97 protein-coding genes and 3 tRNA genes are annotated in these 115343 nt (G+C 71.8%); 59 read left to right on the forward strand and 41 right to left on the reverse strand.

Annotation, left to right across the window (positions count from 1 at the left end; all coding sequences use genetic code 11):
* Positions 1-92 precede the first annotated feature (92 nt).
* Entirely contained in the window at positions 93-743 is a 651-nt protein-coding gene (locus ACFZBT_RS00005) for a pirin family protein (RefSeq protein ID WP_391097854.1), read from the reverse strand.
* A 62-nt stretch (positions 744-805) separates the two neighbouring features.
* Between ACFZBT_RS00005 and fasR the strand changes: the two genes are divergently transcribed.
* The 5 genes from fasR to fabF all read left to right on the forward strand — a co-directional run bounded on the left by fasR (position 806) and on the right by fabF (position 5745).
* A complete protein-coding gene (gene fasR, locus ACFZBT_RS00010; protein ID WP_391097281.1) occupies positions 806-2011 on the forward strand; it encodes a fatty acid biosynthesis transcriptional regulator FasR in 1206 nt (401 codons plus the stop codon).
* An 89-nt stretch (positions 2012-2100) separates the two neighbouring features.
* Positions 2101-3030: an acyltransferase domain-containing protein gene (locus ACFZBT_RS00015; protein WP_391097282.1), complete on the forward strand. Its 930-nt coding sequence runs from the start codon at positions 2101-2103 to the stop codon at positions 3028-3030.
* 25 nt (positions 3031-3055) lie between these two features.
* On the forward strand, positions 3056-4057 hold the full coding sequence (locus tag ACFZBT_RS00020) for a ketoacyl-ACP synthase III (RefSeq protein ID WP_328338245.1): 1002 nt from the start codon (positions 3056-3058) through the stop codon (positions 4055-4057).
* Between the two features lie 82 nt (positions 4058-4139).
* The gene (locus ACFZBT_RS00025; RefSeq protein WP_030836897.1) at positions 4140-4388 is read left to right on the forward strand and encodes an acyl carrier protein; all 249 of its coding nucleotides are present in this window, start codon (positions 4140-4142) and stop codon (positions 4386-4388) included.
* An 85-nt stretch (positions 4389-4473) separates the two neighbouring features.
* A complete protein-coding gene (fabF, locus tag ACFZBT_RS00030) occupies positions 4474-5745 on the forward strand; it encodes a beta-ketoacyl-ACP synthase II (protein ID WP_391097283.1) in 1272 nt (423 codons plus the stop codon).
* 151 nt (positions 5746-5896) lie between these two features.
* Here fabF and ACFZBT_RS00035 read toward each other — a convergent pair whose 3' ends face one another.
* Complete coding sequence (locus ACFZBT_RS00035) at positions 5897-6391, reverse strand: DUF3145 family protein (RefSeq protein ID WP_391097284.1); 495 nt, start codon at positions 6389-6391, stop codon at positions 5897-5899.
* A gap of 258 nt (positions 6392-6649) precedes the next feature.
* Between ACFZBT_RS00035 and ACFZBT_RS00040 the strand changes: the two genes are divergently transcribed.
* Both ACFZBT_RS00040 and ACFZBT_RS00045 read left to right on the forward strand, forming a co-directional pair.
* Positions 6650-7537: an SGNH/GDSL hydrolase family protein gene (locus ACFZBT_RS00040; RefSeq protein ID WP_391097285.1), complete on the forward strand. Its 888-nt coding sequence runs from the start codon at positions 6650-6652 to the stop codon at positions 7535-7537.
* 15 nt (positions 7538-7552) lie between these two features.
* Entirely contained in the window at positions 7553-8524 is a 972-nt protein-coding gene (locus ACFZBT_RS00045; protein WP_391097286.1) for a galactose-1-epimerase, read from the forward strand.
* 82 nt (positions 8525-8606) lie between these two features.
* On the opposite strand, the gene ACFZBT_RS00050 is transcribed toward ACFZBT_RS00045, so the two are convergent.
* Positions 8607-11048 (reverse strand): glycoside hydrolase family 3 C-terminal domain-containing protein, encoded by a 2442-nt coding sequence (locus ACFZBT_RS00050; RefSeq protein WP_391097287.1) that lies wholly within the window; start codon positions 11046-11048, stop codon positions 8607-8609.
* 180 nt (positions 11049-11228) lie between these two features.
* On the opposite strand from ACFZBT_RS00050, the gene ACFZBT_RS00055 reads away from it, so the two are divergent.
* A complete protein-coding gene (locus ACFZBT_RS00055) occupies positions 11229-12461 on the forward strand; it encodes a pyroglutamyl peptidase (protein WP_391097288.1) in 1233 nt (410 codons plus the stop codon).
* On the opposite strand, the gene ACFZBT_RS00060 is transcribed toward ACFZBT_RS00055, so the two are convergent.
* Positions 12412-13239 (reverse strand): EI24 domain-containing protein, encoded by an 828-nt coding sequence (locus ACFZBT_RS00060; RefSeq protein WP_391097289.1) that lies wholly within the window; start codon positions 13237-13239, stop codon positions 12412-12414. The two genes, ACFZBT_RS00055 and ACFZBT_RS00060, sit on opposite strands and share 50 nt — an antisense overlap.
* 143 nt (positions 13240-13382) lie before the next feature.
* Between ACFZBT_RS00060 and ACFZBT_RS00065 the strand changes: the two genes are divergently transcribed.
* Both ACFZBT_RS00065 and ACFZBT_RS00070 read left to right on the forward strand, forming a co-directional pair.
* Positions 13383-15956, forward strand: coding sequence for a M14 family zinc carboxypeptidase (locus ACFZBT_RS00065; RefSeq protein WP_391097290.1), 2574 nt, complete (start codon positions 13383-13385; stop codon positions 15954-15956).
* Positions 15953-17098 carry a serine hydrolase gene (locus tag ACFZBT_RS00070; protein ID WP_391097291.1) on the forward strand — a complete coding sequence of 382 codons (1146 nt, stop codon included), beginning with the start codon at positions 15953-15955 and terminating at the stop codon, positions 17096-17098. The genes ACFZBT_RS00065 and ACFZBT_RS00070 overlap by 4 nt, the downstream gene beginning before the upstream one ends.
* Before the next feature lie 68 nt (positions 17099-17166).
* Here the strand turns inward: ACFZBT_RS00070 and ACFZBT_RS00075 are convergent, their stop codons facing one another.
* Together ACFZBT_RS00075 and ACFZBT_RS00080 are read right to left on the reverse strand one after the other, a co-directional pair.
* Entirely contained in the window at positions 17167-17586 is a 420-nt protein-coding gene (locus tag ACFZBT_RS00075) for an Ohr family peroxiredoxin (RefSeq protein WP_391097292.1), read from the reverse strand.
* Positions 17587-17680: 94 nt separating this feature from the next.
* A complete protein-coding gene (locus tag ACFZBT_RS00080; RefSeq protein WP_391097293.1) occupies positions 17681-18703 on the reverse strand; it encodes a zinc-binding dehydrogenase in 1023 nt (340 codons plus the stop codon).
* 102 nt (positions 18704-18805) lie between these two features.
* Between ACFZBT_RS00080 and ACFZBT_RS00085 the strand changes: the two genes are divergently transcribed.
* From ACFZBT_RS00085 to ACFZBT_RS00125, 9 genes are all read left to right on the forward strand, one after another.
* Positions 18806-19255 (forward strand): MarR family transcriptional regulator, encoded by a 450-nt coding sequence (locus ACFZBT_RS00085; RefSeq protein ID WP_391097294.1) that lies wholly within the window; start codon positions 18806-18808, stop codon positions 19253-19255.
* 1331 nt (positions 19256-20586) lie between these two features.
* Complete coding sequence (locus ACFZBT_RS00090) at positions 20587-21750, forward strand: enolase C-terminal domain-like protein (RefSeq protein ID WP_391097855.1); 1164 nt, start codon at positions 20587-20589, stop codon at positions 21748-21750.
* 61 nt (positions 21751-21811) lie between these two features.
* On the forward strand, positions 21812-22816 hold the full coding sequence (locus ACFZBT_RS00095; RefSeq protein ID WP_391097295.1) for an alcohol dehydrogenase catalytic domain-containing protein: 1005 nt from the start codon (positions 21812-21814) through the stop codon (positions 22814-22816).
* A 120-nt stretch (positions 22817-22936) separates the two neighbouring features.
* The gene (locus tag ACFZBT_RS00100; protein ID WP_391097296.1) at positions 22937-23905 is read left to right on the forward strand and encodes a hypothetical protein; all 969 of its coding nucleotides are present in this window, start codon (positions 22937-22939) and stop codon (positions 23903-23905) included.
* A gap of 142 nt (positions 23906-24047) precedes the next feature.
* Positions 24048-25160 (forward strand): multiple monosaccharide ABC transporter substrate-binding protein, encoded by a 1113-nt coding sequence (gene chvE / locus ACFZBT_RS00105; protein ID WP_391097297.1) that lies wholly within the window; start codon positions 24048-24050, stop codon positions 25158-25160.
* A gap of 46 nt (positions 25161-25206) precedes the next feature.
* Positions 25207-26757, forward strand: a complete 1551-nt coding sequence (mmsA, locus tag ACFZBT_RS00110; RefSeq protein WP_391097298.1) for a multiple monosaccharide ABC transporter ATP-binding protein — start codon at positions 25207-25209, stop codon at positions 26755-26757.
* Positions 26754-27992 (forward strand): multiple monosaccharide ABC transporter permease, encoded by a 1239-nt coding sequence (gene mmsB, locus ACFZBT_RS00115; RefSeq protein ID WP_391097299.1) that lies wholly within the window; start codon positions 26754-26756, stop codon positions 27990-27992. Before mmsA ends, mmsB begins: the two co-directional genes overlap by 4 nt.
* A 58-nt stretch (positions 27993-28050) precedes the next feature.
* Positions 28051-29199: a galactose-1-epimerase gene (locus ACFZBT_RS00120; protein WP_391097300.1), complete on the forward strand. Its 1149-nt coding sequence runs from the start codon at positions 28051-28053 to the stop codon at positions 29197-29199.
* 180 nt (positions 29200-29379) lie between these two features.
* On the forward strand, positions 29380-31143 hold the full coding sequence (locus ACFZBT_RS00125) for an aminotransferase class I/II-fold pyridoxal phosphate-dependent enzyme (protein WP_391097301.1): 1764 nt from the start codon (positions 29380-29382) through the stop codon (positions 31141-31143).
* A gap of 16 nt (positions 31144-31159) precedes the next feature.
* Here ACFZBT_RS00125 and ACFZBT_RS00130 read toward each other — a convergent pair whose 3' ends face one another.
* Together ACFZBT_RS00130 and ACFZBT_RS00135 are read right to left on the reverse strand one after the other, a co-directional pair.
* Positions 31160-31987 carry a hypothetical protein gene (locus ACFZBT_RS00130; protein WP_391097302.1) on the reverse strand — a complete coding sequence of 276 codons (828 nt, stop codon included), beginning with the start codon at positions 31985-31987 and terminating at the stop codon, positions 31160-31162.
* Positions 31988-32196: 209 nt separating this feature from the next.
* Positions 32197-33192 carry a hypothetical protein gene (locus ACFZBT_RS00135; protein ID WP_391097303.1) on the reverse strand — a complete coding sequence of 332 codons (996 nt, stop codon included), beginning with the start codon at positions 33190-33192 and terminating at the stop codon, positions 32197-32199.
* Positions 33193-33621: 429 nt separating this feature from the next.
* On the opposite strand from ACFZBT_RS00135, the gene ACFZBT_RS00140 reads away from it, so the two are divergent.
* The gene (locus tag ACFZBT_RS00140) at positions 33622-36870 is read left to right on the forward strand and encodes a BTAD domain-containing putative transcriptional regulator (protein ID WP_391097304.1); all 3249 of its coding nucleotides are present in this window, start codon (positions 33622-33624) and stop codon (positions 36868-36870) included.
* Positions 36871-36930: 60 nt separating this feature from the next.
* Here ACFZBT_RS00140 and ACFZBT_RS00145 read toward each other — a convergent pair whose 3' ends face one another.
* The 3 genes from ACFZBT_RS00145 to ACFZBT_RS00155 form a co-directional block, all read right to left on the reverse strand.
* Positions 36931-37302: a peptidase inhibitor family I36 protein gene (locus ACFZBT_RS00145; protein ID WP_391097305.1), complete on the reverse strand. Its 372-nt coding sequence runs from the start codon at positions 37300-37302 to the stop codon at positions 36931-36933.
* Positions 37303-37382: 80 nt separating this feature from the next.
* Positions 37383-37913, reverse strand: a complete 531-nt coding sequence (locus tag ACFZBT_RS00150) for a sigma-70 family RNA polymerase sigma factor (RefSeq protein ID WP_391097306.1) — start codon at positions 37911-37913, stop codon at positions 37383-37385.
* 100 nt (positions 37914-38013) lie between these two features.
* Positions 38014-38472 carry an ATP-binding protein gene (locus ACFZBT_RS00155; RefSeq protein ID WP_391097307.1) on the reverse strand — a complete coding sequence of 153 codons (459 nt, stop codon included), beginning with the start codon at positions 38470-38472 and terminating at the stop codon, positions 38014-38016.
* Between the two features lie 129 nt (positions 38473-38601).
* On the opposite strand from ACFZBT_RS00155, the gene ACFZBT_RS00160 reads away from it, so the two are divergent.
* The 3 genes from ACFZBT_RS00160 to ACFZBT_RS00170 all read left to right on the forward strand — a co-directional run bounded on the left by ACFZBT_RS00160 (position 38602) and on the right by ACFZBT_RS00170 (position 41139).
* Positions 38602-39417 carry a Scr1 family TA system antitoxin-like transcriptional regulator gene (locus ACFZBT_RS00160; protein WP_391097308.1) on the forward strand — a complete coding sequence of 272 codons (816 nt, stop codon included), beginning with the start codon at positions 38602-38604 and terminating at the stop codon, positions 39415-39417.
* A complete protein-coding gene (locus tag ACFZBT_RS00165) occupies positions 39414-39596 on the forward strand; it encodes a DUF397 domain-containing protein (protein WP_391097309.1) in 183 nt (60 codons plus the stop codon). Before ACFZBT_RS00160 ends, ACFZBT_RS00165 begins: the two co-directional genes overlap by 4 nt.
* A gap of 781 nt (positions 39597-40377) precedes the next feature.
* Positions 40378-41139, forward strand: coding sequence for an intradiol ring-cleavage dioxygenase (locus tag ACFZBT_RS00170; protein ID WP_391097310.1), 762 nt, complete (start codon positions 40378-40380; stop codon positions 41137-41139).
* Positions 41140-41218: 79 nt separating this feature from the next.
* Here ACFZBT_RS00170 and ACFZBT_RS00175 read toward each other — a convergent pair whose 3' ends face one another.
* The gene (locus tag ACFZBT_RS00175; protein WP_391097311.1) at positions 41219-41767 is read right to left on the reverse strand and encodes a YciI family protein; all 549 of its coding nucleotides are present in this window, start codon (positions 41765-41767) and stop codon (positions 41219-41221) included.
* 89 nt (positions 41768-41856) lie between these two features.
* On the opposite strand from ACFZBT_RS00175, the gene ACFZBT_RS00180 reads away from it, so the two are divergent.
* Together ACFZBT_RS00180 and ACFZBT_RS00185 are read left to right on the forward strand one after the other, a co-directional pair.
* The gene (locus ACFZBT_RS00180; RefSeq protein ID WP_391097312.1) at positions 41857-42630 is read left to right on the forward strand and encodes an alpha/beta fold hydrolase; all 774 of its coding nucleotides are present in this window, start codon (positions 41857-41859) and stop codon (positions 42628-42630) included.
* Positions 42631-42641: 11 nt separating this feature from the next.
* Positions 42642-43046, forward strand: a complete 405-nt coding sequence (locus ACFZBT_RS00185) for a hypothetical protein (protein WP_391097313.1) — start codon at positions 42642-42644, stop codon at positions 43044-43046.
* 16 nt (positions 43047-43062) lie between these two features.
* On the opposite strand, the gene ACFZBT_RS00190 is transcribed toward ACFZBT_RS00185, so the two are convergent.
* Positions 43063-43725: a DUF4360 domain-containing protein gene (locus ACFZBT_RS00190; protein WP_391097314.1), complete on the reverse strand. Its 663-nt coding sequence runs from the start codon at positions 43723-43725 to the stop codon at positions 43063-43065.
* A 293-nt stretch (positions 43726-44018) separates the two neighbouring features.
* On the reverse strand, positions 44019-44477 hold the full coding sequence (locus tag ACFZBT_RS00195; RefSeq protein ID WP_391097315.1) for an Rrf2 family transcriptional regulator: 459 nt from the start codon (positions 44475-44477) through the stop codon (positions 44019-44021).
* A gap of 81 nt (positions 44478-44558) precedes the next feature.
* On the opposite strand from ACFZBT_RS00195, the gene ACFZBT_RS00200 reads away from it, so the two are divergent.
* Together ACFZBT_RS00200 and ACFZBT_RS00205 are read left to right on the forward strand one after the other, a co-directional pair.
* Positions 44559-47555 carry a beta-galactosidase gene (locus ACFZBT_RS00200; RefSeq protein ID WP_391097316.1) on the forward strand — a complete coding sequence of 999 codons (2997 nt, stop codon included), beginning with the start codon at positions 44559-44561 and terminating at the stop codon, positions 47553-47555.
* A gap of 132 nt (positions 47556-47687) precedes the next feature.
* Positions 47688-48743 (forward strand): hypothetical protein, encoded by a 1056-nt coding sequence (locus tag ACFZBT_RS00205; RefSeq protein ID WP_391097317.1) that lies wholly within the window; start codon positions 47688-47690, stop codon positions 48741-48743.
* 20 nt (positions 48744-48763) lie between these two features.
* Here ACFZBT_RS00205 and ACFZBT_RS00210 read toward each other — a convergent pair whose 3' ends face one another.
* Positions 48764-50275, reverse strand: a complete 1512-nt coding sequence (locus ACFZBT_RS00210; protein WP_391097318.1) for an alpha-L-arabinofuranosidase C-terminal domain-containing protein — start codon at positions 50273-50275, stop codon at positions 48764-48766.
* 262 nt (positions 50276-50537) lie between these two features.
* On the opposite strand from ACFZBT_RS00210, the gene ACFZBT_RS00215 reads away from it, so the two are divergent.
* From ACFZBT_RS00215 to ACFZBT_RS00225, 3 genes are read left to right on the forward strand one after another with little or no spacing between them, the layout of a single operon-like run.
* Positions 50538-51119, forward strand: a complete 582-nt coding sequence (locus tag ACFZBT_RS00215) for a toxin-antitoxin system, toxin component family protein (RefSeq protein ID WP_391097319.1) — start codon at positions 50538-50540, stop codon at positions 51117-51119.
* Positions 51116-52324, forward strand: coding sequence for an MAB_1171c family putative transporter (locus tag ACFZBT_RS00220; RefSeq protein ID WP_391097320.1), 1209 nt, complete (start codon positions 51116-51118; stop codon positions 52322-52324). The genes ACFZBT_RS00215 and ACFZBT_RS00220 overlap by 4 nt, the downstream gene beginning before the upstream one ends.
* Positions 52321-53724 carry an NAD(P)/FAD-dependent oxidoreductase gene (locus ACFZBT_RS00225; protein WP_391097321.1) on the forward strand — a complete coding sequence of 468 codons (1404 nt, stop codon included), beginning with the start codon at positions 52321-52323 and terminating at the stop codon, positions 53722-53724. The genes ACFZBT_RS00220 and ACFZBT_RS00225 overlap by 4 nt, the downstream gene beginning before the upstream one ends.
* Positions 53725-53815: 91 nt before the next feature.
* On the opposite strand, the gene ACFZBT_RS00230 is transcribed toward ACFZBT_RS00225, so the two are convergent.
* The 4 genes from ACFZBT_RS00230 to ACFZBT_RS00245 all read right to left on the reverse strand — a co-directional run bounded on the left by ACFZBT_RS00230 (position 53816) and on the right by ACFZBT_RS00245 (position 57024).
* Positions 53816-54676, reverse strand: a complete 861-nt coding sequence (locus ACFZBT_RS00230) for an SMP-30/gluconolactonase/LRE family protein (protein ID WP_391097322.1) — start codon at positions 54674-54676, stop codon at positions 53816-53818.
* Positions 54673-55446, reverse strand: coding sequence for an IclR family transcriptional regulator C-terminal domain-containing protein (locus ACFZBT_RS00235; RefSeq protein WP_391097323.1), 774 nt, complete (start codon positions 55444-55446; stop codon positions 54673-54675). Before ACFZBT_RS00235 ends, ACFZBT_RS00230 begins: the two co-directional genes overlap by 4 nt.
* Positions 55447-55624: 178 nt before the next feature.
* Complete coding sequence (locus ACFZBT_RS00240) at positions 55625-56869, reverse strand: helix-turn-helix domain-containing protein (RefSeq protein ID WP_391097324.1); 1245 nt, start codon at positions 56867-56869, stop codon at positions 55625-55627.
* 2 nt (positions 56870-56871) lie between these two features.
* The gene (locus ACFZBT_RS00245) at positions 56872-57024 is read right to left on the reverse strand and encodes a hypothetical protein (protein WP_391097325.1); all 153 of its coding nucleotides are present in this window, start codon (positions 57022-57024) and stop codon (positions 56872-56874) included.
* A gap of 214 nt (positions 57025-57238) precedes the next feature.
* Between ACFZBT_RS00245 and ACFZBT_RS00250 the strand changes: the two genes are divergently transcribed.
* From ACFZBT_RS00250 to ACFZBT_RS00295, 10 genes are all read left to right on the forward strand, one after another.
* The gene (locus ACFZBT_RS00250; RefSeq protein WP_391097326.1) at positions 57239-58234 is read left to right on the forward strand and encodes a porin PorA family protein; all 996 of its coding nucleotides are present in this window, start codon (positions 57239-57241) and stop codon (positions 58232-58234) included.
* Between the two features lie 278 nt (positions 58235-58512).
* Entirely contained in the window at positions 58513-59664 is a 1152-nt protein-coding gene (locus ACFZBT_RS00255) for a glycosyltransferase (RefSeq protein ID WP_391097327.1), read from the forward strand.
* Entirely contained in the window at positions 59661-60422 is a 762-nt protein-coding gene (locus tag ACFZBT_RS00260) for a methyltransferase domain-containing protein (protein WP_391097328.1), read from the forward strand. The genes ACFZBT_RS00255 and ACFZBT_RS00260 overlap by 4 nt, the downstream gene beginning before the upstream one ends.
* Positions 60419-64546, forward strand: a complete 4128-nt coding sequence (locus ACFZBT_RS00265; RefSeq protein WP_391097329.1) for an alpha-(1->3)-arabinofuranosyltransferase family protein — start codon at positions 60419-60421, stop codon at positions 64544-64546. The genes ACFZBT_RS00260 and ACFZBT_RS00265 overlap by 4 nt, the downstream gene beginning before the upstream one ends.
* Positions 64543-65787, forward strand: a complete 1245-nt coding sequence (locus ACFZBT_RS00270) for a condensation protein (RefSeq protein ID WP_391097330.1) — start codon at positions 64543-64545, stop codon at positions 65785-65787. Before ACFZBT_RS00265 ends, ACFZBT_RS00270 begins: the two co-directional genes overlap by 4 nt.
* Positions 65784-66533 carry a methyltransferase domain-containing protein gene (locus ACFZBT_RS00275; RefSeq protein ID WP_391097331.1) on the forward strand — a complete coding sequence of 250 codons (750 nt, stop codon included), beginning with the start codon at positions 65784-65786 and terminating at the stop codon, positions 66531-66533. The genes ACFZBT_RS00270 and ACFZBT_RS00275 overlap by 4 nt, the downstream gene beginning before the upstream one ends.
* A gap of 15 nt (positions 66534-66548) precedes the next feature.
* On the forward strand, positions 66549-67454 hold the full coding sequence (locus tag ACFZBT_RS00280) for a hypothetical protein (RefSeq protein WP_391097856.1): 906 nt from the start codon (positions 66549-66551) through the stop codon (positions 67452-67454).
* Positions 67451-67672 (forward strand): Trm112 family protein, encoded by a 222-nt coding sequence (locus ACFZBT_RS00285; protein WP_391097332.1) that lies wholly within the window; start codon positions 67451-67453, stop codon positions 67670-67672. Before ACFZBT_RS00280 ends, ACFZBT_RS00285 begins: the two co-directional genes overlap by 4 nt.
* Positions 67669-68496: an FkbM family methyltransferase gene (locus ACFZBT_RS00290; protein WP_391097333.1), complete on the forward strand. Its 828-nt coding sequence runs from the start codon at positions 67669-67671 to the stop codon at positions 68494-68496. The genes ACFZBT_RS00285 and ACFZBT_RS00290 overlap by 4 nt, the downstream gene beginning before the upstream one ends.
* Complete coding sequence (locus tag ACFZBT_RS00295) at positions 68462-69064, forward strand: hypothetical protein (protein WP_391097334.1); 603 nt, start codon at positions 68462-68464, stop codon at positions 69062-69064. The genes ACFZBT_RS00290 and ACFZBT_RS00295 overlap by 35 nt, the downstream gene beginning before the upstream one ends.
* On the opposite strand, the gene ACFZBT_RS00300 is transcribed toward ACFZBT_RS00295, so the two are convergent.
* Positions 69045-70445, reverse strand: a complete 1401-nt coding sequence (locus ACFZBT_RS00300; RefSeq protein ID WP_391097335.1) for a DHA2 family efflux MFS transporter permease subunit — start codon at positions 70443-70445, stop codon at positions 69045-69047. The two genes, ACFZBT_RS00295 and ACFZBT_RS00300, sit on opposite strands and share 20 nt — an antisense overlap.
* Positions 70446-70501: 56 nt before the next feature.
* A complete protein-coding gene (locus ACFZBT_RS00305) occupies positions 70502-71386 on the reverse strand; it encodes a RimK family alpha-L-glutamate ligase (protein WP_391097336.1) in 885 nt (294 codons plus the stop codon).
* 161 nt (positions 71387-71547) lie between these two features.
* Here ACFZBT_RS00305 and ACFZBT_RS00310 point away from each other — a divergent pair, with 161 nt between their 5' ends.
* The gene (locus ACFZBT_RS00310; protein WP_391097337.1) at positions 71548-72633 is read left to right on the forward strand and encodes a MerR family transcriptional regulator; all 1086 of its coding nucleotides are present in this window, start codon (positions 71548-71550) and stop codon (positions 72631-72633) included.
* A 10-nt stretch (positions 72634-72643) separates the two neighbouring features.
* On the opposite strand, the gene ACFZBT_RS00315 is transcribed toward ACFZBT_RS00310, so the two are convergent.
* Positions 72644-73351 carry an FCD domain-containing protein gene (locus ACFZBT_RS00315; protein WP_391097338.1) on the reverse strand — a complete coding sequence of 236 codons (708 nt, stop codon included), beginning with the start codon at positions 73349-73351 and terminating at the stop codon, positions 72644-72646.
* Between the two features lie 206 nt (positions 73352-73557).
* On the opposite strand from ACFZBT_RS00315, the gene ACFZBT_RS00320 reads away from it, so the two are divergent.
* The 4 genes from ACFZBT_RS00320 to ACFZBT_RS00335 all read left to right on the forward strand — a co-directional run bounded on the left by ACFZBT_RS00320 (position 73558) and on the right by ACFZBT_RS00335 (position 78987).
* Positions 73558-74886: an SLC13 family permease gene (locus ACFZBT_RS00320; protein WP_391097339.1), complete on the forward strand. Its 1329-nt coding sequence runs from the start codon at positions 73558-73560 to the stop codon at positions 74884-74886.
* A 55-nt stretch (positions 74887-74941) separates the two neighbouring features.
* Complete coding sequence (locus tag ACFZBT_RS00325; protein WP_391097340.1) at positions 74942-76402, forward strand: AMP-binding protein; 1461 nt, start codon at positions 74942-74944, stop codon at positions 76400-76402.
* A complete protein-coding gene (locus ACFZBT_RS00330) occupies positions 76395-77735 on the forward strand; it encodes a carboxyl transferase domain-containing protein (protein WP_391097341.1) in 1341 nt (446 codons plus the stop codon). Before ACFZBT_RS00325 ends, ACFZBT_RS00330 begins: the two co-directional genes overlap by 8 nt.
* A 214-nt stretch (positions 77736-77949) precedes the next feature.
* Positions 77950-78987 (forward strand): rod shape-determining protein, encoded by a 1038-nt coding sequence (locus tag ACFZBT_RS00335; RefSeq protein WP_391097342.1) that lies wholly within the window; start codon positions 77950-77952, stop codon positions 78985-78987.
* Between the two features lie 15 nt (positions 78988-79002).
* Here ACFZBT_RS00335 and ACFZBT_RS00340 read toward each other — a convergent pair whose 3' ends face one another.
* The gene (locus ACFZBT_RS00340; RefSeq protein WP_391097343.1) at positions 79003-79956 is read right to left on the reverse strand and encodes an anti-sigma factor RsbA family regulatory protein; all 954 of its coding nucleotides are present in this window, start codon (positions 79954-79956) and stop codon (positions 79003-79005) included.
* Positions 79953-80303 (reverse strand): STAS domain-containing protein, encoded by a 351-nt coding sequence (locus ACFZBT_RS00345; RefSeq protein WP_391097344.1) that lies wholly within the window; start codon positions 80301-80303, stop codon positions 79953-79955. The genes ACFZBT_RS00340 and ACFZBT_RS00345 overlap by 4 nt, the downstream gene beginning before the upstream one ends.
* A 189-nt stretch (positions 80304-80492) precedes the next feature.
* Between ACFZBT_RS00345 and ACFZBT_RS00350 the strand changes: the two genes are divergently transcribed.
* Both ACFZBT_RS00350 and uppS read left to right on the forward strand, forming a co-directional pair.
* Positions 80493-81170, forward strand: coding sequence for an ANTAR domain-containing protein (locus ACFZBT_RS00350; protein WP_391097857.1), 678 nt, complete (start codon positions 80493-80495; stop codon positions 81168-81170).
* A 232-nt stretch (positions 81171-81402) separates the two neighbouring features.
* Positions 81403-83151 (forward strand): polyprenyl diphosphate synthase, encoded by a 1749-nt coding sequence (uppS, locus tag ACFZBT_RS00355; protein ID WP_391097345.1) that lies wholly within the window; start codon positions 81403-81405, stop codon positions 83149-83151.
* 49 nt (positions 83152-83200) lie between these two features.
* On the opposite strand, the gene ACFZBT_RS00360 is transcribed toward uppS, so the two are convergent.
* On the reverse strand, positions 83201-84088 hold the full coding sequence (locus ACFZBT_RS00360; RefSeq protein WP_391097346.1) for a helix-turn-helix domain-containing protein: 888 nt from the start codon (positions 84086-84088) through the stop codon (positions 83201-83203).
* Positions 84089-84221: 133 nt separating this feature from the next.
* Between ACFZBT_RS00360 and ACFZBT_RS00365 the strand changes: the two genes are divergently transcribed.
* The 3 genes from ACFZBT_RS00365 to ACFZBT_RS00375 all read left to right on the forward strand — a co-directional run bounded on the left by ACFZBT_RS00365 (position 84222) and on the right by ACFZBT_RS00375 (position 87726).
* Complete coding sequence (locus tag ACFZBT_RS00365; RefSeq protein ID WP_391097347.1) at positions 84222-85445, forward strand: MFS transporter; 1224 nt, start codon at positions 84222-84224, stop codon at positions 85443-85445.
* Between the two features lie 102 nt (positions 85446-85547).
* A complete protein-coding gene (locus ACFZBT_RS00370) occupies positions 85548-86792 on the forward strand; it encodes an aromatic acid exporter family protein (protein ID WP_391097348.1) in 1245 nt (414 codons plus the stop codon).
* Between the two features lie 25 nt (positions 86793-86817).
* Entirely contained in the window at positions 86818-87726 is a 909-nt protein-coding gene (locus ACFZBT_RS00375) for a hypothetical protein (RefSeq protein WP_391097349.1), read from the forward strand.
* Positions 87727-87874: 148 nt separating this feature from the next.
* Here ACFZBT_RS00375 and ACFZBT_RS00380 read toward each other — a convergent pair.
* The 3 genes from ACFZBT_RS00380 to ACFZBT_RS00390 form a co-directional block, all read right to left on the reverse strand.
* Positions 87875-87948: transfer RNA gene (locus ACFZBT_RS00380), tRNA-Ile, on the reverse strand.
* 190 nt (positions 87949-88138) lie between these two features.
* A tRNA-Asn gene (locus ACFZBT_RS00385) sits at positions 88139-88211 on the reverse strand.
* A 5-nt stretch (positions 88212-88216) separates the two neighbouring features.
* Positions 88217-88289 (reverse strand) — tRNA-Asn (locus ACFZBT_RS00390).
* A gap of 160 nt (positions 88290-88449) precedes the next feature.
* On the opposite strand from ACFZBT_RS00390, the gene ACFZBT_RS00395 reads away from it, so the two are divergent.
* The 4 genes from ACFZBT_RS00395 (at position 88450) to ACFZBT_RS00410 (ending at position 94165) form a co-directional block, all read left to right on the forward strand.
* Positions 88450-88755: a YtxH domain-containing protein gene (locus ACFZBT_RS00395; RefSeq protein WP_189725003.1), complete on the forward strand. Its 306-nt coding sequence runs from the start codon at positions 88450-88452 to the stop codon at positions 88753-88755.
* A 175-nt stretch (positions 88756-88930) separates the two neighbouring features.
* The gene (locus ACFZBT_RS00400; RefSeq protein WP_391097350.1) at positions 88931-90382 is read left to right on the forward strand and encodes an FGGY family carbohydrate kinase; all 1452 of its coding nucleotides are present in this window, start codon (positions 88931-88933) and stop codon (positions 90380-90382) included.
* A gap of 121 nt (positions 90383-90503) precedes the next feature.
* Positions 90504-92237 carry an ABC transporter transmembrane domain-containing protein gene (locus tag ACFZBT_RS00405; RefSeq protein WP_391097351.1) on the forward strand — a complete coding sequence of 578 codons (1734 nt, stop codon included), beginning with the start codon at positions 90504-90506 and terminating at the stop codon, positions 92235-92237.
* On the forward strand, positions 92237-94165 hold the full coding sequence (locus tag ACFZBT_RS00410) for an ABC transporter transmembrane domain-containing protein (RefSeq protein ID WP_391097352.1): 1929 nt from the start codon (positions 92237-92239) through the stop codon (positions 94163-94165). Before ACFZBT_RS00405 ends, ACFZBT_RS00410 begins: the two co-directional genes overlap by 1 nt.
* 64 nt (positions 94166-94229) lie before the next feature.
* On the opposite strand, the gene ACFZBT_RS00415 is transcribed toward ACFZBT_RS00410, so the two are convergent.
* The 5 genes from ACFZBT_RS00415 to ACFZBT_RS00435 all read right to left on the reverse strand — a co-directional run bounded on the left by ACFZBT_RS00415 (position 94230) and on the right by ACFZBT_RS00435 (position 101109).
* The gene (locus ACFZBT_RS00415; RefSeq protein ID WP_391097353.1) at positions 94230-95507 is read right to left on the reverse strand and encodes a sigma-70 family RNA polymerase sigma factor; all 1278 of its coding nucleotides are present in this window, start codon (positions 95505-95507) and stop codon (positions 94230-94232) included.
* 86 nt (positions 95508-95593) lie between these two features.
* On the reverse strand, positions 95594-97516 hold the full coding sequence (gene dnaG / locus ACFZBT_RS00420; RefSeq protein ID WP_391097354.1) for a DNA primase: 1923 nt from the start codon (positions 97514-97516) through the stop codon (positions 95594-95596).
* A gap of 29 nt (positions 97517-97545) precedes the next feature.
* Entirely contained in the window at positions 97546-98811 is a 1266-nt protein-coding gene (locus ACFZBT_RS00425) for an FAD-dependent oxidoreductase (RefSeq protein WP_391097355.1), read from the reverse strand.
* Positions 98812-98945: 134 nt separating this feature from the next.
* Positions 98946-100223 (reverse strand): deoxyguanosinetriphosphate triphosphohydrolase, encoded by a 1278-nt coding sequence (locus ACFZBT_RS00430; protein WP_391097356.1) that lies wholly within the window; start codon positions 100221-100223, stop codon positions 98946-98948.
* A 115-nt stretch (positions 100224-100338) separates the two neighbouring features.
* Positions 100339-101109 (reverse strand): CbiX/SirB N-terminal domain-containing protein, encoded by a 771-nt coding sequence (locus tag ACFZBT_RS00435; protein ID WP_391097357.1) that lies wholly within the window; start codon positions 101107-101109, stop codon positions 100339-100341.
* Between the two features lie 214 nt (positions 101110-101323).
* Here ACFZBT_RS00435 and ACFZBT_RS00440 point away from each other — a divergent pair, with 214 nt between their 5' ends.
* From ACFZBT_RS00440 to ACFZBT_RS00450, 3 genes are all read left to right on the forward strand, one after another.
* Positions 101324-102010 (forward strand): ElyC/SanA/YdcF family protein, encoded by a 687-nt coding sequence (locus ACFZBT_RS00440; RefSeq protein ID WP_391097358.1) that lies wholly within the window; start codon positions 101324-101326, stop codon positions 102008-102010.
* Positions 102011-102179: 169 nt separating this feature from the next.
* A complete protein-coding gene (locus ACFZBT_RS00445) occupies positions 102180-102488 on the forward strand; it encodes a hypothetical protein (protein WP_391097359.1) in 309 nt (102 codons plus the stop codon).
* Between the two features lie 206 nt (positions 102489-102694).
* Positions 102695-104812, forward strand: a complete 2118-nt coding sequence (locus tag ACFZBT_RS00450) for a molybdopterin-dependent oxidoreductase (RefSeq protein WP_391097360.1) — start codon at positions 102695-102697, stop codon at positions 104810-104812.
* An 11-nt stretch (positions 104813-104823) separates the two neighbouring features.
* Here the strand turns inward: ACFZBT_RS00450 and ACFZBT_RS00455 are convergent, their stop codons facing one another.
* Genes ACFZBT_RS00455 through manD form a run of 5 tightly spaced genes read right to left on the reverse strand, consistent with a single transcriptional unit; the run spans position 104824 to position 110921 of the window.
* Entirely contained in the window at positions 104824-105792 is a 969-nt protein-coding gene (locus ACFZBT_RS00455) for a PfkB family carbohydrate kinase (RefSeq protein ID WP_391097361.1), read from the reverse strand.
* A 46-nt stretch (positions 105793-105838) separates the two neighbouring features.
* A complete protein-coding gene (locus tag ACFZBT_RS00460) occupies positions 105839-106897 on the reverse strand; it encodes a zinc-binding dehydrogenase (protein ID WP_391097362.1) in 1059 nt (352 codons plus the stop codon).
* Complete coding sequence (locus tag ACFZBT_RS00465; protein WP_391097363.1) at positions 106894-108288, reverse strand: MFS transporter; 1395 nt, start codon at positions 108286-108288, stop codon at positions 106894-106896. The genes ACFZBT_RS00460 and ACFZBT_RS00465 overlap by 4 nt, the downstream gene beginning before the upstream one ends.
* 45 nt (positions 108289-108333) lie before the next feature.
* Positions 108334-109707: a mannitol dehydrogenase family protein gene (locus ACFZBT_RS00470; RefSeq protein WP_391097364.1), complete on the reverse strand. Its 1374-nt coding sequence runs from the start codon at positions 109705-109707 to the stop codon at positions 108334-108336.
* 5 nt (positions 109708-109712) lie between these two features.
* Positions 109713-110921 (reverse strand): D-mannonate dehydratase ManD, encoded by a 1209-nt coding sequence (gene manD / locus ACFZBT_RS00475; protein ID WP_391097365.1) that lies wholly within the window; start codon positions 110919-110921, stop codon positions 109713-109715.
* A gap of 116 nt (positions 110922-111037) precedes the next feature.
* Here manD and ACFZBT_RS00480 point away from each other — a divergent pair, with 116 nt between their 5' ends.
* Positions 111038-111748, forward strand: coding sequence for a GntR family transcriptional regulator (locus ACFZBT_RS00480; protein ID WP_391097366.1), 711 nt, complete (start codon positions 111038-111040; stop codon positions 111746-111748).
* Positions 111749-111830: 82 nt separating this feature from the next.
* Here the strand turns inward: ACFZBT_RS00480 and ACFZBT_RS00485 are convergent, their stop codons facing one another.
* Complete coding sequence (locus tag ACFZBT_RS00485; protein ID WP_391097367.1) at positions 111831-113477, reverse strand: M4 family metallopeptidase; 1647 nt, start codon at positions 113475-113477, stop codon at positions 111831-111833.
* 139 nt (positions 113478-113616) lie between these two features.
* Between ACFZBT_RS00485 and ACFZBT_RS00490 the strand changes: the two genes are divergently transcribed.
* Positions 113617-114030 (forward strand): gamma-glutamylcyclotransferase, encoded by a 414-nt coding sequence (locus tag ACFZBT_RS00490; RefSeq protein ID WP_391097368.1) that lies wholly within the window; start codon positions 113617-113619, stop codon positions 114028-114030.
* A 68-nt stretch (positions 114031-114098) separates the two neighbouring features.
* Here ACFZBT_RS00490 and ACFZBT_RS00495 read toward each other — a convergent pair whose 3' ends face one another.
* Complete coding sequence (locus tag ACFZBT_RS00495; RefSeq protein ID WP_391097369.1) at positions 114099-114626, reverse strand: hypothetical protein; 528 nt, start codon at positions 114624-114626, stop codon at positions 114099-114101.
* Positions 114627-114720: 94 nt separating this feature from the next.
* The gene (locus ACFZBT_RS00500) at positions 114721-115338 is read right to left on the reverse strand and encodes an NAD(P)H-dependent oxidoreductase (RefSeq protein WP_391097370.1); all 618 of its coding nucleotides are present in this window, start codon (positions 115336-115338) and stop codon (positions 114721-114723) included.
* Positions 115339-115343: the final 5 nt, after the last annotated feature.

Genomic DNA, 115343 nt, shown 5'->3' on the forward strand with positions numbered 1-115343 from the left:
CCCCAGCCTTCGGCCGGGGGGACCCCCAGAGCACGCACCAGACGCCGCAGGGCCCGCCCTCCGGGCGGACGAAGGGACTTTGCGGACACGACCTAGGACATCTCCCAGATCAGCAACTCCGCCTCGGTCACGCCCTCGGCCTCCAGGGACTTGGCGTCCGTGACGCGGGCCGAGTCGCCCGCGCCCAGGTCCTCGCCGTCGAGGCGTACATCACCCCGTACGACATGCACGTACGCGTACGCCCCGTCCGGCACCGCCGTCCGCTCCCCCGCACTCAGGCGCCGCACGTGCAGCATCGCGCCCGCCTCCGGGACGGCGTAGGGCGTCGAGTCAGCGATGCCGTGGACGACCTCGTAGTACGGGTCGCCGCCGGGCCGGAGCGGGGCCAGCCACATCTGCACGAAGGTCAGCGGGCCGGGGCCGTCGTTGCGCTCCACGTGACGTACCCCACCCGCCGAGCTGAGCCGCTGCACGTCCCCGTGGCGCACCACCGACTCGTGGCCGGTGGAGTCCCGGTGCGTCAGCTCGCCCTCCACGACCCAGGTCACGATCTCGGTGTGGCTGTGCGGATGCTCGTCGAAGCCGGCCCCCGGCGCCAGCCGCTCCTCGTTGCAGGCGATCACCGCGCCGAAACGGAGGTTGTCCGGGTCGTAGTGGGGCCCGAAGGAGAAGGCGTGCCAGGTCTCGATCCCCGCGGCGGGTTCCCCTCCGGGGTAGCGCTCATCAGCGCGCCGTACGTGCATCACGCGGACCACCGTAGACCCGCCGACGCACCTTCCCGTCCGGATAAGGCAGTCTTGTCCCCGTGCCCGAACCCGAAACCAGCAAGAACGCAGCCGCCACACACGACGCCCACCCGCATGCCGCGACGCTGAAGCGGCTGGTGGAGTCGTCCGGATCGCTCGCCGCGCAGGCCATCGCGCGGATGGACGAGACGCTGCCCTGGTACCGGGCCATGCCACCGGAGAACCGTTCCTGGATCGGTCTGGTCGCGCAGGCGGGTATCGCCGCCTTCACCGAGTGGTTCCGGCATCCGGACGCCCCGCAGGCCATCTCCACCGACGTGTTCGGAACCGCGCCGCGCGAGCTGACCCGGGCGATCACGCTGCGGCAGACCGTGGAGATGGTGCGCACCACGATCGAGGTCATGGAGAGCGCGATCGACGAGGTCGCGGCCCCCGGCGACGAGAACGTGCTGCGCGAGGCGCTGCTCGTCTACGCCCGGGAGATCGCCTTCGCCACCGCCCAGGTGTACGCGCAGGCCGCTGAGGCACGCGGTGCCTGGGACGCCCGGCTGGAGTCCCTGGTCGTGAACGCCGTGCTCAGCGGCGAGGCCGACGAGGGCGCCGTGTCCCGCGCCGCCGCCCTCGGCTGGAACTCGCCCGAACACGTGTGTGTGGTGCTCGGCACCGCGCCCGACGGCGACTCCGAACTGACCGTCGAGGCCATCCGGCGGGCCGCCCGGCACGCCAAGCTCCAGGTGCTGACCGGGGTGCTCGGGGACCGGCTCGTGGTCATCGCGGGCGGCAGCGACAACCCGCTGGCCGTCGCCAAGTCGCTCATCGGCCCGTACGCGGCCGGCCCGGTCGTGGCGGGGCCGGTGGTGCCGGACCTGCTGGCCGCGACCCGGTCCGCGCAGGCCGCGGCGGCGGGGCTGAAGGCGAGTTCCGCCTGGCAGGACGCCCCGCGCCCGGTCCTGGCGGACGACCTGCTCCCGGAGCGCGCGATCGCCGGTGACCCCTCGGCCCGTGAGCAACTGGTGGAGGAGATCTACAGACCACTGGAGGAGGCCGGGGCCGCGCTCCTGGAGACCCTCAGTGTCTATCTCGAACAGGCGAGCAGTCTGGAAGGCGCCGCCCGGATGCTGTTCGTCCATCCCAACACCGTCCGCTACCGGCTTCGACGTGTGACTGACGTCACCGGGTGGTCACCCTCCGATGTACGCTCTGCCTTCACGCTGCGGATCGCTCTGATCCTGGGGCGTCTGGTCGATGGAGATCTCCAGCCCTAAGGTTTTGTCGGAGCCCGACAAAACCCCCTCGTGTTCTTCGTCCCTGTCCCCACGGGCGGCCGCGCCCGTCCCCAAGAGAGAGTGTGAGAGTGCTCGTACTCGTCGCTCCCGGCCAGGGCGCCCAGACGCCCGGCTTCCTGTCAGCATGGCTCGACTTCCCCGGTGTCCGCGGTGCCCTTGAGGCATGGTCCGACGCCGTGGGCCTCGACCTGATCCGTTACGGCACCGAGGCCGACGCGGAGGAGATCCGCGACACCGCGGTGGCGCAGCCGCTGCTGGTCGCGGCCGGACTGGCGTCCGCGTACACGCTGTTCGACGACCCGGCCGAGCTGCCGCGCAAGGTCGGCGCCATCGCCGGGCACAGCGTCGGCGAGTTCACCGCGGCCTCGCTCGCCGGTGTGCTCCCGCACGAGGAGGCCGTCCGCCTGGTCCGCACCCGCGGGCTCGCCATGGCCGAGGCCGCCGCCGTCACGGAGACCGGCATGGCGGCCCTGCTCGGCGGAGACCCCGAAGTGACGGTTCCGCACCTGGAGAAGCTGGGCCTCACCCCGGCGAACATCAACGGCGCGGGCCAGATCGTCGCTGCCGGTACGAAGGACCAGCTCGCCGCGCTGGAGGCGGACAAGCCCGAGGGCGTGCGCAAGGTCGTCGCGCTGAAGGTCGCCGGCGCCTTCCACACCCACCACATGGCCCCCGCGGTCGACACCCTGGCGAAGGCCGCCGAGGCCCTGACGCCCGGCGACCCGCAGGTCACCTACGTCTCGAACAAGGACGGGCGGTCCGTCGCCGCCGGCACCGAGGTGCTGGACCGTCTGGTCGGTCAGGTCGCCAACCCGGTCCGCTGGGACCTGTGCATGGAGACCTTCAAGGAGCTCGGCGTGACGGCCCTGCTCGAGGTGTGCCCCGGCGGTACCCTCACCGGTCTCGCCAAGCGTGCTCTGCCCGGTGTGAAGACGCTGGCCCTGAAGTCCCCCGCCGACCTCGACGCGGCTCGCGAGCTCATCGCCGAGCACGCCTGACCGCCGCCCCCAAGGAGCCGTCCGCATGGCGAAGATCAAGCCCAGCAAGGGCGCCCCGTACGCGCGCATCCTCGGCGTCGGCGGGTACCGCCCGACCCGGGTCGTGCCGAACGAGGTGATCCTCGAGACGATCGACTCGTCCGACGAGTGGATCCGCTCGCGCTCCGGCATCGAGACCCGGCACTGGGCGAACGACGAGGAGACCGTCGCCGCGATGTCGGTCGAGGCGTCCGGCAAGGCGATCGCCGACGCCGGGATCTCCGCCGAGCAGATCGGCGGCGTGATCGTCTCGACCGTCTCGCACTTCAAGCAGACCCCGGCCGTCGCCACCGAGATCGCCGACAAGCTCGGCACGAACAAGGCCGCCGCCTTCGACATCTCGGCCGGCTGCGCGGGCTTCGGCTACGGCCTCACCCTCGCCAAGGGCATGATCGTCGAGGGCTCTGCCGAGTACGTCCTGGTGATCGGCGTGGAGCGGCTGAGCGACCTGACCGACCTGGAGGACCGCGCGACGGCCTTCCTGTTCGGTGACGGCGCCGGCGCGGTCGTCGTGGGCCCGGCCCAGGAGCCCGCCATCGGCCCCACGGTCTGGGGCTCCGAGGGCGACAAGTCCGAGACCATCAAGCAGACCGTGCCGTGGACGGACTACCGTTCCGGCGAGGTCGCCAAGTTCCCCGCCATCACGCAGGAGGGCCAGGCGGTGTTCCGCTGGGCCGTGTTCGAGATGGCGAAGGTCGCCAAGGAGGCGCTGGACGCCGCCGGCATCTCCGCGGAGGACCTGGACGTCTTCATTCCGCACCAGGCCAACGAGCGGATCATCGACTCGATGGTGAAGACACTCAAGCTGCCGGAGTCCGTCACGGTCGCGCGTGACGTACGCACCACCGGCAACACCTCGGCCGCCTCGATCCCGCTCGCGATGGAGCGGCTCCTGGCGACCGGTGAGGCGAAGAGCGGCGACACCGCGCTCGTCATCGGCTTCGGGGCGGGTCTCGTCTACGCCGCGACTGTCGTTACCCTCCCCTAGGCACTCCGTGCCGGATCATTGCGGTCCGGCACGGGAGGAAACACCTGCCACACCCTCTGGATATCTACGAAGGAGCGCCAACATGGCCGCCACTCAGGAAGAGATCGTCGCCGGTCTCGCCGAGATCGTGAACGAGATCGCCGGCATCCCGGTTGAGGACGTCCAGCTGGACAAGTCCTTCACCGACGACCTGGACGTCGACTCGCTGTCCATGGTCGAGGTCGTCGTCGCCGCCGAAGAGCGTTTCGACGTCAAGATCCCGGACGAGGACGTCAAGAACCTCAAGACCGTCGGCGACGCGACCGACTACATCCTCAAGAACCAGGGCTGATCGTCCGACCAGGCCCTGGGCCGACTGCCCCGCCACCCGGCGGTGGCGCCGCTTAATCCTCGTATCCGTTGGAGAAAGAATTCCCGTGAGCCCGACCAATCGCACCGTGGTCGTCACCGGTATCGGCGCAACCACACCGCTGGGTGGCGACGCAGCCTCTACCTGGGAGGGCCTGATCGCCGGCAAGTCCGGCGTCAAGCCCCTGGAGCAGGAGTGGGCCGCCGAACAGGCGGTCCGTATCGCGGCCCCGGTCGCCGTGGAGCCGACCGAGGTCATCCCCCGGCCGCAGGCCCGCCGCCTGGACCGCTCGGCGCAGTTCGCGCTGATCGCGGCCAAGGAGGCCTGGGCCGACGCCGGTTTCGAAGCGAGCGCCGACGAGGACCCGAACGTCGACCCGGACCGGCTCGGCGCGGTCATCGCCTCCGGCATCGGCGGCGTGACGACTCTGCTCGACCAGTACGACGTGCTGAAGGAGAAGGGCGTTCGCCGCGTCTCCCCGCACACCGTGCCCATGCTGATGCCCAACAGCCCGTCGGCCAACGTGGGGTTGGCCGTGGGTGCGCGGGCCGGCGTGCACACGCCGGTCTCCGCCTGCGCCTCCGGCGCCGAGGCCATCGGCTACGCCATCGAGATGATCCGCACCGGCCGCGCCGACGTCGTCGTCGCGGGTGGCACGGAGGCGGCGATCCACCCGCTGCCGATCGCCGCGTTCGGCAACATGATGGCGATGTCCAAGAACAACGACGACCCGCAGGGCGCGTCGCGTCCCTACGACGTGGCCCGCGACGGCTTCGTCCTCGGTGAGGGCGCCGGTGTCGTCGTCCTGGAGTCCGCCGAGCACGCCGCGAAGCGCGGGGCCCGGGTGTACGCCGAGGCGGTCGGCCAGGGCATCTCGGCCGACAGCCACGACATCGTGCAGCCGGAGCCGGAAGGACGGGGCATCTCGCAGGCCCTGCGGCACCTGCTGGAGCGCAACGAGCTGGACCCGGCGGAGATCGTGCACGTCAACGCGCATGCGACGTCGACGCCGGCCGGTGACATCGCCGAGCTGAAGGCGCTGCGGAAGGTGTTCGGTGACGACGCCGACCACTTCGCGGTGTCCGCGACGAAGTCGATGACCGGGCATCTGCTCGGTGGCGCGGGTGGGGTGGAGACGGTTGCGACCGTTCTCGCGCTGTACCACCGGGTGGCTCCGCCGACGATCAATGTGGAGAACCTCGACCCGGAGGCGGAGGCGAATGCCGATGTCGTCCGTGGGGAGGCTCGGAAGCTGCCGGTTGATGGGCGGATCGCCGCGTTGAACGACTCGTTCGGGTTCGGTGGGCACAACGTGGTGCTGGCGTTCCGGACGGTTTGATCGTCTTTACGGTGACTGGCCCGGACTCCCTGAGGGGGTTCGGGCCAATCGCCGTTCTGTGACCTGTTGTGGGCCGCGTGACGGCTGGTGGGGGTTGTTCGCGCCCACGCGGCGGAGCCGCAAATCGAAACAGCCCCGCGCCCCTAAAAACTCATACCACCTGGTGGAGCCAGCGGACCGGGGCGCCTTCGCCTGCGTAGCGGAAGGGTTCCAGTTCGTCGTCCCAGGGCTTGCCCAGGAGTTTGTTGAGCTCTGCTTCCAGGTCGGTCTCGCCGCGCTGTGCGCGCTGGAGGGCCGCTCTGAGGCGGTCCTCGGGGATGAGGATGTCGCCGTGGATGCCGGTGACGGCGTGGAAGATGCCCAGGTCGGGGGTGCAGCTGTAGCGTTCGCCCTCGGCGGTGGAGCAGGGTTCGGCCGTCACCTCGAAGCGCAGGAGCTGCCAGCCCCGCAGGGCCGATGCCAGCTTCGACGCCGTGCCCGGCTGGCCCTGCCAGGAGAACTCCGAGCGCCAGGTGCCGGGCGCGGCGGGCTGGCGGATCCAGTCCAGGCTGACGCGTGTGCCGAGCACCCCGGCGATGGCCCACTCGACGTGCGGGCACAGCGCGCGCGGCGCGGAGTGCATGTACAGAACCCCACGTGTCGTCACCGGAACCTCCGGGCAGAGCGGACCATCTTTGAACGGGCGGAACGGCTGTGACCGGGCGGGTCACGTTGATGGCGAGGCTACCGTGCGGTGGGGCGAGGAGTGTGACGTACGGTCGGTCCCGGTGCCGGATATCGCTCGTCATTCACCCAGGGGGACGCTTGTACGGGTGTGAGCCGTTGCACCTGATCGGTCGGGAACCCTCGTGCGTTGTTAATGGGTGGGGAGACAGCCATGGCGCGGCGAGGGGATGGAACAGGCATGCGAAAGCGAAGCCACCGGTCACGGATCGTTGCCGCCGTGGCCGTGGCGACTGCCCTGGGGGTCACGGGATGTGACGCCGTGGGGGGCAATTCCCCCGCCCCGTCCGCCAGCGCGAAGCCGTCGCCCAGACCCACCCCCCTGTGGGACCGCAGCCCCGGCTCTGTCGCCGCGCTCGGTGACTCCATCACCCGTGGTTTCGATGCCTGTGACGTGCTGCAGGACTGTCCGGAGGCGTCCTGGGCGACCGGCGCCAGCCCCGAGGTGGACTCGCTCGCCGTCCGGCTGCTGGGGAAGGCCAAGGCCGCCGAGCGGAGCTGGAACTACGCCGTGACCGGGGCCCGGATGGCCGATCTGCCCGGGCAGATGACCCAGGCGGTGCGGCGGAAGCCGCAGCTGGTGACGGTGATGGCCGGGGCGAACGACGCCTGCCGGTCCTCCGCGGCGGCGATGACCCCGGTCTCCGCTTTCCGCAGCGACTTCGAGGACGCGCTGCGCACCCTGCGCGAGGCCCTGCCCAAGGCCCAGGTGTTCGTGGCGAGCGTGCCGAACCTGAAGCGGCTGTGGTCGCAGGGCCGCAACAGCCCGTTGGGCAAGCAGGTGTGGCAGCTGGGCATCTGCCCGTCGATGCTGGGCGACGCGGACGCCCTGGACTCGGCCGCGACCCTGCGGCGGGACACGGTGCAGAAGCGGGTGGAGGACTACAACAAGGTCCTGAGGGAGGTCTGCGCCGAGGACAAGCGGTGCCGGTACGACGGGGGCGCGGTGTACGACTACCGCTTCGGCACGGCCCAGTTGAGCCGCTGGGACTACTTCCACCCCAGCGTGAACGGACAGGCCCGGTTGGCGGAGATCGCGTACCGCACCGTCACCGCGCGGGGCCGCTGACCTAGAGTTCCGCACATGAACGAACTCTTCGGCACACTTTCCGACGGCACACCGGTGCACCGCTGGACCCTGGAGCGGGCGGGCGTACGGGTGCGGGTGCTGTCGTACGGCGGGATCGTGCAGTCCGTCGAGGTGCCGGACCGGGCGGGCCGGGCCGGGAACGTGGTGCTGGGGTTCCCGGATCTCGAGGGCTATCTCGCCCACCCCGGGCCGTATCTCGGGGCCCTGGTCGGACGGTACGCCAACCGGATCGCCGGCGGCCGTTTCCCGCTGGACGGCCGGACGTACGCCCTGGAACCGAACAACGCGCCGAACTCGCTGCACGGCGGGGTGCACGGCTTCGACAAGCGGGTGTGGGACGCGGCCCCGGTCGAGCACGGGGTGCGGCTCAGCCGGGTCAGTCCGCACGGCGAGGAAGGGTTCCCAGGGCGGCTGGAGGTCACGGCGACGTACACGCTCCAGGAGAGCGGCGCGCTGCGGATCGCCTACGAGGCCGTGACGGACGCGCCGACCGTGGTGAACCTGACCAACCACAGCTACTTCAACCTGGGCGGTTCCGGCGACGCGGGCGGCCACGAACTGCGGCTCGCCGCCTCCCGGTACACGCCGGTCGACGCGGACCTGATCCCGACCGGCGGCCCGGAGGACGTGACCGGCACGCGATTCGACTTCCGCGAGGCCCGCAAGGTCGGCTCCGGCTACGACCACAACTTCGTGCTCGACAAGGGCGTGGCGGACGTCCCGGTGGAGGTCGCCGAGTTGCACGACCCGGCGTCCGGGCGGGTGCTGACGGTGGCGACGACCGAGCCCGGACTCCAGCTCTACACCGCCGACCATCTGAGCGAGCCGTTCGCGCCCGGCGACGGCATCGCGCTGGAGACCCAGCACTTCCCCGACTCCCCGAACCGGCCGGACTTCCCGACGACGGTGCTGCGGCCGGGCGAGGTGTTCCGCTCGGAGACGGTGTACGGGTTCGGCATCCGCTGAGCCGCGGGCCCCGAGAACTCACGAGCCCCGGTCCAGGGGTCAGGTCCCGGACCGGGGCTGCTCAGTGGGGAACTCGTCCCGGTCAGACGTTAATCGTCGCGGTGATCCTGCGGTCGGTGATCGAGCGCGCCACCTGGATCTCGTACGAACCCTTCACAAACGACCACGAGGCGTTCGCCTCGTCCCAGCTCTCGAAGGCGCGGCGCGGCAGTTCGACGGTCGCCTCGGCACTCTCGCCGGGTGCGGCCTCGACGCTCGCGAAGCCGGCCAGCCAGCGCGCCGGGCGGGTGGGGTCGGGCTCGCTCGGGGCGAGATAGACCTGGACGACCTCACGGCCGGGGCGGTCGCCGGTGTTGCGGAGGCGGACCTTCGCGGTGGTCCCCTCGGCGCTTGCGGCGACCTCGACCGACTCGTAGGTCCAGTCGGTGTAGCCGAAGCCGTGGCCGAAGGGGTAGGCGGGAGTGCGGCCCTGCTGCTCCCAGGCGCGGTAGCCGATGAAGACGCCCTCGTCGTAGAGGAGTTCGCCGTTCTCCGGGACGACCTGGGTGACCGGGGCGTCGGTCAGGGAGCCCCAGGTGGTGGGCAGGCGGCCGCCGGGCTCCTGGGCGCCGGTCAGCACGTCCGCGAGGGCCGCGCCGCCCTCCTGGCCGGGGAACCAGCTCAGGAGCACGGCGGCGACGTCGTCGCGCCACGGCAGTTCCACCGGGGAGCCGGAGTTGACGACCACGACCGTGCGGGGGTTGGCGGCGGCGACGGCGCGGACCAGGTCGTCCTGGCGGCCGGGGAGGCGCAGGTCGGTGCGGTCGAAGCCCTCGGACTCGACGCGGTCGGTGGTGGCGACCACGACGACGGCCGTGTCGGCGGCGCGGGCGGCCGCGGCGGCCTCGGCGATCAGCTCGTCGGGGTCGCGCTGCGGGTCCTGGTGGGCGAGGGTGAAGCCGATGACCCGCATGGGGTGGCCGTCGCGCGGCGGGACGGTGTAGGTGAGGGAGACCTCGACCGGTTCGCCCGCGGTGAGTTCGACGCGGGCGTGGGGCACCGGGGCGCCGAAGAAGGCGGCGAAGGGGTCGCCGTCCTCGGCGGGGCGCTGGACGCCGTCGAAGTACGTGGTGCCCGCGACGGTCAGCCTGAAGGGCCCGAGGCCCTTGAAGCCGAAGGTGTGGGTGCCGGACTCGCGCGGGGTGAAGGTGCCGGTCAGTTCGACGCTGTGCAGGGTGTCGTGGGTGACGCCGTCGGGCAGGTCGTCGCCCATCCACTGGATGTGGCCGCTGGGGGCCGAGCGGGTGCCGATGACGGTGCCGTCGCTGTCGCGGCAGACCGCGCGCAGCTCGAAGCCCGGTTCGGCGACCGGGAGTTCGGTGTTGGGGTCGGCGCCGAGGGCGTAGGTGAGGCTGCCGCCGGGGAGGGCGGCGGTGAGGCCGTCGAGCGGGGAGACGGTCCGGGCGGGGAAGACCGTGGCGGAGCCACCGCCCAGGACACGGGCGTCACGGGCGGCCGCGCCGATCAGCGCGACGCTGCCGGGCTTCAGCGGCAGCGCGCCCGACTCGTTGCGCACGAGGACGAAGGAGCGGCGGGCGATCTCGCGGGCGAGCGCCTCGCCGTCGACGTGCGCGGGCGGTTCGGTGACGACCGGTTCGGCGCCGTCCAGGATGCCGACCCGGGCGGCGAGGCGCAGGACGCGCCGAACGGCCTCGTCGACCTGGGCCTCGTCGGCCGCGCCGTCCCGCACGGCCTGCGCGAGGGCCTCGCCGTACACGGTCCGCGGGCCGGGCATCGCGATGTCCAGGCCGCCGGCGAGGGCGCCGGTGGTGGAGCGGGCGGCGGTCCAGTCGGAGACGTTGGCGCCGTCGAAGCCCCATTCGCCGCGCAGGACCTCGTTGACCAGGTGGTGGTGCTCGGTCATGGTCGGGCCGTTGACGGAGTTGTAGGCGGTCATGATGCCCCAGGGGCGGGCGTTCTCGACGATCGCCTCGAAGGGGGCCAGGTACAGCTCGCGCAGGGCGCGTTCGCCGACGAGGTTGTTCACCGTGAGGCGGTCGGTCTCGGCGTCGTTGGCGACGAAGTGCTTGACGGTGGTGCCGACGCCGCCGGACTGGACGCCGCGGACGTACTCGGTGCCGATCCGGCCGGTGAGGTACGGGTCCTCGCTGTAGGCCTCGAAGTGGCGGCCGCCGAGCGGGGAGCGGTGCAGGTTGACCGTGGGGGCGAGCAGGACGTGAACGCCCTTGCGGCGGGCCTCCTGGGCCAGCAGCACACCCGCCCGGTGCGCGAGTCCGGGGTCCCAGGTGGCGGCGAGGGCGGTCGGTGAGGGCAGCGCGACGGAGGGGTCGTCGGCGCTCCACTGCACCCCGCGGACGCCGATCGGGCCGTCGGACATGACCAGCGAGGCCAGGCCGACCTGTGGCAGCGCGGGCAGGCTCCACATGTCCCGCCCGGCCAGCAGCCGTGCCTTGGCGTCCAGGTCGAGCTTGCCGAGAGCGGCCTCGACCGCAGCCTCACGCCGTACCTCTGCTGTATCCGTCACGCCGGCCTCCTGGTTGAAGTCGATGTCCCTCCTCATCCTGCCTCGCCGGCATGTGAAGGATTCGGGACAGCACTCCTTGCGCCGAAGCACCCTGCCCATGGCGTAGATCACTCCTGTCACGCGATACTGCCGCCGTCCGGCACCACGCCACCCCCACCGTGACGGAAGGCCTGAACCTCCTTGAACTCCATACGCGTTCGCCTCGGCGTCCTCGGTCTCGCCCTGCTGACCGGCCTCACCACCCCCACCACCGCGAGCGCCGCCGAGACGGCCCCCTCCCCCACTGTCGAGGAACAGCGGCTCGACCGCGCCGCCCCTCAGGAGATCCTGCGCCGCTCCGGGTTCGACACCGCCGCCCCGCGGCTGGCCCGGGCCCTCGACGCGGCCGGGTCGTACGAGGAGGCCCGCCGTGCGCTCACGCGTGAGGGCACGCGACTGTGGCGGCGTGCCGTCGACCGGGCGCAGGGGCGTGGCCCCGCGGGCGGGGACCTCAGCCGGGACGACGACCGCCCCCTGTACTGGGCACGACTCGGCATGACGCGTGAAGTGCGCACCTGGGAGCCGGTGTTCGGGCTGACGGACCAACAGCGGGCCGCGCTGCTGGACGAGTTGGAGCGCACCTCGCGCGGCCAGAACGCTATTCGCTACCCCCACGGCAAGGGCCTGAAGCGGATCCTGCTCACCGGCTTCGACCCGTTCACCCTGGACCGGGACATCCGGATCTCCAACCCGTCCGGCGCCACCGCGCTCGCCCTCGACGGCACGGTGATCGAGACGGCGGACGGCCCGGCCCGGATCGAGACAGCCGTGTTCCCGGTGCGCTGGCAGGACTTCACGGAGGGCACGGTGGAGCGGACGCTGCGGCCGTATCTGCCGAAGGTCGACCTGTTCACGACCGTGAGCCAGGGCCGGGTCGGGAAGTTCGACATCGAGCGGACCAACGGGGCCTGGCGGGGCGGCTTCGGGGACAACGACAACATCGGCCGCACCGAGACCGTCCCCGTCACCGACCCGGCCTCACAGCCTCAGTGGACGACGACCACGCTGCCGTACCGGGCGATCGTCGCCGCGGACACCGGCCGGTTCCCCGTGTACGACAACACGAGCGTCACCGAGATCCCGGCGGGCGGCACCCAGCCCGTCGTACGCCCCGACGGGCCGACCCCCGGCTCGACCGCACGGCAGGGCGGCGGCGGGGACTACCTCTCCAACGAGATCGCCTACCGGGCGACGCTGCTCCGGGACCGGCTGGGGCTGCACGACCGGCTGCCGGGCGGGCATGTGCACACGCCCGTGCTCCAGTTCGGCACCGGGAACACCACCGAGGTCACCGACCCGGAGTTCGTGCGGAACCGGCTGGACATCATCGCCCAGGTGAGGACGATCCTGAAGGTGGCTGCGGAAGCGTCGTGACAGCCCGGTCGCCGTCCCCGTCACCCTCCTGGATCTCCTCGCCCAGCAGTTCACGCGCCATGAGGGTGGCTCCCGCGACCGCGCCCGGCATCAGGAACACCGCGACGACCGGCACCAGGAAGGCCACGGCCAGGGGCGTGCCGAAGCCCCAGACCAGGGTCTTGCGGGAGCGGAGCAGGCCCAGGCGGGTGCGGAGGTCGACGCCCCGGCGCTGGAGGGCGACGGCGGTCAGCTCCTCGGTCAGGAAGAACCCGGTGACGAAGAACCCGAGCACCGGTACGGCCGTCTGGCCGACGACCGGGATGAAACCGCAGGCGAACAGCAGCACGCCCCACAGGGCGGCCCGCACCACGATCCGCAGGCTGTCGCGGCCGGAGATCCACAGCTCGCGCCAGAGCGGCAGGCCCGACTCGGGGGCGTGGCCGTCCGGGGAGACGTCCCGGTCGACCTTCTCGGAGAGGTTCTCGTAGAAGGGCTGCCCGATCAGCAGCGTCACCGCGGTGAAGGTCACGACGGCGAGGAGCAGGGCGAGGGCGAACAGGACGACGGTCAGAAAACCGCGGAAGAGGCCGAGCCAGGGGCTCGACCAGTCGTCGGCGAACGGCGTCGCCCAGCTGACGGCGTCCTGGCCCCACAACGCCAGCGCGACCAGCGCCGCCGCGTACAGGACGAGGGTGATCAGGCCCGGGAGCAGCCCGAAGCCGTACTGCTTGCCGTGCCGGGCCACCCATCGCTGGCCCTTCAGCAGGTACTGGAAGCCCACCCCGAGATCGCGCATGGGAAAACCCTATCGGGGCAGGCCCGGACGCCCTCCGCAGGGGCCATCCGGGTCACCGGTGACACCGACGCGCACTTGTTGCCGTTGAGTCGAACCGGTACACCTCGCCGTACCGATCTCAGGAAGCCCCGGAGGAGGTACACGTGCGCACCACGAGAACCGTTCCTGCGAGACCTGTACTGATCGTCACCCTCGGTCTCGCGACGGCGGGCTTACCCCTGCTCACCCCTCAGACCGCCGGCGCGGACCCGAAGCCCGTCACCCGGGAGGCCCCGGCCGTCGAGGACCGTGCGGCCCGGGCACCCGCGAGCGCGGCCCGGCGCGCCCTGACCGCCGAGACCTCCCCCGCCCCCACGACCGCCACCCGCGGCTACCCCCGCCGACAGCGTCTCTCCCTCGACCCGCAGAACCCCGGTGACAAGTCCCTGAAGCTGGGCCTCACCCCGTACCACGCGATCGCCCCGAAGCTGAACGCCCTGCAACGCCTGGGCGACCGCGTCAGTGTGGAGGTGACCGGCCGCTCGGCCGGCGGCCACCGCCTCTACCTGGTCACCGTCACCGCCCCGGAGTCCACCCGCCAGGCCCGCGCCCAGGAGCGGATGCGCGCACTGATCGAGAACGCGCCCGCGTCCGCCGCGAAGTCCCGCGAGATCAAGCAGACGTACAAGACCCCGGTCTTCGTCAACAGCAACATCCACGGCAACGAGTGGGAGGGCACGGACGCCTCCCTGAAGCTCATCGAGCGGCTCGCGACGGCCAAGGACGCCAAGACCCGCGACCTCCTGGCGCACAGCCGCCTGTACTTCAACGTCACGGCCAACCCTGACGGCCGTATCGCCGGCACCCGCGCCAACGCGAACGGCTTCGACCTGAACCGCGACTTCGTCACGGCCTCCCAGCCCGAGACCCGCGCGATGCGGCGGATCCAGCTCGACAAGCAGCCGGCCGTGCTGCTCGACCTGCACGGCTACGTCAACGGCACGCTCATCGAGCCCACCACTCCCCCGCACGGCGAGAACTACGAGTACGACCTCTTCCTGAAGAACTCCTACGCCAACGCCCTCGGCATGGAGTCCGCCGTCAACGCCCTCGGCTACACGCCGGCGAAGGACGGCGTGGAACCGGCGCAGATCCCGTTCCGCGACCAGGAGGAGGGCTGGGACGACTGGCCGCCGATCTTCACCCCGCAGTACGCGGCCTTCCATGGCACGGTGGCCGCGCACACGGTGGAGATCCCGCTGGCGGTGAACAACGAGGAGTACGACACCCTGCCCGTCCGGGAGCTGCGCCGCCGCTCGGCGGTCAACACGGCGGTGGCGGGCGCGGCCGTCCGCGCGACCCTGAATCACGTCCGCGAGCACCGCGCCACCCTCGTCGCCGACCAGATCGAGACCTTCCGCCGCGGCGCGGCGGGCGCCCCGCAGGTGGCGGTCTCACCGAGGACGGTCCCCGGCGTCCCCGGCATCGGCCCGGAGGACGTCTACACGACCGACTTCCCGCGCGCCTACGTCATCCCGCCCGGCGACTCCCGCGCCCAGCGCTCGGCCCCGGCCGCCGCCCGCCTCGTCGATCACCTCCTCGCCAACGACGTCCGCGTCACCCGCGCCACCCGCCCCTTCCGCCTGGCCGGACGGACGTACCCCGAGGGCTCGCACGTCGTCGACCTGCGCCAGCCCAAGCGCGGCATGGCGAACGTCCTGCTGGCCGACGGCCGGGACATCAGCGACAAGGTGTCGGCGATGTACGACATCTCCGGCTGGAGCCTGGGCCGGCTCTGGGGAGCCACGGTCGAGCGGGTGACCTCGGGCAGCCTGCGGGGCGCGCCCCTGCGCCCGGTCACCGAGGCCGCACCCGTCGCCCATGTGCCCGCGCACGGCACCCTCCGCCTGCGCCTGACCGACCCGCGCGAGATCGCGGCCCTCAACTCCCTCCTCGGGCAGGGAGTCCCGGTCCGGCAGGCACGGGACGGCAGCGCGATCGTCCCGGCGTCGGCACGCCGCCAGGCCCTCTCAGCCGCCCGCAAGCACGACGTCTCGTTCACCGCGACGCACCTCAAGGGCGACACACCCCTGCACCGCGTCCGCGTCGCCGCCGCCGTCACCCCGGGTGAGCTGTTCGCCCTGCGGGAGATGGGCTTCGACGTCACTCCTGTCTCGACGGCCGTCCTCAACAACGGCTTCGACTGGTCAGGCACGGACGCCCTGTTCGTGTCGGCCGGCCTGGACCACGCCTCCCTCACCGCCCCCGCCCGCAAGGCCCTGGACACCTTCCTCGACGGTCACGGCCTGGTCGGCCGGGGGGCGACGGGAGCGGCCCTGAACGCGGCGGCGGGCCTGCTGGCCGTCAAGCCGGTCGGGGGCAACCCGGACGCCAACGGCGTCGTACGCGCGGTGAACTCGGGCCGCCTCACGCACGACGCGCCCGCGCACACCTTCGTCTACGCCCCACTCTGGTTCACCGACCTCGGCCCCGGCGTGCGAGCGGAGCAGTCGTACGCGAACGGGAACCCGCTCCTCTCCGGACACTGGCGCCCGCTCCGGGACGGCAGCGGCGGCCCCGCGGCGGCAGCGGGACAGGCCTCGGTGGTCAGCGGCGGCAAGACGGTCCTGTTCGGCACCGAACCCCTCTTCCGGAACCACCCCAAGGGGGAATTCCCGCAGGTGGCGAGGGCATTGTTCACAGTGGCACACAGCGGTTCAGCGAAGGAGAACGGATGACACAGGAGATCCACGGCACCGTGGCCGACGGCTTCGAGGGGGTACGCGAGGAGTTCGCCGCGTTCGTGGCCGGGGAACGCCCCGACTACGAGGGCCAGCTGTGCGCCTACGTCCACGGCCGCAAGGTCGTCGACCTGTGGGCGGGCACGGAAGCGGACGCCCTCTACGGCGTGTTCTCCTCCACGAAGGGCGCCGCCTACCTGGTAGTGGCTCTCCTCGTCCAGGACGGCACGCTCGAACTGGACCGCAAAGTGACGTACTACTGGCCGGAGTTCGCGGCCGAGGGCAAGGGCGACCTGACCCTGCGCGATCTGCTCGCGCACCGCGCGGGGGTGGTCGGCACGGACACCGGCTTCAGCCTGGCGGAGCTGGCCGACGACCGCCAGCTCGCCGAACGCCTCGCCGACCAGCGCCCGTTCTGGCGCCCCGGCACGGCGTTCGGCTATCACGCGCTGGTCGCCGGCGCCCTGACCGGCGAAGTGGTACGCCGCGCCACGGGCCGCACGCTCCAGGAGATCTACCAGGAGCGCGTCCGCACGCCGTACGCCCTGGACTTCCATCTGGGCCTGCCCGCACCCCAGGAACCCCGCTTCCGCACCACCCAGCCGATGGCCCCGACCCCGGACCAGCAGACCCTCCTCGACGCCACGCCCACGGGCCCGCACACCCTCGCCTCGATCGCCTTCAACCGCAACGCGGCGGAAGCCACCGACCTGGCCTCCCTCCCCAACATGCCGCTGGTCCGCGCCAAGGGCCCGGCATCGGTGGGCGGAGTGGCGTCCGCGCGGGGCCTGGCCGGGATGTACGCGGCGGCGATCAGCGGCCTGGGTGAGCAGGCTCCGCTGCTGAAGCCGGACACGGTGGCGGAGTTCGGCCAGTTCCACTCGGTCGGCTACGACCTGGTGGCACGTGCCCACAAGTCGTTCGGCCTCGGCTTCCAGACGACGGCTGACACGTGGCACCCGTTCCTCGGCGCCGGGACGATCGGCCACAGCGGCGCGAGCGGCTCCCAGGCCTTCGCGGACCCCTGGAGCGGCCTGGCCTACGGCTACACCCGCCGCCGTTTCGCGTTCCCCGGCGGGGCCGCCCCCGAGAACGACCGTCTGGCCCAGGCGATCCACCGGGCGGCACTCACCGCCTGACCCCGGGCACGAGCGGAGGCCGCACCCCACGTCCAAGGGTGCGGCCTCCGCGTAGCCAACGACAACGGTCAGGCCAGCGTCACGGTGATGTTCCCGCGGGTCGCCTTCGAGTAGGGGCACACCTCGTGCGCCTTCTCGACGAGCACCCGCGCGGCGCCCCGCTCCACCTTCGGCAGGTCGGCCGAGATCTCGACGATGATCCCGAACCCGTCCCCGTTCTTCCCCAGGCCCACCTTCGCGGTGACGGTCGAACCGGTGAGATCGGCGCCCGTCTCCCGGGCGACGACACCCAGAGCCCCCTGGAAGCAGGCGCTGTAGCCGGCGGCGAACAGCTGCTCGGGGTTGGTTCCGGCGCCACTGCCCCCCATGGCCTCCGGCGGGTTGACGACGACGTCGAGCCGGCCGTCATCGGTGGCCACACGCCCGTCGCGCCCGCCCTCCGCGGTGGCGACGGCGGTGTACAGAACATCGGACTGGTGGATCGGCATGCGGTTGTGTTCCTTCATTCGTCCGCCGCGGCTCGCGCCCGGGCCGAGCGGATTCGGAAAAAACTTACCGCATATCGAAAACCAACAGAAGCCGTCAGAGCTTGACGATCATCTTCCCGGTGTTGTCACCGCGCAGCACGCCCAGGAACGCCTCGAGATTGTTCTCGATGCCCTCGACGACGGTCTCGCGGTACTTCAGCTCACCGGAGGCGACCCAGGGGGCGACCTCGCGCACGAACTCCGGCTGGAGGTCGTAGTGGTCCCCGACGAGGAAGCCCTCGATCCGGCCGCGCGTCGCGATGAGCCGGGCGAGGTTCCGCGGGCCCGGGGCGGGCTCGGTGTTGTTGTAGACGGAGATCATGCCGCAGACGGCGATCCGGCCGCCCTGGTTGAGGGAGCCGATGGCCGCCTCCAGGTGGTCACCGCCGACGTTGTCGAAGTAGACGTCGATCCCGTCCGGGGCGGCGGCACGAAGCTGCTCGCTCACCGGCCCGTCCTTGTAGTTGAAGGCGGCGTCGAAGCCGTACTCCTCCACGAGGAGCTTCACCTTCTCCTCCGACCCCGCCGACCCGATGACCCGCGAGGCGCCCTTCAGCCTGGCGATCTGCCCGACCTGCCCGCCCACGGCACCGGCGGCACCGGACACGAAAACAGTGTCGCCCTCCTTGAAGGAGGCGGTGCGCAGCAGCCCGGCGTAGGCGGTGAGACCCGTCATGCCCAGCACACCCAGGTACGTCGACAGCGGCGCGGCGTCCGCGTCCACCTTGACGGCGTTCTTCGCGGCCACGACGGCGTACTCACGCCACCCGAGGAAGTGCAGTACGTGATCCCCGACGGCCAGCCCGTCGACGTTGGAGGCCACGACCTCGCCGACGGCACCGCCCTGCATGACCTTGCCGAGCTCGAACGGGGCGACGTAGGACTTGGCATCGCTCATGCGGCCCCGCATGTACGGGTCCACGGAGAGGTACTTGTTCCGGACGAGGACCTGCCCCTCACCCGGCTGCGGGACCTCCGCCTCGACGAAGGCGAAGTCCTCGGGCTTCGGCCAGCCGACGGGACGGCTCGCCAGGTGCCACTCACGGCTGACGGCGGGGAGGGTGGGGGTGTCGGTCATGATGCGCCTGTCCTCACTGGCTCGATGCGGATGTTTCAGTAACTGAAACAACCATGCTCCTGAAAATTTCAGGTTGTCAAATAACCGGGTACCCTCGATGGCATGGCCTCCACCACACCGACGCCCCAAGAGACGACCAACCGCCCGGATCCGCTGACCCTCGAGGTCGTCGAGCTCATCGGGGAGGTCGTGGCCCGGTTCCACGAGGACTACGAGGAGGCTGCGGCGGAACACTCCCTCACCGGGGCTCAGGCCCGGCTGCTGAGCCTGCTGTGCCTGGAGCCGCTGCCGATGCGGAGGCTTGCCCAGCGGCTGAAGTGCGAGCCGTCCAATGTCACGGGGATCGTGGACCGGCTGGAGGCGCGGGGGCTGGTGGAGCGGCAGCCGGATCCGGCGGACCGGAGGGTGAAGGTGGCGGCGGCGACGCCGGAGGGGCGGGCCGTGGCCCGGAGTCTGCGGGAGGCACTGCGGTTCGCTCGGGAGCCGCTTGCCGGGTTGTCGGAGGGGGAGAGGGTGGCGTTGCGGGATGCGTTGCGGGCGATGCTGGAGTGAGGCTGTCGGGGCTGCCAGGTGCTCGGCGTCGGCACCGGGGACGGGTGGGTGCGCAGCCCGGTGCTGCATGGTGCTCGGCGTGGATGCTGGGGCCGGGGGGTGGGCACGCAGCCCGGCGTAGCGGGGTGCCGCTGCGCCCACCCGTGCCGCCCCCAGCGGCACGCATGCCCGCAGCTGGGGCGGTGCGCATGCCCGCAGCGGCGGGCGCCGGACTGCGCAAGGGGCCGTGTCGGGGGGTGTCCGCCCGCAGTGGTTGTCGCGTCAACGGACAGTGAGTCGGCGTCCGACCCCATCGCGACGTTCCGAGGACGGACACCCCCCGACGCGGCCCCGACCCACCACCCACCCGCAGGCGACTACGTGCACCACCACAGGAAGCGGTCACACGTCCTCGTCGGGGACGGTTCCGGCGTCGGCGTCGGCGCCGGGGTCGTCGGGTCCGCGGTGCGGGTCGGAGCCGGGGGCGGAGGGGCAGCCGTGGGCGCCGAGGTCGGGCGGCTCGAAGACGTTTCCGGCGCGGCAGAAGACCGAGTCGGCTCAGGGCGCTTCGACTTCTCATCCTCCGGGGATTCGGAAGCCGACGGCGAGTCAGACACCCCCGGGGAAGGGGTCCTCGACGCTCCCTCGACCCCGGCCTTGTCACCCGCGGGGCGGACAGTCTCTTCCGCACCCCCCGGCTCCCCCTCCGCCTCCGCCGGCTTCGACGTCGACTTGGGCGCGTCCATGCCCAGCTCGGCGAGGCTCAGCCCGCCCGCCGCCAGCACGAACCCCGCCGCGATGAACAGGGTCCGACGCCGCCGTCGGCGATGCGCGGCCGCCTTCCGGTCCCGCCGGCTCGCCCCACCCGGACCATCGGAGACCGGCCCGTGCCCGTGCCCGTGCCCGCGCCCACGCCGACGAGCGGCACGCCCCACCGGCTCCTCATCGTCGTAGCCCTCGCGTTCGCCTTGCTCACGCCCCTCGGGCTCAGGGCCATACTCCGGCTCAGGCCGCCGCAGCGCATCCGCCGAGGTGCCGCACCCCGGGCACGCCAGCGCGCCGTTGAGGTGCCGTCGGCACGGGTCGCAGTAGTCCATGACGCGGGAAGATTAAGTTCCGCGCCGGTCACGTTCCTAGCTCCAGCTGTGAAGGTTCTGCACGGACCCACCCCACCCCTGGTTTCGAAACTGTCGAAACCGTTATGCGCGCGACCCATTGACACCCCGACCACCGCATCCTTACTGTCACGCCAGCATTTCGAACGTGTGCCGAAATCTCGAACACGTCGAACTGGCTGAATGAACTGAATGACTGACGGAACTGAGCCGACGAAGCTGCGAGGGACAACCGCCGTGCGCATCACCGGAATCAGCACACACGTGGTCGGGACGCCGTGGCGCAACCTGACCTACGTCCAGGTGCACACCGACGAGGGGATCACCGGAGTCGGCGAGACCCGGATGCTGGGACACACCGACGCCCTTCTCGGTTACCTGAGGGAGGCCGAGGCCAACCACATTCTCGGCTCCGACCCCTTCGCTGTCGAGGACCTCGTCAAGCGCATGAAGTACGGCGACTACGGCCGCGCGGGCGAGATCGTGATGTCCGGTATCGCCGTGATCGAGATGGCGTGCTGGGACATCAAGGGCAAGGCCCTCGGCGTCCCCGTCTGGCAGCTGCTGGGCGGCAAGGTCACCGACAAGGTCAAGGCATACGCCAACGGCTGGTACACCACGGAGCGGACGCCCGAGGCGTACCACAAGGCCGCCCAGGGCGTGATGGAGCGCGGCTACCGCGCCCTCAAGATCGACCCCTTCGGCACGGGCCACTTCGAGCTGGACCACCAGCAGAGCCTGTACGCCGTCTCCCTCATCGAGGCCGTCCGGGACGCCATCGGCCCCGAGGCGGAGCTGATGCTGGAGATGCACGGCCGCTTCTCCCCCGCCACGGCCGTGCGCCTGGCCAAGGAGCTGGCCCCCTTCAACCCGGCGTGGCTGGAGGAGCCGGTCCCGCCGGAGAACCTCAAGGCGCTGGAGAAGGTCGCGGCCAAGGTCGACATGCCCGTCGCGACCGGTGAGCGCATCCACGACCGGATCGAGTTCCGCGAGCTGTTCGAGAGCCAGGCCGTGGACATCATCCAGCCGGACGTCGGCCATATCGGTGGAATCTGGGAGACCAGGAAGCTCGCCGCTACAGCGGAGACCCACTACATGCTGGTGGCTCCCCACAACGTGGGCGGCCCGGTCCTCACCGCCGCGAGCCTCCAGGTCGGTTTCACCTCCCCGAACTTCAAGATCCTGGAGCACTTCAACGACTTCGCGGACGCGGAGATCAAGAAGGTCGTCAAGGGCGCCCCGCAGGTGAACCCGGAAGACGGCTGCTTCCACCTCTCCGACGCCCCCGGACTGGGTGTCGAGCTGGACGTGGACGCCGCCGCCGAGTTCCCGCAGCAGCAGGCCCGTTTCGACCTCTGGGCGGAGGGCTGGGAGCAGCGCAAGCCCAAGGGCGCGCAGTGAGCGTCCGGCCCCCGGAAACCCGGAACCGGCAACCGAAACCTTCGAAAACCGGAGGAGCGACGTGAGCACCGCGGTAGTGATCGACGCCCCGGGCGAACACCGCCTCGTCCCGCACGAGCCCCGGCACCCCGAGGCCGGCGAGGCGCTGGTCCGCGTCCACGCGTCCGGCATCTGCGGCAGCGACCGCGAGGTCTACCAGGGCAACCGCCCCGAGGGCTACGTCCGCTACCCGCTCACCCCGGGCCACGAGTGGTCCGGGACGGTGGAGGCGGTGGGCGCGGGCGTCCCCGCGTCCCTCGTCGGCCGCAAGGTCGTGGGCGAGGGCTTCCGCAACTGCCAGGTCTGCGACCGCTGCCACGCGGGCGACACGACGCTGTGCACGGCCGGTTACGAGGAGACGGGGTTCACCCAGCCGGGCGCGATGGCGACGACGCTGACGCTCCCCGCCCGTCTGCTCCACACCCTCCCGGACGACTGCGACCTCACCGCCGCGGCCCTCCTGGAACCGGCCGCCTGCATCGCGGCCGCCGCGCTGAAGGCGAACGCCCAGCCCGGCGAGCGGGTCGCCGTGGTCGGCACCGGCACGCTGGGCATGTTCGCCGTGCAGTTCCTCAAGGCGAACTCGCCGGCCGAACTACTGGTGGTCGGCACCCGCCGCGACCGCGAGGCGCTGTCGCGTCAGTACGGCGCGACGGACTTCCGGACGAAGGACCAGGAACTCCCGGACGACATCGACGTGGTGATCGAGACGGCCGGATCGGCGGACGCCGCCCGGATCTCCGCCGCCCTGCTCCGGCGGGGCGGCCGGCTGGCCCTGACGGGCATCCCGGCGCCGGGTGCCGACGGCCTCGACCCGACCGATCTCGTCGTGAAGCAGTTGGAGGTGCACACCGTCTTCGGCGCTCCGCCGGACGCCTGGGCGCACACGGTGCGGGTGTTCGCCGCCGGTCTGCTCGATCCGCTGCCGCTGGTGACGCACGAGCTGCCGCTCACCGAGTTCTCGCAGGCCATCGAGCTGGTGGGGGCCGGTGATCCGAAGGTGGGCAAGGTGCTGCTCCGCCCGTAGACGTACGCCGGTACGGGGGCAACCTGACGGCTCCCGTACCGGCGTACCCCACCTCCGCACAGCCTTGCCATACCCAGAGCCGCGAACCTCGTCCGAAATATCGAACCGAAGGACTTTCCTGTGACCGACGCTCCCGCCACGGCAGCCCGCAGGCCCGGTGAGCAGGCGCTCGCCGATCTCGGCCTGAAGGCCCCCGCCCTCGACCCCGCCGACGCCTCGCCGCACTCCTTCCCCGGCGGCGGCCGCTGGCGCACCGAGATCCCCTCCTGCGAGGGCCCCGAGGCGCTGACGGTGGTCCTGAAGGAGGCCTCGCGGCTGGACGTGCCGATCCACCGGATCAGCCAGGGCAGCGGCGTCTGGATGCTGACCGACGCCGAGATCACCGAGATGGTCGAGTCGACGGCCGAACGCGACATCGAGCTCTGCCTGTTCACCGGCCCGCGCGGCACCTGGGACATCGGCGGCTCGACCCGGACCGACTCGCGCGGCGCGGGCCTCAGAGCCCGCGGCCACGACGCGGTCGCCGGATGTGTCGAAGACGCCGTCCGGGCCACGGAGTTGGGCGTCAAGTGCCTGCTCGTCGCCGACGAGGGCGTGCTGTGGACCCTGCACCGGGCGCGCGCGGCCGGCATCATCCCGGCCGACACCACCCTGAAGGTCTCCGCGCTCATCGGCCCGGTCAACCCGGCGGCGTACGCGGTCTACGAGCGTCTCGGCGCCGACTCGGTCAACGTGCCCAGCGACCTGACGCTCGATCACCTCACCGAGATCCGCCGGGTGTCGGGCGCTCCCATGGACATGTACATCGAAGCCCCCGACGACCTCGGCGGCTACGTCCGGATGTACGAGGTCGCCGAACTCATCAGACGCGGCGCCCCGTTGTACCTGAAGTTCGGCCTGTCGAAGGCGCCCGGGATCTACCCCTACGGGCACCACATGCGGGAGTTGACCCTGGCCACCGCCAAGGAACGCGTGCGCCGCGGCCGGCTCGCCCTGGACCTCCTGGCACGCCACGGGGCGGACGGCGACATGGCGCCGCTCGGCTCGCGACTGCCGGGCGATCTGCAACGGTTCGAAATCTCGGCATAACGTTCCGGAAACTCGGCTTCACAAAAGAAGACACAGCCGACCACAATCCGACACATCTCTTCTCGGTCTTTCCGGCACGACCACCCGGAGCGACTTCGCGCCTCCCAGACCGAGCCCTGCACACAGATCAAGGATGATCAATATGCGTAACCGCAGAGCCGCTCTCGCCGCCATAGCCGGAGCCGCGTCCCTCGCCCTGACCCTGTCCGCCTGCGGCCAGAGCAGCGAGGGCGGCAGCAAGGAGAGCGAGGGAGACGCCAAGGGCGGCACCATCGGCATCGCGATGCCGACCAAGTCCTCCGAGCGCTGGATCCTCGACGGCGACTACGTCAAGAAGAACCTGGAGGCCAAGGGCTACACGCCCAAGCTGGTCTACGGCGAGGACGACCCGGACCAGCAAGTCTCCCAGGTCGAGAACCTGATCACGCAGGGCGTCAAGGCGCTGATCATCGCCGCCATCGACAACAAGTCGATGAACAACGTGCTCCAGCAGGCCAAGGACGCGAACATCCCGGTCATCTCCTACGACCGCCTCATCCTCGGCACGCAGAACGTCGACTACTACGCCTCCTTCGACAACGAGAAGGTCGGCGAGCTCCAGGGCAACTACATCGTCGAGAAGCTCGGCCTGAAGGACGGCAGTAAGAAGGGCCCCTTCAACATCGAGCTGTTCGCCGGCTCCAACGACGACAACAACACCCGCTACTTCTTCGGCGGCGCGATGAAGGTGCTCCAGCCCTACATCGACAAGAAGCAGCTCGTCGTCCGCTCCGGCCAGACCAAGCTCAACCAGGTCACCACCCTGCGCTGGGACGGCGGCACCGCCCAGAAGCGCATGGACGACATCCTGACCTCGGCCTACAAGAGCGAGCGGGTCGACGCCGTCCTCTCCCCCTACGACGGCATCTCCATCGGCATCCTGTCGGCGCTGAAGTCCGACGACTACGGCTCCAAGAGCAAGCCGCTGCCGGTCGTCACCGGCCAGGACGCCGAGGTCGCCTCCCTGAAGTCGATCGAGGCGGGCCAGCAGACGCAGACCGTCTTCAAGGACACCCGCGAACTCGCCAAGGTGGCCACGAACATGGTCGACGCGGCCCTGAACGACAAGAAGCCGGAGCTCAACGACACCAAGACCTACGACAACGGCGCCAAGGTCGTGCCCGCGTACCTGCTGAAGCCGGTGAGCGTCGACAAGTCCAACTACCAGAAGATCGTCATCGACTCCGGCTACCACAAGGCAAGCGACCTCAAGTAGTCCCCGCCACCGACCGACGATTCACCACTGATTGGAAGGCACGACCATGGCGGGACCCGTCCTGGAAATGCGCTCGATCGTCAAGACCTTTCCCGGCGTCAAGGCGCTGTCGGACGTCACGCTGAACGTCCGGCAGGGCGAGGTCCACGCCATCTGCGGGGAGAACGGCGCCGGCAAGTCGACCTTGATGAAGGTCCTCTCCGGCGTCCACCCGCACGGCAGCTACGAGGGCGACATCCTCTTCGAGGGAGAGGTCTGCCAGTTCAAGGACATCCGGGCCAGCGAAGAGCGCGGCATCGTGATCATCCACCAGGAACTGGCCCTGGTGCCCTATCTCTCCCTCGCGGAGAACATCTTCCTCGGCAACGAGCACGCCACCCGCGGGATCATCAGCTGGACCGAGACCCTGCGGCACGCCACCGAACTGCTGCGCCGGGTCGGTCTCACCGACCACCCGGACACCCGCGTCGCCGACATCGGCGTGGGCAAGCAGCAGCTCGTGGAGATCGCCAAGGCGCTCTCGAAGAAGGTGAAGCTGCTCATCCTGGATGAGCCGACCGCCGCGCTGAACGACGAAGACAGCGGCAAACTCCTGGATCTCATCCTGGAGTTGAAGAAGCAGGGCATCACCTCGATCATCATCTCCCACAAGCTCAACGAGATCCGCAAGGTCGCCGACTCGGTGACGATCATCCGCGACGGCCAGAGCATCGAGACCCTCGACGTGAAGGCCCCGGAGACCACCGAGGACCGGATCATCAAGGGCATGGTCGGCCGCGACCTGGAGCACCGCTTCCCGGAGCGGTCGCCGCACGAGCCCGAGGAGGGCGTGGCGCCCGCCCTGGAGATCCGGGGCTGGACCGTGCACCACCCGATCGACCAGCAGCGCAAGGTCGTCGACGACGTGTCGCTCCAGGTGCGGCGCGGCGAGATCGTCGGCATCGCGGGCCTCATGGGAGCCGGCCGCACCGAGCTCGCGATGAGCGTCTTCGGGCGGACGTACGGCCGGTACTCCGGCGGCACGGTCCTCAAGGACGGGACCGAGATCCGTACGAAGACCGTCCCCGAGGCGGTCAGGCACGGGATCGCGTACGTCACCGAGGACCGCAAGCACTACGGCCTCAACCTCATCGACACCATCAACCGGAACATCTCGCTGAGCGCCCTGGGCAAGGTCGCCAAGCGCGGTGTGGTCGACGAGCACGAGGAACGACAGGTCGCCGAGGGCTTCCGCAAGTCCATGAACATCAAGGCGCCGACCGTCTTCGAGCCGGTGGGCAAGCTGTCCGGCGGCAACCAGCAGAAGGTCGTCCTCAGCAAGTGGATCTTCTCGGGTCCCGAGGTGCTGATCCTGGACGAGCCGACGCGCGGTATCGACGTCGGTGCCAAGTACGAGATCTACACGGTCATCGACCAGTTGGCCGCCCAGGGCAAGGCGGTCGTCTTCATCTCCTCCGAGCTGCCCGAACTGCTCGGCATGTGCGACCGCATCTACACGATGGCCGCGGGGCGGCTGACCGGTGAGTTCTCGAAGGCCGAGGCCTCCCAGGAATCGCTGATGCGTCAGATGACGAAGGACAAAGAGGTAACCCGATGAGCACGGACGTGACCGCCAAGACGCCGGCCCCGGCGCCGACCGGCAAGGGAGGGGAGGGCACCGGACTGCTGCAGCTGATGACGGACGGCATGCGCCGCAACATGCGGCAGTACGGCATGCTGTTCGCGCTCGGCCTGATCGTGGTCCTGTTCGCCGTGTGGACCGACGGCGACCTGCTGCTGCCGCGCAACGTCTCCAACCTGGTGCTGCAGAACAGCTACATCCTGATCCTCGCGATCGGCATGATGCTGGTCATCATCGCGGGCCACATCGACCTGTCGGTCGGCTCGCTCACGGCGTTCGTCGGCTCGATGGCCGCCGTGTTCATGGTCAAACACGACATACCGTGGCTGCTCGCCGTGGTGCTGTGCCTGGCCGTGGGCGCGGTCGCGGGTGCCATCCAGGGGTTCTTCATCGCGTACGGCGGCATACCGTCGTTCATCGTGACCCTGGCCGGCATGCTGATCTTCCGCGGTCTGACCGAGATCTTCCTGGAGGGCCAGACGCTCGGCCCGTTCCCGGAGGGCCTGCAGAAGGTCGCCAACGGCTTCCTGCCCGAGGTCGGCCCGAAGACCAACTACCACAACCTGACGCTGCTGCTGGGCTTCGCGATGATCGCCTTCGTGATCTTCCAGGAGGTCCGTGACCGCAAGCGGCAGCAGGAGTTCAACCTGGACGTCCCGCCCGCCAAGCTGTTCCTGCTGAAGCTGGTCGCGCTCGGCGCCGCCATCCTCACGCTGACGATGCTGCTGGCCAGCTACAAGGGCGCCCCGATCGTCCTGCTGATCCTCGGTGTGCTGCTCGTCGGCTTCGGCTACGTGATGCGCAACGCGATCATCGGCCGCCACATCTACGCGATCGGCGGCAACCTGCCCGCGGCCAAGCTGTCGGGTGTGAAGGACAAGAAGGTCACCTTCCTGGTCTTCCTGAACATGGGCATGCTCGCGGCCCTGGCGGGTCTGGTCTTCGCCGCCCGCTTCAACGCGGCCTCTCCCAAGGCCGGCCTCAACTTCGAGCTGGAGGCGATCGCGGCCTCGTTCATCGGCGGTGCGTCGATGAGCGGCGGTGTCGGCACCGTGCTCGGCGCGATCATCGGCGGCCTGGTCCTGGGCGTGCTGAACAACGGTATGAACCTCGTCGGCATCGGCACCGACTGGCAGCAGGTCATCAAGGGCCTGGTCCTGCTGGCCGCGGTCGGGTTCGACGTGTGGAACAAGCGCAAGGTCGGTTCGTAAGTCAGATCGGGGCCCCGCCGGGAAGGCGGGGCCCTCTCCTTATACGGGAGCCGCACGCATGGAACTGAACAGACGCACGGTCATCGCCGGAGCAGCGGCGGCGGGAGTCGCCGCCACCACCCTCGGCGGCACGGCGCACGCCACGGGAGGCAGGAAGCCGGTGAAGACGCTCTTCGGCAAGCTCGCCGACGGCACCAAGATCTACAGCTGGTCCCTGGAGAACGGCGGCACCCGCCTGAAGGTCCTCTCCTGGGGCGGTGTCGTCCAGTCGCTGGAGATCCCCGACCGCCGCGGCCGCTACGCCAACGTCTCCGCGGGCTTCGACAACATCGAGGACTACGTCGCGAAGACCCCGTACTTCGGCGCCCTGATCGGCCGGTACGGCAACCGCATAGGCAAGGGGAAGTTCACCCTCGACGGCAAGAACTACCAGCTCTCCGTCAACGACGGTGAGCAGAGCCTGCACGGCGGCACGCAGGGCTTCGACAAGCGCGTGTGGGACGTCGAGCCGTTCACCAAGGGCTCCGACGTCGGACTGCACCTGTACTACACGAGCGTCGACGGCGAGATGGGCTACCCGGGCACCCTCAAGACGAAGGTGACGTACACCCTCACCCGGCACGGCGAATGGCGCATCGACTACGCGGCCACCACCGACAAGGCCACCGTCGTCAACCTCACCAGCCACGTCTACTTCAACCTCGCCGGCGAGGGCAACGGCACGATCGAGGACCACGAGCTCCAGATCGCCGCCTCCCGCTACACACCCACCGACGCGGGCCTGATCCCCACCGGCGAACTGGCCAAGGTCGCGGGCACGCCCTTCGACTTCCGCCGCGCCAAGCCGATCGGCCGGGACATCCGCGTCTCCCACCCCCAGCTGGTCACCGCCAAGGGCTTCGACCACAACTGGGTCCTCGACAAGGGCCTCACCACCCGCCCCGAGCACGTGGCCACCCTGCGCGACCCGGCCTCCGGCCGCACGATGAAGATCGCCACGAACGAGCCCGGCCTGCAGTTCTACTCCGGCAACTTCCTCGACGGCACGCTGACCGGCCCGTCCGGCCGCACCTACCGGCAGGGCGACGCGCTCTGCCTGGAGACGCAGCACTTCCCGGACTCGCCGAACAAGCCGAAGTTCCCGTCGACGGTGCTGCGGCCCGGGCAGACGTACCGGACGACGACGATCCACACGTTCGGCTGCTGATATCTGTGGTGCCACTGACAAGCCTTCACAGGTAGGGCACAAGTTCTGACCGTGTTCCCAACCGTTGAACAGTGTCACCACAGTCTCCGTATCTAAGGGCGGCCCGCGCTCCCCCGCGCGGGCCGCCCTTAAACGTCGGGTCCGGCCGTCCCCAACGGACCCGCCTCATACGGAGGTTCCATGGCCGACAACGTCACGTCGCTGTTCCGCAGTACCGCGGCACACAGCCCGTCGATGGCGGCTCTGACACGCGAGGGCGGCGAGGGAGCCGGCCCCGTGGACTTCTGTATCCCCTGCAACCCGTACTTCCCCACCCCGGCCATGTTCGACGACATGTCGGCCAGACTCCGCGACATCATCACGTACTACCCGAGCGGCGCCGACACCATCACGGCCGAGCTGTGCAGCCTGCTCCAGCTGCCGCCGCAGTGCGTGGCCATGGGCAACGGCTCCACCGAGCTCATCACCTGGATCGACCACCTGCTGGTCCGCGAGTCCCTCGCCATCCCCGTCCCCACCTTCGGCCGCTGGACCGACCAGCCCATGGAGACCGGCAAGCGGGTCGACATGTTCCCGCTCCAGGAGTCCAGCGGATTCGCCCTCGACCTCGCGCAGTACGCCGAGTTCATCCGCGCCAGGGGCACGCGCGTCGCCGTCATCTGCAACCCCAACAACCCCGACGGCGGCTTCCTCCACAAGCACGCCATCGTGCAGTTCATGGACGCCATGGCCGACCTCGACCTGGTCGTCATCGACGAGTCGTTCCTGGAGTTCGCGGACGCCGAGGCCGAGCCGTCCGTCGTCCAGGAGGCCATGCTGCGGCCCAACGTCATCGTGCTGCGCAGCCTCGGCAAGAACTTCGGCCTGCACGGCATCCGCTTCGGCTACCTCGTCGCCAACCCGGCGCTCGCGGGCCGCGTCCGCTCGATGCTGCCGAAGTGGAACCTCAACTCCTTCGCCGAGCATGTCGTCTTCATGCTCAAGGAGCACGGCGCGGAGTACGCGCAGAGCCTCCAGCAGGTGCGCCGCGACCGGCTCGACATGGCCAGCCAGCTCTCTTCCCTGCCCGGACTGACGGTCTACCCGTCGCAGGGCAACTTCCTCTTCGTGCGCCTCCCCGTGGGCGCCGAGGGCACCGTGGTCCGGGACAGGATGCTCACCGAGCACCGGATCCTGGTCCGCGAGTGCGGCAACAAGATCGGTTCGTCCAGCCGCTTCCTGCGTCTCGTGGTGCGCCCCCAGGTGGACGTGCGTCGCCTGGTGTCCGGCCTGGAACAGGTGCTCTACGGGACGTCCAGGAGGGGAGCCGCCGTACCGGAGCTGGGCAACGGGACCAGCTACAGCTCGGGTACGGCGGCCGTGGACCGCCTGGTGAGCGAGACCAACGGGTCGGGCATGCGCGGGCTCGCCGCTCAGGCCACCGGTTTCGGTGGTCCGGGGCCCGCCGTACCCCCGGCCGCCGTCGGCACCGGCATGCCACTCCCCGCCACCGCGTCCGCCGCCCCGGCGGGCCCGGGCGGAGGGATGCCGATGCCGGCGGCGGCCCAGATGGGCCAGATGACACAGCTGGGCCAGATGGGACAGCAGCAGATGCCGCAGGCTGTGCCGCAGCCGGTGCCCCAGCCCGCTCCGCAGCCCATGGCCGCCCCGGTCCAGCAGCCGCTGGCGCCTGTCGCGCAGGCGCCGACTCCGGCTCCGGCTCCGGCTCCGGCTCCGGTCCCCACCCCAGCCCCGGCGCCGGTCCCTGCTCCGGCGCCGGCTCCCATACCGACACCGGCGCCCGCGCCGGCCGCGGCCGGGCCCACGCCGCCGGGCGTTCCCGCCCGGGGCGGACTGACCGCCGCACAGGTCAGGGGCACGAACGGCTTGTCCCCCGCCCCTGCCACGGGCTGGCCGGGCACTCAGGCCTGGCCCAACGCGGCGGGGATGGGGCAGGCCGGGTAGCGCCGCACACGCCGGGTCAGCACTCCGGCTCACGGCCCAGGGGTCCGCTCACATACTCGACGCGCACCGAGTCGCTCTCGCGCACCACCCACAAGGTTCCGCTGGAGGGGCGCCACTTCCAGTCCACGAGATACACGCGGTCGCCGGAGACGTAGAACAGCCGGAGGCCCGAGTACCGGAAGGCGTATGCGCTGTTCTCGGCCTTCACGCGCTGGTGACAGGCGCCGCCCCCGCGGATCATCAGGTCCTTCTCGCTGAAGACCACGACGCTGGGAAAGGCGGGCGTGTTCACCGCCTGCGCGGCTTCCTCGGCGCGGCCGCGGCCGACGATGCCGGCGTACGAGGAGACGGCCCAGAAGAGGGAGAGCAGGCACAGGACGAGGGCCAGCGCCCAGATGTTGAGGCGTAGCCGCCGTTGGGCGATATCGGTCGCGGCCGGCTGGGCGGGCCGGGTGAGGGCGTAGGCGGTTGCCAGGAGTCCGGGGATGGCGACGAGGGGAAGGACCAGCTCGAAGAGGGCCGGGTGCAGGACGTAGCAGGGCGCGAGGACGAGGGGAGGCAGCCACCCCCAGCGCATACGGCGTACGGCGGTCTCGGCTCGCCCGGGGGAACTCGTGACCCAGCGCTGGACCCCGATGGCGGCGAGCAGGGCTCCGACGACCAGGAAGGCGGGCAGGAAGAGGGCCTCGACGCTGCGCAGCAGGTACTCGCTGGTGGAGAGACGAAAGATGCTGTCGCGCAGGCCGAGGGCGCGGGTCTCCGCGTCGGTGCTGGCCCAGCCGAAGTAGAAGAGCACGGCCGCGAGCAGGGACACGAGGGAGCCGATGGTGCCGAGGAGTTCCATCCATCCAGGCCGTTGAGGACCGTCCGGCGGGGGCCCGGGTTCCGGTGTGCTCGGCGGATGGACGGAGGGTGCCGGGGACGGTGGTGGCGCGGGATCGGAATCGGGCGCGGGATCAGGTACGGGATCGGGGTCGGACGCGGGGGGCGGCACGCGCCGGAGGCGGGTGGTCAGCGATCTGAACCAGGATCCGTCGGTGGGAGCGGCCATGGTCAGGGGGCGATGACCGTGAGTTCACCCGCGTCCAACTCGACGCTCCGGGTCTTCAGAGTGATCCGCACGGCCCCGGCGGGCGCGTCCGCGGGGATCTCGAACGTCACGGTGGCGTTGAGGCAGCAGACGGGGTCCCTGCCGTTGGCGTTGTCGACGAGGCGGACTTCACGGCCGTACGCGTACACCGTCGCCGCGCTGGGCCAGGTCCCCTTGACCTCCACCAGGGCTCCGGGCGCCGCCTGCCTGGGGGACATGCCGGTGATGACCGACGGGCAGGCCTGGACCCCGTTGCCGGCCGGGCGAATCCGAATTCCGGCGTCGGGATGCGCGGCCCGGAATTCGGCGAGTTGCCCGAGGGTGCGGCGCGCCGCTGTGTACTTGCAGTCTCCCGACGGCTGGTTCTTGACGACGGCGTACGCGTCGATCGCCTTCTGCCATTCGGCTTCATCTCCGCCGACGGCGTAGCAAGCGGCGATCAGCCCTTCCAGTACCTTCCAGGCGGCGGGCCGCGCCTGCCAATTCCTCGGGCCCGCGTTGTCGTACCAGCGCTTGGCCTCGGGACAGTTCCTCGCCTGTACCAAGTCATAGACGTGGTCCGTGTTGATTCCGTCCCACTCCGGTGAACTGGGTCCGAACGGGGCCCAGGAGAACTCCCGGTCGGGAGCCGGGTCGGTGGACCTTTCGCGTTCTCCGCCGGAGCCGCCGTTGCCTCGGCTCCCCTTGGTCCGGCCGGGCTTCCAGGTGGAGCTCCCCTCGCCACCGCCGGTCCAGGTCTCGCCCCCGCTGCCCGAGCCGCCCGAACTCGGGGAGGAGCCGCCCGTTCCACCACCGGTCGAGCCGCCGCTGGCGGAACCGCCGCCCGAGCCGTCCCAGGAACCGCCGGGGGAGTCCGTGCCCTCGCCCGTGTCATCCGAACCGGGCACGCCCGCCGTGCCGGTCGGGCCGGCGGGGACACCGGCCCGAGGCTTCTCCGGCGATCCACATCCTGCGGTCACCAGAATGCCTGCGAATGCGACCGCGGCGAGGGTCGGCAGCGACCCTCGCCGAAACGAATCGGCCCGCCTCGACAACCCGTCAGGAAACACGCTCACCATACGCCCCCACCTCATGGCCAACGCACCGGACGTTGCAGGCCGCATATTATCCGCCTACGGAGATCGCCAAACCGAGGGAAAGAAAAGGAAATAAAAAGAAAGAAACGGGACTCTATCGAACGGGGTTCAGTCTCGAACGGGATCGTGGAATCGAACCCCTTGCGCGTCAATGGTCCGCGCAGCAACAGCCGGGTCCGCGCGGCAACAGCTGTGACCGGCCTGGGAGATCCGTTGAAGATCCGTTGAGAGACCGTTTAGGCCGGCGCCGGACGATCGAGGCTGGACAGGAGGAAAGGGAGACCATGGCACGGCGCGAAGGGGGGAGGCCCTGTGGAGTTCCGGTTGCTCGGGACCGTGGAGGCCCACCTGAATACGGGCCCGGTGGATCTCGGCCATGCCAAGCAACGGTGCGTACTGGCCGTGCTGTTGTGCGACGCGGGCCGGGTGGTCTCGGCGGAGCGGCTGATCGACCGGGTGTGGGGCGAGAACCCGCCGGGCTCGGTCCGCAACATCCTGTCGGGGTACGTCGGCCGGCTGCGCGCCGCACTGCGTTCCGCGGGAGCCCCCGGGGTGCGCCTGGCGCGCAGCTCCGGCGGCTATCTGCTGGACGTCGACCCCGAGTCGGTGGACGTCCACCGCTTCCGCCGGCTGGTGGCCGAGGCCCGCCGTTCCGCCGACACCGGCCAGGCCGCTGACCTGCTGCGCGACGCCCTCGGCCGGTGGCACGGGGAAGCCCTGACGGGCCTGCCCGGCGCCTGGGCGGAGGAGACCCGCGCCAGACTGGGCGACGAGCGCCTCACGGCGGAACTCCGCTACCACGAACTCGAATTACGGCTGGGCCGCCACCAGCAGGCACTGGAGCAGCTGCGGCACCTCGCCGCCGCGCACCCGCTGGACGAGCGGGTCGTACGGCACCTGATGACCGCCCTCTGCCGCGGTGACCGCCAGGCCGAGGCGCTGGAGGCATACGAGGACATCCGGCACCGTCTCGCCGAGGAACTCGGCGTCGACCCCGGCACCGAACTGCGGGCCCTGCACCGCCGGATCCTGCGGGGCCCGGCCACGGAGGCCGAAGCGGACCCGCCCGTCGTGCCCGCCGAACTGCCGCACGACGTGGCGGGGTTCAGCGGTCGCACGGAGGCCCTGGCCCGGCTGAGCGCACAACTGGACGTACCCGCCGGGGAAGCGGTCATGATCTCGGTGATCAGCGGCGCCGCGGGCGTCGGCAAGACCGCGCTGGCCTTGCGCTTCGCCCATCAGGTGCGGGACCGCTTCCCCGACGGCCAGCTCTACGTCAACCTGCGCGGCTACGACCACGAGAGCGCCCCCGTGGACCCGCAGCAGGCACTCGGCCAGTTGTTGCGCAGCCTGGGCCTGACGCCGCAGCAGATCCCCTCCGACCCGGACGAGCAGGCCCGCCGCTACCGCTCCCTGCTGGACGGGCGGCGGATGCTCATCCTGCTGGACAACGCCGCCTCCGTCCGACAGGTCCGTCCGCTCCTGCCCGGCAGCCCCACCTGCCGCGTCCTGGTCACCAGCCGCCACCGGCTGACCGGCCTGGTCGCCCGGAACGGCGCCGAGCCGCTGCGCCTCGACGTCCTCGACCCGGGCGAGGCCCGGGCGCTGCTGGCCGCCGTACTGGGAGAGCGGCGCGTTGCGGCCGAGCCGGAGGCGGCCGGGGACCTGGCCCGGCGGTGCGGGCTGCTGCCGCTGGCCCTGCGGGTGGCCGCCGCGCATCTGCTCGGCGACCGGGACCGGCCCCTCGCGGGACTGGCCGCCGAGCTGGCGGACGGCGACCGGCTGGCCACGCTGGAGCTGGACGACGACCGCTCCTCCGCCGTGAGCGCCGCCTTCGGCCTCTCCTACCGCGCCCTGGCCCCGGATGCCCAACGGCTCTTCCGCCTCCTCGGCCTGATCCCCGGCCCGGACCTCACCCGGCCCGCCGCGGCGGCGCTCCTCGACACGTCGGAGGCCAGGGCGGGGTCGTTGCTGAGGACCCTGGCGACGGCCCATCTGATCGAGTCCCCCGCACCCGACCGGTACCTCTTCCACGACCTGTTGCGCGACTACGCGCGCGAGCGCGCCACGGCCGAGGAGCCCCCGCCGGAGCGGGCGGCGGCCGAGAAGCGCCTGTACGCCTCCTACCTCCGCACTGCCGAGACGGCGGGCGGCGTCCTCCCCTGGCAGTACCCCCAGCTCCCCCGGGACCCCGCCGGCCCGAACGACCCGGCCGGATCGCCCGGCGCCACCCCGGACGAGATCACCGCGGCCCGCAACCGGCTCGACTCGGAGCGGGCCAACCTGCTGGCGGCCGTGGAGCACACCGCCGACTCCGGCCCACGGCACATCGCCTGGCACCTGATGACCGCCCTCCTGCGCTACTGCTGGCTCGACCTGCCGCGCGGCGTCTGGCAGTCCGCCGCCCAGGCCGCACTGCGAGCGGCGGAGGCCGACGAGGACAAGCGCGGCCAAGCCGCCATGCACCGCAGCCTGGGCATCGCCCACTGGGACATGGGCCACCACCCCCAGGCCGTCGACCACCACACCCGTGTCCTGCGCCTGCACCGCGAGACCGGTAATCTGCTGGGCCAGGCCCTTGCCCTGGGCGGACTCGGTCTGGTGGACGCGGAGGCGGCCCGCCTCGACGACGCCCTCCGGCACTTCACCGAGGCGCTCGGGCTGGCCCGCGCGGCCGGACGCCTCGACGCCGAGGCACAAGCCCTGATCGGTCTCGGCCTTGCCTACCGGGACCGCGGCCGGCTGGAGCTGTCCGCCGGACACCTGGAGCAGGCGCTGCGCACGCTCCGCCGGGCCGGAGCAGGTGACGAGGCCCATCGGCTGCCCGCGCTCAGCGCGGTCTACTGGGAACAGGGCAGGCTGCGGGAGGCGGCCGGGGCACTGGGCGCGGCCGCCGCCGACGACAGCACCGTGGCAGACACCGGGGTGGTGCCCTCCGAACCGCGGAACGCCAATCCCACGACCCTCGACATCACGGCCAGGATCGCGCTGGACCTCGGCCGCCACGAACAGGCGCTGACCTACGCCGGACGCTCCCTCCGCCTCGCCGAGAACACCGGCCGGGATCGGCTGCTGGCGATCGCCCTCACCACACTCGCCGACGCCCGCCTGCGCACGGGCCACCCGGAGGAAGCCGCCCGCATCCACGAACGCGCCCTGTCCATCGCCCGCGAGGTGGGCAACCAGCGCACCGAGGCGGAAAGCCTGCTCGGCCTGGCCGAGGCCCACCGCGCACGACACCACCACCGCGAGGCCCTCACCCGCGCCCGCCAGGCGCTGGCCCTGGCACGCCGGGGCGGCTTCGACGTGGTCAAGGGCCGGACCCTGACCGAACTGGCCGCCATCCACACCGCCGAGGGGCGGCCGGCCGCGGCACACGCCAGAGCCCGCACGGCCCTCGCCCTCCACCGCCGCACGGGCCACCGCCTGGGCGAAGCCAGATCCCTGGCCGTCCTGGGCGAGGCCCTGCACGCCCTCGACGACCCCGAGGCCGACTCCGTCCGGCACCGGGCCCGGGCGATCTACGCGGACACCGGCGCGCACCCGCCCGAGGGCCTGTGAGACACGGGCGGAGCCCCACGACCGGCGTCGCGGTCGCGGAGCCCCGGGTCCGGTGCGCTGTCAGCGCCAGCTCACCGCGGTGAAGTTGGGGTTCTCCTGGCCTGGGTTGAGCGTCACCTTGGCCCCACCGCACCCGGTGCGGTCGTGGAACGAGTAGACCTCGGCGGTGTGGTTGACGACCGACTTCGCGATGATCGGGGTCTTGCCGCACACGGGCAGGTTCGCCGGGTTCACGTTCGACGGGGTTCCGCCGAAGTTCGGCTCCGGGAAGAAGCAGACGTTGTCGACAGGGCAGGCGGCCTTGGCCCGGGCCGCCGCGCTCTGCGCCGCGTCGTCGGGCGCGGCCTGGGCGCTGGGCGCGAGGCTGAGGGTCAGCAGGCCGGCGGTCGCGGCGGTCATCAGGGCACCGGTCCGAAGACGACGGTTCAGCACGATTCTCTCCTTCTGTGGCGTGCACTGTCACCAAGCACACGAATCTCGGCGCGGACTCACATGTCCTTTCCGCCTGTGACTCACGCCACATCGCTGTCCAGGGCGCCGTCCGTTGGCGCGAGTAGACGACGCAGCCGGCGCATGGCCCGCGTCCGGTACCGGGCCGCCGTCCCCCGCCCGATCCCCAGAACCCGGGCCGCCTGCTCAGTGGTGCATCCGTCCAGGTCGACGAGGATCACCACGCATGCCTGCCGGCGGGGCAGCTGGTCCAGCAGTCGCACGGCCTCGATCTCCGCGTTCCGCTTCTCCAGCCCGCCGTCCCAGGTGCCGCAGTGCGGTTCCCCCGACGGCACGGGCACGTGCCTCCGCTCTCGCCGCCACACGTCCCGGGTCGTACTCGCCAATGCGGAGAAGGCGTAGGCGGCCGGTTCCTTATGCTCCAGGAACCTCCTCGGCCGTGAGGCCAGTTTCAGATACACCTCGTGGACGACGTCCTCGCCCCCTTGCGCGGCCCCGCTGAGGGCGGCCGCGCGGGCGTACAGTTTGGGCAACAGCCCGCAGAACACCTCGTCGAACGACGTGCGGCGGGCTTCGGTCGATGACTCGCTCATTGATCCTGCAATCCCCGTGAGTACGTGCGGTGCATGTGCAGGGGGACTCTTCTCCGCGCGCGTGGAAGGGGGATTGAGGAAATGTTGAATGCCTACGGGACTACGGGACGGCCGGGAGATCGACCTCGGCGCGAACGGTCTTGCCGGGCTCGCGCCGCAGTACTTCCCACCGGTCGGCGAGCGCGTCGACGAGGAGGAGCCCCCGGCCGTGCTCGTCGAGAGGGCGCGGGGTACGCACCTCTCGCGGCCCGGGCGGGCGCGCTCCGGCCCGCGTGTCACAGACCTCGATCCGCACGCCCCCCGTGACGAGACCGAGCCGCAACTCGAAGTCCCGCCCTGGCACCCGCCCGTGCGTCACGGCGTTGGCGGCCAGCTCGGCGACGATCAGGACGACGGTCTCGGATGCGTCGGAGCCGTGGGGGATGCCCCAGCCGTGCAGCTGGTGAGCGGCCAGACGCCGGGCGAGACGGGCGCCGCGAGGGGTGGCACTGAAGCGCTGGCTGAACACACGTACGGTGACCGGCGGTTGGGGTGTCGTGGGGGTGGTCGGTGCTGTCATGCGCCCAATGTGGCGGGTGCCGGCCGGAGTTCTCCAGGTCGGCGCCGCGTACGCTGCGGCAGCGTACGCGGTGACGGACTGGACAGTACTGGTGACGTCCCGTAACCATGCTCCGGGAGGTGACCGACAGTGGTCGATGAACCGGAGTCGTCGGACAGTCTGCGGACGTTCGGGGCGGTGGTCCAGGGCTTGCGCGAGCACGCGGGGCTGAGCAGGGAGGAGTTCGGAGAGCTGGTGCGGTTCTCCAAACACACCGTGGCTTCGGTGGAGCTGGGGAGGCGGATGCCGGATCCGGAGTTCGTGACACGGGCTGAGGAGGCGTTGGGAATCGCCGGTGTCCTCCAGAAAGCCGCGGGGCGGTTGGAACGGCAGCCGGGGTTGGCCGCCTGGTTCCGCAGGTGGGCTTTGCTTGAACAGGTGGCGATCACCTTGTGCACGTACGAGTGCCGCATGATTCCTGGCCTGCTGCAGACAGAGCCGTACGCACGCCAATTGTTCGTCGATGAGCTGCCCCCGCTGGGCGACGAGCAGATCGAGGCTCAGTGGGCAGCACGTGCCGAACGGAAGCGGCTGTTGCGGGAACGCCCGAACACCGCGTTCAGCTTCATCCTCGAAGAGCACCTGCTCCTGCGGTGCACCGGTGGGGTGGAGGTCACCAGAGGGCTCATCGATCACGTACTGGAGATCGCCGAGTTACGCAACGTCGAGATCCAGGTCATGCCGTTGATGCAGCCATCACATGCGGGACTGCATGGTCCCCTGCAATTGCTGGAAACCCCGGAGAACCAATGGTTCGCCTATCTTGAAGGGCAGCAGAGCGGCCAGCTGGTCAGCGACCGGAAAGTAGTCAGCGTGCTCCAAAGGAGGCATGCCAGGATGCGAGCACAGGCTCTCTCCCTCTCAGAATCCGTGAGCCTGTTGCAGCGCTTGCGAGGAGACCTATGAGCACCGACGAACTGACGTGGTTCAAGTCGAGCTACAGCAGCAGCGGTTCTGGCGACTGCCTGGAGGTCGCCACCCGCCCCGACACCATCCACGTCCGAGACTCGAAGCACAGGCAGGGCCCCGAACTCCGCCTCTCCCCCACCGCCTGGTCCGCCTTCCTCACGCACGCCGGCAAGTAACTGTCGGGGCCGCCCGCTTCCCAGCCAGTGTCGTGCTTCCACGGCCTGCCTCAAGGGCGCTACGCGTCGCCTTCGGCGATGGCCCTGCGGGCCCCCCTTGCCCCAGGCCGTTCCAGCACGGGAGAGAAGCGAGCGAGCGGCCCGGAAAGGCGGGTGGCCAGGGCAGACGGCCCCTGAGGCCGGTTGTCCGGCCGCTCGGCGTGAGGGAGCGCGCGCTCGCGCCTCGCCGGCTCGGCTCAGCGGCTACCGGCGGGTGGGGTGGGCCCCAAAGCGCGAAAGTGGAGCACTTGGGACCAGAGGCGGAGGGCAAAGGCCGGGTGGAGAGCCCGGACGACGGCCCAAACGCTCCAAGTGCACACCCGGCACACGGCCCCACAGCCCCTCGTCACCGGCCGTCGGCCGCCGTATGGTCGCCCCGCCCACCGTTCACCGCTTAGCCCGCCCGGCGTGCTGGCGAGGCGCGAGCGCGCCCCTCACGCCGGTCAGCTACGCAGCCGACCGGAGGGGGCGACGCCCTTGGCCACCCGCTTCTCCCCCGGCTGCCCGCTCGCTTCTCTCCCGTGCTGGAGCGAGCCGAGTCAAGGGTCGGCCGGAGGCCGATCGCCGAAGGCGACGCGCGGCGCGCGCCCTTTACTCGGCTCGCGGAAGCACGACACTGACCACGAAGCGGGCGGCCCCACCAGCACCTCGCAAACCCCCTGTCCGACAAGGCACTTGACGGTTCATCACTTTGCCGAACGCACAGCTCTTCGACAGGCAGCCTCCCTAGGGTGCCGTGTCCATGACAGACACCCCCGAGACACACGAACCCAACCCCATCGGCCGCCGTACCGTGCTCCTGGCCACGGGTGCCACCGCAGCTGCCCTGGCCGTAGGCGCAGCCGCCTCCAGCACCCCGACCGCCGCCACCCCCGTGGCCGCCACCGCCGTCTGCACCCTCACGAAGGAGATGACCGAAGGCCCGTACTACCTCGACGGACAGTACGTCCGCTCCGACATCAGCGAGGACAAGACCGGCATCCCGCTGAAGCTGACGCTCACGGTCGTGGACGACGACACCTGCGCGCCCCTGAACAACGCGCTGGTGGAGATCTGGCACTGCGACGCCCTCGGCGAGTACTCCGGCTTCGTGGGCAACAACGGCCACGAGGAACCCGACAACGGCACGTTCCTGCGGGGCGGAGTCCTCACGAACGCCGGCGGCGTCGCGGCGATCACCACGGTCTACCCCGGCTGGTACCGGGGCCGCTGCGTCCACATCCACATCAAGGTCCACACGGACGTCACCCTGACCCCCGACGGCTCCTTCACCGGCGGCGAGGAACTCCACACCGGCCAGCTCTTCTTCAGCGAGACGATCACGACCAGGGTCGCGGCCCTCGCCGAGTACAAGGTCAACACCGTCCCCCGCACCACCCTGGCCCAGGACTCCATCTACGACGAGGGAGGCGCGGCTTCGGGGCTCCTCACGCTCACACCCTTGGGCGGCACGACCTCCGCCGGCTACGCAGGCACGCTGACACTGGGCGTCGAACAGGGCTGACGCCCCGACGCACGGCCCCGGGCCGAAGGGGGCGACAGCCCATCTGGCTACAGCCCTTCTGCCGGCCCGGGGCCACTCGTCACCGCCGTCCGCCGGGTTCCCAGGCACGCACCTCGATGTCCGCGTACCGGCCCTCCGCCAGCACCCCGCGCGCCGCCTCCGCACCCGGCGCCCGTACCAGCGCCGCCGTGCCCAGCCAGGCGTCGCCGTCGTCGGACAGGAGCGGGCCGTACGCGATCAGTTCGTCTCGTTCGGCGGGAACCTGAGGATCCGCCTCCGGGCTCGGGCCGAGGCCGAGCACGAGGTAGCGGTCGCCGGTCGCCAGGCCGCCGGGGAAGTCCCACATGGTCCGCCCCAGCAGATTCCGCCACCGCCGCAGCAGCACGTCCCGGTACACCCCGGCCTGGTGGTTGGGCTCGTCGAAGGCGAACGCCCGTGCGGCGGCGGAGTCCGGCAGATCGACGATGTGCACGCTGCCGGTCGGTGTCTCCCCGTCATCGGCGAAGGTCGGCCCACGGGCGATCAACTCGGCCTCGTAGCGGTCCATATAGGCCCAGTGCGCCTCCCCCAGTTCCTCACGCAGTCGCAAGGAGCCGACCCGGTCACGGTGGTAACAGAAGAACTCCATAAGAACCGACCCTTCCATCTCCACACCTGGCTACTCTCGTCTCTCCACTCATTCGTGACCGCAGATGGACGACGGGAGAGCAGCAGACCGTGCGCAGCGCCGCCGTAACACCCGAGGGCGACCGAATCCGCTGGGTCGAACTGCCGGGGCAGGAGCCACCGCGCGTCTACGTGCACGGACTGGGCGCCACCTCGCCGGCCTACTTCACGGAGGTCGCGGTCGATCCCCGCCTGGCCGGACGCCGGTCGCTGCTCCTGGACCTCCTGGGCCACGGCATCAGCGACCGCCCGACGCACTTCGCGTACACGCTGGAATCACACGCAGACGCGCTCGCCGGCGCGCTGAGGGCCGCGGATGTCTCGGCCGCCGAACTGATCGCCCACAGCATGGGCGGCTCCGTGGCCATCGTCCTGGCCGCCCGGCACCCCGGCCTGGTCTCCCGGCTGGTGCTGATCGACGCCAACCTCGATCCCGTCCCGCGGGTGCCCGGGGCATCCGGCAGCAGCGGTATCGCCTCCTACACCGAGGAGGAGTTCGCGCGGGGCGGGGGCTGGGAGGAGATCCGCGACCGGGCCGGGGCGCACTGGTGGTCCACCATGCGGCTGGCCGGCCGCGAGGCCCTGCACCGCAGCGCGTTCCACCTCACCCGTGGCACGGTCCCGACCATGCGTGAACTCCTGCTGGATCTGAAGATCCCCCGGACTTTCCTGCTCCCCGAGGCCGACGGTCCGCTCCCGGGCGCGGACGCCCTCACCGAGGCAGGTGTGTCCGTCGTCGAGATCCCCGACTGCGGCCACAACATCATGCTGGACAACCCGGAAGCCTTCGTGAAGGCGACCGCGGCGGCACTGGAAGAGCGGTAGAGAAGCAGTCGATGAAGTCGTTCCGACTGAAGACACGGTTCATCAAAGGCGCCGTCACCGTCGTCGCCGCCACCGCGGCCTGCCACTCCCTCATGTACGCCGGCTTCGCCGGAGCACGCGAAAGCGCGGCCGCGAACGAGGACGACATGTGGGCCGGCGCCTTCGAGTTCCTGTTCACCATGGCCGCTTCCTGGGCGCTCATGCCCCTTCTGCTGTGGGCCGGCATGCGGGTGCTGGGAGAGACCGGCAACGCCGTGCTCGTGCTCGTCGGCGGGCTGGTCTGGGCGGTGCTCTCCGGGTACTTCACCAACGACATCGACCGCGCGGGCGGGCACATGCCTGTGCCGGCCCTCGTCGCGTACGTCCTTGCCGGTACCGCGGTGTCCGGGGCCGGCAGCCCCGGACACAGCGGTTGACGCTCCCGCGCCGCCGTCAGGACTTCGCCGGGCACTCCTTCCACGCCAGGTGGTACACCGTGCTGATGTCCCCGTCCGTCGAGTCCATCGTCATGAAGCTGACCTTGTCGGCCGACTGGGTGCCGGCGTTGACCCGGATCTCGGTGTTGATGTTGAAGTTGCGCTGGACTCCACAGGGCGCGTAGACCAGTTGGGCCCAGTCCGTCTCGTCGGTGGCCTGCCAGTTGTCGTTGAGGGGGCCGCTGAAGGGGTGGTTCTTGTAGACCGTGCTGGGCGAGCCCTGGAAGTAGTACGAGGCCCGCTGGGTCGCGCTCGCGCCGCGCTGGAGGGCGGCGAAGCCCCGGTAGTCCGCGCTCGCGATGGCGTAGGTGAAGCCGCCGGGGACGTGGACCTTCAGGTTGAGCTGGCAGTTCCTGCGGAAGGCGGTCGGGTCGGAGTTCCCGCCCGCCTGGGCGAGGTAGTCGCTGTAGGTCACCGTGAAGGCGGTGTTGTCCTCGGAGACGGCGACCGCCGCCGTGCCCTGCGGACAGCCGGAGCCGTTCACCGTGGCGACCTGGATGATGATCTTGTCCGGGGGCGGGTCGTCGAACCCGGAGGCCCCGGAGGACGGGGATGTTGCGGGGAGTGCGCTGGTGAGGAGCGCGGCTACCGCGCCGCTCAGGAGCAGGCCACCGGCCATGGTTCTCCCATCCGTTCGTGGGGGGTGGATCGCGAAATGGACATGGGCATGTCAAGACGACAGCGCATGCACCCCCACCTGTGACCGTTCCATGAAGGAGCTGTGAAGGCCGGGGCGGTCGCATCGTACGCAGGGCGGGAAGGGGTGGCCAGAGCGGTCTCCGGCCATTCACAGTGGCGGGTTCACGCGTGTGGTCGGCGGGCGCATAAGGTGCGTTACCGATACGTCAGCCCCCAGGACACCCCGAGGACCCGATGAGGATCACCCACCGGCTCCCCCGCGCACGCGGCCCGTCACGGGTTCTCCCAGGCCGCCGGTTCCGCCGCCAGCCGCTCCACCTGCTCGGGCAGCGCGCCGGCCGCGAGGTCGGCGACCGTCACGCCCTCCAGGATCCTGCGCACATTGGCCCGCAGGGCGATCCACAGCGGCAGCAGCGGCTCGGCGGTACCGCTGTAGGCGAGGCCGGTCGGCCGCTCGCCGCGTACCGAGACGATCGGGCCGTCCACGGCCCGGATCACGTCCGCGACCGTGATCTCGCCGGCCTCGCGGGCCAGCCGGTAGCCACCGCCCCCGCCTCGGCGGCTGTCGACGACGCCGCCGCGCCGCAGATCGCCGAGAATGCCCTCGAGGAACTTGTGGGGGATGTCCTGCGCGGTGGCCACGGCCTCCGCCTTGACCGGGCCCTCCCCCTGCCGGACGGCCAGCTCCACGACCGCTCGTACCGCATAGTCCGCTCGTGCCGAGATCCTCATAGGACCATTGTCGCGGTCGGTCTGTAGACAATGACGCACCAGCACCACGCACGGCACGGCAGCACAACAGGAGGCGCTCCCTTGGAGCTCAGCAGGCGTACCTTCCACGCTCTCGCCGGCACGGCGGCGCTCGGCTTCGCGCTGACCGGCAGCGGGTCGCCGACCTCCGCCCACCCCGGACGGACCGCGCCCACGGGCCCGCCCCCACCGGTGCCGAGCGCGGACGGCGAGCGGCACAGCATCGGCTTCGACCGGTACTCGCTGCTGGTCGACGGCCGCCGCCTGGTGCTCTGGTCGGGCGAGATGCACCCGTTCCGGCTGCCGAGCCCGTCCCTGTGGCGGGATGTGCTGCAGAAGATGCGGGCCCATGGCTACAACGCCGTCAGCGTGTACGTCGCCTGGAACTACCATTCCGCCGCTCCCGGCCGGTACGACTTCACCGGGGTGCGCGATCTGGACCTGTTCCTGCGCATGGCCGCCGAGACCGGCCTGTACGTGATCCTGCGGCCCGGCCCGTACATCAACGCCGAGGTCGACGCCGGCGGCTTCCCCGGCTGGCTGACCGCCACCGAGGGCACGGCCAGGACCTCCGACCCGACGTATCTGAAGTACGTCGACGAGTGGCTGACCGCCGTCAACGCCATCGTCGCCAAGCGCCTGTTCACACGGGGTACGGGCACGGTCCTGCTGTACCAGATCGAGAACGAGTACGACGCCCACGTCGACGAGCCGGCCGGGCGCGCCTACATGTCGTACCTGTACGAGAAGGTCCGCGCCGACGGCATCGACGTGCCGCTGTTCCACAACGACAAGGGGCGGGGCGGCCACTGGGCGCCCGGGTCGTTCGGCACCGGCGGGGAGAAGGGGCGCTGGCTGTACGGGTTCGACGGGTATCCGGAGCCGGACGAAGTGCCGCCCGACTGGGGGCACTTCGGGACCGGCGGGGCGAAGGGCGGGGCGAGCGCCAGTCCGCGCACACCCGGGTTCGTGCCCGAGTTCGGCGGGGGCTGGTTCGACCCGTGGGGCGGCTCCTGGTTCGACGGCAAGGGGTACGCCGAGGCCCGCCGGACCCGGGACGCGGCGTACGAGCGGCGCTTCTATCTGACCAACCTCGCCAACGGCATCACGCTGCACAACGTCTACATGACGTTCGGCGGCACCTCCTGGGGCTGGCTGCCCGCCCCGGCCGTCTACACGTCGTACGACTACGGCGCCGCCTTCGACGAGGCCCGCAACGCCACCCCCAAGCTCGCCTCGATGCACCAGATCGGGCAGTCGGTGCGCCACCTGCCCGACCTCGCCAAGCTGAAGCGGGCGAAGGCCGTGCGCGCCACCGACAAGCGGGTCAAGGTCTACCCCCTGACCAACCCCGACACCGGCGCCCGCTTCTACGTCCTGCGCAACGACTCCGCCGAGGCGGTCTCGGTGACGCTGCCGGGCGCCGGGATCGACGTGCCGGTGATGGTCCCGGCGCGGGACGCCAAGCTGATCGCCGCCGGTCTGAGGCTCGGGAAGCGGACGCTGGTGCACTCCACCGTGCAGCCGATGCTGAGCCTGACGGCAGGGCGGCAGGACATCGCCGTGTTCGCGGGGCGGCGGGGCGATCTCGCGCAGGTCGTGCTGGAGTGCGTCGACGAGCCGACACCCATGCGGCTGGACGCGGAGCCCGCGTGGTCCTGGAACCTCAACAAGCTGAACATCACCGCTCCGCTCGGCGCCGGCGGGCTGAGCCGGGTGCGGGTCGAGGGCGACGGCGTGGACACGCCGATGCTGGTGCTGTTCGCCGACGACGCGACCGCCCTGCGGCTGTGGCCGTACGAGACACCGTCCGGCCGGCTCCTCGTCTACGGCCCTTCGCTGCTGCGGTCCGCCACCCTGCGCGGCTCGACGGTCCACCTCACCGGCGACACCGTCGGCGCGACCGGCCTGGAGGTGTGGGGGCCGCCGGGGATCACCCATGTGACGTGGAACGGGCGTGCGGTGCCCACGCGGATCAGCGCCTCCGGCAGCCTGCTGGCGCTGCGGCCGCTCCCCGGGGTGACCCGGCCGGCCCTGCCCGCGCTCGACAACTGGCGGCGGCGGACCGAGAACCCGGAGGCCGAGCCCGGTTTCGACGACTCCGGCTGGACGGCGGCCGACAGGACGACGTCCTTCAGTACGACGCCCGTCCCCGAGGGGCAGCCCGTGCTGTTCGCCGACGACTACGGCTTCCACTACGGCGACGTCTGGTACCGGGGCGAGTGGAGCGACGAGAACGGCGTCGAGTCCGTCTCCCTCGCCTACAGCACGGGCACGCAGGGCCTGCTCATGGCCTGGCTGGACGGCGAGCCGCTGGGCACGCACCGGATGCCCGTACCGGACAGGAGCCGGGCCCGGCAGGGGACGTGGACCGCGAAGGCCACCTTCGCCCTGCCCGAGGAGCTGCGGGAGAGGTTCCGTGCGGCGCGGGACGGGGAGCGCGACCGGCACGTGCTGTCCGTGCTCGTGCGGCCGATGCAGCACGACATGGACGGCAAGGCGCTCGACACGCACAAGGCGGCGCGCGGGCTGACCGCCGTCACCTTCGAGGGCGGCTCCCCCGAGGTGACGTGGCGGATCCAGGGCGCGGCCGCGCCCGATCCCGTGCGCGGGCCGATGAACAACGGCGGGCTGTACGGGGAGCGCGAGGGCTGGCATCTGCCCGAGCACGACGACCACGACGACCACGACGAAGGGGACTGGAAGGACGCCGAACTGCCCCGGGCCGACCGGCGGCAGGGCGTCACCTGGTACCGGACGGACTTCCGGCTGGACGTCGACCCGGGCGTCGACGCCTCGGTCGGGCTCGTCCTCGACGACGACCCGGGCCGGGCCTACCGCGTGCAGATCTTCCTCAACGGCTGGAACATGGGCCAGTACATCAACGACGTAGGGCCGCAGCACACCTTCGTGCTGCCGAACGGGATCCTCCGCACACGTGGGGCCAACACACTGGCGCTGGCGGTGCTGTCGGACGGCACCACACCTTCCGGGCCCGGGGACGTGCGGCTGACCCTGCTGGGCGCGGCGGCGGGAGGGGTGCCGGTCAAGCCGGTGTGACCGGATCGAGCCGTTCTCGTGCATTGCCTTCTCCGGCACGGTGGTTCACCGTGTTGCCGATTCAAGAGCTTTGACCGGGAGGGGAATCTCGTGCGAAGACGGCGTTTCATCAGCGGATTAGTGGGTGCCGGGGTGGGTCTGGGACTCGCCCCGGCCGCGATCGCCCGGGACACCGGCGAGCCCCGTGAGTGGCAGGCCGTGCCGGTGCCGGACGGCACCCCGGCCGCGCAGTTGCGGGACGTCGCGGCCGCCGGAGCCGGTCTCGCGTGGGCCGTGGGCGAGGAGGGCCGCAGCGGGGGCACCCTGGGCTCACCGCTCGCCCTGGCGTGGGACGGCACGGCATGGGCGCGCACCGGCCTCGGTCATCTGGCCTGGCGGGGATATCTGCACTCCGTCGCCGGTACGTGTGCCCGCTCGGCGTGGGCCGTCGGCACCGACACGGCCGGGGCCACGCACGTGCTGCGGTGGGACGGGCAGACCTGGCGGGAGACCGATTTCCCCGGGCGGGGGCAGTCCGGCACCTCCCTCACCGGCGTCGCGGTCGACCCCGGCGGCGGGGCCTGGTTCTCCGGACGCGACTCCGACGGCCGGCTGCTGCTGCACCGGGACGGCGGCACCTGGAGCTGGCTGCCCGCGCCCCCGAGCGCGACCGCCGCCACGCCTTCGGGCCTCCAGCTGACCCCGGCCGGTGACGTCTGGCTGTACGGCGTCGGGATCGTCGCCCGCTGGGACGGCTCGGCCTGGAGCGAACTGCCCGCCTACCAGGGCATCCGGGCGAGCATCACCGGGCTGCTGCCGGTGGCGGACGACGACCTGTGGCTCGTCGGCTACGACTACGGGGTGGGCGGCCCGCCCGGCAAACCCCCGGGTGTGCTGCTCCTGCGCGGGGACGGCGGCACCTGGGAGAGCGTCACCCGGCCGTTCGGCGTCGGCATGCTGAACGGGATCGTCGCCGACGCGCAGGGCCGGCCGGACCGGATCGCCGGCTGGGATTTCTGGGACCAGACCCGGGCCCACTACCTGCGGTGGGACGGCGGGGCGTGGGTGAGCGAGCGGGGGCCGGTGGCCACGACCCCCGTCGTCATGAACGCCCTTGCCTCCGTGCCGGGTTCGGCGGGCGGCTACTGGGCGGTCGGTACGACGTCGACCTCGGCGTCCTCGTCCGCCCTGCTGCGGATAGAACGCTGACCCGCCCGTCCGGTTGGCCGTCACGCCAGCCGGATCACGTTCCAGGACAGCGGCTCCAGGACGGTGCTCAGCGTGCCGTCCTGGAGGGCCGTGCCGTCGACGGTGTGCGGGGTCACCCGCTCGGGGTCGTCGAGGGTGTTGCGGGCGTCGGGGTCGGCGTCCGCGAGGGCGCTGTGCTCGACGACCGACGTCAGGCCGAGCCCGCTGAGGGCGACCTCCAGCGGCAGCGCCTCGGTGCGGCCGCGGTTGACGGCGAAGACGGTGACCGTGCCGTCCTCGGCGCGTACGGCGGTGGCGTGCAGCAGGTCGGCGTCGCCGTACTTCTTCGTCTCGTACATCGGTGAGTCGACGCGGACGTCGAGGACCTGGCCGCGGCCGTACCGGCTCGCCTGCGCGAACGGGAAGAACGTGGTCTGCCGCCAGGCCGGGCCGCCCGGCTCGGTCATGATCGGCGCGATGACGTTGACGAGCTGGGCGAGGCAGGCGACGGTGACGCGGTCGGCGTGCCGGAGCAGGGCGATGAGGAGCGAGCCGAAGACGACCGCGTCCATGACGCTGTAGTTGTCCTCCAGGAGGCGGGGGGCCTCGGCCCAGTCCCGCGCGCCGGAGTTCTCGATCTCGTGCCACCGCGAGATGTACCAGACGTTCCACTCGTCGAAGGAGAGGTTGATCTTCTTCTTCGACTTCAGCTTCGCGCCGATGTGGTCGGCGGTGGCGACCACGTTCTCGATGAAGGACTCCATGTCGACGGCGGAGGCCAGGAAGGAGTCGACGTCGCCGTTCTCGGGCTGGTAGTAGGCGTGCAGGGAGATGTGGTCGACGAGGTCGTACGTCTCCTCCAGGACCGTCGCCTCCCACTCGGCGAAGGTCGGCATGGACTGGCTGGAGGAGCCGCAGGCGACCAGTTCGACCCCGGGGTCCATCTGGCGCATGGCACGGGCCGTCTCGGCGGCGACCCGGCCGTACTCCTCGGCCGTCTTGTGGCCGGTCTGCCAGGGGCCGTCCATCTCGTTGCCGAGGCACCAGAGTCTGATGCCGAAGGGGTCCTTGTCACCGTGGGAGGCGCGGAGGTCGGACAGGGCGGTGCCCTCGGGGTGGTTGGCGTACTCCTGGAGTTCCAGGGCTTCGGCGACGCCGCGGGTGCCGAGGTTGATGGCCATCATGGGTTCGGCCTGGGGGCCGATCCTGCGGAGGAAGGCGATGTACTCGGAGAGGCCGAAGCGGTTGGTCTCGGTGGAGCGCCAGGCGAGGTCGAGGCGGCGGGGGCGGTCCTCGGCCGGGCCGACCGAGTCCTCCCACTTGTAGCCGGAGACGAAGTTGCCGCCGGGGTAGCGGACGGCCGTGACCCCGAGTTCCCTGACCAGCTCCAGGACGTCCTGGCGGATGCCTTCGGCGTCCGCGGTCGGGTGGCCCGGTTCGAAGATGCCGGTGTAGACGCAGCGGCCGAGGTGTTCCACGAAGCTGCCGAAGAGGCGGGGGTTCACCTCGCCGATGGTGAAGGCGGGGTCGAGGGTGAAGCGGGCGGTGTGCATGGTCGCCTTTCTCCAGGACTGCCGATTTCTCCGAGACAGCCGGCGTTCGGCATTTCGAATTATGCTCGTGACTTCGAACAGGACCGTAAATTCGGAGCGCCTACGCGTCAATGGGGCGGCCGGACTCTGGACACCGCTTTCTGTGCAGGAACGGTCGTTCCCCATTGAACAACGGGCGCCGGATCGCATGACGTGAACACATTCGGGCGCGTAGTCTCGGACCCGCTGCCAAGCCGTCGGCCGGCGGTGAGAAGGGGGAGCGATGGACATCGCGGCCGCGTTCAGGCGCTCGCGACGGGGTTCCGCCATGCGCGGCCTGGCCTCGGGGCTCGCCGCCGGGGTCCGGGCGAGGGAGCAGTCCCCCACCGACGTACGGTCGTTGTGCCGGGCACTGTGCGAGGAGATGAGCGCGCGGCGCGGAGGGCGGCCCGTCGAGCTGCGTTTCGAGCGTTTTCCCGACGAGATCGAAGTGACCGGGCTGTCGGTCGAGTTCCAGGACTTCGACCTCGTCATCGTCGAGGAGCGGGCCGAGGCCGTGCAGCAACTGGTCATCCTCGGGCATGAGTTGTGGCATCTGCACGCCGGGCACGGGCATCACCATGCCGCCGGTACGGCGGCGGTGCGGGCGCTGGAGGGGGAGCCCGGCTGGAATTCCGCGGCGCTGACGGTGGCCGCCCGCGACGGCTCGCGTGAGCGGGACGAGGCCGAGGCCGACGCGTTCGGGCACCGGCTGGCGGCGGCCTTCCGCTCCTTCGCGGACGGCCCTCCGCGCGACGCGGACGCCGCTCTCGATCCGGTGCGGCGGTCGATGGGCTACCGGGGACGCGGAGGCGGCGCGCGATGATCCACGCCCGGGACGTCCTCGACGGCTTCTCCGTCTCCTTCTGGCTGCCGATCGGGGCGCTGACCGTCGCCCTGGTCATCAAGCTGCCCAGCCTGGTGAAGATGTGGCGGGACCCGATGCTGCGCGCGGTCGGCGGGCTGCTGCTGTTCGCCTGTGCCGTGTTCGTCTTCGCCTCCCCGGCCGTCATCGGCTGGACCAACCGCGTCACCGGCGTGCCGAACATCGCGGCGCCGCTGGTGTACTCGCTGCTCACCGCGCTCTGCGCGTCCTGGCTGCTGCTGATCGTCGCCTGGCGCAACGGCCTGTCCGACCGCTCGGCCTCCACGCGCCGGGCCGCCCGCTGGGTCGTCTTCGCCTACGCGGGTGTGGTCGTCGCCCTGTGGGTGCTCTTCTGGCTCGCGGACGTCCCCGTGGAACGCCGCCAGGACCTGGACACGTACTACGCCAACACGCCCTTCATGCGCGAGGAGATCCTGCTCTACCTCCTCGCCCACACCGTGGCCTGCTCGATCACGGCCCGGCTGATCTGGAACTGGGTGCGCACCGACGGCCTCGACGCCTGGCTGCGCTGGGGCCTGAGGTTCCTCGGCGTCGGCTACGCGACGAACCTGCTCTTCGACGCCGCCAAACTCACCGCCGTCATCGCCCGGCTGACCGGCAACGACCTGGACTGGCTGAGCACCTACCTGGCCCCCTCGGCCGCGTGCCTCTCGGCCACCATGGTCGCGACCGGCTTCATCATTCCGCACGGCGGCCAGTACCTGCACGAACGGTGGCGCATCCGGCTCGCCCACCGGCGGTTGCGTCCCCTCTATCTGCTGCTGCGCACCGTCAACGGCGGCGGCGCCCCCTTCGCCCCGCGCGCCACCGGCGAACTGCGCCTGATCCGCCGCGAGACGTACATCCGCGACGTGCTCCTCCAGCTCTCCCGGCACCTCGACGAGGAGCTGCGGGAACGGTCGTACGACGCGGCCGTCGAGCTGGGCTTCGAGCCGGGCCGGGCGAAGGCGCTGGCCGCGGCCGTGACGATCCTGGACGCCGTGGCGGCGAGGGAACGTGACGCGCCCGGCGACGGCGCCGGCCCCGACACCACCTATCTGCTGCAGGAGATCCAGGCCGTGTCCCGCGCCCTGCGGCACCGCGACCACATCGAGGCGGTACGCTCCCGCGCGGCCGCCCCCGGGAGAGAGAACGCCCGCGCATGACTGACAGCTCCACCCCCGCCAGAACCGCCGTCGTCCTGGGGGGATCCCACTCCGGCATGCTCGCGGCACGCGCGCTGGCCGATGTCGCCGACCGGGTCGTCGTCGTGGAGCGCGACGCGCTGCCCGCCGCTCCCGGGCCCCGCAAGGGACTGCCGCAGGCACGGCACGCCCACATGCTCTGGTCGGGCGGGGTGCGGGCGATGGAGGAACTGCTGCCCGGGATCACCGGGGCGCTCAGGGAGGCCGGGGCGAACCGGCGGCCGGTCACGACGGACATGGTCGCCCTCGGCACCCGGGGCTGGTTCCGGCGCTGGCCCGAGTCCCACCACGTGATCCTGGCCGGCCGGGACCTGCTGGACGCGACGGTCCGCGCGCGGGTCCTGGCCGACGAGCGGATCGAGGTCGTCGAACGCGCGGAGGCGGTGGGCCTCACCGGCACCGGCACCGCGGTCACGGGCGTCCGGATCCGGCCCCACGACGGCCCCGAGCGGACCCTGGAGGCGGGCCTGGTCGTGGACGCCTCGGGCCGCGGCTCCCAGGCCGCGAACTGGCTGACCGCCCTCGGACTGCCCGCCGTCGAGCGACGCGAGGTGGACGCCGGCCTGGCCTACGCCAGCCGCCTCTACCTCGCCCCCGCGGCGGCCCGCGACGGCTTCCCCATCGTCAACGTCCAGCCCGACCGGCGGGAGGGCGGCCCCGGCCGGGCGGGGTTCCTGCTGCCCGTCGAGGAGGGCCGGTGGATCGTCACCGTGTGCGGCACGCGCGGCGGCGGGCCGTCCCCGGACAACGACGACTTCGTCCGCTTCGCCCGAGAGGACCTGCGGCACCCGCTGATCGGCGACCTGCTCGAACAGGCCGAGCCGCTGTCCGACGTGTCCTTCACCCGCAGCACCGTCAACCGCCGGCACTTCTACGAGCGGATGCCGGCCTGGCCCGAGAACTTCGCCGTCCTCGGCGACGCGCTCGCCGCGTTCAACCCGGTCTACGGGCACGGCCTGGCGGTCGCCGCGCAGAGCGCCCTGCTGCTGCGGGACACGGTACGGCGGCACGGCTGGGCCGCGCCCGGACTGTCCCGGCGGATCCAGAAGGCGGCCGCGCGCCCGGCCGGAGCGGCGTGGGACCTCGCCATCGGCCAGGACGTGTTCTACGCGGGCGCGACGGAGCAGGGCCCCACCCTCCGGGACCGGCTCGTGACCGCGTACGTGGACCGGCTGATGTACACGGCGACGGGCAACGGCCGTATCGCCCGCCGGGTGACCGATGTGACGTCGCTGGAGCGGGGGGCGGGGGTGCTGCTGACTCCGTCGGTGCTGCTGGCGGCGGCGGTGGGGCCGTTGAAGCCGGCGTTGACCGGTCCGCCGCTGACCGCGACGGAGCGGAAGGCCGCCGGGTTGGTCTAGGGACTGGTCGGGTGGGTGCGCAGCCCGGCGCTGCGGGGTGCCTCCCAGGCCCTTGAGGCACTGAGGGAGGCACGCATGCCCGCAGCTGGGTCTAGCCGGCGAACGCGGGCTGCGCCAGTCCCTTCCCCGCGCCCGGCACCACGAACACCGACCCCGCCGGCGCGGGCGGCTCCGTCAGGCCCACCCGGGCCGTCGTGATGTAGAGGTCGGTCAGCCCGGCCCCGCCGAACGCGCACGCCGTCACCAGCGGCACCGGCAGCTCGATCACCCGGTCCAGCTCGCCGTCGGGTGTGTAGCGCCGTACCGCCGAGCCCTGCCACAGCGCCACCCACACGCAACCGTCGGCGTCCACGGTCAGCCCGTCGGGAAAGCCCGCGCCGTCCTCGATCACGGCGAGGGTCCGGCGGCCGGACACCCGCCCGTCCGCGTAGTCGAAGACGTCGACCCGCCGGGTCGGGGAGTCGATGTAGTACAGGAGCCGCCCGTCGGGGCTCCACCCCGTGCCGTTGCTGACGGCCACGTCGTCCAGGACGACGTCGACCGTGCCGTCACCGGCGACACGGGACAGCGAGCCGCCGCCCGGTGCCTCGTCGTAGCGCATCGTGCCGGCCCAGAGCGTGCCGTCGGGTGCCACGGCGGCGTCGTTGGCGCGGCGGCCGGGCACGGGCTCGTGGTGCAGCCAGCGGAATCCGCCGCCGTCACCGTCGGGATCGAGGAGGCCGATCCCGTCACGCAGGTTCAGGACCAGTCCACCCCCCGCACGCGGCTTGGCCGCGCCCACGTGCTGTTCGGTGCGGCGGACCGTGCGGCGGCCGGTGGCCGGGTCGTAGGTGTGCACCTTGCAGCCGAGGATGTCGATCCAGAGCAGACGCCCGGTCGCCGCGTCCCAGGTCGGGCCCTCGCCGAGTTCGGCCTCGGCCCGTACGGCGACCTCGTACGGCTTCGCCGTCATGCCACGCTCCGGTGGCCGAGGTGCTCCGACAGGTCGGCGGCGCCCTTCGCGGCGAGCTGCTCCAGCTCGGCGCGGCGCTCCTCGCTCCAGCGGATCATGGGCACGGAGATCGACAGGGCGGCGACGACCTGACCGGTGCGGTCGCGGACCGGCGCGGCCACGCAGCTCACGTCCGGGTTGGACTCGCGGCTCTCCACGGCGAGGCCCCGCTCGCGGATCTCGGCCAGGGCCTCGCGCAGGGCGGCCGGGTCGGTGATGCTGTTGGGGGTCATCGCGACCAGCGCGGCGTTGTCGGGGATCCGCGTGGCGAGTTCCTGCTCGGGAAGGGAGGCCAGCAGCATCTTGCCCACGGAGGTGCAGTGGGCGGGCAGCCGGCGACCGGCCGCCGACACCATCCGCACGGCGTGCGTGGAGTCGACCTTGGCGATGTAGATGACGTCCGTGTCCTCGAGGATCGCCACGTGTACGGTCTCGTCGCAGGTCTCGGCGACGGACCGGGCGACCAGCTGCCCCTCGGCGGCCAGGTCGAGCTGCTCGGCGTAACGGGCGCCGAGCTGATACGGCCGGACGCCGAGCCGGTAGCGTCCCGGCTGGCCGGGCACCTGGACGATGTACTTCCGGGCGGCGAGCGTGGTCACCAACTCGTGCACGGTGGTGCGCGGCAGCTGCAGCTTGCGCACGATGTCGGGGGCGGAGAGCGTCCCGTCCCCGTCGAGGAAGAGCTCGAGAATGTCGAGAGCCCGGGTCACGGCTGGTACGAGTCGTCCCACGACCGGCCCCTCCCTATGTGTCTCAGGCGCCTGTGTTCGAGATATCAACAGGCGATCGGCATGACGAACACAGGCTAGCCATAGAGGTTTGGCCGGGCAATGGGCAGAGGCAGAGCGGGCGTAAACCGACGGGCCCGCCACGGGCACGTCGGTGATCACCGGGTACGCCTGCGAAGGCTCACCGCCGCCCGCGCATCGCCCCCAGCTGCCCCCGCAGCCGCTGGGCCCGCAGTACCAGTTCCAGTTCGAAGCGGCGGTCGGGGTCGTCGATCTCGTCGCCCCAGAGTTCGCGGATCTGGCGCAGGCGGTAGCGGACCGTCTGGGGGTGGACGCCGAGGCGGGTCGCGACCTCCGGGGCTCCGCCCCTGGTCTCCAGCCAGGCCAGGAGTGTTTCCGCGAGGCGGCGGCCGTGGGTGGGGCCGCAGTGGGTCAGGGGGGCCAGGCAGCGGACGGCCAGGTCGTCGATCAGCTCCTCGGGCTGGAGGAGGACCAGCGCCTCGGTGTGCTCGGTGCAGTGGAGGACCTCACCGGAGGGGAGGAGATTCCGTTCCATCAGGCTGACCGCCGCCTCGGCCCAGCGCAGGGACTTCGCCGCCTCGGTGAGCGGGACCGGTGGGCCGATCGCGCCGGACCAGCCGGCCAGGGCGCGGTGCAGCAGCTCGGGGCGGCCCGCCGCGCCCGGGTCGGGCACGACCATGCGGGGCCGCTCGTACTCCATGTCGAGCAGCACGCCCTCGCCGACCGCGGGGGCCATGGCCTCCCGGGCGGGGCGCAGCAGGACGCCGACGGCGACCTTGGCCGGGAGGGGCCAGCCGATCCGGGCGGCGCGTTCCGTGAGGGCCTCGGAGGGGTCGCCGCGGTGGTGTTCGGCCAGCAGGAGTTCCATCAGGCGGCGCTGCAGGCGCAGGCGTTCGCCCGCCTGGCGGGCCGCGGCCTCGGCGTAGCCGCGTACGGACTGGTCGACGAGGCCGTCGAGGTACTCGTAGCCCGCGTCGACGAGTTCGTACATCGCCGGGGGCGGGATCTCCACGCGCTGGCCGATGTCGGCGAAACGGCGCCAGGCCAGGCGTACGCCCATGCGGTAGATGGCCTGGAGGGAGTCGAGGGAGCGGCCGCCCAGGCCCTCGCCGCGACCGAAGTCCTGGAAGACGCCGGGCGGGACGGTGGGCCGCCCCTCGGAGTGCTCCAGGTGCTGCACGAAGACCTCGATGGCGCGGCGGATGCCGACCAGGGCCATGGGCTCGCCCGAGTCGTCCACGACGAACGGCAGATGGGGGTACTCGCGCTGTATCTCGCGGAGGATCTCCTCGGCGAGTTCGGGCGCCTCGGCCATGGCGATCGCCGCGAACCTGCGCACCTGGAAGCGCGGTACGCCGTGCCAGGCCGAGCGTGCGGTGACGGTTCCGGTGCGGGCAGCCGTCACCGTCAACTCCCCCCGTCCGCTTGCTCGTACGTGATCAGGGGAGTGTTCGGCTGGTCGGGTGTGGCCTGGAGCAGCGCGACCACGCCCAGCGCGGCGCCCACGGCGAGGGCGGCGGCGAGCGCGACGGTCAGCGCGGCAGCGAGCAGTCTGGACATCGCAGGGTCAGCCTCTCTGTCCGGATTCGTCCGGCGTTCGTCCGGAGGTCGCCCCACCTGGCGTCCCGTCCCTGCCTGTCGCGCCCCAGTCTCGACAAGCATTGACACCCCGTCAAGAGCCGCCTACGGTTCCCGGCCCAACCGCATGCGCGCGCTTCGCCGCCGTGCCGGTCTTCTCGTACGTCGAGCCGTCCCAAGCCACTGGAGTGCCCGGATGCGCCGTACAACCTCTCCGTTTTCCCTGGTCCTGCTGGGTCTCGGCACGTTCCTGCTGGTGCTGGCGCCCCTGCTCGCCTGGTATGTGCAGCCGCGTGCCGCGGTGAATCCGATCGACATCGACACGACCGCCGTCTACACCGGCCGGGGCAGCGTCTTCGACACTGACCGGATCGAGACGGTTTCCGGCCGGAAGATCACCGTGACGCAGCGGGTCCGGGGCAATGTCGAGGACAGCGAACGCAGCGGCAACGCCGTCTGGGACGTGATCACCACCGTCGACACGGACAAGTCGCTGCCGGCCGCCGACCCGCACGACGCGCTGGACTACAAGCCGCACCGCTGGGTGATGGACCGGAAGACCAACCGGCCGGTGCACTGCTGCGGCGAGAAGCCGTACATCGAGGGCGAGGCCTATCTGAAGTTCCCCTTCGACGTGCAGAAACGCTCGTACCAGTGGTGGGACAACACCCTCGGCGACACGGTCGTGCTGCGCTACCGGGGCACCGCGAAGGTCCAGGGCTACACCGGCTACAAGTTCACCGGCTCGGTGCCGCCGACCAGGACCGGCACGCGGATGGTGCCCGGCAGCATCGTCGACCAGCCGGGCCGGCCGCAGGTGCTGGCCGAGGAGTGGTACTCCAACCACGGGTTCGAGCTGGTCGTGGACCAGGCGACGGGGCGCGTGATCTACGCGCAGACCGGCCCGAAGCGGACCCTGCGGGCGCCGGGCGGGAAGAAGGACGCGGCGGTGCTGCTGGACAGCCGGAAGGTCTCGTTCACGACCGCGACACAGAAGGAAGCGGTGCGGCAGGCGAAGCGGGACAGCGGCCAACTGCGGCTGGTGGGCGTGACGTTGCCGATCGGGGCGGCGGTGACCGGTTTTGTGCTCGCGGTGGTGGGTGGTGTTCTCGTGGCGCGTGGGCGGAAGGAGCCGGAGCAGCCCGTTCCGTCCGAAAAGCCGGACATGCCCCAGCCCACCCTCACGATGTGATGTGACGTCAGCTCTAACAAAGCCCGAAATTGTCACGCCGGTGAGTAGCCCTGGCGAACGTCCGGGCGAAAACTGTCCAACCCCACCCGAGCACATCCCGTCCACACTCCCCTCCCAGGAAGAGCTCAGGCCCCCCACAGGCCGGCTTCTTCCAGACTCCCCTTCCAGACTCCCCTTCCAGACTCCCCTTCGAGATTCCTCCTCCGGATTCCTCTTCCGGACAGAACCCCCACGTTTCCCACGCTGACTTCCGCACCCCGAGACGAGTTGGAGCACCCATGCCCCAGCACGTACCGTCCCCGCTGCGCGCCACCTCCAACGGCGCGCGGCGGGCCCTTCCGGCGCTCCCCCCACATCCGCGCCGGATCGTGTTCCTCGCCCATCGTGATCTGGACAACCCCTCCGCCGGCGGCTCCGAGCTGCTGGTCGACAAGCTCGCCGACGGGCTGACCCGGCTGGGCCACCAGGTGACCCTGCTGTGCGGAGGCCCCGCTGCCTTCCGTGACTACCGGGTCGTGTCGGCGGGCGGCCCGTACGGGCACTATCTGCGGGCCCGGTCCGCCTTCGCCCGCCAGATCGGCGACTGCGATCTGCTGGTCGAGGTGTGCAACGGCATGCCGTATCTGGCGCCGCTGTGGCATCGCGGTCCCACGCTGTGCCTGGTCAACCACGTCCATACGGATCTGTGGAAGATGCGCTTCGGCGGGCCGCTGGCCCCGGCGGCGCGGATCGGCCGAAGACTCGAGCACTGGGCGCTGACCGGTGCGCGGCAGGACGGCCTGATGGTCGCCGTGTCCTCCTCGACGGCCCACGCGCTGCGGGCGATCGGGGTCGAGCGGGACCGGATCCGGGTCGTGCACAACGGGGTCGAGGAGCCGGGGCCGCGAGCCGAGCGCTCGGCGGAACCGTTGTTCGTCGCCGTCGGGCGGCTCGTCGAGTACAAGCGGATCGATCTGCTGCTGCGGTTGTGGGAGCGGGTGCGGCCGGTGACCGGCGGGCGGTTGGTGATCGTCGGGGACGGGCCTGAGCGCGAACGGCTGGAGCGGCTGGCCGGGCCCGGTGTGGAGTTCACCGGGTATGTCTCCGAGGCCGAGAAGCACCGGCTCCTGTGCGCGGCCTGGTTGTTGCTGCATCCCTCCGCCGTGGAGGGGTGGGGGCTGGTCGTGACGGAGGCCGCGGCCCGGGAGACGCCGGCTGTCGCCTTCGATGTGCCCGGGCTCAAGGACTCCGTCGTGGACGGTGAGACCGGGGTGCTCGCGCGGGGTGAGTCCTCGTTCGCCGCGGCCTGGTGTGCGCTGGCCCTGGCCGGGCGGGAGCGGGAGTCGATGGGGAAGGCGGCTCGGGATCGGGCCGCGCGGTTTCGGTGGGATCGGACTGTGCGGCAGTTTGGGGTCGTTGCCGCGGAGGCGGTGAGGGGCTGGGGACCGTGACTCCACCCGTGCGCAGTTCCCCGCGCCCCTATGGAAACGACCCCTCGTTTCGAAGATCTCTTGCGCTGTTCCGTGCTTTCCTCCACGAACAGGACGATCCCGAACACTGCTACTCGCTCCTCGCCCGGGACGCCGTCGATCAGGTCGAGGCGTACGACGGGCCCGTCGCCGGGCGTACCGTCCTGGACATCGGCGGCGGCAGCGGGTACTTCACCGAGGAGTTCCGGCAGCGCGGTGCCCATGCCTATCTGTTCGAGCCGGACATGGCCGAGCTGGGCGAGAAGCCGCCCGACGGCACGGTCGTCGCCGACGGATACCTGCTGCCCCTGCGGGACGGCATCGCCGACGTCACCTTCTCCTCCAACGTGCTGGAGCACGTGGCCGATCCGGAGACCTTTCTCAGTGAGCTGGCCCGGGTGACGCGCCCGGGCGGGCTGATCTATGTGTCGTTCACCAACTGGCTGTCGCCGTGGGGCGGGCACGAGTGGGCGCCGTGGCACTACTTCGGTGCCGAGCGGGCCCGGGCCCGCTATCTGCGGCGGACCGGCCGGCCCGCCAAGCACACGCTCGGCGAGAACCTGTTCGCGGTGCACATCGGCTCCACCCTGCGGCAGGTGCGTGCCCGCGACGACGTCACGGTCGTCTCGGCGCGCTCCCGCTACTGGCCCTTCCTCGCGGAGACCGTCGTCAAGGCGCCCGGGATCCGCGAGTTCGCCACCTGGAACCTCCTCCTCATTCTGCGGCGGTGCCCTTCATGACAACCACGGTCCAGGCTCCTCCACCGGCGGCCGTCCCCACGACCGCGAGCGCGGCGGGTCCCCCCGAGGGCCCGCGGTCGCGGCGCTGGCTGCTGGGTTTCTGGGCCGTGGTGTTCGTGTTGTTCCTGGTGGTGCAACCCGGGCGGCAGACCTTCGACACCAAGCTGGGCGTCACCGTCGATCCGGGGCAGTTCCTCGCCGACCTGGGCCAGTTGTGGCACGACCGGGCCGGGTTCGGCGGGATCCAGGACCAGTACGTCGGCTATCTGTGGCCGATGCTGCCGTTCTACTGGCTGTGCGACCTCGTGCACCTGCCGGTGTGGCTGGCGGAGCGGCTGTGGCTGTCGGTCGTCGTGTCCGTCGCCTTCTGGGGTGCGTTGCGGCTGGCCGAGCGGCTGCGGGTGGGCAGTGGCACCTCCCGGCTGCTGGGGGCGGTGGCGTACGCGCTGTGGCCGGTGTTCACGACGGTCATCGGGTCGACGTCGGCCGCCGCGCTGCCCGGCGCTTTCCTGCCGTGGGTGCTGCTGCCGCTGACGAACGAGCGGTACGCCGCCCGGGTCGCCGCGCTGCGGTCCGCGCTGCTCGTGCCGTTCATGGGCGGGGTGAACGCCTCGGCGACCCTGGCCTCGCTGCTGCCGGTCGGGCTGTATCTGCTGTCCCGGCCGCCCGGCCCGCGGCAGCGCAAGCTGATCGCCTGGTGGACCCCGGCCGTGATCGTCGTGACGGCCTGGTGGTGGGTGCCGCTGCTGCTGCTCGGGGTCTACGGCGAGAACTTCCTCCCCTATATAGAGACTTCGCAGACGACCACGGACACCATGTCGGCGACCGAGGCGCTGCGCGGCGCCGGGAACTGGGTCGCCTACCTGCACTTCGGTGAGGCGTGGCTGCCCGCCGGGTGGGCCGTGGCCTCCTCGGTCGTCGTGATCGTGTGCTCGGCGCTGGCGGCCGGGCTGGGGCTCGCCGGACTCGCCCGGCGTGATGTGCCCGAGCGGCGGTGGCTCGTGCTGACCGTGCTGGTGGCGGTGCTGGTGCTGCTCGCCGGGTACGGCGGGGCGTTCGGGGCGCCGTTCCACGGGGTGGTGCAGGGCTGGCTGGACGGGTGGCTGTCACCGTTCCGGAACATCTACAAGTTCCAGGCGGGGATGGCGCTGGCGCTCGTCCTGGGCCTGGTCCACCTGGTGGGCGTGGCCGCCGAGCCGCGCGGGGCCCGCCAGGTGCGCGGCAGGCGTCTGGCCCCGCTGGTCGCGGCGGTGCTGATCCTGCCGGGGCTGCTGCTGCCGTATCTCAACGGATCGATCCTCAACCCGGGTTCCTTCCAGAAGCTGCCCACCTACTGGCAGGCCACGGCCGACTGGCTGGAGAAGTACTCCCCCGACTCCCGGGCCTTGGTCGTCCCGGCGACCGCGCACGGCATGTACACCTGGGGCTCCCCCATCGACCAGCCGCTCGACGTGCTCGCCGAGTCGCGCTGGGCGCAGCGCGACTACGTCCCGTTCGGCACGCCCGGCAACCGGCGTGCGATGGACGCCGTCGAGCAGGCGCTGCTGAGCGGAGGCGAAGTCCCCGGTCTCGCCGACTACTTGAGCCGGGCGGGGCTGTACTACGTCGTGGTACGGAACGATCTCGATCCCGACCAGATCGGCGCGGTGCCGACCGCGACGGTGAAGCGGACGCTGGAGCAGTCCGGGTACGAGCGGGTGACCGGGCTCGGCCCTGTGATGACCGGCGGGCGGATCGCGCAGGACGCCCCGCTCCAGGTCGAGGGGCTGTACGCGCGGCAGCGGGCGGTGGAGATCTACCGGCCGGCCGACGCGGACGTGGTCCGGCCCGGGCAGGCGGGGCTGGCCCCGGTCTCCGACACGGCCGTGGTGTCCGGCGGCCCGGAGGCGCTGCTGCCGCTGGCGTCCCGGCTGCGCGGGCGGGCGACCGTCCTGACGGGCGACAACCATCCCGGGCTCGGCACCCCCGCCGTGCAGGTGGTGGGCGACGGGATGCGGCGCGCCGACACCCGGTTCGGCCTGGTCAACGCCGGTACGTCGTACACGTACACCGAGGACGAGCGCAACGCGCCCGACGCCCAGCAGGACCCGGGCGAGAAGCCGCGGCAGATCCTGCCCGCCGAGGGAACCGACCACCAGACCGTGGCCGAACTGCGCGGCGCCGAGTCGGTGACGGCGTCCTCGTACGGCAACTGGCTCTTCCACCTGCCGCAGTACGACCCGGTGAACGCCTTCGACGGCAACCCGGACACCGCGTGGGCGGAGGGCGCGCCCGACACGCCGGACGGGCAGTGGCTGCGCGTCGGCTTCACCGGCCCCTACGACATGCCGTCCTCCTTCAAGGTCACGCCGTTGCCGCAGGAGAGCGTGCGCGCGGCGGCCACGAAGGTACGGGTGGAGACCGAGAAGGGCTCGAAGACCAGCTTCCTCCAGCCGAACGGCAAGACGCAGCGGATCAAGGCGCCCGAGGGCACGAGCCGGTGGATGAAGCTGACGATCGTGGACTCGGTGGAGCGCCGGGCCGGTCTGACGGGCGCGGGCTTCGCCGAGATCGACCTGCCGGACATCCAGGTGACCCGGCTGCTGAAACTGCCGGCCGACGCGGACAACGCCACCGCACCCGCGACCATGGTCTCCCTGCACCGCGCTTCCGACCCGACGGGCCTGTCCGCGACCGGCACGGAGGCCGGACTGCACCGCCGCTTCACGACACCGGCCGCCGGGACGTACGAGGTGAAGGCGAACGCGGTGCCGGTGCCGGGCGAGGAACTCGACCGGCTGCTCTACGAGGTGGCACCCGAGCAGCAGACCCGGATCGTGGCCACCGCCGACTCCACGGCGAGCCTCGGCGCGGGCCTGACGGCGCGCAACCTCACCGACGGCGACCTGACGACGGCGTGGATCGCGGGCGACCGGCCGACGATCCACCTGAGCTGGGAGGGCAAGCAGCCGGTCGGCGAGCTGGTGCTGGCCCCCGCGGGCGGCCTGTCCACCCGTGCCTCCCAGGTGCACATCAGCTCCCCCGACGGCGCGACGATCGCCGGGGTCGACGAGAACGGCTGGGTCCGCTTCCCGCCGATCACCACGGACCGGCTCGACATCACGGTCACCGAGACCGCCCCGCTGACCCTGCACAACCCGGTCGCCGACGAGGACCTGCGCCTCCCGGTGGGCCTGACGGAGGCGTACGTCCCGTCCCTCGACCAGTACCGCACCCCCCAGCCGGACGGCACCCGGAAGTTCTCCCTGCCGTGCGGCAAGGGCCCGGACGTGGCGCTGGACAGCGAGCTGTACCGGACGAGCGTGAAGGGGACGGTGCGGGATCTCGTGGAGCGGCGGGGCGTCGAGGTGACGCTCTGCCAGGAGGGCCGGGGCGACTCTGAGGTGCGGCTGCCCGCCGGCGAACACCGGCTGGAGGGCGGTGACGCCGGCCCGCTCGCCCTCACGGACGTGACCCTGACCCGCGGGACGATTCCCGAGGCGGCGGCGGCCGGGCGTGAGCTGGAGATACGGGACTGGCTGGGCGACCGGCGCGAGGTGACGGTCGGCTCCGGTGCCGCCTCGTACTTCACCACGTACGAGAACTTCAACGACGGCTGGAAGGCCACCCTGGACGGCAAGGAGCTGACCCCGGTACGGCTGGACGGCTGGCAGCAGGGCTGGCGGATCCCGGCCGGGGCGGGCGGCGCGGTCAAGCTGTCGTACGAACCGGCCACCACGTACGACGCCGGGCTGATCGGCAGCGGGGTCGGTATCGCGGTCCTGCTGGGCCTGGCGCTGTGGCGCCGCCGCGCTCCCAACCCGGACGCGCCGCAGCCGGTTCCGCCGCTGCCCGGTCTGTGGCTCGGCACGGTGGCGCTGACGCTGGTCGGAGTGGTGATCGCGGGCTGGTTCGCGCTGCTGGTCCCGGCTCTGGCGCTGCTGGCCTCGCGGCGGCACGCCCTGCTGGTGCCGATCGCGTTCGTGGCGTTGGCGGGGGCGGGGATCGTCGCCGCGTTCGGGGCCGGGGAGCCGGTGGGATCGGGTACGGGCGCGTTCGGCCACCTGGCTCAACTGCTGGCGTTGATCGGCCTGTTCGCGGGGCTCGTGAGCCTGCGCGAACCGGGGAAGGACGAGCCCGCATGACGGCACCGGTACGCATCCCGTTCCCGGTGGTGGACGAGGTGTCCCGGCACTGCCTCCAGGAGCAGGAACCGGAAACGGTCCACATCGAGGTCCACCTCCCCGGCCCCCTCGACGAACCCCGCCTGCGCAAGGCCTTCACGGAGGCCCTGCACCGGCACCCCCGGATCCTGATGCGGGAGGCGAGGGGGGCGTGGTACCGGCGGCGCTACGAGTGGGAGCTGACGGGCGAACCGGACACGGAGGTGGTGACCTTCACCCCGGCGGGGCCGCGGGCTCTGCGGGACGCCAGAACCAGGGCACTCGCAGAGGCACCACCCCTGTCGATGTCGCCGCCGATCCGGCTCGAGGTCGTGGGCTCGGTTCTCTTCCTCACCATCAACCACACCGCCCTGGACGGCCCCGCCTGCCTCCGCATACTCGCCACCGCCGCGGAGCTCTACGGCGGCAGGGACAACAACCCCGCCGCACCCCCGACCCGCCCCGCGGAGCCCGCACAAGAGCCCCCGGACACCCCGTCCACCTGGTCACCCCCCGCGCGTGTAGCGCAAGGAACCCCCGACCCGTCCCCCGGCAACGGCATGCTCGTCACCGAGCTGCCCCTCCCGCACCGCCCCAAAGGCTCCCCGTACACCGTCAACGACCAGCTCATGGTCACCACGGCCCTGACCATCGCCCACTGGAACCGGGAACACGGCGCCCGCCCCCGCCCCCTGCGCATCACCATGCCCGTGGACGACCGCCCCCGGGACACCACGATGCCCATCGGCAACGGCACCCGCCTGGTCGAAGTACCCTTCGCACCAGTGGAGTTGAAGGCGGAGATGCCCACCCTGCTCCGCCGGACCGCGGAGCGGACCCGCGCGTTGAAGGCCCTGCCCCGCCCCCAACTGGGCCACGGGGCCGCGCTCCTCACCGCCCCCTGGGCCCCGGTCGCCGCCCGCGCCGCCCTCACCCGCGGCCTGCGCAGGGCCGCCGCACCCTGGACGTCGACGACCCTGCTCAGCAACATCGGCCGTATCCCGTACCCGCTGGACTTCGGCGAGGAGGCGGGCCGCGCGCACGCGGTGTGGTTCTCGGCACCGGCCCGGATGCCGCGCGGCCTGACCGTCACCACCGCCTCCACGGCCGGCCGCCTCCACCTGGCCCTGCGCTGGTCCAGGGCCCTGCTCAGCCACGGCGACGGCGCCCACCTCCGCGACCTCTTCGAGCACTACCTGCACACCACGGAGGTCACCCCATGACACCGGCACCGACCACCACCGGACGACGCCCGCCCCGCGACCTGCGCGACTTCTACGAGAACCCGGCTGTCCCGGTCGCCTCCGGCACCCCCCGCAGTCTCCGCCAGGCCCGCATGCTGGCCCGGGCCCTCGGACCGGCCACGGACCGCCCTCGCACCGTCCTCGACATCGGCTGCGGCGACGGCACCGCCGCGGCCACCGCCGCGCCCCTCCTGCCCGGCCACCGCGTCATCGGCGTCGACTGGTCCCAGGACGCCCTCAGACGCGCCCGCTCCCGCATCCCGTACGCGGTCCGCGGCGAACTCACCGGCGGCGGGCTGCCGTTCGCCTCCGAGTCGGCCGACGCGGTGCTGTTCAGCGAGGTGATCGAGCACCTCGTCGATCCGGACGCCGCGCTCGACGAGATCCGCCGGATCCTGCGGCCCGGGGGCCATCTGATGCTGTCCACCCCGAACCTGGCCGCCTGGTACAACCGGGCCCTGCTGCTCGCCGGTGTGCAGCCGGTCTTCTCGGAGGTCAGCCTGCGCGGCATCCACGGCCGCCCGGGGAAAGAGGTCGTGGGACACCTGCGCCTCTACACCGCCCGCGCGCTCAGGGAGTTCGTCGCCGCGTCCGGATTCACGGTCGTAGGGCTCGAAGGCGCTCCCTTCCACGGCGTACCGCGCCCGCTGCGGCCGCTGGACCGGCTCGCCTGCGCCCGGCCGCGGCTGGCGTCGATCCTGCTGCTGCACGCCAGGAGGACGTAGCCGATGTGGTGGGGAGTGGCCGCGGCCCTGCTGGCGAACGTCCTGTACAGCACCGGATTCGTCCTGGAGAAACGCGCGCTCGCCGCACTCCCGGAAGTGACGATCCGGCAGCCCGCCCGGCTGCTGCGCCTGGTGCTCGGCAGCCCGCTGTGGATCGGCGGTTCGCTCTCGCTCGCGGCCGGGTTCGCCGCCCAGCTCGCCGTGTACCGGACGCTGCCGATCGCCGCCGCGCAGGGCATCTTCGTCTCCGGCCTGGTGCTGCTCGTACTGCTGTCGGCCCGGCTGCTCGGCGAGGAGACGACCGGCCGGGAGCGGTACGCGCTGGGCGCGATCCTGCTCGCGCTGCTGATGGTGGTGCTGTCCCTGCGCGAGGGCTCGGACTCCGTCAGCCAGGAGGCGCCCTACCCGCTGATCCTGCTGGTGTGCGTGCCGTCGCTGGCGGCCGGGATGTGGCTGTACGGCTCCGCCGAGCGGCGTGCCCGCAACCGGCACCGGCGCCCGACGACCGGCGTCGAGTACGGCGTGGCCGTCGGCCTGCTGTACGGCGTCAGCTCCCTGGCCATCAAGGGTGTGTCGAGCCATCTGACGACCAGCGGGATCGGCGGCGCGGTCCTGGACCTGCTGGCCTCCCCGTATCCGTATCTGCTGCTGTTCACCGGTGTGTTCGGCCTGGTGATGTCGCAGGCGGCGCTGCAGCGCTGCCGGGCCTCGCTGATCGTGCCGGTGTGCACGACCGTGACCTGTCTGTTCACGGCGGTGCTCGGCACGCTGTCGTTCGGCGAGGCCCTGCCGGACGATCCGCTGCGGCTCGCGCTGCGGGTGGCGGGCACGACCCTGGCCGTCGCCGTACTGCTGACCATGCCCAAACACGACTCCGCTCCCCAGGAGCCCGCCCCAGCCAAGGAGTTGGCATCCCCATGAAGCCCGACGACCCGCTGCTGAAGATCCTGGCGTGCCCGCTCGACAAGGGCCCGCTGCATCTGCTGGCCGAGGAGACCGAGCAGGAGGAGGCCCTGTACAACCCGCGGCTGCGCCGCCGTTATCCGATCCTCGACGGCATTCCGCAGCTGCTGCCGTCGTCCGGGGAGCAGGTGCCGGACGAGGAGCACGAGGAACTCCTCAAGAGGATGTCGCCGTGACCAGCCTGGCCGCCCGTGTCGCTCCCCTTCTGCCCACCCGGCTGGTGGCCGCGACGGCCCGGGCCCTGTATCCCCGTTTCGAACCGGAGCTGGCGCGGCTCGCCGAGCTGTGCCCGCCCGGGTGCCGTACGGCGGTGGATGTCGGCGGCTGGTACGGCCCCTGGACGCACCGGCTGTCCGGCCGCGCCGAGCGGGTCGTGACGATCGAGCCGGTGCCCCATCTGGCCCGGCTGCTGGCCGCCGCCGTCCCGCCGAACGTACGGGTGGTCCGTGCGGCGGCCTCGGACCGCCCGGGCCTCGCCCGTCTGTGGCTGCCGTCGGACGACTCGGGCGACCGGGGCGTGTCCTCGCTGGTCCGCCGCGACATCCACGGCCGGGCGCTGGACGTCCCCTGCGTCACGCTGGACGAACTGGGGCTGCGCGACGTCGGCTTCATCAAGATCGACGTGGACGGCAACGAGCCGGCGGTCCTGCGCGGGGCGACGGGTCTGCTGGCCCGCGACCGCCCGGCCCTGTTCGTGGAGCTGGAGTCCCGCATCCAGCCGATCGCCCCGGTGGTGACCTATCTGGCCCTGCTCGGCTACGAGGGCTGGGTGCTGCCGGGCGACACCTGGGTGCCGCTGGCCGAGTTTCCGCTGGAGGACCACCAGGCCGACGCCTCCTACGTCGTCTCCCACGGCCTGCTCCGCCGTGTCCTGCCGTCCCCGCTGCTCCGGGGCCCGCGCTACGTCAACTCGGTGCTGTTCCTGCCCGACGGCCGCCGCCCCGGCACGGCCCCGGTGGGCGACGATGGTTCCCATGCCCTCCGGAAAGCGCCCCGCTAGCCCCTTCACCCCGCTCGATTTCCAGCTGGTGCTGCTGCGCCGCATGGCCGACCACAATCCCGGCCAGGTGGAGGACGCCCGGCACGAGCTGGGAGTCTCCCTGGCGGACATGCGCGAGGCGAACAAGCGCTGGCAGGCGATGATCCGCTCCCCGCGCCCGGCCTTGTCCCGCTACCGCTCGGTCCTCGGCGCCCCGGAGTCCCGTACGTCCCGCCGCATCGGTGACCTCGACTGCGAGGCGTGGCTGTGGCCCGTCCCGCTCTGGCCCGATCTGCGCTTCGAGGTGCTCACCGCCCCGAACGGCGCCGTGTGGAACGAGTGGCTGGTCCGCGCGCCGGGCGCCGAGGGCCCCGAGCTGCGCACCCTCGACGATCTCGCACCCTGGTCCTGCACGGTGGACGAGGCGGCCCGTGCCTTCGCCCCGGCCCGTCCCCTGGAGGGTTCGGCGCCGACCCGGTGGGGGCTGGCGTTCCGGGCGCCTGACGCGGCGGGGGCGCGGTGGGAGGTCGTCGCGGAGTTCACGTGGGGGCTGTTGCAGCGGCTGGCCGTCACCGGCCGTCAGGACTGAGGGGCTCCGGGCCGGTTGAAGACGGGGAGGCGCTCTTCGCGGGCACGCACCGCCACGCGAGGGCCGCCGCGGCCAGATAGGCCAGTGCGCCGACGAACATGCTGGTCCGGATCCCGGTGCCGTAGTCGCCGGCCGAGGCGAGCAGGCTGCCGCCGAGTGCCACGCCGGTGGCGCTGCCGACCTGACGGGTGGTGTTGAACAGCGCGGAGGCGGCGCCCGAGTACGCCTCGGCGGCGGCGCCCATCACGGTGGCGGTCGAGCCGGTGAGGGCGAAGGACGTACCGAAACCGGCGGCCATCATCGGGAGCACCAGCAGCGCGTAGGCGGGGTCGGCGCCCGCCGCGGCCCAGCCGCCCAGCCCGAGTGCGGCCAGGAGCATGCCGGAGACCACCAGCGGACGGTCGCCGGTACGGCGGCTCAGCCGGCCGGACAGGACGGAGGCGAACATGGTCATCGCCACGGCCGGGAACAGCGCGAGCCCGGTGCCGAGGGCGCTGTAACCGCGCCCGTGCTGGAACTCCAGGCTGGCGGTGAACACCATGCCGTAGAAGCCGAAGTTGAACAGCAGGCCGATGACCGCTCCGCCGCTCATGGCGCGGGAGCGCAGCAGGCCCAGCGGCAGCACCGGGGAGCGGGCCAGCCGCTCGCGGAGCGCGAAGGCCGCGGCGGCCAGTACGGCCAGGCCGAGACCGGCGAGCACGGCCGGGTCGGACCAGCCGCGCCGTCCGGCCTCGTTGAGGGCCGCCGTCAGCAGCGCCACCGCCGCCACGACCGCGACCTGCGCCGGCCAGTCCAGTGCCCGGTCGGCGCGCCGGGGCGAGCGGCCGACGTGCCGCAGCGTCAGCGCCAGGCAGGCCGCGCCGACCGGCAGGTTGATGAGGAACACCCAGCGCCAGCCCGCCGTGGAGACGAGCAGCCCGCCCAGCAGCGGCCCGGCGGAGGCGGCGATGCCCGCCATCGAGCCCCACAGCCCGAAGGCCCGCGCGCGTACGGCCTTCTCCGGATAGGCCTGCTGGAGCAGGGCCAGGGAGCCGGGCACGATCAGCGCCGCCCCGAGCCCCTCCACCAGCCGGGCCACCACCAGGAACGGGGCGCTCGGCGCCAGCGCGCACGCGGCCGAGGACACGGTGAACACCGCCACGCCCGTGCAGAACACCCGCCGGTTGCCCAGCCGGTCCCCGAGCGCACCGCCCGTCAGCAGGAACCCGGCGAAGACCAGGGTGTACCCGTCGGTGATCCACTGGATACCGGTCAGCGAGGCCGACAGCTCCCGCCCGATCACCGGCACGGCGACGTTGATGACGGTCACGTCCAGGATCACCATGAAGTACCCGGCGCACACCGCCAGCAGCGGTGCCCAGGACCGTCGCTCGGAGGGCATGACCCTACAGGTACACCAAAAGCCTCACCGAGGGACGTATACCCCACGCGTCGCGATCAGCCGACGGCGTCGAGAACCGCCTCCACCACCCTCGGCACCGACTCCGGGTGCAGCCACAGGAACAGATTCGGCTCGATCAGCTCCAGTTCCATCACGCACGGCTCCCCGTCCGGCCCGGTGACGAGGTCCACGCGCGCGTACAGCAGCTCCTGATCGCCGGACAGGGGCACGGCGGCCAGGGCGCGCTCGGCGACAGCCAGTTCGGCGGGGGTCGGCTCCCAGGGCCGGAGATCCGGGTGGGCGATCTTGTCGGCGTCGTACGGGGTGCCCGGTGCCAGGACGGCGCCCTTGCGGCTGGCGTGCAGCAGCCGTCCGCCGTAGAACTGCAGGGCCCGCTCGCCATGGGTGTCGATGCCGGTCAGATAGGGCTGGAGCATGACGGTGAAGCCCTCGGCGTGCATCCGCTCGACCTGGCGCAGGGCGGCGTCCCGCTCCCCGGCCGGGTAGCGGGCGGCGTAGCGGGCACCGGCGCCGGAGGTGGGCTTCACGACGTACTCGTGGTCGCCGGGCAGGTCGACGGGGTCGCCGGGCGCGAAGTAGCGGGTGGGCACGGCGGGCACTCCGGCCTCCGCGAGCCGGCCCAGGTACCGCTTGTCGGCGTTCCAGCGCACGACGTCCACCGGGTTGGCGAGCCGCGTCGCCTTCGCGCACCGCTCGGCCCACGCCGTGAACTCCTCGGCCCGCCAGCTGTAGTCCCAGGTGGACCGGAGGACCACGAGGTCGAACCCGGCCCAGTCGACGTCGGGGTCGTCCCAGAAGACGACGGCGGTCTCGGCCCCGGCCTCCCGCAGCGCGTCCGCCAGCACGGGCAGGTCCCGGTCCTTGCTCACCTCGCCGGCGGGGTCGTAGGTGACGAGCGCGATGCGCGGGGTGCCGGCCACGGCGACTCCATTTTCGTACGGACGATCGAAATCCGGTCCGGCGCAGGCTAACAACCCTCGGAGGAACCGCGACACCCCGTTTGACCTTCACCTTTGGTGAAGCCCCAGCATCGGTGGCGGAACGGAACGAGCGCGAGGAGCGCGGGACCGCAGGGGGACGCATGGACATGCTGACGATCGGCGCGTTCGCGAAGGCCTGCCGGCTCTCGCCGAAGGCACTGCGCCTGTACGACGAGCTGGACCTGCTGCGGCCCGCCCGGGTCGACCCGGACTCGGGATACCGGTACTACGCGGTGACCCAGCTGGAGCAGGCCCGGCTGGTGGCATGGCTGCGGCGGCTGGGCATGCCGCTGGCCGAGATCCGCCGGGTGTGCCGCCTGTACGACCGCGACTCGACGGCCGCCGCCCTGGAGATCCGCGCCTACTGGGCACGGGTCGAAACGGAGACGGCGGTACGGCGGGACCTCGCCGCGTTCCTGGTCGATCACCTGACGACGGACTCGCGAGAGCCAGGAGAGGACACCACCATGCTGGAACTGCGTTACTCCGCCCACTCGGACACCGGACGCGTCCGCCCCGCCAACCAGGACACCGCGTACGCGGGCACCCGGCTGCTCGCCGTCGCCGACGGCTTCGGCCCGGCGGGCGCGCCCGCGAGCAGCGCCGCCGTGGCGGCACTGCGCTCCCTGGACACCGACGAGATCCCGGCCGGCGGGGTCCTCAACCTCCTGGAGGACGCGGTACGGGGCGCGGCCGAGGCCGTCCGGGACGTGGCCGACGGCGCCGACGGCATCGGCACGACCCTGACCGCCCTGCTGTGGACGGGCTCGCGGCTGGCCCTGGTGCACATCGGCGACTCCCGCGCCTATCTGCTGCGCGACGGCGAACTGTTCCTCATCACCCACGACCACACCGTCGTCCAGTCGATGATCGACGAGGGGCGCCTGACGGCCGAGGAGGCCGTCTCCCACCCGCAGCGCGCCTTCCTGCTGAAGGCCCTGACGGGCGACGGCGCCACGGCGCTCCCGGACCTCCGCCTGCACGACGCCCACCCGGGCGACCGCTATCTGCTGTGCTCCGACGGCCTGTCGAGTGTGGTCCCCGAGGACCGCGTACGCGACCTGCTGACCTCACCGGTCAGCCCCGAGGAGACGGTCAGGGCGCTGGTCGGCGCGGCGAACGAGGCCGGTGGCCCGGACAACGTCAGCTGTGTGGTGGCGGACGTGGTGGAGCGGCCGGCCGCCTGATCCCGGGCCGCTACTCCTCTTCCCCCGGCTCCCAGTCCAGCAGCCGCACCTTCGCCACCGTGCGGACGTGGCGGCGCATGGCCGACGCCGCCCGGCGGGGTTCCCCGTCGGCGATCGCGTCGAGGATGGCCTGGTGCTGGGAGAGGGAGCGGGAGGGGCGGCCGGGCTGGCGGAGGGACTCGGTGCGGCTCTCGGCGATCTGCTCGGCGATGGAGCGCATGAACTCGGCGAGCAGAGCGCTGTGGGCCGCCGCCGTCACGGCCGCGTGGAACAGGCGGTCGCCCTCCACGCCGTGACCGTCCGCCTCGATCTCCTCCGCCATGTGCGCGAGCGCCGAGCGCATCGCCGCCAGATCGTCCTGCGTGCGCCGCTCGGCGGCCAGTTCGGCGAGCTTCGTCTCCAGCGCCTCCCGGGCCTCCAGGACGTCCGGGAGGCGCCTGCGGCGTTCGACCATCCGCTCCACGGGCTCGGTGTCGAGACTGTCCCGCACGAGGTACGTACCGCCCCCGTGCCGGGCCTCCACCAGGCCTTGGACCTCCAGCACCACGATCGCCTGCTTCACCGAGGCCCGGCTCACCCCGAGCCGCTGGGCGAGATCTCGCTCGGGCGGCAGCCGGTCACCGGCGCGCAGCCCGCCCTCGGCGACGTACTGGCGCAGCCGCTCCAGCACCTGTTCGTAGAGGCGCTGTTTCGTCATGGGGCGCAGGGCGTCGGTCACGGAGTCCCCCTCTCGCCGGGAGCGTAACACCGGGCCTTGTCGCATTCGCCCGTCAGTGGCCGAGTGGCTGAACCAATTATCGCCCGCCCCCTTGACGGACGCCCGGGCCGCACCCACTCTTTCAGCCAACGCACCTCAAGTGGCTCAGCCACTCGGCCACTCACAGGTACTCCCAGCCGCTCCGGGGCCCAACGACGGGAGCCCGTATGTCCCCCGAACTCATATCGATCCTCGTCCTCGTCGTGGTGTTCGTCATCGCCACCACGCGTTCCGTCAACATGGGCGCGCTCGCCTTCGCGGCGGCCTTCGGGGTGGGCGGGCTCGTCGCCGACCTCGACGCGGACGGCATCTTCGCCGGGTTCCCCGGTGACCTGTTCGTCGTCCTGGTCGGCGTCACGTACCTCTTCGCGATCGCCCGCGCCAACGGCACCACCGACTGGCTGGTGCACGCCGCCGTACGGCTCGTGCGAGGGCGGGTGGCGCTCATCCCCTGGGTGATGTTCGCGCTGACGGGCGCGCTCACGGCGATCGGCGCGGTCAGCCCGGCCGCGGTCGCGATCGTCGCCCCGATCGCCCTGAGCTTCGCCACGCGCTACGGGATCAGCCCGCTCCTGATGGGCGCGATGGTCGTACACGGCGCCCAGGCCGGCGGCTTCTCCCCGATCAGCATCTACGGCTCGATCGTCAACGGCATCGTCGAACGCGAGAACCTCCCGGGCAACGAACTCGTCCTCTTCTTGGCATCGCTGGCGGCGAACCTGGTCATCGCCGGGGTGGTTTTCGTGGTGTGCGGCGGACTGAAGCTCGACTCGACCCCCGCTGCGGGCAGTCGTGCCGCTGGGGCGGCGCCCGTCCCACAGAGAGCGGCACCTCGCTCCGCCGAGCTGCGGACCGATCCGACCCCAGCCACGACCAAGCCGGGCCCGGAAACCACCAGCCTCACCCCGCCCCGCATAGCCACCCTGACCTCCCTCCTGGCCCTGGTGGTCGCAGTCCTGGTCTTCGACCTCGACGCAGGCCTCACCGCCATCACCCTCGCAGTGGTCCTCAGCACGCTGTGGCCCGAAGACAGCCGCAAGGCAGTGGGCGAGATCGCCTGGCCCACCGTCCTCCTCATCTGCGGCGTCCTCACCTACGTAGGCGTCCTCGACGAAATGGGCACCATCACCTGGGCCGGCGAGGGCGTAGGCGGGATCGGAGTCCCCCTGCTCGCCGCCCTCCTGCTCTGCTACATCGGCGCACTGGTCTCCGCCTTCGCCTCCTCCGTGGGAATCATGGGCGCACTGATCCCCCTCGCCGTCCCGTTCCTGGAACAGGGCGAGATCGGCGCGATCGGCATGGTCGCCGCACTCGCCGTGTCGGCGACCGTCGTGGACGTGAGCCCGTTCTCCACGAACGGCGCCCTGGTCCTGGCCGCCGCGCCGGACGTCGACCGCGAGCGTTTCTTCCGGCAGCTGATGGTGTACGGAGGAATTGTGGTGGCGGTGGTACCGGCGGCGGCGTGGCTGGTGATGGTCGTGCCCGGCTGGGGATAGCCGGCCGACGGCCCCATGGACGGACGGACAGCAAGAAAATAAGGAGATGTGACGCGTGACCTCTCTCTTCCCGGCCCTGACCAGCGGCCCTGCCGACGGGCCCGCCCTGCGGTTCGGTGAGCGCTCACTGACGTACACGGAACTCGCCGCCGCGGCCGGTGCGACGGCGGAACGCCTCGGGGGCGCCCGCCGGGTCGCCGTCTGGGCGACGCCCACGATGGAGACCGCCGTCGCGGTCGTCGCGGCCCTGCTGGCCGGCATCCCCGCCGTACCGCTCAACCCCAAGTCGGGCGAGAGGGAACTCGGCCACATCCTGTCGGACAGCGCCCCCGACCTGGTGCTCACGGCCCCGGAGGACCAACTCCCGTCTCCTGTAGGGGACCTGCCCCGCCTCGACGTCGATGTCGACGTACACGGCACCGGCCCCGCCCCCGCCGTCCCCGAGGAGCACGCCGACGAGTCCGACCCAGCCCTGATCGTCTACACCTCCGGCACCACCGGCCCGCCCAAGGGCGCCGTCATCCCCCGCCGGGCGATCGCGAGCACCCTGGACGCCCTGGCCGACGCCTGGCAGTGGAGCGGCGACGACGTCCTCGTCCACGGACTGCCGCTGTTCCACGTGCACGGCCTGGTCCTGGGCACGCTCGGCCCGCTGCGGCGCGGCGGGTCGGTCCGGCACCTGGGCCGGTTCAGCACCCAGGGCGTGGCCCGCGAGCTGGCCGGCGGCGCGACCATGCTGTTCGGCGTGCCGACGATGTACCACCGGATCGCGGAGGCGGTGACCAGTGACCCGGATCTGGTGAAGGCGCTGACGGGGGCGCGGCTGCTGGTCTCCGGTTCGGCCGCGCTGCCCGTACACGACCACGGGCGGATCGCGACGGCGACCGGGCGGCGGGTGATCGAGCGGTACGGCATGACGGAGACGCTGATGAACACCAGCGTCCGTGCCGACGGCGAGGCCCGCCCGGGCACGGTCGGTGTGCCGCTGCCGGGCGTGGAGCTGCGGCTGGTCGAGGAGGACGGCTCGGAGGTCACCGCGTACGACGCGGAAACGGTAGGCGAGATCCAGGTGCGCGGGCCGAACCTGTTCACCGAGTACCTCAACCGGCCCGACGCCACCGCCGCCGCCTTCACCGCCGACGGCTGGTTCCGCACCGGCGACATGGCGGTGCGCGACCCCGACGGCTATGTGCGGATCGTCGGCCGCAAGGCCACCGACCTGATCAAGAGCGGCGGGTACAAGATCGGGGCCGGTGAGATCGAGAACGCGCTCCTCGAACACCCCGGGGTGCGGGAGGCCGCGGTCACCGGGGAGCCGGACCCCGACCTGGGCGAGCGGATCGTGGCGTGGATCGTGCCCGCTGATCCCCAGTCCCCGCCCGGCCTGGCCGAGTTGGCCGATCATGTGGCCCAGCGCCTTGCCCCGCACAAGCGCCCACGCGTCGTCCACCACCTGAACGCGCTGCCCCGCAACGACATGGGGAAGATCATGAAGCGGGCGCTGACCCATGAGTGACCGGCATTCCGCTCGCGAGATCGTCTCCCTCGTCGCCGACGACTCCACCTTCGCCGAACTCCCGGTATCCATAAGGGACCCCAGGCCGGACGGCCCGCTCGCCTGGCCGGGCTACGACGCCTCCCGTGCCCGTGCCGCCGAACGCACCGGCGAGCAGGAGTCCGTGGTCTGCGGCACCGCCCGGATCGGCGGCGCCCGGGCCGTGCTGATCGCGTTCGAGTTCGGCTTCCTCGGCGGCTCCCTGGGGCAGCGCACCGGGGACCGGCTGGAGGCGGCGTACGTGTACGCCCGTGAGCACCGTCTCCCGGTCGTGCCGCTGGTCGCCACCGGCGGCAGCCGGATGCAGGAGGGCATGCTCGCGCTGACCCAGCTCCAGCGGGTGGCCCGGCAGTCGGCGCTCACCAGGGAGGCCGGGCTGGCCCAGGTCGCCGTGGTGCGCGACCCGACGACCGGGGGCGGCTGGGCCACCCTCGGCGCGGGCGCGGACGTGGTCCTCGCGCTGCCCGGGGCGCAGGTCGGCTTCGCCGGGTCCCGGGTGCGGCCGGCGGACGCGGACCCTGGCGCGTACACGGCCGAGGCGCAGCTCGCGGCGGGGGCGGTGGACGCGGTCGTACGGCCGGAGGAACTGCGCGAGGCGCTGGGGCGGTGGCTGCCGCTGCTGACGTCCCCGTCCGGCACGCCCGCACCACCGCCGGAACCGCTCGGCGACAGCGCGGGCCTGCCCGGCACGGGCTGGGACGCCGTACGACGGGCCCGCTCGCCCCGGCGTCCGCGCGCCGCCGCCTATCTGGACGCCTACTTCACCCACCGGGTCGCGATCAGCGGCGACCGCTGCGGCGGCACCGACCCGGACGGGATGCTGTGCGGGTTCGGCGAGCACCAGGGCCGCACGGTCGCGTACGCCGCGCAGACCGGGACCGCCACCCGCCCCGCCGGCTACCGCACCGCCGCCCGGCTGATCCGGCTCGCGGACCGGCTCGGCATCCCGGTGCTGACCCTCGTCGACACCCCGGGCGCCGCCAACGACGCGGAGGCGGAGCGGCAGGGCGCGGGCGCGGCGATCGCCGACCTGTTCGTGGCGTTGGCGGGCGCCCGTACGCCGGTGACGACGCTGGTGATCGGCGAGGGCGGCTCCGGCGGCGCGCTGGCCCTGGCCGCGCCCGGCAACACCTGGGCCACGGCGGACAGTTACTTCTCGGTGATCGCCCCGGAGCTGGCGGCGGCCATCCTCAAGCGGCCGCCGCGCGAGGTGGAGCCGACGGCGGACCAGCTCCGCATCCGGCCGCAGGACCTGGTGGAGCTGGGGGTGATCCGCGGGACGGTGGGTCCGTAGGCGCGCGGTGGGTCCGTGAGTCCGGTGGGCCCCACAACCCTACACATCTGAACAGAATTCCTGACTCAGAGGACTAGCAGGCGCCGAACCCCCCGTTCGGCGGCACCCCACCCGGCCCCCTTGGAAAGGCGGCCCCGGTCCCTCCCGCGCACGATGCGAGGGAGGCCCGCCGTCTGGCGGCCCTCCACGGTCTGTGCTCTCGGGAGGACCTGCCATGACCGCCAGTCTGGAGCAGTTGCGCCGCTGCCACTTCGCCGTCGACCTGGGGGCGGCCCGTACCCGCGTCTACGTCAAGGGCGCCGGGCTCGTCGTCGACCAGCCGTCCGCCGCCGCCGTGAACACCCGTACCGGCGCCCTGATCGCGGTCGGCGAGCTCGCCGAGAAGATGACGGGCCGTACGCCGCACTACATCCGGGTGGTGCGGCCGGTCTCCGGCGGCACGGTCGTGGACATCGAGATGGCGCAGCGCATGCTGCGGCACCTGCTCGGCGACAAGATGCGCCGCGGTCTGCGCCGCAAGCCGATCCTGCGCGCCGCGGCCTGCACCCCGCACGACGCCGACCCGCTGGCCCAGCGCGCCGCGATCGAGACCCTGGTCGGTCTCGGGGCCCGTCGTGTGGAACTGGTCGACACGCTGATCGCCGCCGCCGTCGGCTGCGGACTGCCCGTGGAGCAGCCCGAGGCCACGATGATCATGGTGTGCGGGGCGGCTGCCACCCAGGTGGCCGTGCTGTCGCTCGGCGCGATCGTCACCGCCGAGCGCATCCCGGTGGGCGGCGAGGCCGTCGACCACGCGATCGTGCAGCACCTGCGCCACGAGCACGAGCTGATGCTGCCGAGCCAGTCCGTACGGCCGTTGCAGCTGGCCCTGTCCGGCAACGGCCTCACCCCGCACGGCCCGGCCTCGACGGAGATCCACGGGCGGGACGTCGCCACGGGCCTGGCCCGTTCGGTCACGGTCGACACAGCCGCCGTGCGGGACGCCATCCAGACGCCGCTCACCGCCATCCTCGACGGCATCGGCAAGGTGCTCCGGGACTGCCCGCCCGACCTGGTCGCCGACCTCGCCGACCGGGGGATCATGATGGTCGGCGGCAGCGCCCTGCTGCCGGGCCTCGACGAGATGCTGCGCGAGGCGACCGGGATGCCCGTGCGCATCGCCGAGCGACCGGACGTGTGCGCCGTACAGGGCCTCGGCGCCATGCTGGAGGGCAAGATCGAGCCGCTGGCGCTGGATCCGCTGGGGGCCTGAGCCGCCCCGGGGCGCTCAGCGGACGAACCAGCAGCGCACGGTCGTACCGCCGTCGCTCCGGTGCACCCGCACCAGGTCGGCGATCAGGTTGACCAGCAGGATGCCGCGCCCCCCGCGCTGGTCTCGGGGGACGGGCCGGCGCCCGGCCAGGACGTCCGAGAGCCGTCCCTCGTCGCGCACCTCGCAGACCACGTACCCGTCCTCGGCCCACATCCGCAGCACACCCGAACCACCGCCGTGCACCACGCTGTTCGTGGTGAGCTCGGCCGTGGCGAGGGCCAGGTCGTCCAGCTTGACGCCGGTGAGCCCGAGCCGCGTCGCCTCACCGACGGCCACGTGCCGGGCCGGGGAGAGCGAGTCGGAGTCGAAGGGGAACGTCAGCGCGTCCGCCACGGGCGGCAGCGGCTCGTTGTAGCGGTCGACGACGGCCCAGGGCGCGTACGCCTCGCTGCTCTCCTCCGTCCGGGAGCCGGAGGGGATGACGGTGGGGTGGGTGGCGTACGCGTCGGCGAGGACGTGCTCGGGGAGCCCCTGGACGTCGTACGGACACAGGATGGTCGCCGTACGGCCCCGGAAGGCCGCGTTGATGAGCGCCTCGTGCTGGGCACAGGCCGGGTACTCGGTGGCGGAGCGCCCGGCCCAGACGGGCTCGCCGATGATCCGCACGCGGCGGCCGGACGGCTGGGCGTCGGCGAACGCGCGCAGCACGCCCGGGATGATCCGGCCCGGGTTGCGCCCGGCCTCCCGCATGTCCAGGAACTTCACGGCGCCCGCGGCCTCGCCCAGGGCGTCCCGGATCAGCGTGAGGTTCTTGCCGGGCACCGCCACCGCCACGGGCTCGCCGGCCGCCAGGCCGTCGCGCACGAAGGGCACGGTGACGTCGAGGTACTCCTGCTCGTCCCGGTAGAAGAGCGCGGGGTGGACGAAGGGGTCGAGGGGCCCGAAGGGCTCGGTCGTGACAGCGGTCATGACGTCGCCACCTCGATTCCCTCCTGGTCGGGCCAGAGCAGATCCAGTGTCCGCCGCAGGGCCGGCGGCGGGCGGCGCACGACGATCCGGCGGCCGTCCCGGAGCTGCCCCGCCGCGGCCGCGAGCGCACCGGCGCCCGCGACGTCTACGAACGTCACGTCGGACAGCTCCAGGTAGTACACGTCCTCATCCTCGCGAACGGCCTGCTCCAGTACGCCTTCCCAGATCTCGCGGGTCGTCAGGCCGACTTCTCCCGCCGCCCGGACCCCCTGCCGCCCGGCCAGCGGAAACACCGCCAGGCCCGGTACGCGGGGTCCGGCGGCCGGCACCTGGTATCGAGTGTTCAAGCTCTCTCCCCACGCCGGTGGCCAAAGCGCTCGTACCCGCCCGGGAAAATCTCATGCCCCGGAACCGGGTGTAGTACGCCGTAAGGCGGGCAGGCGCACGTCACACCGACGTCCACCGGGGGGCGACGTGATCGTTGCACAGTCCGGCTGGGACCGATGACGACCGACGAGGACCGACAGGGCGGTGACATGAAGTCAGCGGCATCACCACACCTCACAGGAGGGCTGAACACCCTGGTCATCAGTGGCCGCGTCGACGCGGAACGTGCCGAGCTCACTCCGCGCGGTGAGCTCGTTCACGGCTGCGCGGACGTCCTGGCCAGAACCCTGGCCGAGCTGCCGGCCACGATCACCCGGGTCGACCTGGACATGGGGCGCGTGCACTTCATGGACTCGGCCGGACTCCAGTTCCTGGACGTCCTGAGCGACTACGGCCGGGGCCGGGCGACGACGGTCACCACCACGAACTGGAACGGCCAGCCGCGCCGGATCCTGGAGCTGGCGGGCCTGGACACCACCGACCCGCTGCGCCCCGCGCCCCACGCCCCCGCCCCGGCCGCCTCCTCGGCGGTCGCCCTGGAGCGCGCAGAGCGCCTGCACCTCCTCCAGTCGGAGGTCGAGCAGCTCCGCCAGGCCATCGCCTCCCGCCCGGTCATCGACCAGGCCCGCGGCATCCTCATGGCCACCCACGGCTGCACCTCCGACCAGGCCTGGCACATCCTCCGGGAGACGTCCCAGCTCTCCAACACCAAGCTCCGCGACGTGGCCGCCGCGGTCACGGCCAGCGCGGAATCCGACGGCCCGCCCCCGCCCCCCGAACTCCGCACGGCCCTGAACAAGGCGCTCGCCCGCCGCCACCACGGCTGATCCGCCAGGACCGGGCCCGCTCGGAGCGACGACCAGGTCACCGGCCCCGTCCCCCGTCGGACCGGCCGGCCACCGACCCCTTGGACAGCGGGCACTACCCGGCGCCCCTCCCTTCTGCACCGCGGCAACCCACTTGATCAGCGCAATACCTGGACGAATCGCTCTCGTTGTCAGCGATGTGCCTCCCGCGACCCCAGCCCCGGCAGACCCGCGCACGACCACCGCTCGGGCGGTGATCGGCGACGACCCGGCGCTGCGGGCGGCCTACCGGCTGTGCCGGCTCCGGACCAGGCGGCAGGACCCCGCGGAGTACGCCCTGATCCAGCTGGTGCCCGCCCCGCTGCGCCCGGCGCTGCACGCCCTGTGGGCGGCCGCCAACGCCCTCGACGACCTGGGCGACGACCGCACCGCCCCCGCCGCCGAACGGGCCGTCCGGGTCGAGGAGTGGATCGCCGCCCTGCACCGCGAACTGCCCACCGGCACCAGCCCGGACCCCGTCCGCCACGCCCTCGTGCACACCGCGGTCCGCTGGCGCCTGGACCTGTCCGAACTGCACGCCGCCATGACACAGGTGCGGGACGACACCCGGGGCAGGCACTTCACCGACTGGACCGAGTGGCGCACCTGGGGCCGGGACAACCTGCTGCCCTGGTTCGGCCAGGTCCGCACGGTCTTCGACCGGGCCGGCGTACCCGTGGCGCTCCGGCTGGACACCCGGGAGACGTACGAGGAGTTCCTCGACGGCGTGCGGCTCACGGACATCCTCACCGACCTGGCCGCCGACCTCGCCCAGGGCGACCTCCTCGTACCCGGTGAGGCGCTGGACAGCCACCCCGGGTCCGCCGCCGACCTGGCGCACCGCCGCTGGAGCCCCGCCGTGTCCGCCCTGATCACGCACCTGACCGGCCTGGCCCGCCAGTGGGTGACCCAGGAGGGCCTCATCAGCCGCGGCATGCACCCCGGCCCCGCCACCGTCCTGCACACGATGGCGGCCCTGCTGCGCGCCCAGCTCGACGCCATCGACACCGCGGGACCGGCCCTCCTCCAGGCCCCGCCCCGCCCCGCTCCCCTCACCCGCGCCCGCATCCTCGCCCCGGCCCGGGCCCGCGCCACCCTGGCCTGGAGCCTGACCCCGCTGACGGTGCCGCCCGCGCACCAGCCCGTCCACGGCGGACGCCCCGTCCTCAGCCGCCCGGCCCACACCGCGGCCTTCCGCTCCCCGCCACCCCACCCCAGCGGCGAGCGGCCACCGGAGATCCCGCCCGCCCACCTGCCCGCCCACGTCGCCGTCATCATGGACGGCAACGGCCGCTGGGCCCAGCAGCGAGGCCTCCCCCGCCACGAGGGTCACCGCGCCGGCGCCGGCGCCGTCCGCGACGTGGTGCACGGCGCCCTGGACATCGGCCTACGACACCTGACTCTCTACACCTTCTCCACCGAGAACTGGCACCGCGACGCCGAAGAGGTCGACGCGATCCTCGACCTCCTGCGCCGCGAACTGACCGACGACCCCTTCCGCGACCTCGACGTCCGGCTGGGCTGGCACGGTCGCGCCGGCCGCCTGCCGCCCGACCTGGTCGACCTCCTCCACCTCAGGGAACGCACCACCCGCACCCGCACGGGCCTGACGCTGACGATGTGCATCGACTACGGCGGCCGGGACGAGCTCACCCGAGCGGCGGCCGCCCTGGCCCGCCGCAGCCGGGCCGGCCGGCTGGACCCGGACCTGATCACCGAGGACGACTTCGCCCGGCACCTGCCCCGCCCGGACCTGCCGGACGTGGACCTGCTCTGGCGCACGGGCGGCGAACACCGCGTCTCCAACTTCCTGCCCTGGCACACGGCCTACGCCGAACTGCACTTCACCCCCGGCCTCTGGCCCGACACCGACCGCCGCGACCTCTGGCAGGCCGTCACCTCCTACACTCGCCGCCAGCGCCGCCACGGCACGACTCCGGCCACGACGGGCCCGCCGGAATAGACGCCCGAGCCGGACTCCGTGAGTACCGGTCAACCTGCCTTCGCGAGGTTCAGGTCGCCCGGACGGACGTGGCTGCCAGGCTGGCGAGGAGTCCGAGGCGTTCCTCGGAGGTCGTGCCCGGTTCGGCGGTGTAGAGGCTCAGGTCGTGCACGGCCCGGGGAGACACGGGCAGGTCCAGGGACTGGTAGGTCAGGTCCAGGAGGCCGACCTCGGGGTGCTGCAGCCGTTTGGTGCCCTCGTGGCGGATGCGGACGTCGTGTGCGGCCCACATGGTGCGGAAGTCGGGACTGGCCGTGGACAGTTCACCGATGAGTTCGCGCAGCGCCCGGTCATGTGGTTCACGCCCGGCCTCGGCACGCAGCAGCGCGACGGTGGCGGCGGCGCCGGAGTCCCAGTCGACGAAGAAGTCCTTGGAGTCCGGGTCGAGGAAGTGATAGCGGGCGAAGTTGGCGCGGCCGCGCGTGTCGGTGGTGGGGCTGTCGAACATCGGCGCGTGCAGGGCCCTCGCCAGCGGGTTGGTGGCGACGACGTCCAGACGGCCGTTGCGTACGAAGGCAGCGGACATCGCGACGGAGTCCAGCAGCCACTGGATGCGGGGCGGGACCTCGACGTCCCTGCGTCGGGACGGCGTGCGCCGGGCGGGCCGGGCGGCGCGAGCCAGGTCGAACAGGTAGGTGCGTTCGTCGTCGTCCAACTGCAGTGCCTGGGCGACCGCGGTCAGTACGTCCTCGGAGACGCCACTGATGTGACCCTTCTCCAGGCGGGTGTACCACTCGGTGCTCACCCCTGCGAGCACGGCGACCTCCTCACGCCTGAGCCCCGGGACCCGGCGCCGGGCGCTGGTCGGCAGCCCGGCCCGCTCCGGGGTGATCTTGGCGCGTCGGCTGGCGAGAAAGTCCCGGATCTCCGTGCGGTGGTCACTGGTGTGGTCGGCCATGCGTTCCACGGTAGCCACCGCGGGGTGCGGAGGGAGGTCGAGCTTGTACCCCCCATAAACGCGACCTTCTCCGCCCGCGGGAGGGCGGGTTCCGTGGGTTCCGCACACCGAAAAGCACCCACGGAGTTGATGCATGAGTACGCGAGGAGCAACCCTCCGCGCCCCCGCCGAGACCGCACGGGCTGAGAACCCCCGGCCTTCGTCCGCCCGGCTGCCGCTCGTCGTCCACGTGCTCGCACTCGGCACGTTCCTGATGGGCACCACCGAGTTCGTCGTGGCCGGCCTGCTGCCCGAGATCGCGGGCGATCTGCGGGTCGGCGTCGCCCGGACCGGACTGCTGATCACCGTCTTCGCCGTCGGGATGATCGTCGGCGCGCCGCTGATGGCGATGCTGACGCTGCGGCTGCCCAAGCGGCTGACCCTGGTGCTCGCCCTGGGCGTCTTCGCCGCCGGGCACGTCGTCGTGGCCCTCGGCTCCGGCTTCACCCTGCTGCTGGCGGCGCGCTTCCTGACCGCGATCGCCACCGGCGCGTTCTGGGCCGTGGCCAACGTGGCCGCCGCGCACGCCGCGGGCCCGGCCGCCCGTTCCCGAGCCCTCGGGATCGTCGGCGCCGGAGCCATGCTCGCCAACGTCGTCGGCGTGCCGCTGGGCGCGTTCGCCGGACAGCTCATGGGCTGGCGGGGACCGTTCTGGGCCCTCGCCGCCGCCTCCGCCGCGGCCATCGCGCTGATCGCGCGCACCGTCCCCCACGACGGCGGCGACCGGCGGACGGTGTCGGTCCGCTCGGAGCTGACCGCCCTGCGCTCCGGCCGCCTGTGGATGGTCCTGGCCGCCTGCGCCACCACGACCGGCGGCGTCCTGGCCGCGTACTCCTACATCGCACCGCTGCTGACCGACCGGACCGGTCTGGCCGCAGGACTGGTGCCGCTGGTCCTCGTCGGCTTCGGCCTCGGAGCCCTCGGGGGCTCGATCATCGGTGGCCGCCTGGGCGACCGCCGTCCGCACGCGGTGACCGTCATCGCGGCCGCGGGCGCCGCCCTCCTGCTGCCGGCGCTCGTCCTGCTGGCCGGCTCCGCCCCCGCCACGGTCGTCCTGGTCGTGCTGCTGGGCTTCTTCGGCCTCGGCGCCAACCCGGTCCTGATGGCCCTGGCCGTCCGCTATGCCGGCCAGGCACCCACCCTGGCCTCCGCCCTGACCGTGTCGGCGTTCAACCTCGGCACCGCCGTCGGCTCCTGGGCCGCCGGACTCACCCTCGACTCCGGCCTCGGATCCACCGGCCCCGCCGTCGTCGGCACCGCCATCGCCGCCCTCACCCTGATCCCCACCACCGCCATCGCGCTCACCAGGAGCGACTGATCCACACCGCCCCCGACACCCACCACTCGGAAGGTTCTGCGTCGATGCGCACGGGGTACCCCCTGGCCCGTCAGCCGTGGCGGAACGAGAACGGGAGTGAAGATGGGCGGAGCCGCTGCAGGAGCGCAGCGCGAACAGGCGGCATCCCAGGACTGGCCGGACCGGGTGCGGCGGTGGTTCGGCCGGGCGGGTTCGGACGGGCACGAGCGGCACACCCTGGCCCTCATCGGCAAGTGCACCCTCGCGGCCACCGTCGCCTGGGTGATCGCACGCGATGTGATGGCCGCGCAGTCACCGGCGTTCGCGCCGTTCTCCGCGGTGCTGATCATGCAGGTCACCGTCTACCAGTCGCTGGTGCAGGCCTTGCGCTACGTCGGCGCGGTCGCCGTGGGCGTGGGGCTGCAGGGTGTGCTGGGCCTGCTGGCCGGCCCCCGCCTGCTCACGTTCGTGCTGGTGACCCTGGCGGCCCTGGCCATCGGACGGTGGCGGCCGCTGGGCTCCCAGGGCTCCCAGGTCGCCACCGCGGCGTTCTTCTCCTTCTCCACCTACGTCGCGGCCACCAGCGACGCCCAGCGCTGGTCCCAGCTCGGGCAGATCATCGTGCTCGTGCTCATCGGCTGCGGCGTCGGCGTCGTGGTGAACACGCTGGTGCTGCCTCCCCTGCGCTACCGCAGCGCCGAGTACGGCATCCACACCCTCGCCCACTCGCTGTGCGACCTGGTCGGCGACATGTACCCGGCGCTGCGTGAGGGGAAGCTGGAGGAGGAACACACCCGGCACTGGCGCCGGCGCGCCTCCCATCTGACACCGATCGTGCAGCAGGCCCAGTCCTCGGTGCACACCGCCTGGGAGAGCACCCTCTACAACCCCCTGCGCCTACGGCGCCGTCACCGCCACCGCACCTCCTTCGACGGCTACCAGGCCGTCGTCGACGCCCTGGAACGCGTCACCCACCAGGTGGCCTCCATGACCCGCAGCCTCGACCAGTGGCACGCCGACGCCGACTCCAGCCCGGACTACGTCGACTTCGCCCGCTCCTACGGCGACTTCCTGGCCTCGCTCGCCGATATCGCCGAGTTGCTCAGCCAGGTCGACGAAGAGCGTCTGCGAGACCAGGCGGACCAGCTCTGCGAGGCCGCCGCCAAGGCTCAGCGGTGCCGCGACCGGCTGGAGGAGGAGGCCCGCGCCGGCTCCCTCCCGCTCAGCGACCCCGCCCAGCCATACGGCATCCTCATGGCCGAGGCGTCACGGCTGACGGACGAGTTCCAGCACACCTGCGACGTGCTCAAGCACGGCGTGGACGAAGCCCGCACCCCGACCGCCGCGGCAGGGAGCGAGCAGGGCTGAGCGCGGTGATCCAGGAGGGGAAACTGTGCGTTCGGCGCTGATATGGCTCGTACGGCTGTGCTCGCTCGCGGCGTGGGTCGCGGCCGCCGTGGCCTGTGTGTGGCTGCTGGGGGCCACCGCCATGGCCCGGCCCTGGCACCAGCCCTTCGTGTGGGGCGCCGTCGCCGTGGGATGTGCGGTGACGCGGGTGGTGGCGCTGTGGGTGCTGCGCGGTGAGCCCAAGGCCGACGGGTTCACGGACGAGTTCTGGGTCAGGCTGCGCACCGGTGCCCTCTGGGCACTGGTCGCGTTCTCCTCCGCTGTGCTCGCCGCCGCCCTGCTGACCTCGTCCAACGCGGGCGGGAAGCTCGACGCCCTGCGCGACGCGGGAGCGGAGGTGAGCACCGCGACGGTCATGGAACGGCAGTCGACAAGGGAGGAGTTGAGCGACGGTGTCGTGAAGGGATACGCGTCCCGGCTCGTGGTCTCCGTGCCGGGCGGTGCCGAACGGCTCACCGTACGCGGCGCCTATACCTACGAGAAGCCGGGCAAGGGCACCGAGGTCGACGTCCTGTGGGCCCGGTCCGACCCCGGTCTGGGCGGTTACGTCAACGAGAGCAAGGACCTGCCCACGCTCGCCGGGAACCGCTGGAAGGCCTTCCAGGACGACGAGTTGGGCACGGGCTCCTTGATCGCCTTCATCGTCGTCGCACTCATCGGCACGGTCCTGACTCCTGTGTTCACCTTCGTGCCCGACGCCGACGGCCTTCAGGAGGTGGCCTGGTCGGCGCCGTTCCAGACGGCGCGCACCGCGCTGGCCGTGCTGGTGTTCTGGGGCTGGAGTCCCCTGATGCTGGGGAGCCAGCCGAGCGTGCCGCAGACGCTCGTCGCCGTCGGCGGCTTCTGCCTGATCCTGCTGGGGTACGTGCTCACGTCGCTGCGCGGCTTCGACTGACCTGACCGTCCGCCGAGGCGCTCGTCGGCCCTGACGTAAGCCGTACGAGGGAGCCTGCGGCGGGTTACTGCGGCATTCGTGCGGCGAACGCAATTGCGCGAGTAATGTCGCAATCCGATTGCCGCAGGTCACGACGATTCTGCTGGAGTGGGGCGGGTGGGACTCGAACCCACGGCCGACGGATTATGAGTCCGCTGCTCTAACCGGCTGAGCTACCGCCCCATAGCGGCGTGTCGCGTACATGTGTGCGCGCCGTCTGCCGCAGCATAGCCGCTCATACGATCTCCTGCTTCGGCTGGGCGGCTTCGCACGGCCTTCGTGACCATGAGGACCGCGACGGGCTCCGCGCGGTTCCCAGGACATCGGAACAGGCATGAAAAAGGACCCCTGAGTGGGGTCCTCGTTCATCATGCTCCCCCGACTGGACTCGAACCAGTAACCTGCCGGTTAACAGCCGGCTGCTCTGCCAATTGAGCTACGGAGGACCGAGCTCCCCGGACTGGACTCGAACCAGTAACCTGCCGGTTAACAGCCGGCTGCTCTGCCAATTGAGCTACCGAGGAATGCCTCGTTGCATCGAACGTACCTACCTGGGTATCCGCCAGGGGGCGCTCGCTCGCTGCGACACATACATTAGCGCAAGCAGGGGGGTGCTCCGCCAATCGGTACCCCGCGGGGCGCCGACTCTGCATCTGAGACCTACGCAAGGGAAGGGTGGCCGCCATGCGTTACCGGCTCACGTTCGTCGCCGGAGTCGTCCTGGGTTACGTGCTGGGCACGCGGGCCGGACGCGAGCGCTACGAGCAGCTGAAGAAGACGGCCCAGCAGTTCGCTCAGAACCCCGCCGTCCGCAACACCGCCGAGTCGGCGGCCCACCAGGGCCGTGAGTTCGCGGGCAAGGCGTACCACGTGGTGAGCGACAAGGTCGGGGACCGGGTCCCCGAGTCGGTGGCCGACCGGGTCCGCCACCTCCGCGACCGCGCCACCCACAACGGCGGCGAGGACGACTGGGGCACGAGCAATACGTGACAGTTCTGCTGTGGCGCCGGGCGGGGTCATGCCCTCAGAGGCACGGGGCTGTACCGATGTGCGGCTCCGCCGGGTGGGCGCGACCAGCCACAACGCGCCCGCACACAGTCTCGGCGACACACCCCCACGGCGCCCACGGCCCAACCCAAGCGGAGCGTGCGGCAGAATTTTGGCCATGGGGATAGTCGCCGGGTTGGACAGTTCACCCGATTTCACTCGTATCGTCGTCTGTGACACGGACTCCGGAGCCGTGCTCAGGCAGGGATATGCGCAGCATCCGGTGGAGAGCCCCGAGGGCGGCGGCCGGCCGTCCGACGTCGATCCGCAGGCCTGGCTGCTGTCCCTGGGCGAGGCGGCGGGCGGCGGGCTCCTCGAAGGTGTGCAGGCCATCGGCGTGTCGGCACAGCAGAACGCCGTCGTGCCACTGGACGCGCAGGGCAACACCGTGCGTCCCGCGATGGTCGGCGGCGACAAGCGGACGCAGGTCGCGGCGGCCGATCTGGTCGACGCGCTCGGCGGGCGCGAGGCGTGGGCGCAGGCCGTGGGCTGTGTGCCGCAGGCCGCGCAGCCGGTGACGAAGCTGCGCTGGCTGGCCCGGACGGAACCCGAGAACGCGCAGCGCACCGCGATCCTCCTGCAGGCGCACGACTGGCTGGTGTGGCAGCTGCTGGGCCGGCCGGTCAGGAGAACCACCGACCGGGGCGGAGCGTCCGGTACCGGGTACTGGTCGGCGGCGACCGGCGGCTACCGGACCGATCTCGTCGAGCTCGCGCTCGGGCAGCAGGCGATGCTGCCGGAGGTGATCGGCCCGGCGGACGCGGCGGGCCGGACGCCGGAGGGGCTGCTGATCTCCGTCGGGACCGGCGAGACCATGGCGGCGGCGTTCGGGCTGGGCATCGGCCTCGGGGACGCGGTCGTGTCGCTGGGCGCGTCCGGGTCCGTGATGGCCGTACACCCCGAGGCGCTGGTCGACGGATCCGGGATGATCACCGCGCTGGCCGACGCGACCGGCATGCACCTGCCGGTCGTCACCACGCTGAACGCCGTACGGACGCTGCGCGGTACCGCCGAGCTGCTCGGGCTGCCCGATCTGGAGAGCCTGTCCGACCTGGCGATGAAGTCGACGCCGGGGTCGCACGGGCTGGTGCTGCTGCCCTATCTGGAGGGTGAGCGGACGCCGAACCTGCCGCACACCGCCGGCACGCTGGCGGGGCTGAGGCGGGAGTCGATGAAGGCGGAGCATCTGGCGCGGGCGGCGTTCGAGGGCATGCTGTGCGGGCTCGCGGACGCGCTGGACGTGCTGCGCGGCCGGGGCGTGGAGGTGCGGCGGGTCTTCCTGCTCGGGTCGGCCGCCGAACTGCCCGCCGTGCAGGCGGCCGCGCCCTCGCTGTTCGGGACGCAGGTCGTGGTGCCGCAGCCCGCCGACTACGCCGCGATCGGCGCCGCCCGCCAGGCCGCCTGGGCGCTCGGCGTGTCGCAGGGCTCGCTCGACGCGCGGACCCCGCCGACCTGGCAGGGCGCGGTCGCACAGGTGCTGGAGCCCGGGGAGGAACTGGCCGTGGGCCAGGCGGTGCGGCAGCAGTTCGTCGCGGTGCGGGAGCAGACACATCCCGGGGCGCTGCGGTAGTCGGCAGCCGGCCCGGTAGGCCCTGTTGGGTTAATTCGGTTGAGGTAACGCGGGTGGAGTGTTCGACGATAGGGGCCAGGGGCAACCAACCGGCCCTGTCGCCCACTCCGAGAGAAGCAGCGTGCTCATACGACTTCTGCGGACCTATCTCAGGCCCTACAAGAAACCCATAGCCCTGCTGGTGCTGCTGCAGTTCCTGCAGACCTGCGCCACGCTCTACCTGCCCACGCTGAACGCGGACATCATCGACCAGGGTGTCGTGAACGGCGACACCGGCTACATCGTGGGCTACGGCGGCCTGATGATCGGCATCTCGCTGGTCCAGGTCGTGTGCAACATCGGTGCCGTGTACTACGGCGCCCGTACGGCCTCGGCGCTCGGGCGGGACGTGCGGGCGTCCGTGTTCGACCGGGTGCAGTCGTTCTCCTCGCGTGAGCTGGGGCACTTCGGGGCGCCGTCGCTGATCACCCGTACGACGAACGACGTCCAGCAGGTGCAGATGCTGGCGCTGATGACGTTCACGCTGCTGGTGTCGGCGCCGATCATGTGCGTGGGCGGCATCGTGCTGGCACTCGGCCTGGACGTGCCGCTGTCCGGGGTGCTGGTGGCGGTCGTGCCGGTGCTGGGCGTCTGCGTGACACTGATCGTGCGGCGGCTGCGGCCGCTGTTCCGGGCGATGCAGGAGCGGCTGGACACCGTGAACCGGGTGCTGCGCGAGCAGATCACCGGCAACCGGGTGATCCGGGCCTTCGTACGGGACGAGTACGAGCAGCAGCGCTTCCGGAAGGCCAACACCGATCTCACCGAGTTCGCGCTGGGCACCGGCAATCTGCTCGCGCTGATGTTCCCGATCGTGATGACCGTGGTGAACCTGTCGTCGATCGCGGTGGTCTGGTTCGGGGCTCACCGCATCGACAGCGGCGGAATGCAGATCGGTGACCTGACGGCGTTCCTCGCCTATCTGATGCAGATCGTCATGTCCGTGATGATGGCCACCTTCATGTTCATGATGGTGCCGCGCGCGGAGGTGTGTGCCGAGCGGATCCAGGAGGTGCTGGACACCGAGTCGAGTGTCGTACCGCCGTCCGCGCCGGTGCGGGAGCTGCGGCGGCACGGGCATCTGGAGATCCGGGGTGCCGGGTTCCGCTATCCGGGTGCCGAGGAGCCGGTGTTGCGGTCCGTGGACCTGGTGGCCCGGCCGGGTGAGACGACCGCCGTCATCGGCTCGACCGGCAGCGGCAAGTCGACGCTGCTCGGGCTGGTGCCGCGGCTGTTCGACGCGACCGACGGGCAGGTGCTCGTGGACGGGGTCGAGGTGGCGGAGATCGATCCGGTGCTGCTCGCGCGGACCGTCGGGCTGGTGCCGCAGAAGCCGTACCTCTTCGCGGGCACGGTGGCGACGAACCTACGCTACGGCAATCCGGAGGCCACCGACGAGGAGCTGTGGCACGTGCTGGAGGTCGCGCAGGGCAAGGACTTCGTCGAGCGTCTCGAGGGCGGGCTCGACGCGCCGATCGCGCAGGGCGGGACGAATGTGTCGGGTGGTCAGCGGCAGCGGCTGGCGATCGCCCGGACGCTGGTGCAGCGGCCCGAGATCTATCTCTTCGACGACTCCTTCTCCGCCCTCGACTACGCGACCGACGCCGCCCTGCGGGCCGCGCTCGCGCGGGAGACCGCCGAGGCGACCGTGGTGATCGTCGCCCAGCGGGTGGCGACCATCCGGGACGCCGACCGGATCGTCGTCCTCGACGAGGGCCGGGTCGTCGGCACCGGCCGGCACCACGAGCTGATGGCGGACAACGAGACCTACCGGGAGATCGTGCTCTCCCAGCTCACGGAAGCGGAGGCTGCCTGATGGCCGGGCCGATGGGGCGGATGATGGCCGGGGGCGGCCCCGACCAGCGCTCGCTGGACTTCAAGGGGTCGGGCAAACGGCTGGTCGCGCGGTTCCGGCCGGAGCGGCTGACGATCGGCGTGCTGCTGCTGTGCGTGGTGCTGAGCGTCGGGCTCAGCGTCGTCGGGCCGAAGATCCTCGGCAAGGCGACCGACCTGGTCTTCGCGGGCATCGTCGGGCGGGGCATGCCCGAGGGGGCGAGCAAGGAGCAGGTCCTCGACTCCATGCGGGAGCGCGGGGACGGTGACGTCGCCGACATGCTGCGCGGCACCGACTTCACCCCGGGCGAGGGCATCGACTTCACGGCCGTGGGGCATGTGCTGCTGCTCGCGCTGGGCGTGTTCGCGGTGGCCGGGCTGCTGATGGCGGTGGCGACGCGGCTGGTGAACCGGGCCGTGAACCGGACCATGTTCCGGATGCGCGAGGACGTGCAGACGAAGCTGTCGCGGCTGCCGCTGTCGTACTTCGACAAGCGTCAGCGCGGCGAGGTGCTGTCCCGGGCGACCAACGACATCGACAACATCGGGCAGACGCTCCAGCAGTCGATGGGGCAGCTCATCAACTCGGTGCTGACCATCATCGGCGTCCTCGCGATGATGTTCTACGTCTCCTGGATCCTGGCGCTGGTCGCGCTGGTGACCGTGCCGCTGTCCTTCGTCATCGCCACGCGCGTGGGCAAGCGGTCGCAGCCGCACTTCGTGCAGCAGTGGCGTACGACGGGCAAGCTGAACGCGCACATCGAGGAGATGTACACCGGGCACACCCTGGTGAAGGTGTTCGGGCGGCAGGAGGAGTCGGCCAGACAGTTCGCCGAGCAGAACGACGCGCTGTACGAGGCCGGGTTCCGGGCGCAGTTCAACAGCGGGGTCATGCAGCCGCTGATGATGTTCGTGTCGAACCTCAACTACGTACTGGTCGCGGTCGTCGGCGGGCTGCGGGTCGCCTCGGGCTCGCTGTCCATCGGTGACGTGCAGGCCTTCATCCAGTACTCGCGGCAGTTCTCGATGCCGCTGACGCAGGTCGCGTCGATGGCGAACCTGGTGCAGTCGGGTGTCGCATCGGCGGAGCGGGTCTTCGAGCTGCTGGACGCGGAGGAGCAGGGGGCCGATCCGGTGCCGGGCGTGCGGCCCGAGGAGCTGCGCGGGCTGGTGGCGCTGGAGCGGGTGTCGTTCCGCTACGACCCCGACACGCCGCTGATCGAGGACCTGTCGCTGAAGGTCGAGCCGGGACACACGGTGGCCATCGTCGGGCCGACGGGCGCCGGCAAGACGACGCTCGTGAATCTGCTGATGCGGTTCTACGAGGTCACCGGAGGGCGCATCACCCTCGACGGGGTCGACATCGCGCGGATGTCCCGGGACGAACTGCGGGCCGGGATCGGCATGGTGCTCCAGGACACCTGGCTGTTCGGCGGCACGATCGCGGAGAACATCGCGTACGGCGCGTCCCGGAAGGTGACCCGGGGGGAGATCGAGGAGGCGGCCCGGGCCGCGCACGCGGACCGGTTCATCCGGACGCTGCCGGACGGGTACGACACGGTGATCGACGACGAGGGGACCGGGGTCAGCGCGGGCGAGAAGCAGCTGATCACCATCGCCCGGGCGTTCCTGTCCGATCCGGTGATCCTGGTGCTGGACGAGGCGACGTCGTCCGTCGACACCCGGACCGAGGTGCTGATCCAGAAGGCCATGGCGAAGCTGGCGCACGGGCGGACGTCGTTCGTCATCGCGCACCGGCTGTCGACGATCCGGGACGCGGACGCGATTCTGGTCATGGAGAACGGTTCGATCGTCGAGCAGGGCACGCATGGGGAGTTGCTGGCCTCGGACGGGGCCTATGCGCGGCTGTACAAGGCGCAGTTCGCGCAGGCGGTGGCGGAGGTGGACTGAGTCCGCGGGCCCGGTGGGGGCTGGTCGCGCAGTTCCCCGCGCCCCTTCAGGGGCGCGGGCGGCGTCAGTCCAGATAGCCCCTCAGCTGGTCCGCGAAGGTGTGGTCGCGGAGTTTGTTCAGGGTCTTGGACTCGATCTGCCGTATCCGCTCCCTGGTCACGCCGAAGATCCTGCCTATCTCCTCCAGCGTGCGGGGGCGGCCGTCCGCCAGCCCGTAGCGGAGCTGGACGACCTTTCTCTCCCGCTCCCCCAGGGTCGACAGGACCGCTTCCAGGTGCTCCCTGAGGAGGAGGAACGCGGCCGACTCCACAGGGCTGGTGGCGTCGCCGTCCTCGATGAGGTCGCCGAGGGCGACGTCGTCCTCCTCGCCCACGGGCGCGTGCAACGACACCGGCTCCTGGGCGAGGCGCAGCACCTCGCTGACCCGCTCCGGCGCCAGGTCCAGGTGCGCGGCGACCTCCTCGGGCGTCGGCTCGTAGCCTCGCTCCTGGAGCATCCGCCGCTGCACCCGTACGACCCGGTTGATCAGCTCCACGACGTGGACGGGGACCCGGATGGTGCGGGCCTGGTCGGCCAGGGCGCGGGACATGGCCTGGCGGATCCACCAGGTGGCGTAGGTGGAGAACTTGTAGCCGCGGGCGTAGTCGAACTTCTCGACGGCCCGGATGAGGCCGAGGTTGCCCTCCTGGACGAGGTCGAGCATGGTCAGCCCGCGGCCGACGTACCTCTTCGCCACGGACACGACGAGCCGCAGGTTCGCCTCGATGAGCCGGCGTTTGGCGACCCGGCCCATGACGACGAGCCGGTCGAGGTCCAGCGCCAACTGGCTGTCCAGGTCGGGCGTGTTGCCCAGCTTCTCCTCGGCGAAGAGCCCGGCCTCGACACGGCGGGCGAGTTCGACCTCCTCGGCCGCAGTCAGCAGGGGGATGCGGCCGATCTCCCGCAGGTACTGGCGGAAGAGATCCGAGGAGGGGCTGCCGCTCTCGGTGCGGACCGGCGGCCGCACGACGGTTTCGGCGGCCTCGGCGGTCTCGAGGGCCCCGGCGGGCGGCTCCTCCGGCTCCGGTTCCGTCTCGGGGTGGTGCACGACGAGGCTCTGCGCCGGAACCGCGGGCAGGGCGTCGTCCTCCGCGTCCGGCGCGGCACCGGCGTCGGTCTGGGTGAGCGTCTGGGTCTGCACGGGGGCGACCTCCAGGATGATCGCTGCCAAGGTGGGCGGCAGCGGTACTTCGGGGGCGGAGTCGACGGCCTCGCCGCTTTCCGTCCCGTACGCGATGAGCGGAACCGCGGGGGTCTGGGACCCGTCGGTGACGGATCGGCCGCGCTCCGAGGACTCAGGCACCGCAACCCAGTGTGGGGGAAGACACATCGTCGCCACGAGGGGCGTGCGATGACTTTTTGCGTTCGGGACGTGACCGCGTGGTGACGTCAGAGCGCGGCGGCGCCGTGTTCGCGCAGGGTCTGGTCGTACTGCTGGAGGACCCAGAGTTCGTTCTGGACGGCGGCGAGCTGGGCCGGGTCGCCCTGGGTGGCCAGGCGCGTGAGCTGGCCGGTGATGTCGCGGATGCGGCGCTCGACGGCGCGGCGGCGGACGGTGACCAGCTGGGCGCCGGCGTACACCTCGTCGACGCCCTTGACGCCCTTGTGCAGCATGATCGCCTCGACGGCGAGCTCCGTGACCGTCGCGCGGACCGCGTCGTCGGGGGCGGCCTCGCGGACCTTGACCAGGTAGTCCTGGGGGTCTTCGACGCCCAGTTCGGCGCCGCCCGCGTCCAGGATGGCCATGCGGACGGCGGCGTAGGGCGGGGCGGTGAACTCGTCGGCTCCGTAGGCGTCGAAGGCCGGGGAGACGAGTTCCGGGCGCTGGAGGGCCAGTTTGAGGAGTTCGCGTTCGGTGGCGAAGACGGGGTTGCGGAGGTTGAGGGCGGGGCCGCGGGGGCCGGTGGAGGGCTGGGCGGCGGCGTACTGCTGGGACGTCTGCTGGTGGCGGTCGGGGGCCGGGCCCTTGCCGCCGCGGTCGCGGGCCCAGCGGGCCAGCTGGGCCACGCGCTTGACCACGAACTGGGTGTCGAGGATGCCGAGCATGCCGGCGAGCTGGACGGCGACCTCGTGCTGGGCACCGCTGTTCTTGATGCGGGCGACGACGGGTGCCGCCTCGTCCAGGGCTGCGGCGCGGCCCGCGGGGGTGTCGAGGTCGTAGCGGGCGACGATCTGGCGGAGGGCGAACTCGAAGAGCGGGGTGCGGGGTTCGACCAGGTCGGCCACGGCCTCGTCGCCCTTGGCGAGGCGCAGGTCGCAGGGGTCCATGCCGTCGGGGGCGATGGCGATGTACGTCTCGGCGGCGAACTTCTGGTCGTCCTCGAACGCGCGCAGGGCCGCCTTCTGGCCGGCGGCGTCGCCGTCGAAGGTGAAGATGACGCGGGCCGAGCCGTTGTCCATGAGGAGGCGGCGGAGGATCTTGATGTGGTCGCCGCCGAAGGCCGTGCCGCAGGTGGCGATGGCGGTGGTGACGCCGGCCAGGTGGCAGGCCATGACGTCCGTGTAGCCCTCGACCACGACCGCGCGGCTGGACTTGGCGATGTCCTTCTTCGCCAGGTCGATGCCGTAGAGGACGTGGGACTTCCTGTAGATCGCCGTGTCGGGCGTGTTGAGGTACTTGGGGCCGTTGTCCGCCTCGTAGAGCTTGCGGGCGCCGAAGCCGACGACCTCGCCGCCGATGTCGCGGATGGGCCACATCAGCCGGCCGCGGAAGCGGTCGATGGGGCCGCGGCGGCCCTCCTGGGAGAGCCCGGAGAGGAGCAGCTCCTTGTCGGTGAAGCCCTTGCCGCGCAGGAAGCGGGTGAGGTGGTCCCAGCCCTGGGGGCTGTAGCCGACGCCGAAGTGGACGGCGGCGGCCTGGTCGAAGCCGCGCTCGGCGAGGAAGACCCGGCCGGTGTCGGCCTCGGGGGACGTCGCGAGCTGTTCCGCGTACCACTCCGCCGCGATCTTGTGGGCCTCGACCAGGCGGATCCGTTCGCCGCGCTGGTGGGAGGGGTTGTACCCGCCCTCCTCGTAGCGCAGGGTGATGCCCGCCTGGCCGGCCAGGCGCTCGACCGCCTCCGAGAAGGAGAGGTGGTCGATCTTCATCACGAACGTGATGGTGTCGCCGCCCTCCTGGCAGCCGAAGCAGTGGAACAGCCCCTTGCTGGGGCTGACCTGGAAGGAGGGCGACTTCTCGTCGTGGAACGGGCAGAGACCCTTGAGGTTCCCGCCGCCCGCGCCCCGCAGCTGGAGGTACTCGGACACCACGGCGTCGATCGGGACCGCGTCCCGTACCGCCTTCACGTCCTCGTCGTTGATCCGTCCAGCCACGCGTGAATTCTACGGGGACGGGAGCGGGCCTACGGCGCCAGGCTTTCCAGCGGAACGTGCGGGTCCGCCAGGGACTCCGTGTTCACCTGGGCCTTGGTACGGATCAGGTGCTGGATCTTGTCTGTGACGTCCCACACGTTGACGTTCATCCCGGCCAGGACGCGGCCCTCCTTCACCCAGAAGGCGATAAACTCGCGCTTGCCGGCGTCCCCGCGGATCACCACCTGGTCGTAGGTGCCCGGGGGCGCCCAGCCGGAGTACTCCATGCCCAGGTCGTACTGGTCGGAGAAGAAGTAGGGCACGCGGTCGTACGTCACGTCGCGGTCGAGCATGCAGCGGGCGGCCGCCGGTCCGCCGTTCAGCGCGTTGGCCCAGTGTTCCACCCGCAGGCTGGTCTCGAAGAGGGCGTGGTGGAAGGAGGCCACGTCGCCGGCGGCGTAGATGTCCGGGTCGGAGGTGCGCAGCCGCTCGTCGACGACGACGCCCCCGCCGTGGGCACGGTCGGCGATCTCCAGGCCGGCCGCCTCCGCGAGGTGGGTGCGGGGGGCCGCGCCGATCGCGGCCAGGACGTCGTGCGCCGGGTGCTCCTCGCCGTCGTCGGTGCGGGCCGCGAGGACCATGCCGTCTTGGCCGACGATCTCGGTGAGCCGGGCGCCGAAGTGGAAGCGGACGCCGTGCTCGCGGTGCAGCTCGGCGAAGAGTCCGCCGAGCTCCGGGCCCAGGACGTGGTGCAGGGGGGTCGGGCCGCGCTCGATGACCGTGACCTCCGCGCCGTACTCGCGGGCCGCCGCCGCGACCTCCAGGCCGATCCAGCCGGCGCCCGCGATCACGAGGTGGCCGTTGTCACGGCCGAGGTTGGCCAGGACGTGCTTGAGCCGCTCGGCGTGGGCGAGGCGGCGCAGGTGGTGCACGCCCGCCAGGTCCGTGCCCGGGACGTCGAGGCGGCGGGGCTCGGCGCCGGTGGCCAGGAGCAGCTTGTCGTAGCGGACGACGGTGCCGTCCTCGCCGAAGCGGACCGTCTTCGCCGTGCGGTCGATCGCGTCGACCGTCTGGCCGAGGTGGAGCTCGATGTCGTTGGCCGCGTACCAGGCGGGCTCGTGCACGAAGACGCTGTCGCGTTCCTCCTTGCCGAGGAGGTAGCCCTTGGACAGGGGCGGGCGCTCGTAGGGGTGGTCACGTTCGTCGCAGATCAGTATCACGCGGCCGGTGAAGCCCTCCGTGCGGAGCGTCTCGGCTGCCTTGGCTCCTGCCAGTCCGCCTCCGACGATGACGAATGTCTGATCCGCGTCGACCACTTGATGCCTCCTCGTAACGGTGTCGCCACTTGCGAGCGTCCCGCACGGAGTGTGATGCGGGAAGAGGGAGTGACCCGATCAGGCCACGGAGGGTCACATTCGGGGGTGCTCAGGTCCCGACCGTCGCGTCAGTCTCATGCCTGCCCCGTCAGACGGGCGTGAAGCGAGCGGGCCGACGTGTCGGTGAGGGAGGCGATCTGGTCGACGATCACCCGCTTGCGGGCACGGTCGTCCGGCGCCCGGTCGAACAGGGCGCGGAACTGCGGGTCCAGGCCGTCCGGGGCGCGGGCGGTGAGCGCCTCGGCCAGTTCGGCCACGACGATCCGCTGGTCGGCGCGCAGGCGTTCCTGCTCGGCGCGCTGCATGACGTAGAGGTCGGCGACGGCCTTGAGGACGGCGCACTCCATCCGGGCCTCGCGCGGCACGACCAGCTCGGCGGCGTACCGGGTGAGCCGCCCGCTGCCGTATGCCGCGCGGGTCGCGGTCTCTGCGGCCAGGCAGAAGCGGCCGATGAGCTGGCTGGTGGCGTCCTTCAGCCGGGCCTGCGCCACGGCGGTGCCGTCGTAGCCGTGCGGCCACCATTCCTGGGCGAGGAGCCGGTCGAGGGCCTCGGCGAGTTCGGCCGGGTCGGTGTCGGACGGTACGTAGCGGCCCCGGGCGACCTCGAAGACGTCCTGGCGTTCGGGGTCGGCGTGCAGGCAGTTCGGGTCGATGTGGGCGGCGTGCAGGCCGTCCTCCACGTCGTGCACCGAGTAGGCCACGTCGTCGGACCAGTCCATGACCTGCGCCTCGAAGCAGGTGCGGGTGCCGGGGGCGTCCTTGCGGAGCCAGTCGAAGACGGGGCGGTCGTCGTCGTAGACACCGAACTTCGGGGAGTCCGGGTCGGTGGGGTGGGCGCCTCGGGGCCAGGGGTACTTGGTGGCGGCGTCCAGGGTGGCGCGGGTGAGGTTGAGGCCGACGGAGCCGTCCGGCGTGAACCGCTTGGGCTCGATGCGGGTGAGAAGTCTGAGGGACTGGGCGTTGCCCTCGAAGCCGCCGCAGTCGGACGCGAACTCGTTGAGGGCCTGTTCGCCGTTGTGGCCGAAGGGCGGGTGGCCGAGGTCGTGGGAGAGGCAGGCGGCTTCGACGAGGTCGGGGTCACAGCCGAGGGCCGCGCCCAGTTCGCGGCCGACCTGGGCGCATTCCAGGGAGTGGGTGAGGCGGGTGCGGGGGCTGGCGTCCCAGGCCGGGCCCATGGTGCCGGGCGTCACCACTTGGGTCTTGCCGGCGAGGCGTCGCAGGGCGGCGGAGTGGAGGACCCTTGCCCTGTCGCGCTGGAAGGCTGTGCGGCCGGGGCGTTTGTCTGGTTCCTGGGCCCAGCGGTCGACTGACGTCGGGTCGTAGGCAGGGGGGTGTTGTGCGGTGCCGTCCATGTGTCGACAGTATGCGCCCGTGCCTGTGCCGGGTTCTGTTTTCGGGCGGGTGCGGGTCGGTCGGGGCTGGTCGCGCAGTTCCCCGCGCCCCTGGGGAACCGCGCCAGCCGGCGTACTAGGCCGAGGCCAGTTCCGGTACGGCCGGTGATGTCGCCAAGGCCTCGTCGTAGCGGTGGAGGAGGAGGTCGGCCATCGCCGGGTGGGTTCCGAGGGGGGACGCCGCTATCCAAGGCGCCTGCTGCGCGCACTCCGTGGCGAAGCGGCCCGGGGCCGTGAAGTAGGACGCCAGGGCGATCTGGTGGCGGCCCCTGGCGAGGAGGGTGCGGACGGCCGACTGGACCGTGGGGGTCGCGGCCGAGGCGTAGGCGGGGAGAACGGGGACGCCCAGGCGGGCCGCCAGGAGTGCGGCGGTGCGGGCGGTGTCCCGTTTGGCGTCCGGGTCGCGGGAGCCCGCCGCCGCGAGGACGACCGCGCTGGTGTCGCGGGGGGTCCGGCCCCAGCCGGCCTCCGTCAGGCGGGACTCGAGGGCGTCCACCAGGAGGGGGTGCGGGCCCAGGGGGGCGGCCAGGTGTGTGCGGGCCGGGGAGGCTGCCGCCATCTCGGGGATGTCCCGCTTGACGTGGTAGCCGCGGCTGAGGAGGAGGGGGACGAGGACCGCTTCCGAGTCCCCGAGGGCGGCGAGCGTGTCGGGGAGCAGGGGGGCGTTCAGTTCGATGTGCCCGAGACGCACCGGCAGGCCGGGGCGCAGCGCGCGGACCCGGTCCAGGAGGGCGCGGACCGTGCTCAGCGCGCGCGGGTCGCGGCTGCCGTGCGCCACGACGACGAGGGCGGGCGGGACCGGGCGGCGGGCCGCGGTCGGCGGGACGAGGCTGAGCTGGCTGGACATGTACCGATGGTCGCGGCGGCACGTTGCCTTCCCGTTGCGTGGGGGTCACCGGTGTGTTTTCCGGCGGTTCACCATGGGGGTCATGGCCGGTGTGAGCACCCTTGACCTGGGGTTTCGGAGTTTCGCGTGAAGCTGGTCACCCGCCGTGCGGTGAACCGGACGGGCCGATCGGACGTCCTCGAAGGTCAGACCGACCTGGGGAGGGACCTGTCCGATGCGTGCTCCGACGTTCCGCAGACCGAGGCTGCCGCGTACCCGCCGCGGGCAGCGGCGGCTGGTGCAGGCCGTGATGGCCGGGTGTGTGCTCGGGCTGCTTCCGGCCACCTGGATGTACGCGGTGGCGGGTGACCGGCTGCGTACGGCGGCGGATGCGCCGCGTACCGATGTGGCCGTGGTGTTCGGGGCCGGGCTGTGGGAGGGGGAGCCCTCGCCGTATCTCGCGCACCGGCTGGACGCGGCGGCGGAGCTGTACCGGAAGGGGCGGGTGAAGGTGGTGCTCGTCACCGGGGACAACAGCCGCGAGGACTACGACGAGCCGGACGCGATGCGCGGGTATCTGACCCGGCACGGGGTGCCCGACGGGCGGATCGTCAGCGACTACGCCGGGTTCGACACGTGGGACTCCTGCGTGCGCGCGAAGAAGATCTTCGGTGTGGACGAGGCCGTGCTGATCAGCCAGGGGTTCCACATCCGGCGGGCGGTGGCGCTGTGTGAGGCGGCGGGGGTCGAGTCGTACGGCGTCGGGGTGGACGCGGTGCACGACGCTACCTGGTACTACGGCGGTGCCCGGGAGATCTTCGCCGCCGGGAAGGCGGCGCTGGACGCGGCGTTCCGGCCGGACCCCCGGTTCCTCGGGCCTCAGGAGCGGGGCGTGGAGCGGGCGTTGGCCACGGCCGAATGACCTGTCGGATGAATCAGGACGTTCTGTGGAAGCGGGTTTGACGCGCACATTTCACCCCAGGGCGTGAAATGTGCCTTCGGCGCTCTCCGTGTTCGCGTCATACACTTAGTGTCTTCGGCGTGCGGCGGCGGATCGGGCCGCCGTCGCGAACTGGGGGAAGGGACATCTGATGACTCGACTTCGCTCCGCGCTGGTGATGGCCGCCGCGGGCGCGCTGCTGGCCGTGCCGGCCGCCATGGGGACCGCTTCGGCGGCTCCCGTGACCGCGGCGGCGGTCAAGGCCCCGGAGCCGGGCTGCGCGAAGCTCGGCGCCTCCGGCCAGTGGTGGGCCGACATCCACAACGTGTGCGGGCACACCATCTCCGCCAGCGTGGAGGTCGATGGCTTCGACCCCTCCTGTATCCAGATCGGCCCCGGCGGGGTCGGGAGGATCGGTCTGGACGTGGGCGACGAGCCGTACTACGCGTACGAGTGCTGACCGGGGCCGTGCCCTGACCAGTCACGGTCCCTGCACGTGGCCGGGGGTGGGAGCGCGGTCCGCGCGCTCCCACCCCCGATCCGTGCGTCGTCCCCCGGGCGGGGGCCGTGCCTCACGCGGACCCGGCGGCGACGGGGAGGTCCCCGTCCCGGCCGTGTAACAGGGGGCCGTGCCGCGCGTAACACGGCCGAAGCACGCTGAACGGTATGCAGAACACCGCCACGCCCACGCACTGTCCGTACTGCGCCCTGCAGTGCGGGATGAACCTGACGCCCGCGCCGGACGGGACCGTCGAGGTGAGCGAGCGCGTGGACTTCCCGGTGAACCGGGGCGCGCTGTGCGGCAAGGGCCGTACGGCACCCGCGGTGCTGGCCTCGGGCGTCCGTCTGACCTCGCCGCTGGTGCGGTCCGGGGGCGAGCTGGTGCCCGCCTCCTGGGACGAGGCGCTGGACCGGATCGCCGCGGGGCTGCGAAGGACGCGCGCGGAGCACGGGCCGGACGGGGTCGGGGTGTTCGGCGGGGGCGGTCTGACGAACGAGAAGGCGTACACGCTCGGCAAGTTCGCGCGGGTCGTGCTCGGCACGTCCCAGATCGACTACAACGGCCGTTTCTGCATGTCGTCGGCGGCCGCCGCCGGCATCAAGGCGTTCGGGCTCGACCGGGGGCTGCCGTTCCCGCTGGAGGACATCCCGAAGACGGGCTGTGTGATCCTCGTCGGATCGAACCTCGCGGAGACCATGCCGCCGTCGCTGCGCTTCTTCAACGAGCTGCGGGAGAACGGCGGCACGCTGATCGTGATCGACCCGCGGCGCACGAAGACCGCCGAGCAGGCGGACCTGCACCTGGCGCCCCGGCCGGGCACCGACCTGGCCCTCGCCCTGGGCCTGCTGCATCTGGTGATCGCCGAGGGGCGGGTGGACGAGGAGTACGTCCAGGAACGCACGGCGGGCTGGGAGGACGCGCGGGCCGCGGCGATGGCGCACTGGCCGGAGTACGTGGAGCGGATCACGGGGGTGTCCGTTCCTGAACTGCGGGAGACCGTACGGCTGTTCTGCGAGCCGGAGTCGGCGATGGTGCTCACCGCGCGCGGGCCCGAGCAGCAGTCCAAGGGCACGGACACGGTGGGCGCGTGGATCAACCTGTGCCTGGCGACCGGCCGGGCGGGCCGTCCGCTGTCCGGGTACGGCTGTCTGACCGGGCAGGGCAACGGGCAGGGCGGACGCGAACACGGGCAGAAGGCCGACCAGTTGCCGGGCTACCGCAAGCTCGACGATCCGGCGGCGCGGGCGCATGTCGCCGAGGTGTGGGGAGTGGACCCGGATTCGCTGCCCGGCCCGGGGCGCAGTGCGTACGAGCTGCTGGACGCGCTGGGGACCGACATCAGGTCGCTGCTGCTGATGGCGTCCAACCCGGTGGTGTCGGCGCCGCGTGCCGCGCACATCGAGGAGCGCATCAGGTCGCTGGACTTCCTCGCCGTGTGCGACGTGGTGCTGTCGGAGACGGCAGAGCTGGCGGACGTGGTCCTGCCGGTCACGCAGTGGGCGGAGGAGACGGGCACGACGACGAACCTGGAGGGCAGGGTGCTGCTGCGGCGGCGGGCGATCACGCCGCCCTCCGGTGTGCGCAGCGACCTGGAGGTCCTCCACGAACTCGCCGCCCGGCTGGGCGTGGAGAAGGGCTTCCCGACCGACCCCGAGGAGGTCTTCGAGGAACTGCGCCGCGCGAGTGCGGGCGGCCCGGCGGACTACTCGGGGATCACGTACCGCAGGCTGGTGGAGGAGGACGGGGTGTTCTGGCCTTGTCCGGGTGCTGCGGAGGCGGTGGAGCCGGAGGCCGCGGGTGACACGGCGGCCGTGGCCCACCCCGGCACCCCCCGCCTCTTCCTCGACCGGTTCGCGACTCCCGACGGCCGTGCCCGGTTCGTTCCGGTCTCGCATCGTGCGATCGCCGAGGAACCGGACGACGAGTACCCCGTGCTGCTGACCACCGGGCGGGTCGTGGCGCAGTATCAGTCCGGGGCGCAGACTCGGCGCGTGGCGGAGCTGAACGCCGCGGCGCCCGGGCCGTTCGTGGAGTTGCATCCGCGGCTGGCGGCGCGGCTCGGGGCGGCCGAGGGGGATCCGATCGCCGTCGTGTCGCGGCGGGGCCGGGCCGTGGCGCCCGCGAGGATCACGAACGCCATCCGCCCCGACACCGTGTTCATGCCCTTCCACTGGCCGGGCGAGGGCCGCGCCAACACCCTCACCAACCCCGCGCTCGACCCGACCTCCCGGATGCCGGAGTTCAAGGCGTGTGCGGTGCGGCTGGAGGCCGTGCGGGGCTGAGCGGGCGGGGGCTAGCGCCGGGCCAGGGCCAGGGCCTCGCCGAGGTCGGGGATGTCGTCCCGGCTGCGGAGCGCTGTCGCCGCCGTCAGATGGCCGAGGCGCAGGCGGGACTCCTCGTCGGCGTCCCGCAGGACCCCTGACAGATACCCGGCGGCGAAGGCATCGCCCGCGCCGACCGGTTCCACTACCTCGACGGCGAGGGCAGGCGCGAAGGTGGCCTCACCCGCCGCGTACGACGTGGCGCCGTGCTCCGCGTCCTTGACGACGACGAGCGGTGCCGGGGCGAGCAGGCCCGCGATGTCGTCGGGGTGGGCCGTGCCCCACAGTTCCTCGGCCTCGTCACGCCCGACGAACACCAGGTCCGCGGCACGGGCCAGGTCCCGCAGCACCGATGCGGCGTCGGCGTTCCGGCCGCTCCACAGGGCGGGGCGGTGGTTGACGTCGAAGGAGACCAGCGGCCGGGGCCCCGCGTCGTCCCACGGGGTACGGCGTACGACGATCTCCTCCAGCAGCCGGGCGCAACCGCCGGACAGCGCCGCGGTGATGCCCGACACGTGCACGATCCGCGGCCCCAGCAGCTCGGGCGCACCGGCCAGCTCCGGCCCCATGTGGGCGGCGGCCGATCCGCTCCGGTAGTACAGGGGCCGGGTGGCGTCCGGGCCCGGGTCCTTGAAGTACACGCCGGTCGGATGCGCCGGGTCGACGGCGACGGCGCCCACCTCGACGCCCCGGGCGGCGAGTTCGGAGCGGATGCGCCGCCCGAACGCGTCATCGCCCACGCGGCTCAGCCAGGCCGCGCGATGCCCGAGCGCGGCCAGTCCACAGGCCACGTTGGACTCGGCGCCGCCGACGGAGAGGCGCAGCGCGGACTGGTCGGCGAGCGGCCGGTCGTCCGGCGGGCTGAGCACGGCCATGGTCTCGCCGAGACACACGACGTCCGCCGGCACGGGCTCGGGGGATACGGCGGTCGGGTGGGACACGGAGTTCTCCTACGGGAACGGGAAACCTGGGACTACAGGCCTGCTGTCAGAGGACGACCGGTGCTCCCCCGCCGAGCCGCAGCATCACCTTGCTGCTCGCGCTCGCCGGGTCCGCCGCGACCGTGAGGGCCCGCTCGGCCTGTTCCAGGGGGAAGCGGTGGCTGATGACGGGTGAGACGTCCAGGCCGTCGCGCAGTGCGGTCAGGGCGTCGTCGATCTCGTCGACGAAACGGTAGGAGCCGATCCAGGTGATCTCCCGGGTGACCAGGTCGCCCAGGACGGCGGGCTCGGCCGTGCCCGGCAGGTTCCCGACCTGTACGAGGGTGCCGCCCCGGGCCGTGGCCCGCAGGACGGCCCCCAGCGCGGCCGGTGCGCCGGACGCCTCGAAGACGACGTCGATGTCCTGCGGCAGTTCCTCGCCCCGGGAGACGTCGACCGTCGTGTCGGCGCCCATCCGGCGGGCCACGGCGAGCGACGCGGAGGACAGGTCGGCGGCGCACACCGAGTCCGCGCCGCGGTACTTCGCGGCCGCGACGACCAGCGACCCGATCGGACCGGCCCCGTTGACCAGGACCGTACGGCCGCGCAGCGACGGCACCCGGCCCACGGCGTGCAGGGCGACCGCCAGCGGCTCCGCGAGGGCCCCCGACTCGGTGTCCACGCCCTCGGGCAGTGGCCGGACCTGGGCCGCAGGGACCGTACGGAACTCGCTGAACCCGCCGTCGGTGTGCGGGGTGAGGGCCGCCGAGCCGAAGTAGCGGACCCGCTCGTGGAGGTTGGTGCGCCCGGCGAGCCGCTCCGAGGGCTCGCCGACGAGCTGGGCGGGGTGGACGGTGACGGGCTGTCCCTCCGACAGGCCGGTCACGCCGGAGCCCAGCGCCGCGACCCGGCCGGCGAACTCATGGCCGAGGACCAGCGGGTGGGCGAGGGCGGCGGTGCCGGAGGCGCCCTTCTTCCAGTACGCGACGTCGGAGCCGCAGATGCCGCCCCACTCCAGGGCGAGCAGTACCTCGTCCCGCGCGGGCTCGGGCCGGGGCCGCTCGTCGATCCTGACGTCACCGGCGCCGTGCACGACGACGGCCTTCATGGCGGTGACAGTGGTCATACGGCGTCCTCCAGGCGGACCAGGTCGCGTCCGCGCGTCTCGGGCGAGAGCAGCGCGCTGACGAGGGTGATGAGGGAGTAGACGACGAGCATCGCCGCGATGGGCCACCAGCTTCCGGTGGCGGCGGTGAGGCTCGCCGCGAGGACCGGCCCGATCGCGGTGGCGAGGACGCCGCCGATCTCCTTGGCCAGCGCGAGCTGGGTGAACCGGGTGCGGGAGCCGAAGAGTTCGGCCATGGTCACGCTCTCCAGCGCGAACAGTCCGAGGACGCCGAGGTTCAGGCCCAGGACCATGCCGAGCATCAGGGCGGGCGTGCTGCCCGAGGTGATGAGCATCATGAGCGGGAAGGCGGTGAGGACCGTCAGCGAGGTGAGCGCCAGATACATCCGGCGGCGTCCGAAGCGGTCGCCGAGCATGCCGATGGCCGGCACCGTGAGGAAGCCCAGCAGCGAGCCGTACACGATGGCGTCGGTGGGTACGGAGCGTTCGGCCGCGAGTTCGGTGGCGATGTAGCCGACGAGGAACGTCTGGATCAGCCCGGAGTTGCCGGCCTGCCCGAAGCGCAGTCCGAGCGCCAGGAAGAACGCCTTGCCCTTGCGCTGCTTCAGGCCCGCCTCCAGCAGACCGGCGTCGTCGTCCGCCCCCTTCGTGACGGCCGTCTCCACCTCGCGCCGGCTCATCGCGACACCGCCCACGACGTCGGGCCGCTCCTCGAAGACCGGGCTCTCCTTGAGGTTGCGCCGCAGCCACACCGCGAACAGCAGCAGTCCGAAGCTCAGCAGGAAGGGCAGCCGCCAGCCCCAGGACAGCAGCTGCTCCTCGCTGAGCACGGCGAGCAGCACGGCCCACAGCCCGGAGGCGGCGAGCGTCCCCGAGTTGGTGCCCAGCGACACCAGCGAGGCGACCAGACCGCGTTGCTTCGTCGGGGCGTACTCGGCGAGCATCACCGTCGCGCCCGCGATCTCCGCGCCCGCGCCGAACCCCTGGGCGAGCCGCAGGACGACGAGCAGGACGGGCGCCAGGATGCCTATGGTCGCGTAGGTGGGCAGGACGCCGATGAGGGTGGTCGAGGCGCCCATCAGCAGGATGGTGATCGTCAGGACCTTCTTGCGGCCGAGCCGGTCGCCCATTCTCCCGAAGTAGACCGCGCCGGCGAGCCGGGCGACATAGCCGACGCCGTAGGTGGCCATCGCGGCGATGAGGCCGATGGCGGGGCTGACGTCCGGGAAGAAGATCTTGTTGAAGACGATCGCGGCCGCCAGCGAGTACAGCTGGAAGTCCATGAACTCCATGGCCGTGCCCAGCCAGCCGGAGACGGCGGCCTTGGTCAGGTCACGGGTGGTGCGTCGCACGCCGCCAGCCGGCTCGGCCGTGGTCGTGGTGTCCTTCATCGTGAACTCCGTTGTTCGACAGACGAGTTGATGGAGAAGGTGTGCTCAGATGTCCACGTGTCCGGCGCGCAGGGCCGGGAGGCGCCGTACGACGGCGGTGACGAGCCCGGAGTCGCCGGCGAGGTCGGGCGCGCCGACGGTGGTGAGGAGCGCGCGGACGGCGGCCTTGTCGTCCGCTCCGGTGTGCCAGCAGGCGGTGAGGGCGTCCCGGGCGGGGTCCGGGATGTCGTGGTCCCGGGTGAGGTGCGCCCAGCCGGCCAGGGCGAGTTCGAGGACCGGGGTGGCCGTACCGCGCTCGCGCAGGGCGCGCAGGGCCGGCAGCCAGCGTTCGGTGATCTTGAGCGAGCCGTCCGAGGCGATCTGCCGCAGCAGGTGGCGCATGGCCGGGTTGCGGAAACGGGTGACCAGGTCGTCGGCGTACCGGCCGGGGTCCGGGCCGCCGTCCGGCAGGGTGGGCGCGACCTCGGCGCACAGGGACCTGACCAGCCGCTCGCCCCAGCCGTCGGCCATCGCGTCGGCGACGGTGGCGCGGCCCGCGGCGATTCCGAGGAACGCGAGGGCCGAGTGCGAGCCGTTGAGCAGCCGCAGCTTGGTGAGCTGGTAGGGCGCGACAACGGGCACGAGGAGGGCGCCGTCCAGCTCCCACGGGGGACGCGGGGCCGTGAAGCGGTCCTCCAGGACCCACTGCCGGTACGGTTCGCCACTCACGGGCAGGGCGTCGTGGACGCCCAGCGCGGTGGCCGTCGCCGTGAGGTCTCCGGGGGCGGTGGCGGGGACGATCCGGTCCACCACGGTGGCGGGGAAGGCCACCTGCCGGTCGAGCAGGTCCAGGACCTGATCCCGGTCTCGGCCGCCCGCGGCGCGCACCGCGTCCTGGACCGCGGTCCGCAGCACGGCGCCGTTGTCCGCCATGTTGTCGCAGGACACGACGCTGACCGGGGCCGCACCGGAGCGCATCCGCGCGGCCAGCCCGGCGGCGAGGCGCCCGACGACCGTGTCCGGGCCGGCGGCCCGGTAGCCCTTCTCCGTGATCGTCAGCGTCACCACCGTCACCTCGGGGTCGGTGAGCAGGGTGTCGACGGCCGCCCCGTCCCGCCCGAGCGCGTACGCGCCGGTGAGCGCGCCGACGACCCGGGGGGCGGCGCCTTCGTCCCGGCGCTCGGTCACCGAGTACAGGCAGTCCTGGGCGCGCAGGGCGTCGACGGTCGCCGTCGAGCGGGGAGCGACGGCGGCGATGCCCCAGGGCTCGCCGGAGTGGGCTGCGGCGTTCTCGGTGTAGAAGGCCTGGTGGGCCCGGTGGAAGGCGCCGATGCCGAAGTGGACGACGCGGGTACGCAGTCCGGCGGGGTCCACGCGGGGGCGCGAGGCGGTCGGGAGGGCGCCGAGCGCGGCACGGTTCAGCTGGTTCACGTGGTTCACGCCGCTCACCAGTCGTGCACCGAGCCGTCGAGACGGCGGGCGACCGGGAGGTAGCGCCGCTGGTACGGGAAGCGCTCGGCGGCCTTCTCGTCGTACTCGACCCCGAGGCCCGGCGCGTCCGAGGGGTGCAGCATGCCGTCGGCGAAGGTGACGCCCGTGCGGAAGACCTCGGCGGCCTCGTCGGGGTGGCCCATGTGCTCCTGGATGCCGAAGTTCGGCACGGCCAGGTCGAGGTGCACGGCCGCGGCCATGCTGACCGGGGAGAGGTCGGTGGCGCCGTGCGAGCCGGTGCGTACGTGGTAGAGCGCGGCGAGGTCGAAGATCCGGCGGAGGTGGGTGATGCCGCCCGCGTGGACCACGGTCGTGCGCACGTAGTCGATGAGCTGCTCGGTGATGAGGTGCTGGACGTCCCAGATCGAGTTGAACACCTCGCCGACGGCGATCGGTGTCGTGGTGTGCTGCCGTATGAGACGGAAGGCCTCCTGGTTCTCGGCCGGGGTGGGGTCCTCCATCCAGAACAGCCGGCAGGCCTCGACGCTCTTGCCGAAGCGGGCCGCCTCGATCGGGGTCAGCCGGTGGTGCACGTCGTGCAGGAGGTGGAAGCCGAAGCCGAAGCGCTCCCGTACGGCCTCCAGGTAGGCCGGCGCGAAGCCGAGGTAGGCCTCGGTGTCCCAGGGCTGCTCGTCGGGCAGATCGGTCGCGGCCGGTTCGTAGACCTTGCCCTTGCGGACGCCGTAGGTGCCGCCGACGTCCGGGACGGCCGCCTGGGCGCGTACGGCCTTGTAGCCGAGCTCCAGATAGCGCTCGACGTCGTCGAGCAGGGAGGGCACGTCCGTGCCGCTGGCGTGTGAGTAGACCAGGACGCCGTCCCGGGACCGGCCGCCGAGCAGCTCGTACACGGGGAGTCCGGCGGTCTTGCCCTTGATGTCCCACAGGGCCGTGTCGACGGCGGCGATGGCCGTCATGGTGACCGGGCCGCGCCGCCAGTAGGCGCCCTTGTAGAGGTACTGCCAGGTGTCCTCGATGCGCGCCGGGTCGCGGCCGATCAGCAGCGGGGCGAGATGGTCGCGCAGATAGCTCGCCACGGCCAGCTCGCGCCCGTTGAGCGTGGCGTCGCCGAGGCCGGTCACCCCGTCCGAGGTAGTGACGCGCAGGGTGACGAACGTGCGGCCCGGGGAGGCGACGAAGACCTCGACGCGCTCGATGGTGCTCACTGAGGGCTCTCCTTACGGCGGCCGGTGACGGGCGGCTCCTTGTCGTGCAGTACTTGTATACAAGCATCTGTCGCACAGGCGAGCAATACCCTCGCTTCGATACGTAGGATGTGCACATGGCCCAGACGAACCGGCGGACCAGCCGGCGCTCCATCTACCTGAAGCTGCGTCAGATGGTGCTGACCCTCGAACTCCCCCCGGGTGCCGCGCTGTCGGAGAACGAGCTGGCCGCGTCCCTCGGCGTGAGCCGCACGCCGGTGCGGGAGAGCCTGATCCTGCTCGCCCAGGACGGGCTGGTGCAGATCTTCCCCAAGATCGGGTCCTTCGTGTCCCGGGTGGACCCGGCGCAGGTCGCGGACGCGCAGTTCCTGCGGGAGGCCGTCGAACTGGCCTCGCTGGACGCCCTGCCGTCCGAGCTGGACGCGTCGGTCGTGGCGGAACTGCGGGACAACCTCGCCCGTCAGCAGCGCACACCGCTGGACCTGGAGGAGTTCTTCGAGCTGGACGAGGCCTTCCACCACGGCCTGATGCGGCTGGGCGGCCACGGCAATGTGTGGACGACGGTCGCCGCGGCCAAGGGCCACCTGGACCGGGCCCGCCGGCTGGGCCTGCACGAGAACGTCTCACCCGCGGTCTTCGCCGACCAGCACCGGGAGATCTTCGACGCGGTAGTCGGCGGCGACCTCACGCTGGCCCGCGCGGCCATGCGCACGCACCTGCGCGCCGTCTTCAGCGACATCGAGCGCATCCGGGCGCACTCACCGGAGCTCTTCGCGACCGGCTCCTCGTCCGTGCCGGTGCGGCGCAACGTGGTGGTCTGGGAGTAGGCGGAGCGGGATGCCCCGGGACAGGCCTCGGTGGTGTCCGCACCCGAACCGCGGACACCACCGAGAGTCGTGAAGGGGCCGCTCAGCCCACGTCGACGGCGCTCCAGGCGGCGGCCACCGCCTTCTGCTCCGTGCTGCCGTTGCCGTAGAGGTCCTTCGCGGCGTTCAGGGTCGCCTTGCGGGCGGCCGCGTAGTCGGTCGAGGACGTCATGTAGACCGTCAGGGCGCGGTACCAGATCTTGCCCAGCTTGGCCTTGCCGATGCCCTTGACCGTGGTGCCGTCGCAGGTCGGGGAGGAGTGGCTGACGCCGTTGATCGTCTTGGTGCCGCTGCCCTCGGCGAGCAGGTAGGCGAAGTGGTTGCCGATGCCCGAGGAGTAGTGCACGTCGAGGTCGGCGGCCTTGTCGCTCCAGCAGTCGGCGGACTTCCCGTCCTTCGACGGCTTGTCCATGCGGCGCAGGGCCTCCCGGCCGAGCCCGGAGCGGACGACCTTCTCGCCGATGAGCCAGTCACCGGGGTCCTTGGCGTTGTTCGCGTGGAACTCCACCAGCGTGCCGAAGATGTCCGAGGTGGCCTCGTTCAGTCCGCCGGACTCGCCCGAGTACGTCAGTGCCGCGGTCTTCGAGGTGACGCCGTGGGACATCTCGTGCCCGGCGACGTCCAGCGACACCAGCGGTCCGAGCTGCTTGCCGTCGCCGTCGCCGTACGTCATGCAGAAGCAGTTGTCGTCCCAGAAGGCGTTGTTGTAGTTCTTGCCGTAGTGGACGCGGTTGAAGGAGCCCTTGCCGTCGCCGGCTATGCCGCTGCGGCCGTGGACGTTCTTGTAGTAGTCCCAGGTGACGTCCGTGCCGTACTGCGCGTCCACCGCCACCGTGGCGCGGTCGGAGGTCGTGCCCGTGGCCCAGTGGTTGTCCGCGTCGGTGAAGAGCGTCGCGGGGGCGCGGGTCACGCAGACAGTCAGCAGGCACCGGTCCGTCTTGTTCTCCGCGTCGCCGGTGTACGTGCCGCCGCGCGTCGCGTCCTTCAGACCGTACGACGACCCGGACTTCGTCGTGTTCAGCGCGACCGTGCCGCCGTAGAGGGACTTGCCGTCGCCCGACACCGTCTCCATGGTGTCCCAGGCGTCGATCTGGTCGCCGGTCGTCGCGTCGGTCAGCACCGTGCGCCCGACCGGGTTGCCGAGTCCGTCGTGCGCGACCGCGTCGGTCTGCCAGGCCAGCTTCGGGGCGCCGTGCAGGGCGTCGACGACCAGGCGCGGCTTGGCGGTCAGCTTCTTCAGGGTCTCGCCGAGGTGTGCGGCGCGCAGCAGGCTCGCGGCCAGGTCGGCGGCCTTCGGGGCGGTCACCTTCGGGGTGACGCGGGCTATGGAGAGCGCGGACTTCGTCGCGCGGTTCGCGCCGCGGTAGCTGCCGTCCGGGTTCAGGTGGAGCACGAAGTCGCCGCCGAGGACCGGGAGTCGGTGATAGGTGCGGTCGTAGCGGACGTGCTGGGTACCGTCCTCGTCGACGACCACGTCCCGGGCCTTCGTCCCCTGGGCCGCTCCCAGGCCCAGTTCCGCGGCCCGGTCGGCGAGGACCGCCTCCGCGCTCTCGATCGCGTCGGACCGGGTCGGCCGTTCGTCCGCCTGGGCGGTGGGGGAAAGCACGGCGGCCACCAGGGCGCCGATGCCGGTGGCGGCCACGCCTGCGGTGGCGAGACGGGAACCTCGGACGGGACGTATCCGACTCATCGGTCTCCTCATACGGGCGCACCCGGTCGCGTGGGGTCGACCGGGGGCGGCGTTGATGTTGACCGCGAGTTAAGGCGGCCCGGACATGGCGTGTCCATAGGCCCGTTGTGCAGGTGTGTGAGGGTGCAGAATCGTTCCTGTGACCCTCCCTTTCTTCGTCTACGGAACGCTCCGCCCCGGCGAGGTCAACCACGGCCTCTTCCTGCGCGGCCGCACCCGCTCCGAGGAAGCGGGCCGGCTCGCGGGGGCGGTGCTGTACGAGGGGCCGGGCTATCCGTACGCGGTCGAGGAGCCGGGCGGGGGCGGCACGGTGAGCGGGGAGTTGATCACCGCCCTGCCGGAGTCGTACGGGGCGCTGCTCGCGGAGCTGGACCGGCTGGAGGACTACGTGCCGGGCGACCCGGACAGCCTGTATCTGCGCGTGGAGCGGAAGGTCGTCCGGGAGCTGGACGGGGCGACCGTGCGGGCCTGGGTGTATGTGGCGGGGCCGGGGGTGGCGGCGCGGCTGCGGGAGAGGGGGAGGCGGATCGAGGGCGGGGAGTGGCGGGGGTGAGGACACCCCTCGCCGTCCCGTCACCGCGCGCCCGCGCCACCGTCGGCTCACCGGCCGGGGGGGACGGCCTACAGCTGGTCCCCCATGACGGCCGGCTCCGGAGGATGCCGCCCGCCACCGTCCTTGATGTCCTGCTCGCAGGTCCGCCGGTCGTAGGACTGGTCGTTGGGGATCAGCAGCACTCCGGCGACCTGCTCAGGGTGCTCGACGTCGAGCCAGGCCTCGCCTGTGGGGTCACCGCCCGGCCCGAACGCCTCGGCCGCGTGGACCGTCTCGCACCCCAGCGCCACGCGCTTCTCATCGACCGCGCAGGCGTCCACCGCGGGGTCGGACATCTCGTCGGCCCCGTCGAAGCGGAAGCGGAAGCTGACCCAGTCGCCTTCGGAGGGCACCTGCGGGTGGGGCTCCAGACGCCAGTCGACGACCTCGGCGGTGACGCCGAGAGGCCGCCCGAACGGGTCCTCGACCTGTACCTTGCCCCGGGCCTCACCGCGCTCCGCCGTCGTGTCGGTGCAGCCCCAGGAGGCGGAGCAGCCCGACAGGGCGAGCACCACCAGAGCCGACGCGGCGCCGGCGAGCAGCCGTGCGGTGAACACGCGGGCGACCTCCTGTCGGGGTGGAGCGGCGCAGTGTATCGCGGGGCCTCGGCCCGCTGAGTGCCGTCAAGCGCCGTCGGATCAGGGGCGCGGGTCAGCCCCCGTACGGGCGCCTCTTCCGGGCCTCCCGCAACGTCTCGCCCCACCACACCAGTTGGTCCAGCATGGTCTTCGCCGCGGCGTCCGGGGCCGTGGGGTCGCGCAGGGTTCCCCCGTCGTCGAAGGACGCGCCCGCGTTGTGGAAGGAGACGGTGTCGCGGACCGTCACGGCGTGGAGTTCGGCGAAGACCTGGCGGAGGTGTTCCACCGCGCGCAGGCCGCCGGAGAGGCCGCCGTAGGAGACGAGGGCGACCGGCTTGGCCTGCCACTCGGTGAAGTGCCAGTCGATGAGGTTCTTCAGGCCCGCCGGGTAGGAGTGGTTGTACTCGGGGGTGAGGATGACGAAGGCGTCCGCGCGGGCCAGCTTCGGGGTGATGCCGGAGAGGGCGGCGGTCGCCCCGGGGGTCGGTTCGAAGGTCATCGGCAGCTCGGCCTCGGCGACGTCCACGACCTCGGCGACCAGGTCGTCCCGGTCCCGGAGATGACCGAGGAGCCAGTCGGCCACGACGGGACCGAAGCGGCCGTGGCGGTTGCTGCCGACGACGAGGGTCACCCGGAGGGGCTCGGTCGTGGGCAGGGCAGCGGTGGGTGTGTGCGTAACGGCTGAGTTCATGCGGC

Source organism: Streptomyces sp. NPDC008137 (genome assembly GCF_042957035.1).
Lineage (GTDB): Bacteria > Actinomycetota > Actinomycetes > Streptomycetales > Streptomycetaceae > Streptomyces.

Coding starts and splice junctions, on each gene's coding strand:
- ACFZBT_RS00320 (WP_391097339.1), top strand. CDS start 73,558: ATGTCCCCCGAACTCATATCGATCCTCGTCCTCGTCGTGGTGTTCGTC.
- ACFZBT_RS00400 (WP_391097350.1), top strand. CDS start 88,931: ATGGGGATAGTCGCCGGGTTGGACAGTTCACCCGATTTCACTCGTATC.
- ACFZBT_RS00250 (WP_391097326.1), top strand. CDS start 57,239: ATGCGCCGTACAACCTCTCCGTTTTCCCTGGTCCTGCTGGGTCTCGGC.
- ACFZBT_RS00275 (WP_391097331.1), top strand. CDS start 65,784: ATGACACCGGCACCGACCACCACCGGACGACGCCCGCCCCGCGACCTG.
- ACFZBT_RS00450 (WP_391097360.1), top strand. CDS start 102,695: ATGCAGAACACCGCCACGCCCACGCACTGTCCGTACTGCGCCCTGCAG.
- ACFZBT_RS00215 (WP_391097319.1), top strand. CDS start 50,538: ATGGACATCGCGGCCGCGTTCAGGCGCTCGCGACGGGGTTCCGCCATG.
- ACFZBT_RS00225 (WP_391097321.1), top strand. CDS start 52,321: ATGACTGACAGCTCCACCCCCGCCAGAACCGCCGTCGTCCTGGGGGGA.
- ACFZBT_RS00285 (WP_391097332.1), top strand. CDS start 67,451: ATGAAGCCCGACGACCCGCTGCTGAAGATCCTGGCGTGCCCGCTCGAC.
- ACFZBT_RS00075 (WP_391097292.1), bottom strand. CDS start 17,586: ATGCCGATCCACCAGTCCGATGTTCTGTACACCGCCGTCGCCACCGCG.
- ACFZBT_RS00335 (WP_391097342.1), top strand. CDS start 77,950: ATGACCGCCAGTCTGGAGCAGTTGCGCCGCTGCCACTTCGCCGTCGAC.
- ACFZBT_RS00440 (WP_391097358.1), top strand. CDS start 101,324: ATGCGTGCTCCGACGTTCCGCAGACCGAGGCTGCCGCGTACCCGCCGC.
- ACFZBT_RS00365 (WP_391097347.1), top strand. CDS start 84,222: ATGAGTACGCGAGGAGCAACCCTCCGCGCCCCCGCCGAGACCGCACGG.
- ACFZBT_RS00460 (WP_391097362.1), bottom strand. CDS start 106,897: ATGACCACTGTCACCGCCATGAAGGCCGTCGTCGTGCACGGCGCCGGT.
- ACFZBT_RS00120 (WP_391097300.1), top strand. CDS start 28,051: ATGGAACTGAACAGACGCACGGTCATCGCCGGAGCAGCGGCGGCGGGA.
- ACFZBT_RS00025 (WP_030836897.1), top strand. CDS start 4,140: ATGGCCGCCACTCAGGAAGAGATCGTCGCCGGTCTCGCCGAGATCGTG.
- ACFZBT_RS00265 (WP_391097329.1), top strand. CDS start 60,419: ATGACAACCACGGTCCAGGCTCCTCCACCGGCGGCCGTCCCCACGACC.
- ACFZBT_RS00360 (WP_391097346.1), bottom strand. CDS start 84,088: ATGGCCGACCACACCAGTGACCACCGCACGGAGATCCGGGACTTTCTC.
- mmsB (WP_391097299.1), top strand. CDS start 26,754: ATGAGCACGGACGTGACCGCCAAGACGCCGGCCCCGGCGCCGACCGGC.
- ACFZBT_RS00220 (WP_391097320.1), top strand. CDS start 51,116: ATGATCCACGCCCGGGACGTCCTCGACGGCTTCTCCGTCTCCTTCTGG.
- ACFZBT_RS00190 (WP_391097314.1), bottom strand. CDS start 43,725: ATGGCCGGTGGCCTGCTCCTGAGCGGCGCGGTAGCCGCGCTCCTCACC.
- ACFZBT_RS00040 (WP_391097285.1), top strand. CDS start 6,650: ATGCGAAAGCGAAGCCACCGGTCACGGATCGTTGCCGCCGTGGCCGTG.
- mmsA (WP_391097298.1), top strand. CDS start 25,207: ATGGCGGGACCCGTCCTGGAAATGCGCTCGATCGTCAAGACCTTTCCC.
- ACFZBT_RS00480 (WP_391097366.1), top strand. CDS start 111,038: ATGGCCCAGACGAACCGGCGGACCAGCCGGCGCTCCATCTACCTGAAG.
- ACFZBT_RS00445 (WP_391097359.1), top strand. CDS start 102,180: ATGACTCGACTTCGCTCCGCGCTGGTGATGGCCGCCGCGGGCGCGCTG.
- ACFZBT_RS00085 (WP_391097294.1), top strand. CDS start 18,806: ATGGCCTCCACCACACCGACGCCCCAAGAGACGACCAACCGCCCGGAT.
- ACFZBT_RS00465 (WP_391097363.1), bottom strand. CDS start 108,288: ATGAAGGACACCACGACCACGGCCGAGCCGGCTGGCGGCGTGCGACGC.
- ACFZBT_RS00210 (WP_391097318.1), bottom strand. CDS start 50,275: ATGCACACCGCCCGCTTCACCCTCGACCCCGCCTTCACCATCGGCGAG.
- ACFZBT_RS00245 (WP_391097325.1), bottom strand. CDS start 57,024: ATGTCCAGACTGCTCGCTGCCGCGCTGACCGTCGCGCTCGCCGCCGCC.
- ACFZBT_RS00300 (WP_391097335.1), bottom strand. CDS start 70,445: ATGCCCTCCGAGCGACGGTCCTGGGCACCGCTGCTGGCGGTGTGCGCC.
- ACFZBT_RS00230 (WP_391097322.1), bottom strand. CDS start 54,676: ATGACGGCGAAGCCGTACGAGGTCGCCGTACGGGCCGAGGCCGAACTC.
- ACFZBT_RS00125 (WP_391097301.1), top strand. CDS start 29,380: ATGGCCGACAACGTCACGTCGCTGTTCCGCAGTACCGCGGCACACAGC.
- ACFZBT_RS00170 (WP_391097310.1), top strand. CDS start 40,378: ATGACAGACACCCCCGAGACACACGAACCCAACCCCATCGGCCGCCGT.
- ACFZBT_RS00005 (WP_391097854.1), bottom strand. CDS start 743: ATGCACGTACGGCGCGCTGATGAGCGCTACCCCGGAGGGGAACCCGCC.
- ACFZBT_RS00430 (WP_391097356.1), bottom strand. CDS start 100,223: ATGGACGGCACCGCACAACACCCCCCTGCCTACGACCCGACGTCAGTC.
- ACFZBT_RS00340 (WP_391097343.1), bottom strand. CDS start 79,956: ATGACCGCTGTCACGACCGAGCCCTTCGGGCCCCTCGACCCCTTCGTC.
- ACFZBT_RS00270 (WP_391097330.1), top strand. CDS start 64,543: ATGACGGCACCGGTACGCATCCCGTTCCCGGTGGTGGACGAGGTGTCC.
- ACFZBT_RS00155 (WP_391097307.1), bottom strand. CDS start 38,472: ATGACAGCACCGACCACCCCCACGACACCCCAACCGCCGGTCACCGTA.
- ACFZBT_RS00310 (WP_391097337.1), top strand. CDS start 71,548: ATGGACATGCTGACGATCGGCGCGTTCGCGAAGGCCTGCCGGCTCTCG.
- ACFZBT_RS00295 (WP_391097334.1), top strand. CDS start 68,462: ATGGTTCCCATGCCCTCCGGAAAGCGCCCCGCTAGCCCCTTCACCCCG.
- ACFZBT_RS00500 (WP_391097370.1), bottom strand. CDS start 115,338: ATGAACTCAGCCGTTACGCACACACCCACCGCTGCCCTGCCCACGACC.
- ACFZBT_RS00150 (WP_391097306.1), bottom strand. CDS start 37,913: ATGAGCGAGTCATCGACCGAAGCCCGCCGCACGTCGTTCGACGAGGTG.
- ACFZBT_RS00020 (WP_328338245.1), top strand. CDS start 3,056: ATGGCGAAGATCAAGCCCAGCAAGGGCGCCCCGTACGCGCGCATCCTC.
- ACFZBT_RS00045 (WP_391097286.1), top strand. CDS start 7,553: ATGAACGAACTCTTCGGCACACTTTCCGACGGCACACCGGTGCACCGC.
- ACFZBT_RS00330 (WP_391097341.1), top strand. CDS start 76,395: ATGAGTGACCGGCATTCCGCTCGCGAGATCGTCTCCCTCGTCGCCGAC.
- ACFZBT_RS00485 (WP_391097367.1), bottom strand. CDS start 113,477: ATGAGTCGGATACGTCCCGTCCGAGGTTCCCGTCTCGCCACCGCAGGC.
- ACFZBT_RS00395 (WP_189725003.1), top strand. CDS start 88,450: ATGCGTTACCGGCTCACGTTCGTCGCCGGAGTCGTCCTGGGTTACGTG.
- ACFZBT_RS00410 (WP_391097352.1), top strand. CDS start 92,237: ATGGCCGGGCCGATGGGGCGGATGATGGCCGGGGGCGGCCCCGACCAG.
- ACFZBT_RS00175 (WP_391097311.1), bottom strand. CDS start 41,767: ATGGAGTTCTTCTGTTACCACCGTGACCGGGTCGGCTCCTTGCGACTG.
- ACFZBT_RS00080 (WP_391097293.1), bottom strand. CDS start 18,703: ATGACCGACACCCCCACCCTCCCCGCCGTCAGCCGTGAGTGGCACCTG.
- ACFZBT_RS00350 (WP_391097857.1), top strand. CDS start 80,493: ATGAAGTCAGCGGCATCACCACACCTCACAGGAGGGCTGAACACCCTG.
- ACFZBT_RS00060 (WP_391097289.1), bottom strand. CDS start 13,239: ATGCGCGATCTCGGGGTGGGCTTCCAGTACCTGCTGAAGGGCCAGCGA.
- ACFZBT_RS00370 (WP_391097348.1), top strand. CDS start 85,548: ATGGGCGGAGCCGCTGCAGGAGCGCAGCGCGAACAGGCGGCATCCCAG.
- ACFZBT_RS00070 (WP_391097291.1), top strand. CDS start 15,953: ATGACACAGGAGATCCACGGCACCGTGGCCGACGGCTTCGAGGGGGTA.
- ACFZBT_RS00255 (WP_391097327.1), top strand. CDS start 58,513: ATGCCCCAGCACGTACCGTCCCCGCTGCGCGCCACCTCCAACGGCGCG.
- ACFZBT_RS00195 (WP_391097315.1), bottom strand. CDS start 44,477: ATGAGGATCTCGGCACGAGCGGACTATGCGGTACGAGCGGTCGTGGAG.
- chvE (WP_391097297.1), top strand. CDS start 24,048: ATGCGTAACCGCAGAGCCGCTCTCGCCGCCATAGCCGGAGCCGCGTCC.
- ACFZBT_RS00165 (WP_391097309.1), top strand. CDS start 39,414: ATGAGCACCGACGAACTGACGTGGTTCAAGTCGAGCTACAGCAGCAGC.
- ACFZBT_RS00185 (WP_391097313.1), top strand. CDS start 42,642: ATGAAGTCGTTCCGACTGAAGACACGGTTCATCAAAGGCGCCGTCACC.
- ACFZBT_RS00435 (WP_391097357.1), bottom strand. CDS start 101,109: ATGTCCAGCCAGCTCAGCCTCGTCCCGCCGACCGCGGCCCGCCGCCCG.
- ACFZBT_RS00130 (WP_391097302.1), bottom strand. CDS start 31,987: ATGGAACTCCTCGGCACCATCGGCTCCCTCGTGTCCCTGCTCGCGGCC.